General features: G+C 59.4%; 107 protein-coding genes and 1 pseudogene (2 of these 108 only partly in view). 62 read left to right on the top strand and 46 right to left on the bottom strand.

Going from position 1 to position 115343, the window contains the following annotated elements:
* Together ACE2AA_RS02935 and ACE2AA_RS02930 are read right to left on the bottom strand one after the other, a co-directional pair.
* Positions 1-2722, bottom strand: the 5' portion of a protein-coding gene (locus ACE2AA_RS02935) for an efflux RND transporter permease subunit (RefSeq protein ID WP_395371069.1). The gene continues 443 nt to the left of window position 1, outside the view; the window shows 2722 of its 3165 coding nt (coding positions 1-2722); the start codon lies at positions 2720-2722; the stop codon falls past the left edge of the window.
* Between the two features lie 320 nt (positions 2723-3042).
* Positions 3043-3969, bottom strand: a complete 927-nt coding sequence (locus tag ACE2AA_RS02930; protein WP_395371068.1) for an AMP-binding protein — start codon at positions 3967-3969, stop codon at positions 3043-3045.
* Positions 3970-4235: 266 nt separating this feature from the next.
* Between ACE2AA_RS02930 and ACE2AA_RS02925 the strand changes: the two genes are divergently transcribed.
* Positions 4236-5681, top strand: coding sequence for a short-chain fatty acyl-CoA regulator family protein (locus ACE2AA_RS02925; protein WP_395371066.1), 1446 nt, complete (start codon positions 4236-4238; stop codon positions 5679-5681).
* Between the two features lie 98 nt (positions 5682-5779).
* Here the strand turns inward: ACE2AA_RS02925 and ACE2AA_RS02920 are convergent.
* Positions 5780-6549, bottom strand: a pseudogene (locus ACE2AA_RS02920) (SDR family NAD(P)-dependent oxidoreductase).
* A 355-nt stretch (positions 6550-6904) separates the two neighbouring features.
* The gene (locus ACE2AA_RS02915) at positions 6905-7801 is read right to left on the bottom strand and encodes a fructose bisphosphate aldolase (protein WP_141259793.1); all 897 of its coding nucleotides are present in this window, start codon (positions 7799-7801) and stop codon (positions 6905-6907) included.
* A 421-nt stretch (positions 7802-8222) separates the two neighbouring features.
* Between ACE2AA_RS02915 and ACE2AA_RS02910 the strand changes: the two genes are divergently transcribed.
* Positions 8223-9584 carry an alpha/beta hydrolase gene (locus tag ACE2AA_RS02910; RefSeq protein ID WP_395371064.1) on the top strand — a complete coding sequence of 454 codons (1362 nt, stop codon included), beginning with the start codon at positions 8223-8225 and terminating at the stop codon, positions 9582-9584.
* 131 nt (positions 9585-9715) lie between these two features.
* Here ACE2AA_RS02910 and ACE2AA_RS02905 read toward each other — a convergent pair whose 3' ends face one another.
* Both ACE2AA_RS02905 and ACE2AA_RS02900 read right to left on the bottom strand, forming a co-directional pair.
* Positions 9716-10765: an NADP-dependent oxidoreductase gene (locus ACE2AA_RS02905; RefSeq protein ID WP_395371063.1), complete on the bottom strand. Its 1050-nt coding sequence runs from the start codon at positions 10763-10765 to the stop codon at positions 9716-9718.
* A 132-nt stretch (positions 10766-10897) separates the two neighbouring features.
* Positions 10898-11131 carry a hypothetical protein gene (locus ACE2AA_RS02900; protein ID WP_395371061.1) on the bottom strand — a complete coding sequence of 78 codons (234 nt, stop codon included), beginning with the start codon at positions 11129-11131 and terminating at the stop codon, positions 10898-10900.
* Between the two features lie 52 nt (positions 11132-11183).
* On the opposite strand from ACE2AA_RS02900, the gene ACE2AA_RS02895 reads away from it, so the two are divergent.
* Both ACE2AA_RS02895 and ACE2AA_RS02890 read left to right on the top strand, forming a co-directional pair.
* Positions 11184-12161, top strand: coding sequence for a ribonucleotide-diphosphate reductase subunit beta (locus tag ACE2AA_RS02895; RefSeq protein WP_141259791.1), 978 nt, complete (start codon positions 11184-11186; stop codon positions 12159-12161).
* 353 nt (positions 12162-12514) lie between these two features.
* Positions 12515-12712, top strand: a complete 198-nt coding sequence (locus ACE2AA_RS02890; protein WP_227002330.1) for a hypothetical protein — start codon at positions 12515-12517, stop codon at positions 12710-12712.
* A 123-nt stretch (positions 12713-12835) separates the two neighbouring features.
* Here the strand turns inward: ACE2AA_RS02890 and ACE2AA_RS02885 are convergent, their stop codons facing one another.
* The gene (locus ACE2AA_RS02885) at positions 12836-14257 is read right to left on the bottom strand and encodes a DUF2252 domain-containing protein (protein ID WP_395371059.1); all 1422 of its coding nucleotides are present in this window, start codon (positions 14255-14257) and stop codon (positions 12836-12838) included.
* A 218-nt stretch (positions 14258-14475) separates the two neighbouring features.
* Between ACE2AA_RS02885 and ACE2AA_RS02880 the strand changes: the two genes are divergently transcribed.
* On the top strand, positions 14476-16221 hold the full coding sequence (locus ACE2AA_RS02880) for an oleate hydratase (RefSeq protein ID WP_395371057.1): 1746 nt from the start codon (positions 14476-14478) through the stop codon (positions 16219-16221).
* Between the two features lie 30 nt (positions 16222-16251).
* Here ACE2AA_RS02880 and ACE2AA_RS02875 read toward each other — a convergent pair whose 3' ends face one another.
* Positions 16252-17715 carry a sodium:solute symporter gene (locus ACE2AA_RS02875; RefSeq protein WP_395371056.1) on the bottom strand — a complete coding sequence of 488 codons (1464 nt, stop codon included), beginning with the start codon at positions 17713-17715 and terminating at the stop codon, positions 16252-16254.
* A 279-nt stretch (positions 17716-17994) separates the two neighbouring features.
* On the opposite strand from ACE2AA_RS02875, the gene ACE2AA_RS02870 reads away from it, so the two are divergent.
* Together ACE2AA_RS02870 and ACE2AA_RS02865 are read left to right on the top strand one after the other, a co-directional pair.
* Positions 17995-19179, top strand: a complete 1185-nt coding sequence (locus ACE2AA_RS02870; RefSeq protein WP_395371054.1) for a serine hydrolase domain-containing protein — start codon at positions 17995-17997, stop codon at positions 19177-19179.
* A 37-nt stretch (positions 19180-19216) separates the two neighbouring features.
* Entirely contained in the window at positions 19217-20158 is a 942-nt protein-coding gene (locus ACE2AA_RS02865) for an N-acetylmuramic acid 6-phosphate etherase (protein ID WP_395371053.1), read from the top strand.
* 244 nt (positions 20159-20402) lie between these two features.
* On the opposite strand, the gene ACE2AA_RS02860 is transcribed toward ACE2AA_RS02865, so the two are convergent.
* Together ACE2AA_RS02860 and ACE2AA_RS02855 are read right to left on the bottom strand one after the other, a co-directional pair.
* Positions 20403-22304: a putative bifunctional diguanylate cyclase/phosphodiesterase gene (locus tag ACE2AA_RS02860; RefSeq protein WP_395371052.1), complete on the bottom strand. Its 1902-nt coding sequence runs from the start codon at positions 22302-22304 to the stop codon at positions 20403-20405.
* Complete coding sequence (locus ACE2AA_RS02855) at positions 22301-22831, bottom strand: heme NO-binding domain-containing protein (protein WP_395371051.1); 531 nt, start codon at positions 22829-22831, stop codon at positions 22301-22303. The genes ACE2AA_RS02860 and ACE2AA_RS02855 overlap by 4 nt, the downstream gene beginning before the upstream one ends.
* 609 nt (positions 22832-23440) lie before the next feature.
* Here ACE2AA_RS02855 and ACE2AA_RS02850 point away from each other — a divergent pair.
* The 3 genes from ACE2AA_RS02850 (at position 23441) to ACE2AA_RS02840 (ending at position 27358) form a co-directional block, all read left to right on the top strand.
* Positions 23441-24571: an anhydro-N-acetylmuramic acid kinase gene (locus tag ACE2AA_RS02850; RefSeq protein ID WP_395371049.1), complete on the top strand. Its 1131-nt coding sequence runs from the start codon at positions 23441-23443 to the stop codon at positions 24569-24571.
* A complete protein-coding gene (locus ACE2AA_RS02845; protein ID WP_395371048.1) occupies positions 24568-25341 on the top strand; it encodes a glucosamine-6-phosphate deaminase in 774 nt (257 codons plus the stop codon). Before ACE2AA_RS02850 ends, ACE2AA_RS02845 begins: the two co-directional genes overlap by 4 nt.
* Positions 25342-26155: 814 nt before the next feature.
* A complete protein-coding gene (locus ACE2AA_RS02840) occupies positions 26156-27358 on the top strand; it encodes a carbohydrate porin (RefSeq protein ID WP_395371046.1) in 1203 nt (400 codons plus the stop codon).
* 261 nt (positions 27359-27619) lie between these two features.
* On the opposite strand, the gene ACE2AA_RS02835 is transcribed toward ACE2AA_RS02840, so the two are convergent.
* The 4 genes from ACE2AA_RS02835 to araD form a co-directional block, all read right to left on the bottom strand.
* Entirely contained in the window at positions 27620-28105 is a 486-nt protein-coding gene (locus ACE2AA_RS02835) for a heme-binding protein (protein ID WP_141259780.1), read from the bottom strand.
* 65 nt (positions 28106-28170) lie between these two features.
* Positions 28171-28650: a heme-binding protein gene (locus ACE2AA_RS02830; protein WP_395371045.1), complete on the bottom strand. Its 480-nt coding sequence runs from the start codon at positions 28648-28650 to the stop codon at positions 28171-28173.
* Between the two features lie 298 nt (positions 28651-28948).
* On the bottom strand, positions 28949-29818 hold the full coding sequence (locus tag ACE2AA_RS02825; protein ID WP_395371044.1) for a DoxX family protein: 870 nt from the start codon (positions 29816-29818) through the stop codon (positions 28949-28951).
* Between the two features lie 165 nt (positions 29819-29983).
* The gene (gene araD / locus ACE2AA_RS02820) at positions 29984-31765 is read right to left on the bottom strand and encodes an L-arabinonate dehydratase (RefSeq protein ID WP_141259778.1); all 1782 of its coding nucleotides are present in this window, start codon (positions 31763-31765) and stop codon (positions 29984-29986) included.
* Between the two features lie 133 nt (positions 31766-31898).
* On the opposite strand from araD, the gene ACE2AA_RS02815 reads away from it, so the two are divergent.
* The 6 genes from ACE2AA_RS02815 (at position 31899) to ACE2AA_RS02790 (ending at position 39678) form a co-directional block, all read left to right on the top strand.
* Positions 31899-32813 carry a LysR family transcriptional regulator gene (locus tag ACE2AA_RS02815; protein ID WP_141298969.1) on the top strand — a complete coding sequence of 305 codons (915 nt, stop codon included), beginning with the start codon at positions 31899-31901 and terminating at the stop codon, positions 32811-32813.
* 194 nt (positions 32814-33007) lie between these two features.
* Positions 33008-34378 carry an MFS transporter gene (locus tag ACE2AA_RS02810; RefSeq protein ID WP_141259874.1) on the top strand — a complete coding sequence of 457 codons (1371 nt, stop codon included), beginning with the start codon at positions 33008-33010 and terminating at the stop codon, positions 34376-34378.
* A gap of 96 nt (positions 34379-34474) precedes the next feature.
* Positions 34475-35662 (top strand): SMP-30/gluconolactonase/LRE family protein, encoded by a 1188-nt coding sequence (locus tag ACE2AA_RS02805; protein ID WP_395371043.1) that lies wholly within the window; start codon positions 34475-34477, stop codon positions 35660-35662.
* Positions 35663-35843: 181 nt separating this feature from the next.
* Positions 35844-36569: a gluconate 2-dehydrogenase subunit 3 family protein gene (locus tag ACE2AA_RS02800; RefSeq protein ID WP_395371042.1), complete on the top strand. Its 726-nt coding sequence runs from the start codon at positions 35844-35846 to the stop codon at positions 36567-36569.
* Positions 36570-36631: 62 nt separating this feature from the next.
* Positions 36632-38407: a GMC family oxidoreductase gene (locus tag ACE2AA_RS02795; RefSeq protein WP_141259775.1), complete on the top strand. Its 1776-nt coding sequence runs from the start codon at positions 36632-36634 to the stop codon at positions 38405-38407.
* Positions 38408-38409: 2 nt separating this feature from the next.
* Positions 38410-39678, top strand: coding sequence for a c-type cytochrome (locus ACE2AA_RS02790; protein WP_395371041.1), 1269 nt, complete (start codon positions 38410-38412; stop codon positions 39676-39678).
* A gap of 155 nt (positions 39679-39833) precedes the next feature.
* On the opposite strand, the gene ACE2AA_RS02785 is transcribed toward ACE2AA_RS02790, so the two are convergent.
* Positions 39834-40712 carry a LysR substrate-binding domain-containing protein gene (locus ACE2AA_RS02785; RefSeq protein WP_395371040.1) on the bottom strand — a complete coding sequence of 293 codons (879 nt, stop codon included), beginning with the start codon at positions 40710-40712 and terminating at the stop codon, positions 39834-39836.
* A 118-nt stretch (positions 40713-40830) separates the two neighbouring features.
* On the opposite strand from ACE2AA_RS02785, the gene ACE2AA_RS02780 reads away from it, so the two are divergent.
* The 4 genes from ACE2AA_RS02780 (at position 40831) to ACE2AA_RS02765 (ending at position 44285) form a co-directional block, all read left to right on the top strand.
* Positions 40831-41889 (top strand): YeiH family protein, encoded by a 1059-nt coding sequence (locus ACE2AA_RS02780; protein ID WP_395372097.1) that lies wholly within the window; start codon positions 40831-40833, stop codon positions 41887-41889.
* Between the two features lie 252 nt (positions 41890-42141).
* Complete coding sequence (locus tag ACE2AA_RS02775; RefSeq protein ID WP_395371038.1) at positions 42142-42603, top strand: hypothetical protein; 462 nt, start codon at positions 42142-42144, stop codon at positions 42601-42603.
* 119 nt (positions 42604-42722) lie between these two features.
* Positions 42723-43376 carry a TetR/AcrR family transcriptional regulator gene (locus ACE2AA_RS02770; RefSeq protein ID WP_141259770.1) on the top strand — a complete coding sequence of 218 codons (654 nt, stop codon included), beginning with the start codon at positions 42723-42725 and terminating at the stop codon, positions 43374-43376.
* Between the two features lie 267 nt (positions 43377-43643).
* Positions 43644-44285 (top strand): Crp/Fnr family transcriptional regulator, encoded by a 642-nt coding sequence (locus tag ACE2AA_RS02765; protein WP_141259769.1) that lies wholly within the window; start codon positions 43644-43646, stop codon positions 44283-44285.
* Between the two features lie 51 nt (positions 44286-44336).
* Here the strand turns inward: ACE2AA_RS02765 and ACE2AA_RS02760 are convergent, their stop codons facing one another.
* Positions 44337-44924 carry a glutathione S-transferase family protein gene (locus ACE2AA_RS02760; RefSeq protein ID WP_395371036.1) on the bottom strand — a complete coding sequence of 196 codons (588 nt, stop codon included), beginning with the start codon at positions 44922-44924 and terminating at the stop codon, positions 44337-44339.
* A 223-nt stretch (positions 44925-45147) separates the two neighbouring features.
* Here ACE2AA_RS02760 and ACE2AA_RS02755 point away from each other — a divergent pair, with 223 nt between their 5' ends.
* On the top strand, positions 45148-45738 hold the full coding sequence (locus tag ACE2AA_RS02755) for a cupin (RefSeq protein ID WP_141299099.1): 591 nt from the start codon (positions 45148-45150) through the stop codon (positions 45736-45738).
* Positions 45739-45774: 36 nt separating this feature from the next.
* On the opposite strand, the gene ACE2AA_RS02750 is transcribed toward ACE2AA_RS02755, so the two are convergent.
* From ACE2AA_RS02750 to ACE2AA_RS02725, 6 genes are all read right to left on the bottom strand, one after another.
* A complete protein-coding gene (locus ACE2AA_RS02750) occupies positions 45775-46725 on the bottom strand; it encodes a DMT family transporter (protein WP_395371034.1) in 951 nt (316 codons plus the stop codon).
* A 203-nt stretch (positions 46726-46928) separates the two neighbouring features.
* Positions 46929-47906 carry an AraC family transcriptional regulator gene (locus ACE2AA_RS02745; RefSeq protein ID WP_395371032.1) on the bottom strand — a complete coding sequence of 326 codons (978 nt, stop codon included), beginning with the start codon at positions 47904-47906 and terminating at the stop codon, positions 46929-46931.
* Positions 47906-49282 (bottom strand): MFS transporter, encoded by a 1377-nt coding sequence (locus ACE2AA_RS02740; RefSeq protein WP_395371030.1) that lies wholly within the window; start codon positions 49280-49282, stop codon positions 47906-47908. Before ACE2AA_RS02740 ends, ACE2AA_RS02745 begins: the two co-directional genes overlap by 1 nt.
* Positions 49283-49369: 87 nt before the next feature.
* On the bottom strand, positions 49370-50440 hold the full coding sequence (locus tag ACE2AA_RS02735) for an NAD(P)-dependent alcohol dehydrogenase (protein ID WP_141259764.1): 1071 nt from the start codon (positions 50438-50440) through the stop codon (positions 49370-49372).
* A gap of 148 nt (positions 50441-50588) precedes the next feature.
* Entirely contained in the window at positions 50589-51338 is a 750-nt protein-coding gene (locus ACE2AA_RS02730; protein ID WP_395371028.1) for a hypothetical protein, read from the bottom strand.
* Between the two features lies 1 nt (position 51339).
* The gene (locus tag ACE2AA_RS02725; RefSeq protein WP_395371026.1) at positions 51340-51519 is read right to left on the bottom strand and encodes a hypothetical protein; all 180 of its coding nucleotides are present in this window, start codon (positions 51517-51519) and stop codon (positions 51340-51342) included.
* Positions 51520-51777: 258 nt separating this feature from the next.
* Between ACE2AA_RS02725 and tmpT the strand changes: the two genes are divergently transcribed.
* Positions 51778-52446, top strand: a complete 669-nt coding sequence (gene tmpT / locus ACE2AA_RS02720) for a thiopurine S-methyltransferase (RefSeq protein ID WP_141298950.1) — start codon at positions 51778-51780, stop codon at positions 52444-52446.
* Positions 52447-52678: 232 nt separating this feature from the next.
* The gene (locus ACE2AA_RS02715; protein ID WP_227000534.1) at positions 52679-52837 is read left to right on the top strand and encodes a hypothetical protein; all 159 of its coding nucleotides are present in this window, start codon (positions 52679-52681) and stop codon (positions 52835-52837) included.
* Positions 52838-52851: 14 nt separating this feature from the next.
* Here the strand turns inward: ACE2AA_RS02715 and ACE2AA_RS02710 are convergent, their stop codons facing one another.
* Complete coding sequence (locus ACE2AA_RS02710) at positions 52852-53637, bottom strand: alpha/beta fold hydrolase (RefSeq protein ID WP_395372095.1); 786 nt, start codon at positions 53635-53637, stop codon at positions 52852-52854.
* A gap of 292 nt (positions 53638-53929) precedes the next feature.
* Here ACE2AA_RS02710 and ACE2AA_RS02705 point away from each other — a divergent pair, with 292 nt between their 5' ends.
* Positions 53930-56026, top strand: coding sequence for an acyltransferase family protein (locus ACE2AA_RS02705; protein WP_395371024.1), 2097 nt, complete (start codon positions 53930-53932; stop codon positions 56024-56026).
* A 36-nt stretch (positions 56027-56062) separates the two neighbouring features.
* On the opposite strand, the gene ACE2AA_RS02700 is transcribed toward ACE2AA_RS02705, so the two are convergent.
* The 3 genes from ACE2AA_RS02700 to ACE2AA_RS02690 all read right to left on the bottom strand — a co-directional run bounded on the left by ACE2AA_RS02700 (position 56063) and on the right by ACE2AA_RS02690 (position 58682).
* Complete coding sequence (locus tag ACE2AA_RS02700) at positions 56063-56272, bottom strand: DUF2945 domain-containing protein (protein WP_141259760.1); 210 nt, start codon at positions 56270-56272, stop codon at positions 56063-56065.
* 64 nt (positions 56273-56336) lie between these two features.
* Positions 56337-57533 (bottom strand): MFS transporter, encoded by a 1197-nt coding sequence (locus tag ACE2AA_RS02695; RefSeq protein WP_141259759.1) that lies wholly within the window; start codon positions 57531-57533, stop codon positions 56337-56339.
* 426 nt (positions 57534-57959) lie between these two features.
* Complete coding sequence (locus ACE2AA_RS02690) at positions 57960-58682, bottom strand: aspartyl/asparaginyl beta-hydroxylase domain-containing protein (protein ID WP_141259869.1); 723 nt, start codon at positions 58680-58682, stop codon at positions 57960-57962.
* A 319-nt stretch (positions 58683-59001) separates the two neighbouring features.
* Between ACE2AA_RS02690 and ACE2AA_RS02685 the strand changes: the two genes are divergently transcribed.
* The 6 genes from ACE2AA_RS02685 to wrbA all read left to right on the top strand — a co-directional run bounded on the left by ACE2AA_RS02685 (position 59002) and on the right by wrbA (position 63312).
* Positions 59002-60042, top strand: a complete 1041-nt coding sequence (locus ACE2AA_RS02685) for a Dyp-type peroxidase (RefSeq protein WP_395371021.1) — start codon at positions 59002-59004, stop codon at positions 60040-60042.
* Position 60043: 1 nt separating this feature from the next.
* A complete protein-coding gene (locus ACE2AA_RS02680) occupies positions 60044-60850 on the top strand; it encodes a family 1 encapsulin nanocompartment shell protein (RefSeq protein ID WP_141259757.1) in 807 nt (268 codons plus the stop codon).
* 256 nt (positions 60851-61106) lie between these two features.
* Positions 61107-61310, top strand: a complete 204-nt coding sequence (locus ACE2AA_RS02675) for a molybdopterin-binding protein (protein WP_141259756.1) — start codon at positions 61107-61109, stop codon at positions 61308-61310.
* 166 nt (positions 61311-61476) lie between these two features.
* Positions 61477-61797 (top strand): hypothetical protein, encoded by a 321-nt coding sequence (locus ACE2AA_RS02670; protein WP_141259755.1) that lies wholly within the window; start codon positions 61477-61479, stop codon positions 61795-61797.
* A 90-nt stretch (positions 61798-61887) separates the two neighbouring features.
* A complete protein-coding gene (locus tag ACE2AA_RS02665) occupies positions 61888-62574 on the top strand; it encodes a phosphoribosyltransferase (RefSeq protein ID WP_141259754.1) in 687 nt (228 codons plus the stop codon).
* 138 nt (positions 62575-62712) lie between these two features.
* The gene (wrbA, locus tag ACE2AA_RS02660) at positions 62713-63312 is read left to right on the top strand and encodes an NAD(P)H:quinone oxidoreductase (protein ID WP_395372092.1); all 600 of its coding nucleotides are present in this window, start codon (positions 62713-62715) and stop codon (positions 63310-63312) included.
* 48 nt (positions 63313-63360) lie between these two features.
* On the opposite strand, the gene ACE2AA_RS02655 is transcribed toward wrbA, so the two are convergent.
* Positions 63361-64278, bottom strand: a complete 918-nt coding sequence (locus tag ACE2AA_RS02655) for a LysR family transcriptional regulator (protein ID WP_141259867.1) — start codon at positions 64276-64278, stop codon at positions 63361-63363.
* A gap of 187 nt (positions 64279-64465) precedes the next feature.
* Between ACE2AA_RS02655 and ACE2AA_RS02650 the strand changes: the two genes are divergently transcribed.
* The 5 genes from ACE2AA_RS02650 (at position 64466) to ACE2AA_RS02630 (ending at position 67613) form a co-directional block, all read left to right on the top strand.
* Entirely contained in the window at positions 64466-65167 is a 702-nt protein-coding gene (locus tag ACE2AA_RS02650; protein WP_141298941.1) for a pirin family protein, read from the top strand.
* A 324-nt stretch (positions 65168-65491) separates the two neighbouring features.
* A complete protein-coding gene (locus ACE2AA_RS02645; protein ID WP_227000531.1) occupies positions 65492-65824 on the top strand; it encodes a hypothetical protein in 333 nt (110 codons plus the stop codon).
* Positions 65824-65967 (top strand): hypothetical protein, encoded by a 144-nt coding sequence (locus ACE2AA_RS02640; RefSeq protein ID WP_154675771.1) that lies wholly within the window; start codon positions 65824-65826, stop codon positions 65965-65967. Before ACE2AA_RS02645 ends, ACE2AA_RS02640 begins: the two co-directional genes overlap by 1 nt.
* A 20-nt stretch (positions 65968-65987) precedes the next feature.
* On the top strand, positions 65988-66128 hold the full coding sequence (locus ACE2AA_RS02635; protein ID WP_395371017.1) for a hypothetical protein: 141 nt from the start codon (positions 65988-65990) through the stop codon (positions 66126-66128).
* Between the two features lie 27 nt (positions 66129-66155).
* Positions 66156-67613, top strand: coding sequence for a phosphomannomutase (locus ACE2AA_RS02630; RefSeq protein ID WP_395372090.1), 1458 nt, complete (start codon positions 66156-66158; stop codon positions 67611-67613).
* Here the strand turns inward: ACE2AA_RS02630 and ACE2AA_RS02625 are convergent.
* Complete coding sequence (locus ACE2AA_RS02625) at positions 67588-68070, bottom strand: hypothetical protein (protein ID WP_395371015.1); 483 nt, start codon at positions 68068-68070, stop codon at positions 67588-67590. The two genes, ACE2AA_RS02630 and ACE2AA_RS02625, sit on opposite strands and share 26 nt — an antisense overlap.
* Between ACE2AA_RS02625 and ACE2AA_RS02620 the strand changes: the two genes are divergently transcribed.
* From ACE2AA_RS02620 to ACE2AA_RS02610, 3 genes are all read left to right on the top strand, one after another.
* On the top strand, positions 68059-69087 hold the full coding sequence (locus tag ACE2AA_RS02620; protein WP_141259751.1) for an MYG1 family protein: 1029 nt from the start codon (positions 68059-68061) through the stop codon (positions 69085-69087). The two genes, ACE2AA_RS02625 and ACE2AA_RS02620, sit on opposite strands and share 12 nt — an antisense overlap.
* A gap of 375 nt (positions 69088-69462) precedes the next feature.
* Positions 69463-69597 (top strand): hypothetical protein, encoded by a 135-nt coding sequence (locus ACE2AA_RS02615; RefSeq protein ID WP_264371833.1) that lies wholly within the window; start codon positions 69463-69465, stop codon positions 69595-69597.
* A 171-nt stretch (positions 69598-69768) separates the two neighbouring features.
* Positions 69769-70101: a hypothetical protein gene (locus ACE2AA_RS02610; RefSeq protein WP_395371014.1), complete on the top strand. Its 333-nt coding sequence runs from the start codon at positions 69769-69771 to the stop codon at positions 70099-70101.
* A 62-nt stretch (positions 70102-70163) separates the two neighbouring features.
* Here the strand turns inward: ACE2AA_RS02610 and ACE2AA_RS02605 are convergent, their stop codons facing one another.
* On the bottom strand, positions 70164-70643 hold the full coding sequence (locus tag ACE2AA_RS02605; protein ID WP_141259749.1) for a GAF domain-containing protein: 480 nt from the start codon (positions 70641-70643) through the stop codon (positions 70164-70166).
* 264 nt (positions 70644-70907) lie between these two features.
* Here ACE2AA_RS02605 and ACE2AA_RS02600 point away from each other — a divergent pair, with 264 nt between their 5' ends.
* The 9 genes from ACE2AA_RS02600 to ACE2AA_RS02560 all read left to right on the top strand — a co-directional run bounded on the left by ACE2AA_RS02600 (position 70908) and on the right by ACE2AA_RS02560 (position 79832).
* Entirely contained in the window at positions 70908-71309 is a 402-nt protein-coding gene (locus ACE2AA_RS02600) for a hypothetical protein (RefSeq protein WP_395371013.1), read from the top strand.
* Between the two features lie 66 nt (positions 71310-71375).
* Positions 71376-72236, top strand: a complete 861-nt coding sequence (locus ACE2AA_RS02595) for a glucose 1-dehydrogenase (RefSeq protein ID WP_395371012.1) — start codon at positions 71376-71378, stop codon at positions 72234-72236.
* On the top strand, positions 72229-73548 hold the full coding sequence (locus ACE2AA_RS02590) for an AGE family epimerase/isomerase (protein ID WP_395371010.1): 1320 nt from the start codon (positions 72229-72231) through the stop codon (positions 73546-73548). The genes ACE2AA_RS02595 and ACE2AA_RS02590 overlap by 8 nt, the downstream gene beginning before the upstream one ends.
* A 370-nt stretch (positions 73549-73918) precedes the next feature.
* Complete coding sequence (locus tag ACE2AA_RS02585) at positions 73919-74920, top strand: ABC transporter permease (protein WP_141298928.1); 1002 nt, start codon at positions 73919-73921, stop codon at positions 74918-74920.
* A complete protein-coding gene (locus tag ACE2AA_RS02580; RefSeq protein WP_395371009.1) occupies positions 74917-75888 on the top strand; it encodes an ABC transporter permease in 972 nt (323 codons plus the stop codon). Before ACE2AA_RS02585 ends, ACE2AA_RS02580 begins: the two co-directional genes overlap by 4 nt.
* On the top strand, positions 75878-76927 hold the full coding sequence (locus ACE2AA_RS02575) for an ABC transporter ATP-binding protein (RefSeq protein ID WP_395371007.1): 1050 nt from the start codon (positions 75878-75880) through the stop codon (positions 76925-76927). Before ACE2AA_RS02580 ends, ACE2AA_RS02575 begins: the two co-directional genes overlap by 11 nt.
* A complete protein-coding gene (locus tag ACE2AA_RS02570; RefSeq protein WP_395371005.1) occupies positions 76924-77910 on the top strand; it encodes an ABC transporter ATP-binding protein in 987 nt (328 codons plus the stop codon). The genes ACE2AA_RS02575 and ACE2AA_RS02570 overlap by 4 nt, the downstream gene beginning before the upstream one ends.
* Before the next feature lie 208 nt (positions 77911-78118).
* Positions 78119-78874, top strand: a complete 756-nt coding sequence (locus tag ACE2AA_RS02565; RefSeq protein ID WP_395371003.1) for a 2-keto-4-pentenoate hydratase — start codon at positions 78119-78121, stop codon at positions 78872-78874.
* Positions 78875-78902: 28 nt separating this feature from the next.
* Positions 78903-79832 carry a 2-hydroxyacid dehydrogenase gene (locus ACE2AA_RS02560; RefSeq protein ID WP_395371001.1) on the top strand — a complete coding sequence of 310 codons (930 nt, stop codon included), beginning with the start codon at positions 78903-78905 and terminating at the stop codon, positions 79830-79832.
* A 78-nt stretch (positions 79833-79910) separates the two neighbouring features.
* Here the strand turns inward: ACE2AA_RS02560 and ACE2AA_RS02555 are convergent, their stop codons facing one another.
* Positions 79911-80933, bottom strand: a complete 1023-nt coding sequence (locus ACE2AA_RS02555; RefSeq protein WP_395371000.1) for an LLM class flavin-dependent oxidoreductase — start codon at positions 80931-80933, stop codon at positions 79911-79913.
* 437 nt (positions 80934-81370) lie between these two features.
* Here ACE2AA_RS02555 and ACE2AA_RS02550 point away from each other — a divergent pair, with 437 nt between their 5' ends.
* Positions 81371-81559: a hypothetical protein gene (locus ACE2AA_RS02550; protein WP_141259738.1), complete on the top strand. Its 189-nt coding sequence runs from the start codon at positions 81371-81373 to the stop codon at positions 81557-81559.
* Between the two features lie 18 nt (positions 81560-81577).
* On the opposite strand, the gene ACE2AA_RS02545 is transcribed toward ACE2AA_RS02550, so the two are convergent.
* Positions 81578-82498, bottom strand: a complete 921-nt coding sequence (locus ACE2AA_RS02545; protein WP_395370998.1) for a bile acid:sodium symporter family protein — start codon at positions 82496-82498, stop codon at positions 81578-81580.
* Between the two features lie 252 nt (positions 82499-82750).
* Here ACE2AA_RS02545 and ACE2AA_RS02540 point away from each other — a divergent pair, with 252 nt between their 5' ends.
* From ACE2AA_RS02540 to ACE2AA_RS02525, 4 genes are all read left to right on the top strand, one after another.
* Positions 82751-84655 carry an amidohydrolase family protein gene (locus tag ACE2AA_RS02540; protein ID WP_395372088.1) on the top strand — a complete coding sequence of 635 codons (1905 nt, stop codon included), beginning with the start codon at positions 82751-82753 and terminating at the stop codon, positions 84653-84655.
* Between the two features lie 209 nt (positions 84656-84864).
* Positions 84865-86028, top strand: coding sequence for an OprO/OprP family phosphate-selective porin (locus tag ACE2AA_RS02535; protein WP_395372086.1), 1164 nt, complete (start codon positions 84865-84867; stop codon positions 86026-86028).
* A gap of 243 nt (positions 86029-86271) precedes the next feature.
* Positions 86272-87102 carry a DODA-type extradiol aromatic ring-opening family dioxygenase gene (locus ACE2AA_RS02530; protein WP_395370996.1) on the top strand — a complete coding sequence of 277 codons (831 nt, stop codon included), beginning with the start codon at positions 86272-86274 and terminating at the stop codon, positions 87100-87102.
* 34 nt (positions 87103-87136) lie between these two features.
* Positions 87137-87745 (top strand): YceI family protein, encoded by a 609-nt coding sequence (locus ACE2AA_RS02525; protein WP_395370995.1) that lies wholly within the window; start codon positions 87137-87139, stop codon positions 87743-87745.
* A gap of 36 nt (positions 87746-87781) precedes the next feature.
* On the opposite strand, the gene ACE2AA_RS02520 is transcribed toward ACE2AA_RS02525, so the two are convergent.
* The gene (locus tag ACE2AA_RS02520) at positions 87782-88435 is read right to left on the bottom strand and encodes a TetR/AcrR family transcriptional regulator (RefSeq protein ID WP_141259734.1); all 654 of its coding nucleotides are present in this window, start codon (positions 88433-88435) and stop codon (positions 87782-87784) included.
* A gap of 116 nt (positions 88436-88551) precedes the next feature.
* On the opposite strand from ACE2AA_RS02520, the gene ACE2AA_RS02515 reads away from it, so the two are divergent.
* The 4 genes from ACE2AA_RS02515 (at position 88552) to ACE2AA_RS02500 (ending at position 94615) form a co-directional block, all read left to right on the top strand.
* On the top strand, positions 88552-89715 hold the full coding sequence (locus ACE2AA_RS02515) for an HlyD family secretion protein (RefSeq protein ID WP_141259733.1): 1164 nt from the start codon (positions 88552-88554) through the stop codon (positions 89713-89715).
* Positions 89712-91244: an MDR family MFS transporter gene (locus ACE2AA_RS02510; RefSeq protein ID WP_395370992.1), complete on the top strand. Its 1533-nt coding sequence runs from the start codon at positions 89712-89714 to the stop codon at positions 91242-91244. Before ACE2AA_RS02515 ends, ACE2AA_RS02510 begins: the two co-directional genes overlap by 4 nt.
* 5 nt (positions 91245-91249) lie before the next feature.
* Positions 91250-92764 (top strand): efflux transporter outer membrane subunit, encoded by a 1515-nt coding sequence (locus tag ACE2AA_RS02505; protein WP_227002320.1) that lies wholly within the window; start codon positions 91250-91252, stop codon positions 92762-92764.
* Positions 92765-93040: 276 nt separating this feature from the next.
* Positions 93041-94615: a glucoamylase family protein gene (locus tag ACE2AA_RS02500; protein WP_395370991.1), complete on the top strand. Its 1575-nt coding sequence runs from the start codon at positions 93041-93043 to the stop codon at positions 94613-94615.
* A 129-nt stretch (positions 94616-94744) separates the two neighbouring features.
* Here ACE2AA_RS02500 and ACE2AA_RS02495 read toward each other — a convergent pair whose 3' ends face one another.
* The 3 genes from ACE2AA_RS02495 to ahpC all read right to left on the bottom strand — a co-directional run bounded on the left by ACE2AA_RS02495 (position 94745) and on the right by ahpC (position 98633).
* Entirely contained in the window at positions 94745-96136 is a 1392-nt protein-coding gene (locus tag ACE2AA_RS02495; protein ID WP_141259729.1) for an NAD-dependent succinate-semialdehyde dehydrogenase, read from the bottom strand.
* Between the two features lie 273 nt (positions 96137-96409).
* Positions 96410-97993 carry an alkyl hydroperoxide reductase subunit F gene (gene ahpF, locus ACE2AA_RS02490; RefSeq protein WP_395370989.1) on the bottom strand — a complete coding sequence of 528 codons (1584 nt, stop codon included), beginning with the start codon at positions 97991-97993 and terminating at the stop codon, positions 96410-96412.
* A 76-nt stretch (positions 97994-98069) separates the two neighbouring features.
* On the bottom strand, positions 98070-98633 hold the full coding sequence (gene ahpC / locus ACE2AA_RS02485) for an alkyl hydroperoxide reductase subunit C (protein ID WP_141259727.1): 564 nt from the start codon (positions 98631-98633) through the stop codon (positions 98070-98072).
* 144 nt (positions 98634-98777) lie between these two features.
* On the opposite strand from ahpC, the gene ACE2AA_RS02480 reads away from it, so the two are divergent.
* Complete coding sequence (locus ACE2AA_RS02480) at positions 98778-99740, top strand: hydrogen peroxide-inducible genes activator (RefSeq protein WP_141298902.1); 963 nt, start codon at positions 98778-98780, stop codon at positions 99738-99740.
* A gap of 211 nt (positions 99741-99951) precedes the next feature.
* On the opposite strand, the gene ACE2AA_RS02475 is transcribed toward ACE2AA_RS02480, so the two are convergent.
* On the bottom strand, positions 99952-100296 hold the full coding sequence (locus tag ACE2AA_RS02475) for a hypothetical protein (protein ID WP_395370986.1): 345 nt from the start codon (positions 100294-100296) through the stop codon (positions 99952-99954).
* Positions 100297-100466: 170 nt separating this feature from the next.
* On the opposite strand from ACE2AA_RS02475, the gene ACE2AA_RS02470 reads away from it, so the two are divergent.
* Positions 100467-100667, top strand: coding sequence for a hypothetical protein (locus tag ACE2AA_RS02470; protein WP_141259724.1), 201 nt, complete (start codon positions 100467-100469; stop codon positions 100665-100667).
* A gap of 19 nt (positions 100668-100686) precedes the next feature.
* Here the strand turns inward: ACE2AA_RS02470 and ACE2AA_RS02465 are convergent, their stop codons facing one another.
* Together ACE2AA_RS02465 and ACE2AA_RS02460 are read right to left on the bottom strand one after the other, a co-directional pair.
* On the bottom strand, positions 100687-102039 hold the full coding sequence (locus ACE2AA_RS02465; RefSeq protein ID WP_141259723.1) for a hemolysin family protein: 1353 nt from the start codon (positions 102037-102039) through the stop codon (positions 100687-100689).
* Between the two features lie 191 nt (positions 102040-102230).
* The gene (locus tag ACE2AA_RS02460; protein ID WP_141259722.1) at positions 102231-103277 is read right to left on the bottom strand and encodes an aldo/keto reductase; all 1047 of its coding nucleotides are present in this window, start codon (positions 103275-103277) and stop codon (positions 102231-102233) included.
* Positions 103278-103316: 39 nt separating this feature from the next.
* On the opposite strand from ACE2AA_RS02460, the gene ACE2AA_RS02455 reads away from it, so the two are divergent.
* From ACE2AA_RS02455 to ACE2AA_RS02445, 3 genes are all read left to right on the top strand, one after another.
* On the top strand, positions 103317-103478 hold the full coding sequence (locus tag ACE2AA_RS02455; RefSeq protein ID WP_154670658.1) for a hypothetical protein: 162 nt from the start codon (positions 103317-103319) through the stop codon (positions 103476-103478).
* 158 nt (positions 103479-103636) lie between these two features.
* A complete protein-coding gene (locus ACE2AA_RS02450; protein WP_395370983.1) occupies positions 103637-104797 on the top strand; it encodes an acyl-CoA dehydrogenase family protein in 1161 nt (386 codons plus the stop codon).
* 517 nt (positions 104798-105314) lie between these two features.
* A complete protein-coding gene (locus ACE2AA_RS02445) occupies positions 105315-106694 on the top strand; it encodes an Nramp family divalent metal transporter (RefSeq protein WP_395372084.1) in 1380 nt (459 codons plus the stop codon).
* A gap of 244 nt (positions 106695-106938) precedes the next feature.
* Here the strand turns inward: ACE2AA_RS02445 and ACE2AA_RS02440 are convergent, their stop codons facing one another.
* The 4 genes from ACE2AA_RS02440 to ACE2AA_RS02425 form a co-directional block, all read right to left on the bottom strand.
* Positions 106939-109365: a mechanosensitive ion channel family protein gene (locus ACE2AA_RS02440; protein ID WP_395370982.1), complete on the bottom strand. Its 2427-nt coding sequence runs from the start codon at positions 109363-109365 to the stop codon at positions 106939-106941.
* 359 nt (positions 109366-109724) lie between these two features.
* Positions 109725-110192 (bottom strand): hypothetical protein, encoded by a 468-nt coding sequence (locus tag ACE2AA_RS02435; protein WP_141298892.1) that lies wholly within the window; start codon positions 110190-110192, stop codon positions 109725-109727.
* A 94-nt stretch (positions 110193-110286) separates the two neighbouring features.
* A complete protein-coding gene (locus ACE2AA_RS02430) occupies positions 110287-110595 on the bottom strand; it encodes a hypothetical protein (protein ID WP_141259717.1) in 309 nt (102 codons plus the stop codon).
* 119 nt (positions 110596-110714) lie between these two features.
* Positions 110715-111329, bottom strand: a complete 615-nt coding sequence (locus ACE2AA_RS02425) for a hypothetical protein (protein WP_227000525.1) — start codon at positions 111327-111329, stop codon at positions 110715-110717.
* 576 nt (positions 111330-111905) lie between these two features.
* Between ACE2AA_RS02425 and ACE2AA_RS02420 the strand changes: the two genes are divergently transcribed.
* The gene (locus ACE2AA_RS02420; RefSeq protein ID WP_141259715.1) at positions 111906-112211 is read left to right on the top strand and encodes a hypothetical protein; all 306 of its coding nucleotides are present in this window, start codon (positions 111906-111908) and stop codon (positions 112209-112211) included.
* Positions 112212-112330: 119 nt separating this feature from the next.
* Here the strand turns inward: ACE2AA_RS02420 and ACE2AA_RS02415 are convergent, their stop codons facing one another.
* The 4 genes from ACE2AA_RS02415 to treY form a co-directional block, all read right to left on the bottom strand.
* Positions 112331-112561: a hypothetical protein gene (locus ACE2AA_RS02415; RefSeq protein WP_227000523.1), complete on the bottom strand. Its 231-nt coding sequence runs from the start codon at positions 112559-112561 to the stop codon at positions 112331-112333.
* A 289-nt stretch (positions 112562-112850) separates the two neighbouring features.
* Complete coding sequence (locus ACE2AA_RS02410) at positions 112851-113303, bottom strand: c-type cytochrome (RefSeq protein ID WP_141259713.1); 453 nt, start codon at positions 113301-113303, stop codon at positions 112851-112853.
* Positions 113303-114544, bottom strand: a complete 1242-nt coding sequence (locus ACE2AA_RS02405) for an FAD-dependent oxidoreductase (RefSeq protein WP_395372082.1) — start codon at positions 114542-114544, stop codon at positions 113303-113305. The genes ACE2AA_RS02410 and ACE2AA_RS02405 overlap by 1 nt, the downstream gene beginning before the upstream one ends.
* A gap of 160 nt (positions 114545-114704) precedes the next feature.
* Positions 114705-115343, bottom strand: partial view of a malto-oligosyltrehalose synthase gene (gene treY / locus ACE2AA_RS02400; protein ID WP_395370979.1) — the 3' portion only. It continues 2106 nt past the right edge of the window; only the last 639 of its 2745 coding nucleotides appear in the window; its start codon lies off the right edge, out of view — the gene reads right to left on this strand; its stop codon occupies positions 114705-114707.

Below are 115343 nucleotides of genomic sequence, written 5' to 3'. Positions count from 1 at the left end.
GGTCGGTCCAGCTCTGGAAATTGATGACGATCAGCAGGTAGATCAGCACGATCGCACCCAGCAGTCCGAACCCCATGCCCGAAAACGCCGTCGTCATGGCCTGGTACTGGCCCCGCAGCGTAACGGTGACCGTCTCGGGCCGGTCATGGTCCAGGTGGCGCAGTGCCGCCTGCACGTCACTGGCGATCGCCCCCAGGTCACGGCCGTCACCACCCGCGAATACATCGATCAGGGAGCGGATGTTGTACTGGGCCTCAACCGGCGAGGTCGCATCGCGCGTAATCGTGCCAAGTGCCCCCAGCACCTGTAGCTGCGTGGCGGAAGCCCCCGTCACCGGCAGACCGATGATATCCGCCAGCGAACTGATCCGGTATTCAGGCATCTGCACCGCAATGGGGTATGTGACCATGCTGTGGGGGTCCAGCCAGTACAGGGGCGCGGTCTGCACGGTCCCGGCAATGGAGGTCGCGATGGCGTTGGTGACATCGCCTTCCGTCAGGCCAAGCTGGTTGATGCGGGTGCGGTCCACGTCAAAACGCAGTTCGGGATAATGGCCGGGCTGCTGGATGCGGGCATCGACCAGCCCATCGATGCGCCGTATGGCGCGCAGTATCTTCCCGGCAAACTGCCGCGTTTCATCCGGGTCGGGGCCTGAAACCTGAATGTCGATCGGTGCGGGCGCGCCAAAATTCAGGATCTGGGTGGTGATGTCGGACGGCAGGAAGGCAAAGGTGGCTTCAGGGAACAGGCGCGGCAGTTCGGTGCGCAGCAGGCGGATGTAGCGTTCGGTGGGCCGGTGGTTTTCCTTCAGCGCCACAAGGATATCGCCATCCTGCGGCCCGATCGTGCCTGACGCGTTATAGGCGGTGTTGATGGCGCTGGTGGGCAGGCCGATATTATCCGCGATGGAATCAAGTTCAGCCGCAGGCACCCGCTGGCGGATCTGTTTTTCAATCCGCTGGAACAGGGCCGATGTTTCTTCGATCCGCATGCCGATCGGACCACGGACATGCAGGGTCATGGTGCCCGCATCGACCTGCGGAAAGAAATTGCGGCCAAGGAACGGCAGCAGCCCGAGGCTGAGTGCCGAAAAACACACGAACCCCGTCACGAACCGGCCGCGATGGTCCATAATACTTTCCAGCAATGCACCGTAACGGTCACGAAAGCTGTCAAAACGTCGTTCGAATCCCTGCTGGAAACGTGTGAAGACATTTTCCTTTTTCCGCTCTCCTTCCGCATGCGGGCGGAGCAGGAACATGGCCATGGTCGGCACCAGCGTGCGTGACAGGATGAACGACATTACCATGGCGAACATGACCGACAGCGCCATCGGCACGAACAGAAAACCCGCAACCCCGGGCAGGTAGAACATCGGCACGAACACGATGCAGATGCATATCAGCGACAGGAAGGCCGGGACGATGATCTCGGCAGAGCCGTCAATGATGGCGGCATGCACATCCTTGCCCATTTCCAGATGGCGTTCGATGTTCTCGATCGTGACCGTCGCCTCGTCCACCAGAATGCCGACCGCCAGCGCAAGACCGCCCAGCGTCATGACATTCAGTGTTTCCCCCAGCATGGACAGCGCCGCGATCGCCCCCATGACCGATAACGGGATGGATGTCGCCACAATCAGCGTCGACCGCCATGACCCCAGGAAAAGCAGGATCATGAGACTGGTCAGCCCCGCCGCGATCGCCCCTTCGCGCATCACCCCGTCCACGGCGGCGCGGACAAAAAGCGACTGGTCATTGACAGGGCGCAGTTTAAGCTGTTTCGGCAGCCCGCGTGTCGCATCGGGGATCATCGCCTTGACCCCCTGCACGATGGCGATGGTGGAAGTCGCCCCCGATTTCAGCACCGTCATCAGCGCCGAACGCTGCCCGTCCACATGAACCACATTCTGCTGCGGGGTTGACCCGTCGCGCACATGAGCCACATCGCGCACGCGCACAACCGCGCCATTAACCGTGCGCACGGGCAGCATGTTCAGCAGGTCAACCGAAAGCGGGACATTATTGAGCCTGAAATTATACTGGTATTCGCCAATCTTGACGAAACCCGCAGGCGTGATCTGTGTCTGACTGGTCAGGGCGGTACCCACGTCCTGTGCCGAGACACCACGTGACTGCAGCTTGGCCGGGTCAAGGTCCATCTGGATCTGGCGCACCTTTCCCCCATAGGGATAGGGAATGGCGGCCCCCGGCACCGTGACCAGCCGGTTGCGGATGAAGTTGAAACCGTAATCATACAACTGCTGTTCGGTCATGCCCTCACCCGACAGGGCAAGCTGGACGATCGGCACAGTGGAGGCATTGTAGTTCAGGATCAGCGGTGGCGTGGTGCCAACGGGAAGCTGGCGCAGGATTGTCTGGGCAATGGCGGTGACCTGCGCATTGGCGATGCGGATATCGGTGCCGGGCTGGAAGAATATCTTTATGACCCCGATGCCTGTCAGCGACTGTCCTTCGATATGTTCGATATTATTGACCGTCGTGGTCAGCGTACGCTGGAATGGCAGTACGATGCGTCCGGACATGTCCTGTGGTGAAAGGTTGCTGTAGGTCCACGCCACGGCAATGACGGGAATGCCGATTTCGGGAAAGATGTCTTCTGGCGTGCGGATGGCTGACAGCACGCCCGCCATGGCAATCAGGATCGCCATCACGACAAAGGTATAGGGACGGGCAAGCGCAAGCTGGACAATCGCATTCATGCCATCTGCCTGTTTCCTGTCGGCATTGTTGGCTGGATTGACATAACGTCCGTCGTGCTGGCGGGTTTATGGGGGAGGTCAGATAAATCCGCATCCGGGCACGGTGCCCGGTGAGGCATATGGATGGCCCTGTCGATAGCGGCACGTGATGCTCATTTCCGGAGGGCGGCTATGGTCAGGGTCAGGGTGGGCGACTTTCACCAAAGACCATCTGAAACGACTACTCTTGGGGTATTGTGCACGTCATAAGGAAGTTTCTGAAAGTTCGCGGGAACGCTGCCTTTTTGAAAAAAGGCAGCGCCCAGAAATTTTTATTTTCATCAATTGCCCGATATTGCAGCCGTGCGGGCGTACCCATCGATCATGATGGTGTCCCCTTTTGCCAGCACCCCTACGATAAGGGTGGTCTGTCCCGTATTCCACGCCATTTCCACAAGCGCGCCGGGAATGCCCGCATCACCCGACGGCGACAGCATGTCCATCGTGCAGGATGTCAGGCGGCCATATTCTCCAGCCGTATACGTTACGCCGTGGCGCCGACCCGCCCTGCCTGCGGGATAGAGCATGAACAGCGGGTCATCCTCATACATGACTTCCGGCGCATAATCCGGTTCGTACCAGTCCACGACGGCATCATGCCGATGGTCACGTCCCGGCTTCATCGTGATATCCGCATCGCCTGCCGTGACAACCAGCACCAGTTTTACACGACAGCGGGCACCCGCGGTATCCAATGCCTCATCCAGCGTGACTTTCAGCGGCGCACGATCGGTATCGCGGATGGTTTCATTGCCGGTCAGCACGGCAACCGCGCCGCAATCAACCAGCCGTTCACGTAAAGGCATCGCGCCAGGCATGGCTGGCAGCACGACATGCACCGCACCGATGCGCATGCATGCAAGGACGGCCACCACACTTTCCACCATCAGGGGCAGATGGATCGCGACCCTGTCACCGCGCTGCACCCCCTGATCCGTCAGGGCGTTGGCAAGGCGGCAGACGCGTTCATGCAGGTCGCGGTAGGATACGGACTGCGCACCGGTACCCTGCCGGGATATGGCGGGCCTGTCCGCATGATCGCCCAGATGGCGATCCACGCACAGGGCGGAAATGTTCAGCATGCGCTGTCCATGTGCAGATGGCACCGGAACGCCAAGAAAAACCGCACTGCCGGTCATGCGCGGGAATACCTGCCCCATGGCGGGGGCTGACAGAACGGAAACATCGTCATACATCATGCGGGTCATGGTCGTGTTCCTTGTCATTCAATGGAAGCGCGAAGCGCCATGCAGGGTGCTGCGGTCAGTCAACGGTGACGGTGCACGTGGATACGGCCGGGATGTCGGGTGCCTGAAACGGCAGTTATTATGTTTATTCTTGCCCGACCCAGGCGTTCGTCTTTACTGCTCTTGTTTTTGTTGATCCGGACTGTGACAAATCCCTGTTGCGGACGGAAGAGGTTTTGCCGTTTAAAAGAGTGAACACACCGAAGCGGATTGCAAAGACTGCAAATATGAAAAAAGCCGCCACCAAGACCTTCACCGGATCGCGCGTCCGCCACCAGCGCAACCATGTCGGCATGACACAGAGCGCACTGGCCCAGAGGCTGGGCATATCCGCCAGCTACCTGAACCAGATCGAACATGACGCCCGCCCCCTGCCGCTGGCCCTGCTTGATACGCTGTGTGAAATTTTTTCCGTTGGCGTGGATTATTTCAGCGATACTGAAGAAACACGCGGCATACAGGCACTGCGCGAAATACTGACTGACCCGGTATTCGATACCGACGCCGTAAGGCTGGACAGCATTCAGGCCGCCATGCGCGTCGCACCTGATCTATGCGCCCAGTTCATCCGGCTCTATCGCGCCTATCTGTTGCGACAGGAACAGGCGGCCGCCCCCCTGATCGGCTCCGGCCCGGCGCACCGTGGCGACGTGCGCGATGCACCCGACCGGGTGGAACCATACGAAGCCGTCAATGACTGGGTACAGGCCCAGCGCAACTATTTTGATGAAGTGGACCGTACGGCCGAACGACAGGCCGAACGGATGCGGCTGGATGAAGGCAACCCGGGCGAACAACTGACCCGCTACCTTCTGGACCAGCATGGCATCCGCACCGAAATCGACCTCGCTTTGGGACAGCGGGGCCTGATGTGGCATATGGACCGACGCCGTCGCACCCTGTTCCTGTCGCGCATCATCCCGTCGGAAAGCAGCACGTTCTGGATGGCACAGGCGCTCGGGCAGATTGAACACCAGGGGGTATTTGCACGTACGATCCGCCGTTCCCGCCTGCGTGAGAGCGAGGCACGGGGACTGGCGCGTGTTTATCTGACCAACTATTTCGCCGGCGCGCTGCTGCTACCCTATGAACGTTTCCGGTCGACCGCCCGTGACGTGCGCCATGACCTTGAACTGTTACAGCGCCATTTCGGGGTCAGTTTTGAACAGGCCTGCCAGCGGCTGAGCACCATGCAGCGGCCCGGAAGCGAAGGCGTTCCCTTCTACTTCCTCAAGACGGATATCGCGGGCAATATTCTCAAAAGCTTCAGCGCGAACCGTTTTACCCAATCCCGTTTTGGCGGCCCCTGCCCGCTATGGAATATTTTCCGTGCCTTCAGCACACCCCAGCAGGTGCAGGTCCAGCTATCACAGACGACCGATGGCGCGCTTTATCTCAATATCGCGCGGACCGTCGGGCGTAACAGTATATCCTACCTTGATCGCCCGCGCCTTACGGCTGTGGTTCTGGGATGTTCGATTGCGGATGCCCGGCATCTTGTCTATTCCGCCGGGCTGGACCTGAATGACCCGCGCATGATTATTCCCATCGGGCCGGGCTGCCGTGCCTGCACGCGTGAAAACTGCCATCACCGCGCACTGCCGATGGTCGGGCACCGTGTCGATATTGATAATGAAGGGCGTGGCATTGCCCCCTATCGCACGGCATTGTAGAGGCGGTCTGAAATCATGAAAAATGTTTGGTGAAGCTTTTTTCAAAAATCTTCAGGGAACGCCACCTTGCCGGGAAAAGGCAGACCCAAAATATGTTCTTATTTATCAAATGGATGCATCCATACCGCATTAACCATCAGGGTATATCCGTTTACAAAACTGGATGCATCCGACGACAGGAAAACCGCCGCACCGATCAGTTCTTCCACATTGCCGCACCGCCCTGCGGGCGTGCGCTGGCACAGCCATTGGGTGAATTCCCTGACAACCACCAGTTTTTCATTCATTTCCGTCCTGAAGTAACCTGGTGCAAGGCCATTGATCTGCAGCCCATGGTGCGCCCAGTCCGTCGCCATGCCTCTGGTCAGGTTTTTGACCGCACCCTTGGTGGCGGTATAGGCGCGATACCGGGGCGGGGCCAGTTCGCTCTGGACCAGACAGATATTGACGATCCTGCTCCGCCCACGCGGCAGCATGTGGCGTGCGACGGCCTGACCCACAAAGAAAAACCGCGTTGAGGCTGGTGGCAGTCAGTGCATCCCGGTCCGCCCGACTGAACTGTTCCAGCGGTAATGGATGCCCGTATTGTTGATCAGGATATCTATCGGGCCTTACTCATGTTCTATTTTTTCAATACGTGCGATGACGGCATCCTGATCGGTTACGTCAAACGGGCGGTTACGGCGTCCTGCCCTTCCTGTTCAAGCCCTGCGCGCGCTGCGTCCAGCCGTTCGGGGTTGTGCCCGTTCAGCACGATTTTTGTGCCATACCGGCCCGGCCCCCGCGCAAGGGTCTGCCCGATGCCACGTGACGCCCCGGTGACAGGTGCGCGCCAGCCCGCAAGCGAAAAAAGGGGATCAGCCGACATGATTGTTTCCTGCTTCTTCATGGCGTTTCGGGAGATGCAAAACACCCATCCGACCATAAGTCATGGCAGAGGATAACGGTTCGCCCACGAAGATCAGGAAAACCCTAGCCGCTTCTGCAGCCGACACGATGTAACGAACACGACATCATGCCTGCCCTTGCTGCAAAAAAACGGAGAATGGACAATGATGGTTGTTAAAAACAACTGGATGAAAATAATAACAGCTTCACCAGAAACGTTGTTATTAATCCGCAGAAGGAATCCGGAAGCAAACGCAAAACGGCTTCCTTCATACCGGAAGCCGCCTGTCATCTGCCCTGCCCCACCATATTGATGGGGACAGGGAACGGGGTCATCAGACTTTCTGGGTCGATGCCTTGAAGATCTGGTCGATCGACTTTGCAAGGGCTGCGTCAAATTCCGCATCCGTCATGGTGTAACGCAGGTCCTCGAGCAGCGCGCGCGAGAAACTGGCGATCATGCCATGGTTGGCGGCCAGCCGCTGGCACGCTTCATCACGCGGGTATCCACCAGACAGCGCCACAACCCGCTGCACGCGGGGGTGTTTGATCAGGTCAAGGTAAAGATCAGCCTTTTCGGGGATCGAGACCTTGATCATCACCTGATAGTCGCCTGGCAGCGCATCAAGCCCACGGTGCAGTTCGTCATGCAGCAGGGCTTCCGCCCCCGCCTTGTCCGGGCTCTTGATCAGGACTTCGGGTTCCATGATGGGCACAAGACCGCGTGCGGCGATCTGTTCGGCCAGGGTGAACTGCTGCTTCACGATCGCGGCAACGCCCTCACGTTCGGGCAGGCGAATGACTGAACGCGCCTTCGTGCCATAAACGCCCTTGCTGATCGCCTGGTCCAGCAGGGCTTCAAGGTTGGGGATGGGCTTCATCATCTGCACGCCGCCCGCTTCGGCTTCCAGCCCCTTGTCCACCTTCAGGAAGGGAACAACGCCCTTTTCCTTCCACAGATAGGTGGGGACAGGTGTATCCCTGACCAGTCCGTTCATGGTCTGCTCGAACAGGATGGCAGCGAGGATCCGCTTGCCCGTAAAGGCGGGAGCCGTGATGACCCTGACCCGCATTTCATGCATGAGGGCAAACATCTGGGCATCGGTGCTGTAGGCGCCGTCGGGTATGCCGTAATGCCGCAGCGCACCCGGTGTTGATCCCCCGCTCTGGTCCAGGGCCGCGATGAAGCCCGCGTTTTCCGACATGTTCTTACGCATCTGGTCAATAGGCATGGTTATCTGTCCTATGTTCAGTATTTATATACCACCAAGGCGATGACCGGGCATTCTGTATAATGCCCCGGGTATCCATTGATTATTAAGTTAAAATACAGGGGAATAGCCGTAAATACAAAAATTACGGAACCGGCCGACACCTGCACCGATGCCCCCGCATGCGACAGGCGACCGGGATATGACTGACCGCCGCGACAACAGTTTTCTCCTGCATCGTATGAAAAATCATCCCTTCTGATATGGGATCGGTTGTCTCTTGCCGCAATGACATACATCAGGCCATGCGCCGGACGGCATTGGTCAACCTATTGCGAACAGGGGAATATGGCCGGGATCGGACATCTATTTCCCACCCGCCACGACCCGGGAATACCTTACGCACAACCCGGAAACCGGGGGTAGCCATGAATCGGCACCCGTGTTTGACTGGGGTATGAATGATTTACAGCGTGAAGCGGGATACGGACGGGTGGCAGCGGGCATCAGGATCCGGTTTTCCTTTCCCCTGCTGGCCTGCGCAGGCTGGCTTGCCATGCCGCTGTCGCATGCCGTGGCCGGTTGCCAGTCCCTGCATGTCCCCACGCCGCCTGCCGCCAATACCACGCACCCGCAGGCGCCGTTCTTCATAGACCTGTCCGGACTTGCATCTGATGTCGGGCCACCCCGGCGCGACCCGCATGATGCACATTATCCCCCGGCACGTGATCTGGCCGATGGCACTGTCCCGTCACAGACCGCCAATGGCAATTTCGTGCTGGGACCAACCCATATGGCGGCACCCGAATTCGCAGCCGCCCGCACCGCGCCGCATGGACGCGTGGTCTCCTTTACCATGAATTCCAGCCAGAGCGTCCTGTTCAATTCCGGCATCGTGCGCGATGATCCCGATGGCTGCCCCAACGGCGCGATCTATACGGCCCATTCCGCCCCCGGTGACCCGTCAGACCTGCGCCTGACCACAAGCCATTCCGGCCCATGGGTACGGCAGGTGGATGTCTATGTGCCCACGCAGTACAAACCCGGCACCAAAGCGCCATTCATTGTGTTTGGCGATGGCGGGACGGATGGTTTTTATTCCGGCCGGGACCTGTTCGCGGTGCTGGATGCGCTGATCCACAGTCATCGCCTGCCGCCCATAATCGCCATTGGCATTGGCGCGGGCGGGCAGGATGCGCAGGGCAGCGAACGGGGGCTGGAATATGACACGGTATCGGGCATCTATGCCGAATGGGTCGAACGTGAGGTGCTGCCCATGGCCCAGCAGTACGCAGGCGTCAGCCTGACCCATGATCCCGAGGGTCGGGCCACGATGGGTGTCAGTTCCAGCGGGGGCGCTGCCTTTGGCATGGCATGGTTCCATCCCGATCTGTACCGGCGCGTGCTGGCCTATTCCCCGACGCTGACCAACCAGCAATGGCCGCATGACCCGGCCATGCCGGGCGGGGCGTGGCAGTACCACTCGCCATGGGCGGGCAGCCCTGCGGCGACAGGCAACCAGACGGGGGCGGCCCTGGTGCCTGATGCCGCGCACAAGCCAATCCGGTTCTGGTTTGCCGCAGGCGACCGGGATCTGTTCTATCCTGCGCCCGCCATGCCCGATGGCATGCATGACTGGGTGCTGGCCAGTGAAAACATGGCGCGCGTTCTGGCCGCGAAAGGATATGACTACCAGTTTGTCCTGTCACGCAATGCAGGGCATGTGGACGGCCCGACAATTGCGCAGACCCTGCCCGAAGCCCTGTTGTGGTTATGGCAGGACTATACCCCGCCACGGGACTGAGCGGGACAATTACGGGTGGAGCTGTTCCGTGCCATGTAATGTTTGGAGACTGCCTGAAAAATCAGTCTGAAACCATAATAAAGTTTTCCTGAAGCTTTTTTCAGACAACCCCGCATTGTGCCCTTTCAGGCTTATGAACTGACTTTTACCAGCAGCTTGCCCTGATTTTTTCCTTCCAACATGCCGATAAAAGCCTGAGGGGCGTTTTCCAGACCGTCCACGACATCTTCAAAAACACGAATTCTTCCATCTTCGACAAGTGGCTGCATGTCGTGCAGGAATTCGGCATATAATTCGCTGTAGTGATCCATGATGATAAATCCCTGCACCCGCAGGCGGCGGATCAGGATCTGCCCCATGAAGGCCGGCAGGCGGTCAGATGCCTGAACAGCATCCTTATTATCATAGAGGCCATCATTATAATGAGCGATCAGGCCACAGACGGGGACACGCGCGAATGTGTTGAGCAGCGGCAGGACGACATCAAAAACCTTACCGCCCACACTTTCAAAATAAACATCTATGCCCTTGGGGCATGCCGCCGCCAGTTGTGCCGCAAAATCAGGGGCGCGATGATCGAGGCAGGTATCAAATCCCAGTTCCTCACGCACGCGACGGCATTTTTCCGCACCGCCGGCCACACCAACCACGGTCGCGCCATGTAATTTGGCCAATTGTCCGACCACGGCCCCCACAGGGCCGCTGGCAGCCGCGACCACCACGGTTTCGCCGGCTCTGGGTGCGCCGATTTTCAGCAGGCCATACCATGCGGTAAAGCCAGGCATGCCCAGAACGCCCAGCGCGCGCGACGGGTGGGACATGCCAGCAGGCAGGACCGTAAGACCGCTCCCGTCGGAAAGGGCATAATCCTGCCAGCCGTCATAGGACAGGACGATATCGCCGGGGCTGAATCCTTCCAAACCGGACTGTTCGACCCGGGCCACGGTCCCGCCCACCATTACATCACCCACGGCAACGGGTGGGACATAGGATGGGGCAGCACTCATACGGCCACGCATGTAGGGATCCAGTGACAGCCACAGCGTCCGGAGCAGGACCTGCCCTGCACCCATTTTGGGAACCGGAACGCATTCCAGGCGGAAATTGGACGGGGTCGGTGCCCCCGATGGACGGGACGCCAGCACGATCCGGCGGTTTTGCGGCATATCGGGACTGTTCATGAAGCGGCTCCATGGTCTGGCCACCCCCATAATGCGGGCGGCAGTATTTTAAGGAGGCAATCGTGGCTAACGCGCTGTTTTAACTGTTGTTCCCATAATCTGGCATGGCGCAGGCCGCTGTTTCAATCCCTGTCACGGCAGGGCGTCTGCGCCAGGAATGTCAATATGATTTATGTTATGTTTGATAATGACATAAATCTGAAAGTCCAGAATCGTCGCCGCGTTCGATAAGATTTCCGTGCGGCTAATGGCAATTTCCGGATAGCGTTCCCACCGTCCGCCCCCCGGATCATGCGGTTTTTTGGCGACATTTCCCAATCCCATCAGGCCCATGCCGACGCTACACCATATTCCAGGCAAACCCATGGATCAGGACCCTTGCCACGCAGCCGTGATTTTGCGTTATAGGGAGGGTATCATGAGCACAGATACACCCAACCTCCTCTCGCCCAGCCCGGTCTACAAGCCCTTCCGTTATCCGTGGGCGTTCGAGGCATGGAAAACCCAGCAGTCCCTGCACTGGTTGCCCGAGGAAATCCCCCTTGGCGATGATGTGAAGGACTGGAACAACAACCTGTCCGAGACGGAAAAATATCTGGTCACCCAGATCTTCCGCCTGTTCACCCAACAGGATACCGAAGTGGAGAACGCCTATATCGACCTGTACATGCCCCGCTTCAAACCGACCGAAGTGCGCATGATGCTGTCGGCGTTCACGAATATGGAAAGCATCCATCAGGCCGCCTACAGTCACCTGCTGGACACCATTGGCATGCCGGAAACCGAGTACGCTGCCTTCCTTGAATACGAGGCAATGGCCGCGAAGCACGAATTCCTCAAACGCTTCAACATGGATGATCACTACAACACCGCCCTGTCCATGGCCGTATTCGCAGGCTTTACCGAAGGGCTGCAGCTTTTCGCATCGTTTGCCATGCTGCTGAACTTCCCCCGCCATAACCTGATGAAGGGCATGGGGCAGGTCGTGACATGGTCCGTGCGTGACGAAAGCCTGCATGTTGAAAGCATCACCCGCCTGTTCAAGACATACATGCAGGAATTCGGCCACCAGATCGACAAACCCGCAGTAGCCGATGCGATCCATCAGGCCTGCCGTGAGATCGTGACCAACGAGGACCGCTTCATCGACCTTGCCTTCCGTATGGGGCCGGTCAATGGCCTGACGGCAGATGAGGTCAAGCAGTACATCCGCTTCATCGCCAACCGTCGCCTGATCGGGCTGGAACTGGAACCGATTTATGACGTGCCCAGCAATCCCCTGCCATGGATTGATGAAATGATGAACGCGGTTGAACACGCCAACTTCTTCGAAAACCGGGCGACCGAATACAGCCGAGGTGCTACCCTGGGAACATGGGATGAAGCATTCGCCTGAAGACGGGCCAGACAGTCAGCAGACCACGGACCTGCGGGGCATATGCTGGCGTAACCGGCACGTATCCCGCAATCCTGCCCTCCCCGGGCAGGCAGGCTGCAGCGCCAGATCTGCGGGTCATGACCCATGGACGGGCTTATCCCTGCCCCATATGGGGATGCGTCACCGGATCTGGAACATAACCTCAACCTGAAAGCCATCCCTGCCTCACCGGTACATGATGTCATTCAGTCTGCCGCAGGCCCCCTTTTCGGGACTGGAGCTTCATGGCTGGCATCCACCGATGCATCATTGCATGCGATATGTATTTATCCATACAACCCATGATGGCGCATGTTGATAACGGAAGCCCCATGAAACCCACCATGATTCCGCGGTTTACCCTGCTGGTGGCCCTTGCCCTTGTTACATCACTGGCGGCCTGTGCGGACCGCGACCCACGCATGGACCGCAATGCACGCGCGGCCTATGACAACGGGAATGGTGGCCCGCAGGGGGGATGGGGCAGTCTGGGCGGTGGATGGAGCGGCCCGGGCAATATGGGATGGTGAAGGATGCCGCCATCAGCCTTACGGCCGGGACATGCTTATTTCCGTAATGGAAAACAGCTTCCATGACTTGATACAGCCTGAAAATCATCAAGGCCTTTTTTAGCGAAGATTTTTTCAAAAACCTCAGGAAATACCGCCATCATGGGAAACCGGTATTTTTCCAGCCTTGATCGCCTTTGTGAACACCGTCCAGTCCGCTTCTGTCTGGTCCGCATAATGGGTTGAAAAACAGCCTATGGCATCGGAGAACACATTCCCCTTACCCAGATAACCGCTGATGAATGCACTATCCCCCGAACGCGCATGTGCGCGGGCCAGCGTCCTGCCGTACAATTGGGCATAATCGGCCAGCCCTTCGGGCGTAACATCTGCCCCGACGGCGACCAGCCGGGCATCTTTCAGGCGGCGAATGTAAAACTGCCGCCCCGCCCCGGACAGGTCCGATGTCGCAGGGTCGGTTCCGGACCGGGTATGCGTGCAGCCCAGGAAAATGTCCGTTTCCGCCTGCATGATGCGCTGGCCCACCACCACGCGCTGCCCCTGATTATGAAACACCGATGCCCCGGCAAAGGGGGCAAGCACCGACTGCTGGGCTTCCTTGATCTGCAGCAGCAGTGTTTCCCCATCCGGCGTGGCAAACAGTCCTATGGCGCAGAAGGTGCCGACACTGCCAATCCCGACCACCTTGAAAATCACGTCATGCAACGCATATCGGTCCAGCAGCACCGCCAGTTCGGCTGGCTGTGTCGCCACGTAGCGGGCAAAGGCATGGCGGATTGTATCTTCATGCGCGGGCAGGCGCATGACCAGCGGCGCATGTTCGCGCAGCGACGGTGTGGCACCCTCCTCATCTATCAGGCCGTAATGGCAGCGCGCGCTTTCCATCCGTGCCCGCAGCAGGGTTTCGGCCCGCCTGCGCACATGCCGGTCTGAAAACGTGGCGATCGCGGCGGACAGGTCGATGGGATTGCCCCAGACTTCCAGCGGGGACAGCATGGCAAGACGCTTCATTTCCCGGGCGTAGGTCCGCGCCATGGATACCGCCAGGTCACGTGCCTTGCGCTCTGACAGGCCCCCTTCCCGTCCGGCCAGCACCAGCGACGTGCCAAGGCGCTTTATATCCCATTCGAATGGGGCAGGCAGCGTTTCGTCAAAATCGTTGATATCGAAAACCGGGCTCCCTTCCGGCGAGGCATAGCTGCCGAAATTGGCCAGATGGCAGTCCCCGCACGCCTGCACGCGTGGCCCCGCCACGGGCGTATGCGCAAGGTCGGACGCCATGACCACCGCCGCCCCGCGCAGGAACGCAAACGGGGATACCATCATCCGCCCATAACGCACCGGCAGCAGATCCCGTATCCGGCTTTCCCCCTGCCCGACCAGCAGGGCAACCGGATCGGGCCGCCCCCTGGGCGCATGCCATTGCGCATGGTGGGCACGCATTGTCTTCCTGCGCAGGGCAACGCCCTGTTTATGGCGTTCCATGCGGTCAAGGCTGCGATGGCCCCACTGCATGGTCCTAAGGGCCGCATGTTCCTGATCCATGTCCTGATACTATCATTTTTGACATATTGTGTCATGCCATCCGCCCCCGGCGTTCATCGTGTCCGCGCGAACGGACGGTTCATGCAGGTCGGGCCAGCATGCCGGATTAACGCATCTCAACGACGACGGTCACAAAGAAGCCAGCTGTATACAGCAGAACTTTGTATCCGGCATGATTCGCCGGACCACGGACAGTCCCAGAAAGAGGCAGAACTTCCATGAGATATGCCCACAGTAACTTCGAAGCCTTCGTACGCCCTGAAAAACCGGTCGGGATCGACACCCGTTCGGCCTGGATTGTCGGTGGCGGCCTGGGCGGCATGGCCGCAGCCGCTTTCCTGATCCGTGACGCGGGAATGACACCGTCAAGAATTACCATCCTTGAGGCATCGGACGCCAATGGCGGCGCGCTGGATGGCGCGGGTGATGCCGAAACCGGCTGGCTGATCCGTGGCGGCCGGGAAATGGAGGAACAGTTCCAGTGTCTGTGGGATCTGTACCGGTCCATCCCCTCGCTGGAGGTACCCGGCGCATCTGTGCTGGATGAGTTCTATCGCCTCAACCGCGTCGATCCGTCCTCCAGCCCGGTCCGGGCCATGTGCGGACGTGGGCAGCCCCTGCCCGAGCGCAACAGCCTGAAGCTGACCGGGAAAGCGCGGCGCGAAATCATCTCCCTTGTCCTGACGGATGAGGAAAAGCTGGATGGCAGGACAATCAGCGATGTCCTGTCCGCGGATTTCATGAAATCGAATTTCTGGCTGTTCTGGCGGTCCATGTTCGCGTTCGAGACATGGCACAGCGCGATCGAGATGAAGCGCTACCTTGCCCGCTTCGTGCACCAGATCCTTGGGCTGAAGGACCTGCATACGCTGAAATTCACCCGCTTCAACCAGCAGGAATCCCTCAGCCTGCCGCTGGACACTTGGCTGACCGATCAGGGCGTGGTGTTTCGTCACGGGGTGCAGGTGACCAATGTGCGCATCGATACATCGGGTGTGAAAAAGGTGGCGACCCATATCGACTGGCTGGAAAATGGCGCGACAGGTGGCACCGCAGTCGGCGCGCGGGATCTGGTGTTCGTCACCAATGGCTCCATGGTTGAAAACTCCCGCTGGGGTGACCATCACACCCCGGCGCCGATAGACGCCACGATCGCGCAGGGCAATGTCTGGCAGCTATGGCGCAACATCGCGGCACAGGACCCGGCTTTCGGCCAGCCGGACGTGTTTTGTGGCGACACCACGAAATCACGATGGGAATCCGCCACCGTCACCACGCTGGATGCCCGCATCCCGGCCCTTGTGCACAAGGTGACGGGACGTGATCCCTTCTCCGGACGGACCGTAACGGGGGGACCGGTCACGATCGCGGATTCCGCGTGGCTGATGAGCTGGGTCGTCAGCCGCCAGCCGCATTTCAAGGGCCAGCCCAAAGGCCAGATGGTGGCATGGCTGTATGGCCTGTTCAGCAACGTGCCGGGCGATTACGTAAAAAAGCCCATGCAGGACTGCACGGGCGAGGAAATCACCCGCGAATGGCTGTTCCACATGGGCGTACCCGAGACAGGGATTGACGACATGGCGGCCACGGGCGCGATTACCCACCCGTGCATGATGCCCTTCATCACGGCGCAGTTCATGCCGCGCGCCGTGGGCGACCGGCCAAAGGTCGTGCCCGATGGTAGTGTCAACCTCGCCTTCCTGGGCCAGTTTGCCGAAACGCCGCGTGATACGGTGTTCACGACGGAATATTCCGTCCGTACTGCGATGGAGGCAGTCTATACGCTGCTGGATATCGACCGCGCCGTGCCGGAAGTGTTTGGCAGCGTCTATGACGCGCGCATGCTGGTGCAGGCGGCAGCGGAAATGCGCGATGGAAAAAAAATACCGGCCTCGACCCTGATCCGGCACCTGACGGACGGGACGGAAGTGGACACCCTGCTGGAACGCTACGGGCTGATCTGACCCCGCCGGGCACGGCAGGGATGTCTCAGGTCACGCCCGTCCCTGCCGGATACCCCGCATGAACCACACGCAGGCCAGCATGATGGCGCCACCCAGCGGCACCAGCCACGTAAAGGCGATGGCATGGCCATACGGCCGCCAGAACACCATGGCGCCGCACACGACCACCAGTGTCACGATGAACGCGGGCAGCACGTCATGCCTGTCCGCCTGCCGACTGAACATGGCGAATGCAAAAGCCCCGAGCATCGGCCCATAGGCACATGACGCCACCGACAGGCCGAATACCACCGCCGGGCCATGGCTGTGGGCAAACCCGAGTGCGGCCAGCACCAGCACGACCGCCCACAGCACGGTCACCAACCGTGCGAAGCCCAGCGGAGACAGGCGCACCCACCGCGCCATGGTCCGGCAGGGCGTGGAAAAATCCAGCAATGTCGCACTGGTCATGGCATTGAGGGTTGCGGAAAGCGAGCCCATCGTCGCACTCAGCAGACCCGCGACCAGCAGCCCCGCAAGCCCCTGTGGCAGGCCATGCACGATAAAATCAGGAAACAGCGCGTCCGACGTCGGCAACCCCATGGCGGCAAGCGGGCGTTCGTCATTACGCGCCCATAGCAGCATGCCCACCAGCGACAGCATGGCAAACAGGCAGCCAACCACGACACCACTGCCCACCAGCGCCTTTCTGGCATCCGCCAGCGTTCGCGCCGCCAGCACGCGCTGCACCAGCAACTGGTCCGTGCCGTGCGACGCCATGGCCATGATCGCCCCACCGATCATGGCGGCGTACGGCGTATAGGGATCAAGGAAATACAGGCGGGATTTATGGAACAGATGGAACCTGTTGGAATGACGCAGCATATGGATCTGCAGGTCCGTTGCATGATGGTACAGCAGTACGATACAGGCCGCCGTCCCCACCACGTACACGATCAGCTGTATCGCATCGGACCACACCACGGCCCGCAGGCCACCCAGCATCGTGTAGCCCAGCGTCAGTCCGACAATCGCCACCATGACCAGCCATTGTGGCAGCGGGAAATCCATGGCGGACAGGATGGCCGCAACCGGCAGCATGCCCGCAAACAGCCTGATTCCTTCGGCCAGCACGCGCGTTATCAGGAACGTGACGGATACGGTGCGCTCCATCGCCTGCCCGAAACGCTGGCCCAGATACTGATATACGCTGCCCACCTGTCCGGAAAAATAATGCGGCAGGAACAGCCACGCCACCAGGGCGCGCCCGATGACATACCCCACCCCAAGTCCCGCAAACACCATGCCGCCGCCATAGGCGATGCCGGGTATGCTGATGATGGTCAGGGTGGAAGTTTCCGTCGCGACAAGAGACAGGCAGATGGCCCACCATGGCAGATCATGCCTGCCGCCGACATAGGTGGAAACGGAATCCTGCCGCCCCGACAGGGCAAACGCAACAAAGGGCAGGGTCAGGCAATAGATACAGATAATCGAGAGATCAATTGCGGACATACCGGTTCCATCACGTCATGAAGGCACACCATATGGCCAGAGCATTCCCATATGAAAGAGCCGGACCGCCCGAAACCGGAACGGTTTAGTCCCCGCCCTGCGCACAGGTCCGGTCCACCCGGTCATGTCACCGTATCCGGACGGGCTTTTCCCGCTTTCGTACAGCCCGCTGCCCCCGGCCCGTCTGGCGGAACGGATCGTTGTCATGGCAGCGGGGATGATGGTATCGTTTATGGATCAGGCATCTGGCATGTCGCCTTTCAACGGATCTTTTGCAACATGCATGTTTTTCCAGCCGCCCCCCGGCTGAAGCGCCGTCATGTCCTGATGCTGACAGGTGCCGCGACCCTGACCGCCTGTGCCCCGCATGCGCATGGCGGGCCGCCGCCTGCCCCGGACATGCATGATGTGGACCGCCGGTTGCAGCTGGCCGTGACACAGGGGGAAGCACCCGGCGTTGTCTGCGCCATAGGCCATGACCAGCAGGTCGTGCATCGGGCCGTGTACGGCAGACGCACCGTAACCCCGCCCCCTGAGACCATGACATGGGACACGGTGTTCGACATGGCGTCCCTGACCAAACCGGTCATTACAGCGCCCTGTGTCATGCAGCTATGGGAACAGGGCCGGTTCGGGCTTGATGATCCTGTCTCGCGCTACCTGCCGCAATTTGCCGCCGCGGGGAAATCCACCATTACCATCCGGCATCTGCTGACCCATTATTCCGGCCTGCCGCCCGACCTGGACCTGACCCACCCGTGGCAGGGACATGACGCGGCCTTCGACCTGACCATGCAGGCTGCCCCCACGCAGCCACCGGGCAGCGGGTTCGTTTACAGCGACATCAATTTCATTACGCTGGGTTTCCTGGTGGAAAAACTGTCCGGCATGACGCTGGATGCCTATGCCACGCGTTTCCTCCTGACGCCGCTGGACCTGCGGCAGTCACGGTTCGTGCCACCCGCCACATGGTCCGCGCGCATTGCCCCCACCCAGACCGATGAACGGGGCCGTATGCTGCGCGGTCAGGTCAATGATCCCTCGGCCAGGCGGATGGGCGGGGTCGCGGGCCATGCGGGCCTGTTTTCCACGGCCAGCGACATGTGTCTGTATGCACAGGCGCTGCTGGACCGCCGTGCAGGCAGGCCATCGGCCTATCCCCTGAAACGCGACACCGTCATGCTGATGACCACCGCAGGGCAGCCACAGGGCAAAACTGACCTGCGCGGGCTGGGATGGGATATTTCCACGCATTATTCCTCCGCCCGGGGGGACAGGTTTCCCGTGGGGTCTTTCGGCCATACCGGATTTACCGGCACGTCGCTGTGGCTGGATCCGGGCAGTGACAGCTATGTCGTGATCCTGACCAGTCGCCTGCATCCGGATGGTCACGGCAATGTCGTGCGCCTGCGCCATGATGTTGCGACAGCCGCGGCCCTTGCGCTGATCCCGTCCCGGGGCTGATGCCTTTATTTCATTCACTTGCAGCAAGTCAGGTTACATGACCCTTAACCACAACATTCCTACCCCGCCCATCGCGACAGAAGGGCAGGACCCCCGTTACGCGGATGTGGACATCTGGCCTGTCGGTTCGGTGCTGGATGCGCTGGTGGAATCACAGATGAGCGCCATCGCCGCCGTCCGGGCCGCGACCCCGGAACTGGAACGCGCGGTGAACAGCGCCCTGCCCCGGCTTCTGGCGGGGGGACGGCTGTTCTATGTCGGTGCGGGTACGTCCGGGCGGATCGGCATGCAGGATGGAGTGGAACTGCTTCCCACCTTTGGCTGGGAGCCGGAACGCCTTGTTCTTTTGCTGGCGGGCGGGAACGACGCTGTCCATCAGGCAGCGGAAGGGGCCGAGGACCGCGAGGACGTGGCCCGCACGGACATACTGGCCCATAATCCCGGCCCCGATGACGTGGTGCTGGGCATCGCGGCCAGTGGGTCCACCCCCTATACCTGTGCCGCGATTATGGCAGCGCGTACTGCCGGCAGCCTGACCATCGGCATCGCGTGCAATCGTGGCGGGAGGCTGCTGGACGTGGCGGAACAGGGCATTGCGGTGGTAACGGGGCCGGAAGTCATTTCCGGATCAACAAGGCTGAAGGCTGGCACCGCGCAGAAAGCCGCCCTTAACCTGATTTCCACAACACTCATGATCCGTATGGGCCATGCCTATCGGGGACAGATGGTTGACATGCGGGTGGTCAATGCCAAGCTGCGGGACAGGGCGTGCCGCATGGTCCGCAGCCTGACCGGCAGCACTGAACAGCAGGCGCTGCACGCGCTGGATGCCACGGGGTTCAATGTCAAACGTGCCGTCATGATCTGTTCGGGCATTCCCGCCGATCAGATTGAAACGCTGCTCAGGGCGCATGATGGCAACCTGCGTTCGATCCTTGGACAACCTGCCACCTGCCAGAAGACCGCTACGAAAGCCTGATGACAAAACTGCCTGCATATGCCAGGCGGTTTTTGGGTGCTGGCTTTACAAAAAAGCCAGCACCCAAAACTTCTGTTTTCCATTAACGACTGGTGTGACGGGATCGGTAATCCCGACGTGGCACATGGTGAGGTCTGCACAGGGCCATGGTGAAAATTCACGGCCAACATATTCAGGCCGCACGAAAGAGTACAGGCACAGGCTGCCTGCCGGTAACACCATACAGGTGCTGCCGGCATCCGTCTCAGGCCGGGCGGCCGATATGGAAGCCCTGCATGTAACGGAAACCCAGCGCGGTCAGCCTGTGCTGTTCCGCCTGTGTCTCGACTCCTTCGATAATCACGTCCTTGCCCAGCTGCTGGCCCAGGTCAGCGATCAGGCGCAGTATGTCCTGCGTATGACCATGCGTGCCCATGGTCTTTACAAAGCTGCGATCAGTCTTGATCATGTCAAACGGCATGATGCCCAGATGTGACAGGGAACTCTGCCCGCTGCCAAAACTGTTTATGGCAATACGCGTCCCTGCACCACGCAGGGCGGAAAGGGAGCGGATCGAGGCATCCATGTCCGGCTGAAGTGCATCCTCGGTTATTTCCAGCACGATCCATTCGGCGCGTGCGCCGGTCCGCTCCAGCAGTTGGCGTAACTGTCCAGGCAGTTCGGACAGACGCAACTGGCTGGCGCTCAGGTTGACATGCACGGCAATGGCCTGCCCTGCAGGCTGTGCCTGATTGCAGGCAACCGCATGGTGCATGGCCTGTTCCAGCACCCAGTGGCCGATGGGCACGATCAACCCCGTTTCTTCCGCATTGCGGATGAAGGCTGCCGGGTCATGCAGCACGCCACGGCGGTCACGCCAGCGCAGCAGCGCTTCATGCCCGGTCACGCGCCCGTCGGATACGTCCATTATCGGCTGGTAGTGCAGCACGAATTCATTGCGTTGCAGTGCGTCTGGCAGTTCGCTCTGTAAAATCAGGGCATGGTGCATGCGTGCCAGCAGATCAGGCGTGAACAGGATGACCCGGTCGCCACCACGCCGCTTGGCCTCATACATCGCCAGGTCCGCATCGCGTACGATGTCAGCCGAGGATGTGTGGTCATGGTCCGACGTGACAATACCGATACTGGCCGATGGCTGCAGATGATGGCCGTCAATCACCATCTCACCTTCCAGTTCCTGACAGATTCGCGTGCCAATATCCCCCAGCGCCGCACGATCGCGGGCTCCACTGATGATGGCGGTAAACTCATCCCCCCCCAGACGGGCCATGAAGCAGTCCTGCTCCGTCTCGAACACCCGGCGCAGGCGGCTTACAATCTCGATCAGGAAAAGATCACCCGTATGGTGGCCAAAGCTGTCATTCACCAGCTTGAACTTGTCCAGATCGATGAACATGACGGCATGGTCGCGGCCCGTAGCCCGGTCACCTGTCATGAGGGCGTCCAGCCGGGCCAGGAACGCCTTGCGGTTGGGCAGGCCGGTCAGGGCGTCGTGCGTGGCTTCGTACTGCAGGCGTTCGGCGGTTTCACGGCGCTCCAGCACATGGGAAAGCTGACGGCCGATGTTGGAGAACATGGCAAGGGAATACGGATCGTCTTCCTGTCGGGACCGTGCACCAAATTCCAGCACGATCGCCATGCGGCCCATAACCATGACCGGCACCAGCACCACCGTCTGCATGCCTGCGCGCGTGCCTTCGCCAACCAGCCACAGCGGCCCTGTCTCGATCTGCAGGCGTGCGCACAGGCTTGGCAACAGCACATTGTCCCGGCCCACAGGCATGGCGCGCCCCGCCACCGCATGTTCATGGCCTGAAGAAAAGCGATCGGCCAGCCTGAACATGCGGCTGTTGCCCGCTGCATCAGGCATCCATGCCAGCGCCATGCACCATGGCCCCATCTCACACGCCTGCGTAAAGGCGAAGCGTATGATATCCTCCACCGACGCACCGCTATTGGCCTGTGCCGCCACGGCTTCCATCAGGGCCTGCTGGCGGTTGCGGGCGTAAAGCTGGCTCAGGCCCTCTTCCGCAATGCGTTCAGCTTCCTTGCGAACCATGCGTTCACGTTCATAGCGCCGCCGGATACGCTGGTACAGGGCTTCATAATCCGGCGTATCTGCCGCCGGTGCAGGATGCGCGCTCACTGCCATTTTACCCGCAATACGTTTTCCTTGCCCGAACCGGGTGGAAAACGTTCGACAGTCGCCCGTTCGCCAAACACGTCGGCGGCGCCAAGTATGAATCCCTGCGCAAGGTCGATCAGATGGCGCTGGGAGCTGTATGTCATATCCAGCGTGCCATCCGCATTTTCCTTCATCTGGAAGTGCGGACATATGGCACCGGGATAGAGTTTGAGCACCTCGGGGTGGATGATGCTGTTCACGCTCAGGATGAAGCTGCGTGAATTGGGATGCGCATTGAACAGTGCGGGGTAGCGTTCCTTGAGAATGGGCATGGCGTCACGCCCGAAGCGATGCAGCAGTTCTGCCGGTGTTATGCCCAGATGGGCTGAAGCCGCCTGCACAAGGGCCAGCATGTCCGTGTCGGGGTAACTGCCAAGTGAAGTGTAGGTCCCGCCTACGTTGGCGGCGTCAAGCAGTTCGTCCCATGCTTCTGCGCCGTGATTCTTTTCCACGACTTCTTCAAGAATATTGAAAACAACACCCTTCATTTATCCCGATCCCCTTGGAATGTTCTGATTTATAAAGGTGTATATATTATACGTAATAACATGTTGTTATAATTTTGAAGCATTCCTGATATGTTTTTCATGCATGTATAGCATAAGTTCTTTATATCCCTTCCTGATCAGGGAATCAAATAACAGCCATTATTCCACAGGGCACATACAATAATTACATTATTATATCAGAACGAACATTACCGGCATGAATATATAAACAGATCAGTCGTATATAAAGCATGCTGTGATATTGATATTAATATACTTATTAGTCTATAAACTAACGTTCTTCGAAGCCTTTAAGGAGCGTGGCCATTCCTTTCACCGGAAACTATTTTGGGTTCATGATCGTGCCTCATCTGCATGACCTCCCTTTGGAACATGAGTAATAACAGGAAAACCTACGCAATATGGCACCCATGACATAGATCATGGCGGAATATCTACATCAGGCATGCCGAACCTTACATACTGCTTCATGCAAAAATAGAGACGCCCTCCCCTGCCCCGCATAACAGGATGATTACGTCACATTTTCATTCCATCGCATTGATCTTTATAATACCGCGGTGAAATTCAGGGTGTCGAGGATCAGGCATGAAGCCTATGCTTACGGTCATTGGTCTTATGAGCGGTACGTCACTTGACGGTGTGGACGCCGCCGTGATCCACACCGATGGTGAGCGGATCACAGGGTTGGGACCGGATACCAGCCTGCCCTATACGGCAGACTTGCGTCAGCGCGCGCGCCGCATCCTGGACCATGCGCCCACCCTGTCCTTCGATGATCCCGAACTGAAAGCGGTCGAACAGGACATTACCCGTCATCATATCAACGCGGTGCGACAGTTACAGGCCCTTGTGCCGGATATCGACCTGATCGGTTTTCATGGCCAGACCATCCTGCATGCGCCTGATCGCCACCAGACGTGGCAGATTGGCGATGCGGAAATGCTGTCACGGGCGACAGGACAGGCTGTCATCCATGATTTCCGCAGCGCCGATGTAGCCGCAGGCGGCGAAGGCGCGCCACTGGTGCCGTGGTTTCACGCAGCCCTGCTGCATGACGTACCGGGGCCGGTTGCCGTGCTGAATATCGGCGGCGTTGCAAATGTTACGTTTATTGATGCGGACGGTACGATCCATGCCTGTGACACCGGACCGGGCAATGCCCTGCTTGATGACTGGGCACTGTGCCATACCGGCACGGCATGCGATATTGACGGGCAACTGGCGCGCGCGGGCACGGTCAACCGGGCTATTGTGGAACAGTTGCTGTCTGCCCCCTATTTTGCCCGCCCTGCCCCAAAATCACTGGATCGCCAGACATTTGCCATGGCCCTGGATCGGGTGGCCGCCTGCACACCGGCGGATGGTGCAGCAACACTCGCCGCCTTCACCATCGAAGCTGTCCGTCGCACGCCGCTGCCCGCAAGACCCACACGCTGGTATGTCTGTGGCGGGGGGCGACATAATCCTGTGCTCATGCAGGGATTGCAGGCCGCATTGAAGGTTCCGGTCGAAACAGTGGATCATCTTGGCTGGAACGGTGATACGCTGGAAGCGCAATGTTTCGGCTTTCTTGCCGCACGCAGTGTGCGCGGACTGCCGCTATCCGCACCCACGATCACGGGAGGACCGAATGGCCTGTCCGGTGGCCGCCTGACCTGTGCCGGGCTTATGCCTGTACCATCATGGGTCCATGCAACCAGCGGGAGGCATTCATGAAACTTGTCATCACCCCGGATCAGGCCAGCGCCTGCGCTCATGTGGCGGACATGCTGTATACATGCTGCGCGCATAACCCTGCTGCCGTTCTGGGACTTGCAACCGGGCGCACGATGGAACAGGTTTATGGAAGCCTTGTCCGTCGCATTCATGATGCACCAGTCAACCTTGCAGGTTGCACGACGTTCAATCTGGATGAATATTGCGGGTTCGTTGCGCGGACGGCGCATTCATACCGCGCCTATATGCAGCACCACCTGTTCCGCCATCTGGATATTCCCCCAACGCAGACGCACCTGCCACCCGGTGATACCGATGATGCAACAGCCGCCTGTGCACGGTACGAAACCGCGATCCGCGCCGCGGGCGGTATTGACCTGCAACTGCTCGGGATCGGTCATACGGGCCATATCGGTTTTAACGAACCTCTTTCTTCTTTCGCGTCCCGTACCCGTCGTGTCAGACTTGCCCCCGCGACGCGCGCCCAGAATGCGGAAATGTTTGGCGGCTGTCCGGACAATGTGCCGCACCATGCGCTGACTGTTGGTGTCGGGACAATTCTGGAAACCAGGCGCGCCGTCCTGCTGGCGACAGGTCCCGGCAAGGCTGCAATCATTGCCCGCGTGACCGAAGGAGCTATTTCACCCATGACCAGCGCCTCCGCGCTGCATTTCCATCCTGATTGCACATTTGTACTGGATGAAGATGCAGCCATGGACCTGTCGGATGAATGCCGATGGATGGCAGAATACATCCCGTCCCGTCACTGACTTATTGATAAAAATGAAAGTTTTTGATTCTGCTTTTTTTGAAAAAATATTCACGGAAAACTGCTTAATGATTTTCAGTATATTTCAAAAACTCCACATAATTTTCTCGTCAGGGCCGGTGGTTCAGGACGGCGCGTTTCAATGATTGGCCGGTCCTGTTTTCCATCGCGTGGCAGGAATATGAGCATGACATGCATTTGCCACACATATCGTTACTTAACAAAAATATATATAATAATTTAGTATTATATATATGATATTATAAAAAATGATTTTCAGGAATATAATAAAATTCCAAGGCGGCTCCTTTTCCCAAAATGGTGGCGCGTCCTGAAGCTTTTTTCAAAAGGCTTCACCGAAACCTTTTCATGATCTGCAGAACACTTTTCAGGCAGATTTTTGAAACACTCCTTACTGAAAACCAAATATCAAAATACGGTTTTCAAGCCGGAAAAATTTTCCCAGAAAATATTCTCACCTATGGCGGAACTCAATTCCGTCAATAATTTTCCTTAAAAAACGAAATTTAAAAAACATATACCGCGATGCACAATAAGTTAATATATTAAACAGAAAACCATATCCGTATAAATTCGTTTAGTTGTCACATAAATAAAACCAATAATATATCAGTGGCCGTCAAATGAAATATTTTACGCATCGACGTGGAAGATTTTCGATACTGTATTTCGGATTTTCCATATATATAGCTATCGGCACACACGAATCGCCCGCAAATGGCATTTTCAATGGAAACCAGGGGAATGACGCCAGTTATGCCCTGCGTAACAGCGCCCAGCACCCGGCATCGACCATGACAGGGGATTGGGGTGGTTACAGAACCTATCTGCGCGACAGGGGAATAGACCTGGCTGCGACATGGACCAACGAAACCGCCGGCAACACGACAGGCGGGGACCGGCGCACTGCCGCCGAAACCAACCAGATCGCGGCCATTATGGATATCGACGCGGAAAAACTGGTGAGATGGAAAGGGGCAACCTTCAATTTCACCTTTACCAGCCGTTGGGGCACCAACCTGATTACACGGGCGGGCCTGTATACCCTGCAACAGCCACAGGAAGTATGGGGACGCGGGCAGACCACCCGACTGACCGGATTATGGTATAATCAGAAACTGGGGAATCACTTCAGTTTCAAGATCGGACGCCTGCCAACCGGTGCCGATTTTGACAATGTGCCCTGCCTGACAATGGTCAACTATTTCTGCGGTGCGACAACGGGGAACATGGATGGCAATCGCTGGCTGAACTGGCCTGTCAGTACCTGGGGCGGCTATCTTAAATACAACAGTCCCCTGTGGTACCTGCAGGCCGGCGCTTATGAACAGAACATGCGCAATCTGGATAACAAGTTTTTCCTTGGTTACGTTCATGGGGCAACCGGTGCCCTGCTGCCGTTCGAAACCGGATTACGCCTGCATATGGGATCACACCACTATCCAGGGGTTTACCGTATTGGCGGATGGATCAATACCGCCAGCGCACCGGATATCTTGCTGGCAACCAATGGGCAGCCCGCTGTTACTGGTGGACTGCCAATGCTGGAACGGGGTAGTTCCCATGGTGGCTATCTATGGTTCCAGCAGCAGTTGACGGGTACATTCAGCGAAAAACCCGGACAGGATCCGGTCGTTCTGCAGGGCCTGACCGCGTATGTCACCCTGACCATGGTCGACAAGGAAACAAGTCCCGTTTCATCGCAGGTAACAGGTAGCCTGCGTTATCTTGGACTGCCATGGCGCAGGCATGATGCCGTGACACTTGCCTTTGGTACCAATCACGTCAATTCACGCCTTGCTACATTGGAATGGTATCAGGCCGGTAAAAAAGGACCGCGACGGGATTCCGAATTTGCCACTGAAACAGACTACACAATCCAGTTCAGGCCGTGGGTCTATATCGAGCCAAACGTCCAGTTCTGGGTTAATCCCGGCGGTTATACCCAGCGCGACCTGGTTACGGTTATCGGTATGAAAACTGGCTTTACCTTCTAGGGATATTTCAACACAACTTATCAATGATATGGTGAAATATTTTGGACGCTAATTTTCAAAACAGGCAGCGTTCTCTGAAGTTTTTGGGGAAGGTTTTACCAAAAATTTCATCATGATTTGCAGTCAGTTTTTAAAACAGTCTCTTTATATTGTTCCTTTACATTCAAAATAATAAAATACAGGCTATCTTCTGTTCAGGTGAAGGATAGCCTGTATTCTTTAATTTTTGAAACTCGCCGTTGTTATCCGGCCTGCTCCATCCTATGAATGAAATCCGGTTGCCGTATCGGTCGCAACCGCGTTGTCCAGATCATCCGTAGCCCCACTGACGCCCACTGCCCCGATCAGGTATTTGCCACTCATGACCGGGCAGGACCCGGGTACTGCCGTAATACCGGGCAATGTTGCCAGAAACGCCTGATTCTGACTGATGCGCTGGGCCAGTACCTTGCCCGGTGAATGATACAGCGCGGCCGTCCGGGCCTTCTTTATGGCTGTTTCATCCGTTCCGGTCTGGGAATCATCCATGCGGGTGAATGCAAGCAGCCTGCCTGATGCATCCACTACCGCAATACTGACCTGCATGCCCTTCTGTCGTGCTTCTTCCTCGGCGGCATTCAGCAGGCTTTTCGCACCGGCATTGCTAAGCTGCGGACGGGTCAGCAGTTTGGCGTCATCAGCATGCGCCACGCCAAATGCAGGAAGGCACGCCAGAATGGCCAGCGGCCCAATATGTCTGATCTTCATGGGAAATCCTGATGCAAGATTGTCTGGATACTCTGTTTTATATTCGGGGCCATTTTCGGTCCGTATCAGCGGAAGTGCCTGGCCGTATCGATAACAAGTGCCTGTTCATTTTCATTGGTATCGCCACTGGTGCCGATACTGCCAACGACAACATCACCCTGCCTGAAAACCGCGCCACCCGCTGATGGCAGGATACCGGGCACAAAACCAATGGGCAGGTTCTGGGTGCGCACGGCATCAAAGAACTCGATCGTGTTACGGGCAAACCGTGCCGCCGATTTCGCCTTTGCGATCGAGGCCTCCACACACCCGGCATAGGCGCCCTGCATACGGATGAAGGCCACCAGGTTTCCATCCGTATCCTCGACCGCTATGCACAGCTTGAGATGCCGGTTTTCTGCCAGACCAACTGCATAATGCGCCATATCCATTGCCGCATCGGTCGTGATGTTAAGCTGCGACGCGGTGGAGGAAGATGACGGCTGCGCAAGCGCGGGGGTCGCGCACGACGCCAGCACCGCAAGGGCTTTAAGCAGATGCTTCATTTCAAGGGTTACCTTATTCTCAATGTTATTATTGAACCCCTGACGACGCTTCATGTTTGGCCGGACCGGCACATACATGGACAATAAAGACGTCGTTCAGTTCAGATTATACGATAGAACCCATGTCATATCGCACATGACATTCTATTACAGATTTTTTGTGCACATACAAATAACAATCAACAAATCGCATGCATGTGATAAATTACATCACCTGATTATGAATAATGGACATTCTTACCGTATAAAAAAATATGGACAGAAAAAGTATTGAATAACGATGCCATCACAACCTGATTCAGATATCACGCGGTGCATGATCCGGGGGCGCAGATACACATAACGGCAACAGGAATCCAGGCAGCAGGCCACGGTCGATCAGCCAGCCATCAATCGAGAACTTGCCCGCCCCTGCAATCGAAAAACTGGCAAAGGCGACAATCATCAGCATCGGATATTCCCAACCGCCGACAGGGGCATTGTTCCAGGTAAATCCGTCACCGAAATGTCGGCCGTAATGATTGGCAATCAGGTAATAGGCCGCCCCACCGATTCCGGCCAGACGGGTCATGAATCCCATCCCTACGCCAATTGCCACCGACAGTTCACATAATCCACCAATAATAACAGCCTGCCCGTCTGGCGGAAACCCGAATCCGACAAAGACATGTTCCATATGATGGAATGAATGTATGCCCGCAAAAAGTTTTTCGGCAAAATGCCCCACCATGTCGAAACCGAAATATATGCGCAGTATTGCCGTCTGCCATTGCAGGTGGTTATTCCACCCATCAATGCCATGCGCTGTCCAGTCACGGGCCATGCAGTCCGCATACAGTAAAAGATAGATGATGAACGTGGCCGTGGAACAGGCCATGCCCGGTACTGATCCATGAATGGCCGCCACCCGCCAGCTTATGACGAACGGCAGGAGCGAACCAAGGAAACCGACCACAAAATTCCGTGGCATCACTACAACCGTGATAACCAGCGCAAGACCATCCAGCCCGATGGTGGACAGGCAGGCAAGGTCCGGTATCACCGGCACGATAAAGGACGAATAGATCATGGCGGCAGTCGTGCCAGCCAGCGCCAGCCACAACAGCCAGTAAGGCACAAAACGCGGCCGCAATGCCGCGAACGACGGTGGGACCGTATTCGACTTCATGTACATTTTATTTTTCTTCTTTGACTGGTGTCGAACCGTGTTTCATCTATTTCGGGTCATGGGCGGGGTCATGTTCCCGCCCGACCTGTCATGTGTATTGATGTCTCCATTCCTGCGTCATGCATGCTGAACGATCGAAATAGCGGATCGGGTTCGCCAGCATGGTCAATAAATGACCGGTTCGGGCACCGGCGGGCCGAAATCTGTCTGCAGGAAGTCGAAATCACATCCTTCATTCGCCTGACGCATGTGGTGTGCGGCCATCCAGCCATATCCACGCCCGTAACGCGGTGCGGGTGGTGTCCATGCCGCACGACGGCGTGCCAGTTCCGCGTCGGATACTTCCATGTTGACGGAACGCGCCGCCACGTCCACCGCGATGATATCGCCCGTCTTCAGCAACGCCAGTGGACCGCCAACATAGCTTTCAGGGGCGACATGCAGGATGCATGCGCCGTAGCTTGTGCCACTCATCCGGGCATCGGACAGGCGCAGCATATCCCGGTAACCTTCCTTCACCAGACGTTTGGGCATGGGCAGCATCCCCCATTCCGGCATGCCCGGACCGCCCAGCGGCCCGGCATTGCGCAGTACAAGGACATGATCGGGGGTTACATCCAGCGTCTCGTCATCCAGCGCTTTCTTCATGGTGGGATAATCGTCAAACACCAGCGCCGGTCCCCTGTGTTTATGGAACCTGGGGTCACAGCAGGCCGGCTTCATCACGCAGCCATCAGGGGCCAGGTTGCCGCGCAGGACCGTCAGCGCGCCACCAGCTTCCCCCGTGAACATCGGTCTGTCCAGTGGTCTTATGACATCATCGTTCCAGACCTTCGCATCACGGATGTTTTCCCCCACGCTGCGTCCGGTCACTGTCAGGCAGCCCAGATCAAGGAAGCTGGAAATCCGGTTCATCAGCGCGGCGATCCCGCCAGCGTAGTAGAAATCCTCCATAAGATAGGTCGTGCCCGTTGGCCGGACATTGGCGATGACCGGGACATCACGGCTGGCGCGGTCAAAATCATCCAGCCCGATGTCAACGCCCGCGCGCCGCGCCATGGCGATAACGTGTATGATGGCGTTGGTCGAACACCCCATTGCCATCGCCACCGCAATGGCGTTACGAAAGGCGGCATGGGTCTGGATTTTTGATGGTTTCAGGTCCTCCCACACCATATTGACAATCCGCCGTCCCGAACTTTTGGCCATGCGGATATGGTTGGAATCAACCGCCGGAATTGAACTGGCCCCCGGCAGGGACAGGCCGATCGCTTCGGCAATGGCGGTCATGGTGCTGGCCGTGCCCATGGTCATGCAGGTGCCCGCACTACGCGCGATCCCGGCTTCAACCCCCTGCCAGTCTTCGGGCGTGATCTTGCCCGCGCGCAGTTCATCCCAGTATTTCCATGAATCCGAACCCGAACCCAGTGTCTTTCCCTGCCAGTTCCCGCGCAGCATCGGTCCCGCCGGCACATAGATTGCCGGAATATCCATGCTGGTCGCCCCCAGCAGCAGGCCGGGCGTGGTCTTGTCACACCCCCCCATCAACACCGCACCATCGGCGGGGTAGGCGCGCAGCAGTTCTTCCGCCTCCATCGCCAGCATGTTGCGGTACAGCATGGTGGTGGGCTTCATGAAATTTTCGGACAGCGAGATGGCAGGAAGCTCCATGGGAAATCCGCCTGCTTCCAGCACGCCCCGCTTTACATCCTCCACACGCTGGCGAAAATGCATATGGCACGGATTGATGTCGGACCATGTGTTCAGGATGGCGATGACGGGCTTGCCCTCCCAGTCCTGCGGGTCATAGCCCATCTGCATTGCGCGGGAACGATGACCGAAGCTGCGCAGGTCGGCAGGACCAAACCACCGCGCGCTACGCAGCCTGCGTTTCGCCTGTCCTGCCGTATTTCCGCCATCAGGGTGTGTACCGGCGTCTTCCGTCATGCTTTTGTTCTCCCTGCGCCCCCGGTCGGTCACAATGGCCTGATAACAAGGGTGTTTATTACTGCAGTTAGGGCAAGACAGTTCTGGAGTGTCCAGATTAGATACGGCATGGATTAAGACAGGATTGATATCGATGCTTCAGCTCACGCAGGTCCGGTGTTTTGTCACGGTGGCGGAGGAACTGCATTTCGGGCGTGCTGCAGCACGGCTGAACATGACCCAGCCGCCGCTGAGCCGACAGGTCCAGCTGCTGGAACACGCGCTTGGCGTTGAATTGCTGGAGCGCAACAGCCGCAGCGTCCGGCTGACGCCCGCGGGCGCGATCTTCCTGCCCGAGGCCCGCCGCCTGCTGCGCAGCGCGGAAGACGCGGTCCTTCTGGCCCGCCGTGCGCGGCGCGGTGCGCTGGGCCAGGTCGCGATCGGGTTCACGCCATCCAGCAGCTATGACTTTCTGCCCCGGCTGATCCATGGGCTGCGGGCGGCCTATCCCGATATCGAACTTACGCTGGAGGAAATGATCACCCGCGACCAGATCGCAGCCCTTGCCTCCCACCGGATTGACCTTGCTTTCGTTCGCCCGCCGTTCGAATCAAAGGAAACCTGTGCACGCATGGTCCGGGCCGAACCCATGGTGGCCGCCCTGCCCCACGATCACCCTCTGGTCGCATGCAGCGCACTGACGCCTGCGGATATGGAGGGGCAGGATCTCATCATGTATTCGATCCTGGGGGGCGGCTATTTTCACGACCTTGTGCAGCGCCTGCTGGTCAGCGCGCATATCCGGCCGCACCTGATCCATCATCTGACCCAAATTCACGCCCTGCTTTCCATGGTCAGGACCGGGGTTGGCATCGCCCTGATCCCGGAATCGGCGTCACAGCTTGGTATCGAAAATGTCATCTACCGTCCGCTGGCGTTTGGCGAGAACATCATGGCCGAACTGTTCATGGTCCACCGCGCGCAGGATGTCAGCCCGGTGCTGGGCAATGTCATGGATATCGTATCCCGGATGACCAAAACGCAGATCCCGCCCCGGCCCCAGCCCTGACGGGGCGTTCCAGAACCGCGATGGTTTTGTGGGTGATGCCGCCAGTGCATCAATCCATGCGCAGTTTGATTTGGACTTCCTGCCTTTTTCACGCGTTCCCTTGCACACAGGACCCGATGCGGTCGCAGGGCGACCGGGCAAAACCCCGGCCCCACCGTGCAGGTCCGCGTATCAGGGGAGAAAACAGGGTGACCATGACAAGAGGGCCAACCACAGGCCCCACCGCCACACATGCACCGATTGCCGCAGGCGTATCCCATGCGGCCCCACGCACCGCCGTCCGTTACAGTGTCCTTGCGTTCCTGTTCATCATCACGGCGATCAACTATGGTGATCGCGCGACACTGGGGATCGCGGGGTCATCCATCTCGCACGACCTCGGGTTAAGCCCGGTCATGATGGGTTACATCTTTTCCGCCTTCGGCTGGGCCTATGTCATGAACCAGGTGCCCGGTGGCTGGCTGCTGGACCGTTTTGGTTCCATCCGTGTCTATGGCGCAAGCCTGCTGGCGTGGTCGGTCTGCACATTGTTCATTGCAGGCGTGGGCCATGTTCCCCACACCATCGCCTTTCCCGTGCTGTTCGTGCTGTGGGCCGGGCTGGGACTGGTGGAGGCACCGACGTTTCCCGCCAACAGCCGTATCGTATCAAGCTGGTTCCCAACGGCGGAACGCGGCCTTGCTACCTCCATCTTCAATTCGGCGCAATACGTCGCGGTCGCGTTTTTTGCGCCGCTCATGGGGTGGATTACCCAGCAGTTCGGCTGGGAATACATCTTTGCCGTCATGGGTATAGCGGGGGTAGTGCTTGCTACAGTCTGGCTCATGCGCATGCGTCCACCCGCCACCCATCCTGGCGTCAATGCGGCGGAGCTTGCGTTCATCCGTACGGGTGGCGCGCTGGTCGATATCGATGACCGCACCAGGCGGCTGCGCAGGCCGCTGACATGGCGGCAGGTGCGCTTCATGCTGACGGACCGGACGCTGGTGGGGGTGTACGGGGGACAATACTGCATTACCGCAATCCTGTATTTCTTCCTGACGTGGTTCCCGCTTTACCTGCATCAGTCGCGCGGGCTGTCCATGACGCAGACCGGGCTGGCGGCCAGCGTGCCCGCGTTGTGCGGGCTGGCGGGTGCGATCTCGGGCGGGGCGCTGTCGGACATGCTGTTACGCAGGGGACAATCGGAAAACGTCGCGCGCAAGACGCCCTATGTTGTGGGCATGGCAATCGCATCCACCATCTGCCTGTGCAATTTTGTCCAGTCCGCCTGGGTGATTGTCCTCATCATGTCCTTTGCATTCTTTGGCAAGGGTGTCGCCGCCATTGGCTGGGCGGTCATATCCGACATAGCCCCCAGGGAAACGCCGGGCCTGGCTGCGGGCATCTTCAACGGGATCGGGAATATCGCCGGGATCGTGACGCCCATCGTGATCGGCTATATCGTTGCAATAACAAAATCCTACAATGGTGCGCTGCTGTTTGTGGCAGGTCACTGTGTCGTGGCGATCCTGCTGTACCTGTTCGTGGTTGGAAAGATCAGGCGTCTTTCCCTTCCGGTGTGAATCGGTTCCATCGCTTTCCTGCACTTTATTGTGTAGCGACAGACGACATAAATATAGACACAAGTAATAACAAACAATAAGCAAGAGAAAATCTTCATGACATACATTACCGATGCCCTGGACCACGGCCTGTCCCGGCGGGCCGCCCTGTGTGGGCTGGCCGGTGGACTGGCGCTGGCGGGACTTGAAGCGGTCCGCATCCCGCAGGCAGCGGCGGCATCCGTGCATGCGACCGTTATCGCCACCTCCCCGCGCTATCTATGCAATGCGGTGGCCGCGACACGTGACGGAACACTGTTCCTTGGCGCGCCCCGGTGGGATCTTATGGCAGATACGCCCAGCGTGTTCCGTGTTACGTCGGATGGTATGCTCCAGCCCTTTCCGGGCGGTAGCTGGAACGAATGGAAACCGGGCGCCGATGCGGCCAACGCCTTCGTCATGGTCAATGGCCTGCATATCTTCAGCGACGATACATTATGGGTCGTCGATCAGGGGATCGACCCGACAAAAGGCACATCCGTGCCGGGCGGGCAGAAACTGGTGCAGCTTGATCCCCGTGACGGCAGGGTGCTGCAGATCCTGCGCTGGGGTAATGATATCCTGCCGCCAGGTTCGGCCATGAATGACCTGCGCATTGCGGGCGACCTTATGTTCGTGACCGATTCAGGTCTGGGCGGGATCATCATCCACAACATGCGCAGTGGTGAGACGGTGCGCAGGCTGTCGGAACATCCGCTGCTGCGGGCAACGCCGGACAAGCCACTGCGCGGGCGTGATGGGCATATACTGCGCGACAGCACCGGCAAACGGCCACTGGTCCATTCAGATATGCTGGAAATCACGGCTGACCGGAAATGGTTCTATTTCTCCACTCCCTCCGGTCCGCTGCGCCGCATCCCGACTGATATCCTGCTGGATGCCAGCCTGACCGATGGCCAGCGGGCCGGACGGATCGAGAAGGTCATCGACCTGCCGACAATCATGGGGACTGCCATCGACACGCTGGGCAATCTGTACTTTGCCGATGCCGAACATGGACGGATTGTTGTCCTGACACCGGAAAAGAAACAGATTACGCTATTTGAAGACGCACGCCTGGTTGACGGCGACGCCCTGTTTATCACGGCGGACCGACGCATGCTGGTGCCGGTTGCGCAGACGGAACGCCTGCCCGCCAACAATGCAGGCGTAAATGCCCTGAAGCTGCCTTTCATCAGCCTTGGCTTCCCGCTGCCGGATATGCTGGATGGGCACAGACTGGGTGGAGTGGTGAGCAGTTTGTGATCTCCTCTCCATGTAATTATTAATAACCACATACGTTTAGATATAATAATACCACCAATAAAAAGTAAACACGTTGAACAGATTCCGTGTGGACGGATCTTTTCTGGCGTACCTCGCCCTGCTCGCCCGAAGCATGGTCCCGCAGGGATATGGTGGCAATGCCTGTCTGGAGAGAACAATAATGAAGCGGCGTGACGTAATAAAAGGCGGCCTGGTGCTGATGGCGACCTCCACGCTGGCCTCCATATACAAACCAGCCTATTCCAAAACCTATGTCGGCGGCAGCGGTGCCTGGCGGGCCACGCCGCCCCCACCCCTGTCGGTGGTTGATGGCAGCCGGCTGGTTTACCTGACAGCAGATGAAGCCAGACTGGTTGGTGCCATATTCGATGTCCTTATCCCCGCTGATGAACTGGGGATGGGTGCGACAGAAGCAGGCTGCGTAACTTTTCTGGACCACCAGCTGGCAGGCCCGTATGGCACGGCGGCAAAGGATTACAAACTTGGTCCGGTCGTCGAGGGCCTGCCCCAGCAGGGCCCCCAGAGCATCATGACACCTGCGGAAATCTACCGGAAGGGACTGGCTGAATTCGAACAGGCCGTGCATGCGAAATTCGATAAATCATTTACTGATCTGTCCGAAGAACAGAAAATTGCGTTTCTTAAAAGTATCGAAAGTGGCACGATCGCATTCGATACCCTGAAATCCGACCAGTTTTTCGTGCTGCTGTTGCAGAATGTGCGTGAAGGCTACCTGGCCGATCCCATGTATGGCGGCAACCGCGACATGGTGGGCTGGAAACTGGTCGGATTTCCCGGCGCCATTTATGACTATCGCGACTGGATCGTATCAAAACGGGGCAAGAAAATTGATGTCCACCCCGTAAGCCTGCTGGGCCGCGCCTGATTGCGCCATGTCCGGCATGGTGATGAGAAGCACGATTATAATAAAAACCAAGGTGCACCTGAATGAATTACAAAAGGCCAAAGGCCGATGTGGTCATTATCGGGCTGGGTTGGTCCGGCTCCACAATGGCGGAAGAACTGACCCGTGCGGGGCTGAAGGTCGTCGCGATCGAACGTGGGGCATGGCGTGATACCTCGACCAGTTTTCCCACCACACGCGATCCCGATGAACTCAGCGGGTCCGTGCGCAAGGAAATCCTGCAGGCCCCGGTAACCGAAACCTATACCGTGCGCAACAAGGTTGGCCAGACCGCCCTGCCCATGCGCAAATACCACAACCTGACACTGGGCAATAACGTGGGCGGCGCAGGCACGCACTGGGCGGGTGCAAGCTGGCGGTGGCTGCCATTCGATCACCAGCCCTACAGCCATGTCATGCAACGCTATGGCGCAGGACAGCTGGTGGATGGCCTGATCCTTCAGGACTGGGGGGTGACCTATGACGACCTTGAACCCTTCTATGACCGGTTCGAGAAAATCGCGGGCACATCCGGCACCGCCGGCGTGGTCAACGGGCAACGCCAGCCCGGTGGCAACCCGTTCGAGGGATCGCGCACCGCCCCCTACCCCACGCCCGCGCTGGAACGATCGCGCGCCAACGTGCTGTTTGCGGAAGCGGCGACGCGGCTGGGCTACCATCCCTTTCCCGTGCCGTCGGCCATGATTGGCGCACCCTATAAAAATGCGCTGGGCCTGAATCTGGCGCCATGCACCTATTGCGGGTACTGCCAGCTGTACGGCTGTGGTAACTGGTCAAAGTCCAGCCCCAATATCTGCATCCTGCCGGTACTGATGCAGCGCCCGAATTTCACGGTTGTGACGGAATGCGAGGTCATCCGTATCAACACGACGCCTGACAGGAAAATGGCAACCGGGGTGACGTTTGTTGATTCCGACGGCAATATTGGCGAACAGCCTGCCGATATTGTCATCACCGCGACCTTTACACTGGATAATACGCGCCTGCTGCTTCTGTCAGGCATCAGCACACCGTATGATGTCGCATCGGGACAGGGTGTTGTCGGGCGGGCCTTTACGTTCCAGACCCTGTCGTGGGGCTTCATGTTCTTTGAAAACGAGTACCTCAACCCGTTCATGAACACCGGCGCCCTTGCGACCCAGATCGACGATTTCAACGGCGACAACTTCGACCATACGGGCCTGGGTTTTATCGGGGGGGCTGGTATCCAGTCGCTCAGCAACCAGGGCCTGCCGATCGGCATGGCGGGCCTGCTGCCACAGGGCAGCCCGCAATGGGGCAAGGGCTGGAAACAGGCCTTCCAGAAAGGCTACCAGAATTACGCGCAGATTCAGGGACAGGGCACAAGCTTCGCCCATCGCGAACAGTTCCTTGACCTTGACCCGACATACAAGGACCGTTTCGGCCAGCCGCTGCTGCGCATTACGTTTGACTATAATGAAAACGACCGCCGTTCGGGCCGGTTCATCCGCGACAAGTGCGTTGAAATCGCGCGTGAGATGGGGGCAACGCAGGTCGGAGGGGATTCCTTCGCCGATCGGCCCTATTCCGGTTATACGCCATGGGATTCATCGCATGTACAGGGTGGTGTCGTCATGGGTGAAGACCCGCGCACCAGTGTGCAGAACCGGTACCAGCAGAACTGGGATATCCCCAACCTGTTTGTCCTCGGCGCGTCATCCTTTCCCAATAATGCCGGCTACAACCCGACAGTCGCCGTGGGGGCCACGACCCTGTGGACCGCAACAGCGATCAAGGACCTGTATCTCAAGAACCCCGGCCCGCTGGTAAGGCTATGATCATGGCAAAAAACCTGCTTCGCAATGCACTGCGCACCTGCATGCGTGGTGGCATGCTCCTTTCCGCGGTTACTTTTATGACCCACGGCGCGAAAGCACAGGATGGGGCCGCCGATGCGCAGATCGAACGCGGCCGCTATCTGGCGATAGCGGGCGACTGCCTGGCCTGTCATACCGCCCCTGGCGGCAAGCCATTCGCGGGTGGTCTGGACCTGAAGACGCCTTTTGGCATCATCACCGCCAGCAACATCACATCAGACAGGGAAACGGGTATAGGGTCATGGACGCTGCAGCAGTTTGACGGCGCGGTACGGCATGGCAAAAGCCCGACCCGGTACCTTTATCCCGCCATGCCCTATACCGCCTATGTCAAGATCACGGATGCGGACCTTGCCGACCTGTGGGCCTATATCCGGACCATTCCACCGGTCAGCAACAGGGTTGTCGCGAACAAGCTGCCATTTCCCTATAATATCCGCGCGCTCATGATCGGGTGGAACATGCTGTTCTTTAACAGATCTCCCTTCACCCCGGATACGTCCAAAAGTGCGCAGGTCAACCGTGGTGCCTATCTGGTCGAAGGGCTGGAACATTGCGGCACCTGCCATACCACCAAGAATGCCTTTGGTGGTGACACACGGGCCGCCTATCAGGGCACGTCGCTGCAGGGGTGGTATGCCCCGGATCTGAGCAACAATACCCATACGGGTCTGGGTGGATGGAGTGCGGATGACATCGTAACCTACCTGCGCGCTGGCACCAACCGCCACACGGCGGCATCGGGACCAATGACGGAGACGATCGAAAATTCTACCCAGCACCTGACGGATGCGGACCTGCAGGCCATTGCCGCCTATTTCAAATCCCTGCCGCAGCGCACCGTTACGGTCCCTACGCCCCTGCCCGCCAGCAACCGGCAGATGATGACGGGCGCACGGGAATTCGTCGTACAGTGCAGCGCCTGCCATGTCAGTAATGGTGCAGGTATTGCAAACATGATTCCCACGCTGCAGAACAACCCGGCAGTCAACGCGCCCAACCCGGACAGCCTTATCAACATCGTGCTCAGGGGCACCAATGGTCCGGTAACGGCAGCCAACCCGACCGGGGCTGCGATGCCGTCCTTTGGCTGGAAACTGCATGATGACCAGATCGCCGGCATTCTGACCTATATCCGCAACAGCATGGGCAACGCGGCCCCCGCGGTTCTGGCAAGCGATGTCGGACGGGCACGCAAGGCCATCGATGCCCAGCAGGCTGTCTGGCATTGATGATTGTTTCAGGAAATAAAATGATGGGATAATGCCTACAATTACATTTAAATAAAAAATTCCAGTGCCGCCTTTTTAATAAGGCGGCATTTTTGAATCTTTCTTGAATAAATTTTAAATAAAAATTTCTTTATACTATGCAGATCTACTCCGCATCACAGGGAGCGATCGGCAATCAGGGACAGCAGGGCTTCGGCTGCCGGACTTCGATACCGTTCCTTGTGCCGCAGGCCGTAGAATGACCGGATTCCCAACGCCTGCGGCACGGCATGCAGCGTACCCGCGTGCAGCGCGGGGGTCACAACCAGTGACGACAGCGCGCCAATGCCTGCCCCGGCTTCGATCGCGGTTCGCACCCCCTCGTTGGATGGCAGGACAAGGCTTACGTTCAGTTCCGCTGGCTCTATCCCGAACTGGCGCAGGTTGTGTTCCAGCGTGGCGCGGGTACCCGATCCCGGTTCACGCATGACCCAGATGGCGGCGCGCAACCACTGCGCATCGACCGCGTCCGGCAGGCATGGACTGGCCTGTATGATGGTCAGGCGATCGGTCCCGATGGGCCATTGCGCCAGGGCTGGATCATCGACAATCGCCTCGACAATGCCCAGATCCACTTCCCCGTCCCTGACGCGGGTAGCGGCTTCTTCCGTATTGGTGATCGCCAGTTCGACTGCGACGTGCGGGTATTTCCGTCGGAACGCGACAAGGGTAACGGGCAGCCAGTACGCCGCGATGGTCTGGCTGGCGACAACGCGCAGCGTGCCCCGCTTCAAACCGCTGAATTCCTCCAGCACGGCTTCCGCTGCACTGGCACGGGCCAGAACGGCCCGGGCTTCGGGCAGGAACAGCCGTCCAGCCTCGGTCAGGCGGATACCACGTCCCACACGATGGAACAGCTTGACCCCGTGCCGTTCCTCCAGCGTTGCAATGGCGGCCGATACGGCGGACTGGGTCACATTCAGGGCACGGCTGGCCGCCGTGACATGTTCACGTTCCGCAACGGCGATAAAAAGACGAAGCTGTTCCAGGGTCATGACTACCCATACCACGATCAATCACGATTTCCGATTGGAATCAGAAGAACTATGAATTGGAATTATGTAATGCCCTTCCCTTAACCTGCGTGGCGAAAGGAAGAATGCCGTGACAACAATGCTTCATCCGCCGCTACACCTGCCACGGTGGTCCCTGCCCATCGGGGCACGGCAGGTACCGGGCATCGGGCTGTGTCTGGTGATTACGGGTCTCGCCTGCCTGCTTGAACGCATGGAAGGAATGGTGTTGGGCAGGGTATGGCTGGAAACACTTAATCTGGCCCTGCTGGCCGGTCTCGCCTTCCGGGCCATGCATGTGCCGGGTCCGGTATGGATGCCGGGCATCCGGTGCTGTTCACGCACGCTGCTGAATGTCGCCATTGTCCTGCTGGGCACGTCTTTCAGCATTGACACGGTCTTTTCCGTGGGGCCGTGGGTTCTGGTGGCCGTTGCGGGAGTCGTGGCCTTCAGTCTGGTTTTTACATGCTGCATCGGACGCATGATGGGGCTGGATACCCGTCAGACCCTGCTGGTCGCGTGTGGCAATTCCATCTGCGGCAATTCCGCCATCATGGCGGCGGCCCCCGTTATCCGCGCCGGGGAACGCGATATTGGAGTCACCATTACATTCACGGCTGCGGGCGGTCTGGTGATCGTTATCGGCATACCGCTGCTGGGACCGTTTCTGGACATGAGTGACATGGCGCAGGGCGCCCTTGCGGGACTGACCGTTTATGCGGTGCCGCAGGTTGTCGCCGCGGCCGCCCCGTTCGGCGCGGGCGCCATCCATATGGGCATGCTGGTCAAACTGGTGCGGGTGCTGATGCTGGGGCCGGTATGTGTCATCCTGTCCATACTGTCCGCCCGGCCTGAAACCGGGCGGGACAGACATGGGAAGCGGCCATACGCCCTTACCCGCCTGGTACCATGGTATATCACGGGGTTCATGGCCATGATGACCGTCCGGTCACTGCACCTGATCCCGGCAATGGCCGTGGGACCGATCAATACAACAGCGGCGGTCCTGACCGTCCTCGCCATGGCGGCGCTGGGACTGAGTGTGGATATCCGTTCGGTCCTTCGGACGGGGCGGCCGCTGGCCCTGACCGTCATGCTGTCCCTTTGTGGCCTGTTGGGTATCAGCCTGCTGGTGGTTACGGCTGCGTTCCGCGGATAACCATCACGTCATGCATCGCTAAGGTTATTCACTGGCATGACAGGCGGTGGGGTGACGGATGATGCATTCTGCCTCTTCGCGCATCATCTGGATACCGGGTAAGGGTTTTGCCCGTCGCGCATGGGCATTGATCCTGCGGCCGTCTGGCGCTGATTTTATAATTGACGGGTCTTTTTGCCTAAATTAAACGAAACGGGTTCGTTCTGTTAGAGGACGCGAATATGTCATATCCCTTTTTACGTTGGACACATCATGAACTGTTTCAGGCATCTGGGCCTCCTGGCCCTTGCGGGCTTCCTTGCCGGTCATGGCATGGCCCGCGCGCAGGCAGGATGCGCGGACACGGACGCGCGGATTGATATGTCAGCCCATCAGGTGGGTGCGGGTATCGGCTACCTGTGGGGAAAAGGCACGTTATATGACGGCACGCATACCTATCCCTTTACCGTGCGCGGCGGGGGCGCGTTCAGCCTTGGGGGCATTGCCCTGTCGGGTCAGGGCTGCGTGCGCAACCTGCCACGCGTGCGCGATTTCAATGGCACATACTGGACCGTGGGGGGGACTGCGACACTTCATCATGGCACGGCAGGTGTTGTCATGGAAAACGCCCACGGCGTCGATATCAACCTGAAGGCAAAAACCCGTGGCGCGCAGGTATCAGGTCAGGTTGGCCGCCTTTCCTTCCACCTGCTGGAGACCACCCATTCGCAATGACCGTTTGAATGAAAACGTCAGTTCTGGCATCCCGATGCGGATATGTCGTGCTTCGGGCCTGTGAATGACGTGGGGTGCCTGCATATCCTGACTGATCGACCGAAGTTAAGGACGGAAGCATGCCTGTACCACCACGACCGCCACATACAGGGGGACGTCCGACACCGGAAGGGTCAGCGCAGCTTGACCGGCATGTCCTTGAGGTCGCGACCACGCTGTTTGTAAAACAGGGCTATGCCGCGACATCCCTTGAACAGATTGCCCGCGTCGCGGAATGCAGCAAGGCCAGCCTGTACCGGCGCTACTCCTCCAAGGCGGCCCTGTTCAAGGCGGTGGTGGCCGCACGCGGCAAGCACCTGCTGGAGGAAGCCCGCGCGGTCGAGGCCTCTTCAAAAAATCCGCTGCTGGCGACAAAGGAAATCGCCCAGTTCTTCCTGACCTTCATGCTTCGTCCCGAAACGGTGGAAGCCTACCGGATCGTCATTGCCGACGGACACCGCATCCCTTCCGTGGTTGATGACATGATGGCGACAAGCGTGGAACCGTTTGTCGCAACCATCAGCCGCCTGTTGAAAGCCGCCGCCGATGCGGGACATATTGAGTCCATAGACCATGAAGAAACCACGCGTGTCCTGATGGGCCTTGTCCTTGGATGGCCATTGCAGAATACCCTGCTGGGACAGAACAAGCTGCTTGATCCACAGATGCGCCAGCGCTTTTTCGAACGGGCATGGCAGATCTTCATATCGGGCATCAGCCGCACGGCGCCCTGACGTCTTTCCTCCCGGCACGGAACATGAAGGGCCACGTGATCCGGGCTGCTTCCATCCCATTTGACGCCCGCGTTCAGGCTGGTTTTTTCATGATGCAATTACATGCCATGTTGCGATACGAAACGGTATCGTATATATAATTCATGAGTACCATCCCCGGCCCCATCGTATGATCAGGGGCAACGGGCCGGTTCAGGATTTCAGTCCATACGGCCATTCATGGTGGATGCACCATGAATAATGACGATAGAGAAATAGATAATCATAATGTTCAGTAGTTTTAAACTGACCAGTGCGGAACGGGAGGCGCTGAATGCGATCTCGACCAGAATACACCGGCCTGCAAAGCGCCGTATCTATACCCAGGGGGATCCGGGGAACTACATCTATCGTATCCGTTCGGGCGCCGTGCGCCTGGAACACCAGCTGAAGGACGGACGTAACCAGATTTTCGCCTTCCTGTGGCCCGATGACATGTTTGGCACCCAGGAAGGCGGGCTGTACCATACGTCCGCCATTACCCTGGTGGATACATATCTGTTCCAGATTTCCTACTCCGCACTCAAGAGTCTGGTGGAGGTGTACCCCCGCGTACAGACGCTGTTCTTACAGCAGGCGCTGGATTATGCGAAAACGACGGAACGTCACCTGCTGCTGGCAACCTATCCCCTTGTGGTCAAAAGGCTGGCCGGTTTCCTGCTGGAATGCAGCAGGCAGGCGGATTTTTTTGACCGGAAGTCCAATATCCTGACGCTGGCCATGGACCGCAAGGATATTGCCGACTATCTGGGCTTTGCCATTGAAACCACCAGCCGCACACTCAAGGAACTGGAGGATATGGGCCTGATACAGCGTCTGTCTGCCCAGCGCATAAAGTTAGACCGCGACAGGATCGGGGCGATTATCTGACCGCCCCCTCCCCATTCTCCGTATCTTCCCCTGTCCAGGAAAACCGCAACCTTATTCCCGCCATGGCAGGGACACGAACCCCGGCAATGCCTCGATCCGTTCCAGCCACGCCCTGACAGCGGGATAGGGATCAAGGGAAATGCCGCCTTCGGGTGCATGGGCGGTATAACTGTAGCAGGCCAGATCGGCCAGCGTGGGGCAGTCGGCCGCAAGATATGCGCGGTCACACAGATACGCATCCATGAAACCCAGTAACGTTGCCGCCCGCGCCCGGGCGTCGGCCGGTTCACCTTTCTTATGGAACAACGCCACCATGCGGGCCGCTGCCGGCCCCTGTCGCAGTTCCCCTGCCGCGATCGACAGCCATCGCTGCACATGCGCCGCCCCGACGGCATCATCGGGCAGCCATTGCGTGCCCGCGCCATAGGCCTTCGCCAGATAGACAAGGATCGCATTGCTGTCCGCCAGCACCAGATCCCCATCACGCAGGACCGGAACCTGCCCCAACGGGTTCAGGTGCCTCAGTTCCGATGAGGAGGCGTCCACGACCTCGAAATGATACTCAAGGCCCAGCATCGACAGAAGCAGCCTTACGCGGTGCACATGACCCGATAAGGACATGCCGTAAAGTGTTATCATAACGACGGTTCCCCTTGTTTTCCCAACCATAGCATTGCTGCCATATCCGCGGACAGCCCTGCCCCTTGTCACATGCCTGCCCCATGCATAGTGTCAGGTTACGGGTGATGTGACGACAGGCGACACGACGTAGCTGCTCAGACATCTTACCAATCGCGTTTCACCAGCAGCCGGGGGACCGTAACCGCCAGCCTGAATTCCGCGGATACATGGAGGCAACATGATGGAACGGCGTTCCTTCAATTCCATCCTGACGGGACTGTGGCTTTCCCTTGGTGGCGCCCACGGGCGGGCTGCTGCCGCGGCGCCACCGGTCCGGAGTGAAAGTTTCATTCTGTGCGCCAATGACTGGGTGCCCAACAATCCGAAACTGCCGGTTATCCTGTACCGTAACGCCCTGCCCGTAAGCGGGAATGACCCGGCAACGGTGTTCGAGGGCCTGTTCCAGCATAATGGCTGGCCGCCACAATGGCGCAACGGGGTCTATTCCTTCCACCATTATCACACCATGGGGCACGAGGTTCTGGGATTTTATGGTGGTTCCGCGCGGTTGATGCTGGGTGGTGCGAACGGGCGGGTGGTAGACGTGCGGGCAGGCGACATTGCCCTGCTGCCCGCAGGCACCGGGCATATGAATATGGGGTCCAGCCCTGATTTCGCCGTAGTGGGGGCATATCCACCGGGACAGGATTTCGACATCGTGCGCGACGCCCCGAGCGGGCCACAGCGCGCCCGGCTGGCGTCCCTGCCCTTTCCCGCTTCCGATCCGGTTATGGGGACACATGGCCCCACGACGCGGGAATGGCGTTACTGAAGGGCCGCCACGTTACCCGGAGCCGGACGGATCAGGTTATTCCACGGGCGCCTGAACGGTAGCGCCGCGGGTGGAATCATGCATGTGTCGCCGCGCCCGCCACTCTTCCATAGCGAGGCGTTCGAAATGGATACGCTGACGTATCCAGTTCAGCATGCCTGAAAAGGTTACGACGATAATGCCGACAATCGTCCAGTTGTCCAGCGGCTGGCGAAACAGGAAATAGCTGAATGCCACGGCCCACAGCATCTGGCTGTATTGCGGCAGGGCCACACGGTTGGCGGGCGCGCGGGCTGTCGCCATCATCATCAACAACTGGCCCAGTGCGGCCAGAAACCCGTAACCGAACAGGAACAGCCACGTCTTTAGCCCATGCGGCCAGTGCGCATGCCCCACCATGAGCAGCCCATCCCCCACCAGCGGGCCAAACAGGCTGGATCCGAACAGCGACAGCCGTGGCGTATTGTTGCCCGCCAGCCGATAGGCAATGACACCAACGGCGTTGGCCACCGCCGCGATCACGGCGCACAGATGTCCCAGATGCAGCGCCCGCACGCCCGGCCGCAGCACGATCAGCACGCCCACAAACCCCAGAATGACCGACAGCCACGCCCAGCCCGAGACTTTTTCACGCAGCAGCGTGACCGACAGGACCGTCACGAAAAACGGCATGAGGAACATGAGCGAAAGCGCTTCGGGCATGGGCAGCAGCATGAAGGCTTCGACACTGGCCGCGGTGGAAGCAAAGATGGCGATCGCGCGCACCACCCACATGCCCGGACGCTGGGGGGAGAAAATATCGCGCAGGGATTCATCGGGCTTGCGGATGAACGGGATGATCAGGAAACCGAACACACCACCGGAAAACGCGACCTCGAAGGGATCAAGCTGACCGGCCAGCAGCTTTGAATACGCATCACTGATCGAAAAGGAGGAATATGCCGCAAAGGCCAGCATCATCCCCGAGGTAAAGAAAGACATGTTCATCTGCGTTGCCCGTAGCCGAAGAAGCGGACAGTATGAATGCAAAAGAAGGTCAGGGCCAACATTGGATGAGACGACCTGATATGCCAGCGTGCCACCCATGTTAAACATGGCCGTGCAGCGGGATATCCTGTTGCGCGAAAACGGGAATACGCCCAGCCGCCGGCTGCCCCGGACAGGGGCTGGAAATCAGTGTCTGGAAAGTTTTATTTTCTTTCAACTGGTTGATCCGGGCCACGCTCCTGCATGACAGTGCGTTCGATCGGGTCATCCACGCGGCTGAGGTTGCGGACATCACGGCGGTAGCACCGTGGCGTCGTGCGGCATATCTCCAGAAACTGCCGGTTGAAGTTGGACAGGTTGGCAAAGCCCGCGGCACTGCTGATTTCGGCGATGGACGCATCGGTTTCTGCCAGCATGCGGCAGGCGTGACTGACCCGCAGCCTGCGCATGAAGGACACGAATGTCGAACCCGTCGCCCGGCGGAACAGGCGTGAAAACGCAGGCCCGCTCAACCCGACCTGACGGGCCATGTCCGCCTGCCGGATATCATGCGGACCGCCTGACAGCAGGTGGCGGATCACCCGGTCCATGCGTTCAAGGTCCCGATCCGCGACCCTGGCCTGCCCTTCCGCGCCAAAGGGAGCAATGCCGGTCAGCCGCTGGCGTGGACATGCGGCGAGACCCGACAGCAGCCCGATCAGGGCCGCAAGGCGCGCGGCGTCGTTCATGCCCCCCATCGCCGCCAGTCGGGCAGCCAGCACGGGCACCATTGGCCCGGTAAACACAACCCCGTACCGTGCATCCGCCAGCAGGGTGGACACCGCTTCCAGTTCCGGACACAGAGCCACCAGTTGCCGCAACCAGTCACCACGGGCCTGCATTACGATATCCCGTCCTGCAATCCGTTCGCCCATCGACAGGTCACTGAACCACCCATGCGGCAGGTCCGGCCCCACCAGCACCAGATGGCCGGGGGCGAACGTGCCCAGAAAATCACCCACCATGAAATGCCCTGTCCCGGCCGTAATCAGGTGCAGTTCATATTCAGGGTGATAGTTCCACCGCGCGCAGGCGGCTGGGTAGTCGTGGCGATGCCAGACAAAACTCTGCCGGGGACCGGGCTGTATGACCTCGAATACCGGGGGGCGTACCGCGCGGCTTTCCCCCATATGGGCATGCATTACTCCGCCGGCGTGGGCGACGGGTCAGAATGGCTGATATCCAGCCCGTCACGCACCGCCTGCGCCTTGGCACTGGAAGCAACATCCATGGCATGGACGCCACGTGGCTGCACCAGCCGGATGAAGCATGTCAGCACCGCGCCAAGAAAATACAGACTGGCAAAGGTCACGACCACGCCCTGCGTCCCATATCCCGCCACCAGCACCGTCGCCAGTGCCGGCCCGGCAAAGTTGGCAAGACCGCCCCCAAGGTTCTGCACCGATACCGCCGCACCCTTGTGTTCGGGTGCCAGCATGGGAAAGATCGCCCCCATTGGCACGAATGACGTGATCGTCAGTGCAAACAGCAGGGCCGCGAAGATCGCCACTACCATATTGCCCGGGGCGGCGTGCGGCAGGTAGTAGAACGCCAGCGTTGCAATGCCGCAGCCCACGAAGCCGACCCAGCGCATCTGCCGCAACCAGCCGATCCGGTCGCCTACGATCCCCCACATGACATTGGTAAAGGGCTGTACCAGAAAGAATATGCCGTATATCCGCAGCCATTGCGGCATGGTGAACCCGCCTTCGGCTGAAGTATAGAACAGCGGCATGACGACCGGGAAACCGAACAGCGACAGGTTGCAGATGATCCGTGTCACCAGCGCCAGCGCGATATCACGGTTATGGACGATCAGCGTCAGACCCCGGCTGATTTCGGTCAACTGATGGCGCAGGCTGCGTCCTTCGTGACTGTCGATCGCAGCAGGCGCATCATCGCGTATGGCAAGAAACGCCAGCAGGCCGCCACACCCGACCCATGCCAGCGACATCCACAACGTTGGCAGGAAACCGATGGCGGGAATGGTGAAGCTGGGCAGGAAAGAGGCAATGATGCCATAGCCGATCGTAAACATGGACCACACCCAGCCAATGGCCGAAGCCAGCCTGTGGTCAGGCGTGCGCTGCACGATCCAGAAGAAGAATGCATAGAAAAACAATGGATAGGCGAACCCACGCAATCCGTAAAATACCAGCATCAGCACAAAGTCATGCCGCATGACCCCGCCGGACAGGAACGCGACATGGCATACCACCCACCACAGCGTCCCGATGGCCATGATCCGGCGGGGGCCGTACACTTCCGCCAGCACGCCGGACAGCCAGCTTGCCACTGCCGCAGTCGCCCCATACACGGTAAACAGCAGCCCAGCCTGACGGGCGGAAAACCCTATGCCCGTCACGTATTTGGACAGGAACGCGACCTCGATCCCGTCGCCGGTCATATACAGCGCAACCGCGATATAACCCCAGAACAGCGCCACCGGCATACCCCATATGATCGGGGATGCAGGGGGATTCATGGATGCACCGCCATTACCGGCGGAATTGTTCATGGCATTCATTTTTTCATGCCTTTTGTTTTTATTGGGCAGACAGCCTGCATGCCGCATGCCGTAAGTAGCGCTACGCCACGCAGGCGATCAGGTGCCGGTTGTCCCTGACATCGTGATTTCCGGCATCGTGATCTGCAGCTTTACATCCGCAGGACAGGCCGATGCCGCACGTTCAAACGCGACAACACCCCTTTTGAATGCAAATGTTTCCGAAATAAGGGGTTTCAGATCCACCTTGCCCGACGCGATCAGGGCAATGGCGCGTTCGTACACATTGGCGTAGCGGAAAACCGTTTCCATGCGGATTTCCTTTGCCTGCGCCGCCACCATGTCAAAGGGCACCTTTTCCACCGGCATTCCCACGAACACGACCGTCCCACCCGGACGCACACAGGACAGGACATCGTCATACGCACCGGCAAAGCCGCTGGCCTCGAACACCACATCCGCACCCCAATCGGCACCAACATGGCGGGAGATGACGTCACGCGGGTTTTCGTCACTGACATTGATTGGTTCGAGCCCGTCATAACGACCGGCGATCTCCAGTTTCGGTGCGGCCAGATCGGATATGAAGACCACCCCTGCCCCGGATGCCAGCGCGGCCAGTGCCGTCATCAATCCAATCGGTCCGCACCCGGTCACCAGGCAGGTGTCACCGGGTCTGATCGCAGCCTTGACGGCGGCCTGCACGCCAATGGCGAAGGGTTCGACCATGGCCCCTTCACCAAAGGACACGTTATCGGGCAGACGATAGGTAAAGGCGGCCGGATGGACCACTTCTGGCGTCAGGCAGCCATGAACCGGCGGTGTCGCCCAGAAGGTCACGGCGGGATCGACATTATAGATCCCCATGCGGGACGCGCGCGATATGGGGTCGGGAATGCCCGGCTCCATGCATACGCGATCACCGATTTTCAGGTTCCTGACACATGATCCGATTTCAGTGACCGTGCCTGCGGCTTCATGTCCCAGGACCATCGGATCGTTGACAATAAAGGGACCAATGCGCCCATGCGTGTAGTAATGGACATCGCTGCCACAGATCCCGACTGTATGGATTCTGATGCGCACGTCATCAGGCCCCAGTTCCTGCGGCAGGTCGATATTACGGATGGAAAGAACGCCTTGGCGTTCAAGAACCAGAGCTTCCGCCATTTATTTCCTGACGCCCTTTGGGCGCCCCTTCTTTTTGTTTTGGCGAAATCATATGAAAAGATCAGGAGGCATCGCGTCTAGCCCGTCTTTTGCCGGAAAATGATACTTTTTTGACATCCGCGCATTTCCGCCCGAAAATGGCTGCCCCCTATGGCCCCGATATGACAGTATAGTCCGCAGACTTATATGCCCGGTCATGAAACGCCATAATGATATCATTCATGATACGGTCCGCCGTCATGAGCCGGTAATGGATCGGGTCCCAGAACATATCACGATCATTGACGATCGGGCCGGAAATATCAAAATCGATCACCAGCGTATTGGGCATGTTTCCGGCAACCGACGCTACATAACGGTGGCAGGCGCTGAACATGCTGTCATACATCGACCCCTGCGGATTATGCCGGATGGCCTGTACCGGGGGAAACCAGATGACACGCAGCGTGGTATCCGGCACCGCATGCAGGACAAGGGGCAGGTACGTCTGCATGGCGGGGGCAGCAGCCACGGGACCCGGTGGAGGCCGCATGTGGTCAGGCCCCCAGTGGACAAACAGCCTGTCCGCACGTGCGCGGGTATAGCTGGCATCCGACCCTACGAAACTGGTATAGCCATCTTCCCCGTAATGTTCATGGTGCAGCCCTGTCTGCACCATGAATTCATTGGCGGCTTCCTGCAGGGCATACAGGTTGGCCATATGCAGGTAACCCATCCATGGTGATCCCTGATAGATCCAGTCAGGCCATGGCTCCTCGTTCAGGGGCACCTGTTGGGGACCATACAGGCACCATGCGCGGTCAATATCGACCATCAATACCTTCGGATCGGGATGATGGCGCGTAAATTCCCGCAACAGGCGGTACTGCTCATGGGGCTGCGCATTATTCATCGCCATATTAAAGGAAATGCGCCCCGAACGGAGCATCCATTACCGCAGGCTGTATCAGGCGGCCCGTGGATGTCCCCAGCATGACGGAATCAAACCGTGACCTGCGCGCCAGCATGGGCATGGTAAAGCGCGCGTTGCTTGTTACCGGCAGGCGATGCAGTGGCAGCGACAGGGTAGCCCGTCCCACGGATCGACCAGTACCACGAACAGATAGAGACACCCGCCCACAGCCCCGATCGTGGCCAGACATACCAGACAGAACTGATACCAGATATTCCTGTTGTGTATCTGCACCGATCCATCTGTTCCGAACGCCTGGATGACAGTGTGTGGAAACCATAATTCCCCCACCCGTGCAACCCGGCACGGGTGATGGAGCCCGCCTTTCGCACCGAGGAAGATAGCGGTATTGTGGACATGAAGCGGATTGAAGGCATACGACGCAATGGATGAAACCTTCTGGCATGGCAAATGGCAGCGCAATGAAATCGGCTTTCACGAGCCATGGCCCAATGCACTGCTGACTGATAATTTCATGGCCCTGCGTCTGCCTGTCGGCGCGCGGGTCTTTGTGCCATTATGCGGGAAAAGCCGCGACATTCACTGGCTGCTTGAATATGGGTATCAGGTTGCAGGCATCGAATTGAGTCCTATTGCCGTAACCCAGCTTTTTTTCGAACTGGGGCTTGCACCCCGCATTTCACCGGCCGGCCCACTGTTACGTTACGAAGCGGGGTCTCTGTGTGTTTTCACAGGCAACGTCTTCAGCCTGACGCGGACGGAACTGGGCCATGTTGACGCTGTCTATGACCGTGCGGCGCTTATCGCCCTGCCCGCGCCCACCCGCGTGGCCTATGCCCGGCATCTCATCACCATTACCGAGGCGGCACCTGAACTGGTGATCAGCATGGAATATGACCAGTCGCGCAAGGCAGGACCACCATTTTCGGTCGATGAAAATGCGCTGCGACAGTATTATGGCGATACATTTACGCTGGACCGCGTGGCGCACAGAACCATACCGGGCGGTCTGAAGGGAAGCTGTCCCGCAACGGAAAGCGTATGGGTCATGAAACCGCGCTACGGGGCAGAAGCATTGATAAGAAATGGATAAAAGTCTTTGCGTGCGGCCTTTTTTTCAAAAAAGCGGCATTTCCTGAAGCTTTTTGAAAAACAGCTTCACCAAAAACACCTTTGAATTCCCACGGATGTTTCATGGGCAGGCTTCAGAAATGCCTTTCGGATCCCGCCCCCACGCCATGACGTCAACCAGCGGGCCATATGACGTGCCCCGGACAAACTTCCCTGCCGCACGGACGTTCAGACCGCACCCGCAGGAGGTTGCGATGCGCCACATCATCAGGTTTTCCGCCATCCTCATCACCCTGTCTGCCACAGGCTGCTACGGCCCCGAACGTCACCATCCCTACCGTGACGAAGGCACAGCGGCGGATTATCGCAACCCCAACCAGCACTGGAGCCGTGGCCCCCACACCGATCACTGAACCGGTTGCGCCATTCAGGCAACGCGCAGGAAATGTTCCAGCGCGGTCAAAAACGCCTGCGGCGCCTGTGCATGCACCCAATGCCCGGCATCAGGTATGGTTTCCAGCCGGTAATGTGGAAACAGCCGACGCATGGCGGGATAGTTATCGGGCTGGATATAGTGTGAGCGTCCACCCGCTACAAACAGGGTTGGCCCGTCATAATGGATACCGGGCTGAAGATCGGGCCACCCGATGATGACGGGCATTGATGCCACTATTTCCCGCAGCCCGATATTCCAGCGCGGCCTTTCCCCCAGATCGAGATTCATCAGCATAAGGTCTCGTACGGATTTTTCAGGGATCACCTGCCGCAGCCAGGCATCCGCCCCCGCGCGATCAAGAAAATCCGGCAACGGAAGGTCAGCCAGTTTGCGGGCCAGTTCATGGGACTGGGAAAAACCACCCTCGCCCGGTGCAATATCCACCACCATCAGTGAATGCACCTCGGCCGGAAAGCTGAGCGCCAGCATCATCGCGGTCTTCCCCCCCATCGAATGACCCACCACGGTGGCGGGCAGTGCGTTATGGGCCGCCAGTGTTTCGCATACATCAGCGGCAAGGGTCGGGTAGTCCATCGGACCATGCGGGCTTGCGCCATGATTGCGCAGGTCCAGCGCCAGCGTGCGGCGGGTTGCTGCGATACGGCGCTGGAAAAAACCGAAATTGCGTGCCCGCCCGAACAACCCGTGCAGGAAGACAACGGGCGGCTGGGACAGGTCGTCGTTTTCAGGGCCGAGTTCTATGGTATTGAGCAGCATGGCAGCGTGGGCTCCGGTTCTTTTCATGAAATATCCGGGGTATATTAGGGGGATCGGGCCATCCCTGCCTTTCATAATTCTGTGGGGTAGAAACCATGCATGCACCGACAGTGCCTGCTACCTTGCGCAGCCCCCTGATGCAGGCCGAACACAATGGTTTCTATTTATAAATAAATTTATATACCGGGTGGAACCGGCATCAACCTTTTCATTTTATTAATGTTAACAAATTGTGTGGGATCGCAAGATCACCCCAATCTGTTTTCACGCAGCTTCCTATAGGGTGATCCCCATGAGCCTGAATTTGCACGCCAATTACCGGCGCGATATTGATGGCCTTCGCGCAATCGCGGTAACGGCCGTCGTGCTTTTTCATGCCAGCGTCTATCCTGTACAGTCAGGATTTGTTGGCGTGGATATTTTCTTTGTTATTTCCGGTTTCCTGATCGGTGGCATCGTTTACAGGGATATCGGGCGGGGGACTTTCAGCTTTACCGGGTTTTACGCCCGGCGTGCCCGGCGTATCCTGCCGGCACTCATGGCCGTCATCGCCTCTGTCATGCTGGTGGGACTGCTGCTTTCCAGCCCGGCGGAATTACGACAGACCAGTATGGGGGCCATAAGCGCGTTACTTGGATGGCCCAACATACTGTTCTGGAAACAGATCAGTTATTTTTCCCCCGATGCCCATCTCAACCCGTTTCTCATGACATGGTCGCTGGGGGTTGAGGAACAGTTTTACCTGTTTTTCCCGCTTCTTCTACTTATGATCGGCCGGTTGCGGCATCTCGTTGTACTGTGCGTTATCGGGGCGCTGTGCCTTGGATCGCTGTGCATGGCGCAGTTCGGGCTGGGCCGGTGGCCTGCCGCAGTATTCTATCTGCTGCCCACACGGGCGTGGGAAATGGGCATGGGCACGTTCCTTGCCGTAGCGAAATCGAACTATACTTTATCCTTTCCCCGCCCCGTCAATCATTTAATTGGTTGGACGGGGCTTTTTCTTATCGGGCTATCCATATTCATTTTTGATGAACATACGCCCTTTCCTGGTCTGGCCGCACTCCTGCCGGTTGGGGGCACGCTGGCGCTGCTGCTGTCGGATGGCAGTTTCGTCAACCGCGCCATCCTGTCCACGCCGCCATTCATATGGATCGGACGCATATCGTATTCGTGGTATCTGTGGCATTGGCCGCTTATGGCGTTCATCTGGCTGTGTTCGGCACGCGCACCGTCCCCACTGTTGCTTGCGGGCGCGGGCATTGTGTCACTGGTGCCGGCCGCACTGTCATGGCGCTATATCGAACAGCCATTCCGTCGGGGTGGTGGAAGCAACCCTGTCGTCGTACTACGGTACGCAGGCAGCCTTGCGCTGGGTGTCAGCATGCTGGCCGCAGTCTATGTATCCAATGGTCTGCCCCGGCGTTTTGACCCGGCCCTGGTTATTGCGGAACAGGTTCTGGCGCAGGGACGGGGTGAACCCTGCCTGGCCAATTACGGGATATCCAACCTGAACATGTCGCCACGCTGCGTACACGATACGGGACGCCCCCGCGTCGCCCTGCTGGGAGACAGTCATGCATCCGCACTTGCCGCATCCCTGTCCCATATGGCTGATCAGGCAGGATTTGATTTCGTGCAGTTCACGAAATCCTCCTGCCCGCCTCTGCTGGGGACCACGCGGCTTATGCCTGCCCATCCCGGCCATGCCATGCAGTGCGCACAGTATAACGAACAGGCCTTCGCCGCCATCATGCACGACCCACGTGTCCAGACGGTCGTGCTGGCGGGTTACTGGGCCGCGCCCTTTGCCGCTGACGCCGGGCGGGATGCCTATACCGACCCACATGACATGATGGACCATGGCGTGCCCGCCAGCCTTGCGCGGCTGGACATTGCGTTACGCAATACAACGCAGGTACTGGTCAATGCGCACAAGCATGTTGTCGTACTGGGGGATGTGCCCCAGTTCCGCTTCGATCCCGCCAAGGAAGCAGTGACCGCGTTCATGCCCATGCGCCAGAGGGCCGAACGCGCGCTGGACCCGTCATTCCAGACAGTAAGGGAAATCGCACCTGTGGAACTTCTTACCCTGCCCACCCAACCTGTCCCGGTTCTGGTACACAATGCAGCGACCGACAGGCAAGACATTATTTATTTTTCACTGGCTGATGGGTTGTGTTCATCCGCAGGATGCAAATTCCGCGACGGGGACAACCCGTTCTACGTTGATCCGCAACACCTGTCGCGCGCGGGGGCCGACTTCCTGCTGGCGCGGCTTGATGGACTGCTACCTGTCATGGGCGAGGGCATGGCACGGATTGCGGCGCAGCCCCCCATCCCCACGACACCGCTGCCCGTATCCGCAGCGACACAGGTCGCCATTCACTGAAAAAAGTTTCTGGTGAAGCTATTTTCAAACAGTCGCTTACGTTTCACGGGTCAGGGTGGACGGTTTGTGAAAGGCTACATGCCCAGTGCGGATACAGCGGATTTCATATTGCGGTTCATCCACCGTGGCGTGATGGGTATAGCCACTGACCTGAAATGGCACGGTATGCACGCCAATGACCGTGCCATGGGTGCGTCCCCCTTCATAGGGCCATGAGACTGTGTCTCCAACGTGAAATACCGTCATGTCTGCATCCCTTTATTTCGTATCCGTCCAACATTACCCAAACCGGCCCCTATGCGCGTCGGGGCTATCCTTCCTCATCAGCAGGAATCAATGCACGGGGGAAAGCCGCGGGATTGAAAAAGGCCAGCACGATCCCCAGCAGCACCATGCAGCAGGATAGCGGGACCAGGACGGCAAACCCGCCATGGGACAGGACCTGTCCCCCTGCGGCGGAGCCCAGCAGGATACCCGCGTTACATGCGGCATTGATCGCAGCCCCCGCAACATCAGGGCGTGTCGCACGCGCCCGGATTGCGCCCGACATGACAAAAGGCACGATGGCGGCATAGCCGATACACCACAGACCAACAGCCGCAACCGCCATCCAGCCGGACAGGATGTGCCCGTACATAAGCCCCATGCCCACCAGCATGGCCAGCCCACTGCCCAGCAAGCCGGCTGCGGGCCTGCTGTCAACCACCTGCCCTGCCCCCCACAGGCCAAGGATGCTGAAGCCACCCGTCAGCAGCAGCGCAATACTGAGCGTTCCCACCGACAGCCCATGTGCCAGTAATAAAGGCGTAATATATGTGTACAGCAGGTGATGGGAAAAAAAGAACACTGCATCAACCATTACAACAACAAGGAATATGCGCATTGCACGCCTGCCCCCGATAGTGGGCAGCCCTTCCCTTACCTGCACCGGCGACGTGACCGGCGGCAGGAAAAACGCAATGCACACCGTCAGGATCACCGCCAGAACGGTCATGACGCCCATGGCCACGCGCCACCCTGCCAGATGCCCGATCGCTGCCGCCCCCGGCACCCCCAGGATCATGCCCAGCGACGTCCCGCCATAGACGAATGAAATGGCCCGTCCCGTCATGTTCTGCGGTACCAGGCGCGCGGCATAGGCCGCTGCAATGGACATGAGCAGCGCATGTGCCACCCCCCCGACCAGACGCCCCGCGCACAGGATAAGGAAGGTCGGCGCCACCGTCACCGCAAGGTTGGACACGACATAGCCCAGCAGGGACAGCAGCACGAGCCGCTTGCGGTCGATATGCGCTGTCATGATCGTAAGCGGCACGGCACCCAGCATGACCATCAGCGCAAAGGCGCTGACGGACAACCCTGCCTGCCCTTCGGGAATGTGGAAGTCGCGCGCCATTTCAATCAGGATACCCACGGGGGCGACTTCACTGGTCAGGGCGGTAAATGTACAGGCAAACAGGGCGCACAGCCCGATCACGGCGCCCGTGGAAAGTGTCTTGAACAGCATGCTCACCTGCTTTGGATTGCGCCATATGTTATGACGTCGATTTTTCGGTGCCTTTTTGCACTTTCCGCATCCCCATGGAATAGGCGTATTTCACGTTTTGCCCTTTCGATGGAACAAAATTATCAAAGGGAAATCGCTGCGGGAAAAACCGGCCCGAAAACCCGTCGGGCGCCAGATGAAAAATACTGTTTTTTCAGTTTGCCGGACCATAAGACCCACGACATCCGGTATGCGCTGATTGCCGCGCTGTCATGGCGCACGCCAGGTTCAGACCCGTCGTGTTATACAAGTGCCGTATGTTGCGATCCCATGCCATTTCCGCCCCTGCAGCCATCTTCGTGGCGGCGCGGGACATTCTGCGCATGTCCCGGCATGTTTTGGCCCCGCAGGCATGAACCACGGGGCAGCAATGGGGGCTGTTACAGGTTATGACTGACGTTGATCCAGATTTTTACGAATGTCCTGGACAAAACGTGAGTACCGAACACCCCGAAAGAAAACATCCATCAGCAGGCGTGCAGGCCAGCGGCAGGGCCGCCTGACCTGAATCAGCAGGACGTAGCGGGTGTCGGTCGTGTTGTTCCACACTTCATGGTTGTAAGTATCGTCAAACAGGATCGATCTGCCTTCGGTCCATGGACAGACATGCAACCTGTCGCCTTCCTCGAACTGGATCCAGCAGTTTTCACGATCGGCAGGAACATGCAGCGCCAGATGATAGGTCAGCATGCCCTTGGTCATGCCACGGTGACGGGGAATATGGCAGCCCGCTTCCAGGACGGAAAAGCTGGCGGTGCACAAATTGGGGATCCGGTCGATCAGCGCCGCGGCAGTCGGCACATGCGCCCGGTTTTCCTGCCGTCTGTAGCCATATCCTTCGAGAAAGAAGGAATGCCAGCGGCGGTCAGCAGCAATACGCCCGTGATCGGGCGATATGTCCCCGAGGGAAGGAATATCGGTCGCCGCAATCTGCAGCGCCTCGTCACGAATTCTTTCCCAGTTCTGTTCCAGGTCATGCACCCACTGCATGATATGGGGATCAAAAAGAGCCTGATCCGGCAGAAGGGAGAACCGCATGATGAAAGTATCCACCCAGTCACGCAGGTTCTTGGTCAAATGATAAATGGTCTTCTTTTTCACCACATGCATTTCCCTGAAGTTGGGCTGAGGCGCGGAAATATATTTCAGCCAGTCATGCATGAACATCCTTTCTCCCCCTTTCGCCGGCATGGCAGCTTTTCGCGCTGCAGGTTGCAATATTCCCGCACGGTTGCGGGAAACCATGTGCCAACGTCCGGACGGGGTTCAGGGATGCATCCGGATCATGCCACAGCGGAACACAGGGAGAAATCATCGTGGCGGCCCTTTTGCTGGCGGCGCGAAGTGTATAAAATCACTCATCATCCGCAGACCTACGCCGCGCCGGGCCTGCCACATGTTCTTCATGGCGCCATGCAGGGAGTAAGGCGTGCCTTCAGCTACACCACAGCCGGTTGACACCACATTGACCAGTGCCGCGATTTTCCTGATCTTCACGCTGGATCCTGGCGATGGAGATGATGGCGCCGTGGTTCGTGACCTGTATGGCGACCTGTCATCACTGGTGCGTGGGGTGGGTTTCCGCATTCCCGACGGACGACTGTCCTGTATCGCAGGGATCGGATCGGATGCCTGGGAACGCGTATTCGGGGAACCAAAACCGAAGGAACTCCACTCTTTCCGCGCCATCCACGGGGTGCATGAAGCACCCTCCACTCCCGGTGACCTGATGTTCCACATCCGTGCGACGCGCATGGACCTGTGTTTTGAACTGGCGGCCGCCATCACTGCCCGGCTGGAAGGCGTTGCGCGGGTAGTGGATGAAGTCCACGGGTTCAAGTATTTCGATGCCCGCGACCTGCTGGGCTTTGTCGATGGCACGGAAAACCCGGTCAATCAGGCCGCGACCGATGCCACCGTGATTGGTGATGAAGACCCCGATTTTACAGGCGGCAGTTATGTCATCATCCAGAAATACCTGCATGACCTGAAAAAATGGGACGCCATTCCCGTCGAACAGCAGGAAAAGATCATTGGCCGCAAAAAACTGTCCGACATTGAACTGCCCGAAGCCGCCAAGCCCAGCTATGCCCACAATGTCCTGACCAATATCGAGGAAAATGGCGAGCAGCTGCAGATCGTGCGCGACAACATGCCCTTTGGCGAAGTGGGCAAGGGTGAATTCGGAACCTACTTCATAGGATACGCAAAAACCCCAACCCGTGTGGAGCGGATGCTGGACAACATGTTCATTGGCAACCCGCCGGGCAATTACGACCGCCTGCTGGATGTCAGCCGCGCGGTAACGGGCGTGCTGTTTTTTATTCCCGCTGCCGATTTCCTTGACGCCGCCCCCACATATGGCGAAGCGGCCGCCGCATCTGTGGACAGCACTGAAGACGCACCGGCCGGACCATCCCCCGCCGCCAGCGGTTCACTTGGTATCGGGTCACTGAAGGAAGAAGTCTGACATGAACAATCTGCACCGCAACCTAGCCCCCATTTCCGACGCCGCATGGGCGGATATCGAACAGGAAGCATCCCGCACGCTGCGCCGCTACCTTGCCGGCCGGCGCGTCGTGGACGTGCCCGAAGCCCGTGGCGTCGGCTTTGCCGCCGTCGATACCGGGCACACCGCCCGTATCAACAGCCCGGCAGACGGGGTGCAGGCACTACAGCGCAAGGTCCTGCCGCTGGTGGAACTCCGTGTCCCCTTCTCGCTCAGCCGCGATGCGATTGACGATGTGGAACGCGGGGCGCTGGATTCCGACTGGCAGCCGCTGAAGGACGCGGCAAAGAAAATCGCCTATGCCGAGGACCGCGCGATATTTGACGGCTATGCCGCAGCCGGAATCCGGGGGATCGGGCAGGACACGTCCAACGGCCAGTTCTCGCTGCCCGCATCCGCCCGCGACTATCCCGCCATTATTGCCGATGGCCTGAATGAACTGCGTATTTCAGGCGTAAACGGCCCCTATTCGATTGTGCTTGGCGCCCGGGCGTTCGCTGCCGTCAGCGGTGGGAACGAGGAAGGCTACCCTGTCCTGCGCCACCTGGAACGGATGATCGAGGGCAAGATCATCTGCGCCCCGGCCATTGAAGGCGCCTATATCCTGTCCACCCGTGGCGGTGATTTTGAACTGGATATCGGGCAGGATGTCTCCATCGGTTACAGCAGCCATTCCGCCACGGCAGTGGAACTGTACCTGCAGGAAAGCTTCACCTTCCGCGTGCTGACAACCGAAGCCTCGGTCGTGATAAAGCATGCGGCTGCATAACAACCGTCCATAATCCGGACGGCACGCGGCTTCTCAAACCAGGGGAGTTACTGCAGGTGATGGCCCATGCAGCGACACGGGTCACAACCGCAGGGATGGGAACAGGCACCTTATCAAGGTCTCACTGCAATCCGGCAGGAACGACCGGCAGTGGCAGGCATTCCTCCCGGTTGATCGCGCAACAGGGCATGGTTTGATTTGCTGCCCGTTTCGTGATTACAGCCAGCATGACGCAACCGGAAAAGAAAGACAGACAATGAAAATCAGCGCACGTAACCAGATCGCAGGCAAGATCACGTCCATCACCAAGGGCGCGACCACTTCCCATGTCAGCATCGATATTGGCGGCACCATCATCACGGCCTCGATCACCAATGAAGCGGTTGCCGACCTGAATCTGAAGGTTGGTGAACATGCAACTGCCATCATCAAGGCGTCCGATGTCATGGTGGGCGTTTAAGGGGCACGGCCCCACGCGCCGTCTGTCCATATGGACGGGCGGCATTCCCCTTTTTCCAACATGAACAATCCCTAACCTGCGGGATACAAAAAGACAGGATCCAGACACAGGCTGGCCACGTTGGGCGCATAACATGCGATCAACCAACCTTTAAGGTAATGCCCCTGTGACCCTGAAAATCGCATTTTCCAGTATACTCGCCCTGCTGGTGATTGGCATCTGTGTTCCGGTGCAGGCCCGGTCTTACCGTATCCACGTCCCCACAGCCAGCCATCACGTGCAGGAAGTCAACACGGAAATGGGCTACATACGCGGCCATGCCGCCGTGCTGTCCCCTGACAGCAGTGCATATCGCAACATGGATGCCAAATGCGCCGGCCGTGGACTGAATAACGTCACCACGCAAAGTGTGACGATCGGCGTCAGCAGGTCCTCGCGCCGTAATTTCTACACGCAGTGCATGATCGAAAGTGGCGCGTGGCGATAACGCGCGGAGGGACTGGCGCACCGAAATCCGTCCGGATATCGTAACGTGTAGACAGGCTGTCGTCCTGACAGCCCCAACCGGAAGATATTCGTGCAGATACCACCCTATCACGCCCAATGGCACCCACATTCCGTAACAGAAGAGCGGACGTGCAATGACACCACCTATCCCGTGCGGCTGGTGGACGGATCGACACTGATCCTGCCGCTGCGCCCGCTACCCGGTGGGGAAAAGGCCATTGCGCTGCTTATGTCCAACCAGACGGGATTTGCCGTCGAAGGTGCCCTGGTCCGCCTGCTGACCGACATGGTGCGGGAACTGGCGCCGGAGGTGATCGTGGGCGTGCCGACCATGGGGCTGGCCTATGCCCGGCCCGTGGCGGAAAACCTTGGGTTCAGTGACTATGTCGCGCTGGGGCATTCGCGCAAATTCTGGTATGATGATGCGCTGTCGCAATGCCTGACATCGTCCACCAGCCCCGATCGGGCCAAGCACCTGTATCTTGATCCCGCCCTTGTCGAACGGGTGCGCGGCAGGCGTGTCGTGGTCATGGATGACGTGCTGAACACCGGCCGGACCGCGGCCGCAGCCATCCAGCTCATGCAGAAGGTAGAGGCACAGGTTATCGGCATCACGGCAGTCCTGACCGAAGGCTGGGCGTGGCAGGCCGAACTGGAACGCTCAGGCCCCGATATGCCGGGACTGGTGCATGCCCTTGGCCATATCCCCATGTTTGGCCGGACCGATGGCGGCTGGCGACCACTTGCGGACACCTGATCCCGCCTGCGCACGTGCGGTACGTAAAGACAGGAAACGGAGCGTTTCCGATTTTGGCGTATTCAGCCCTGCTGCGGGACGTATTGTCAGGAAGGTTCCTGCGGGAAACAGTCCATGACACAGCAAGGGATTACGAAATTGTCCAAGGTTCTCGTACTGTATTATTCCACCTACGGTCATATTGAGACCATGGCCCACGCCGTGGCGGAAGGGGTTCGCGCGGCGGGGCTGGAAGCGGACGTGAAACGTGTACCCGAACTGGTGCCCGAAGACGTGGCGAAAGCCCATCATTTCAAGACCGAACAGGCTGCTCCCCTCGCCACCACGGCGGAATTGCCCGAATATGATGCAGTCATTGTCGGCGCACCGACACGTTTCGGACGGCTGCCGTCACAGATGGCCAATTTCTGGGACCAGACGGGCGGCCTGTGGCTGAAGGGTGCGCTGGTTGGCAAGGTGGGCGCGGTCTTTACCTCTACCGCGTCACAGCATGGCGGACAGGAAACCACCCTGTATTCGCTCATGTCCAACCTGCTGCACCACGGCATGGTCATCACCGGCCTGCCCTACACGTTTCAGGGTCAGCTGAAGGTGGATGAAGTGACCGGTGGCGCGCCCTATGGCGCAACCACGATTGCTGCTGGTGACGGGTCGCGTCTGCCCAGCGCCACTGAACTGGATGGCGCGCGCTTCCTGGGCCAGCACGTGGCGGGACTGGCCAAAAAACTGGCCTCCTGACCCATCTGGCACGCCCGGCCTGTCGCCGGGCGTGCCCTATCCCATCCGTCAGCCTGCCTTCGCCCATGGCGGGTGACCGAACGCACCCACCAGATAATCAATGAAAGCCGTAACCCGCATGGGCCGCAGGGTGCTGGCGGGGGTGACCAGGTACAGGGCCACTGGCGGAGCCTCCCATTGGGGCAGAAGCCGTGTAAATTTGCCTGATTTCAGCCCGTCCCACACCATGAATTCCGGAAACAGCCCGAAACCCAGACCAGCTTCAAGCGCAGGCAGGAAAGTTTCGGCATTATCCGCGCGCAGCCGGGCGGTCTGGCACAGGACGAATTCCCGCCCGTTCCCCTCATGCCGCAGGCGGATCATGCCAGGAGCGGAAGTATTGGTGTAAACGAAGCTCCTGTGCCCTTCCAGCGCACGAGGGTCATCAGGATGGCCGATCCGCTCCACATATCCCGGGGTTGCCACAAGCAGCAGCCGCACCGTACACAGCCGCCGCGCCAGCAGGGCCGAATCCGCCAGCGACGCAATCCGCAGCGCCATGTCGTATCCACCCGCGACAAGATCCACGATGGCATCACTATAATCGATGGTGATGTCTATTTCAGGATGGCGCACAAGGAAATCCGGCAACAGCGGGGCAAGATGCCGGACCCCGAACACCATTGGGGCCGCGACCCGGATCAGGCCCGATGGCGTCAGGGTCCCCCCACGGGCTTCCATTTCCGCGGCTTCGGCTTCCGCCAGTATCCGGCTGGCATGCCCCAGCAGCATCCGCCCCGTCTCGGTCAGCGACATCTGGCGTGAATTGCGATTGAACAGGGCAACACCCAGCGACTGTTCCAGCCGGCCTATGGCCTTGGACACGGTGGGTTTGGACAGTTGCACGTCCTCCGCCGCGCGCGCAAACGAACCGCGTTCCGCCACCTTTGCAAAAATGGCCCATGCCTCAAAATCCGGCAGCCGCATTGCACAATCCCACGCAATGATTCCCATTGCATGTTTCCATAACTTATCGACCCCGGCGTGTCTCCCTCCCTGCCATCCCTTATGATCAATAAATGGAAACAATACCTTTCTTCCATTTCCATATACGCAATACCGGCCAGACGCTAACGTGACCCCATAGTCAACGCAGCCAACTGGAGAAAAACCGATGATTGAAGTTCGCCCCTTTGGCCAGCTGGGCCACGCCGACCATGGCTGGCTGGATGCACGCCACCATTTCTCGTTCGCACATTACCACGACCCCGACCGCATGAACTGGGGCGCGCTGCGGGTATGGAATGATGACATGATCGCGCCCGGCACCGGTTTTGGCACCCATCCGCACCGGGATATGGAAATCATCACCTATATCCGCGAAGGCGCGATTACCCATACCGACAGCCTTGGCAATACCGGACGGACAGACGCGGGTGATGTGCAGGTCATGTCGGCGGGCACCGGCATCCGCCATGCCGAACACAACCGCGAGGACGTGGCCACCCGCCTGTTCCAGATCTGGATCATGCCCGACCGTGCAGGCCATGTGCCATCATGGGGCACGCGATCTTTTCCCAAGGGGGACCGGGCGGGACGTTTCGTGGTCCTTGCCTCGGGCCGGGGGAAAGATGACGACGCCCTGCCGATCAATGCCGATGCCCGCGTACTGGGGGCGACGCTGAAGAAGGGACAGGTTGCCGATTACCCGCTGGGCACGGACCGGCTTGGCTATCTGGTGCCCGCGCGCGGTAGTGTGGAAATCGAGGGCACGATAGTGCATGAACGTGACGGCGCCGCCATTTCCGATACCGAAACGCTGCGTGTCCGCGCACTGGAGGATAGCGAAATCGTGGTGGTCGATACTGCCCCGTAACCGGATGTGAAGGGGACGCGCGCAATCCGGCCAGTCGCCACTGACAGATTTTGATACAGATGGCGGTTCCGGGCTGGCGCGTTCCCGTCATTACCCCGACTGAAGCCCGGTAATGCGGCGCAGAAGGCGAGGAAGCCATGATTTTTCATGAAGCGATGATACACCCTGCCCGCTCAGGGTGCCCTTATTCCCATGACAGGACCTGATGCATGCGTCACAGCCATGCAGTTTCCGGCTACCTGACAATGTGACGGTATGTAACACAATCTCTCCGTTTATGGAGAGAACGTAAAGAAAAGATTTTTTGTCCTGTCGGGTCTTGCATTGCTGGCCGGGTGCGCATCCAGCCCGAAGAACGTCAAGGCGACTTATGTTCCGGATACCGCCTATGCCAGCATGGACTGCCAGCAGCTCGGCCAGGAAGAGCTGAAGGAAGGCGATACGCTGGAAACCCTGACCAACAAGCAGCGCCGGGCGCACAAGACCGATACGTGGGGTGTGCTGGCGCTGGGCGTGCCGCTGTCTGAAATGACCGGATCAGACGTGGCGGGGGTTCTGGCGCGTGAAAAGGGCAAGATGGAAGCCATCCAGCGCATGCAGATCGCAAAATCATGCCCGGGTGCCGGTGTGGCGGTCGTGCCGGCAACACTGGATTGATGCCCGGCCTCCGTGTCATGCGCTGTGCCATGGGGCGTGGCCGTCCCCTTCGCGCCGCGTGGGACCGGGGCTTTTTCCAGCCGCATTTTCATGATTCACTGGACGACATGATCCTGATGGAACGTGGCGACAAAACGGCATGACATGTCCGGACCAGCGGCACATGACGGGCGAAAACCAGCCTGTCGCCATGGCAATCCTGCGGGTGGGCACGATCATGTGTCTCAACCCCGTCGCGTCGCATGTGTTCAGGCCGGACAGGCCATCAGGTGAACATTCACCCCGAACCACACCACAGTCGTGAGAGAAACACATGAAAATAGCCCAGTGGATGAAGCAGTCCGGTGTCGCCTTCGGTACCAGCGGCGCACGTGGCCTTGTGACCGCCATGACGGATTCCGTCTGCTTTGCCTATACGGTGGGCTATCTCAAACATCTGGCCAGTCTGGGTGAATTCCTGCCCGGCACGCAGGTCGCGGTGGCAGGCGACCTGCGCCCCAGCACGCCGCGCATCCTGCGCGCCTGTGTCGCGGCCATCACGTATATGGGGGGCGTGCCGGTTTTCTGCGGGTACGTGCCAACACCCGCGCTGTGCCTGCATGCATTCACGCTGGGTATCCCGTCACTTATGGTGACGGGCAGCCATATCCCGGCTGATCGCAATGGTATCAAGTTCAACCGCGCGCGTGGTGAATTCCTCAAGACCGATGAAGCCACTATGCGCCAACAGGATGTGACCCTGCCCGATGGCTGGTTTGACACGGACGGGGCGCTGGCGCGTGACATCACGCTACCGGTTATCACGGATGTCGTGCCGGGCTTTGTTGCCCGTTACCAGGATTTTTTTGGCCCTGATGCCCTGTCCGGCCTGAAACTGGGCATTTACCAGCATTCCGCCGTGGGGCGTGACGTGATGGTGGAAATTGTCGAGGCACTGGGCGGCACCGCCGTCCCGCTGGGCCGTAAGGATGACTTCATTCCCGTCGATACCGAAGCCGTGCGCCCCGAAGATGCGGCCCTGGCACGCGAATGGGCCAGCGATGGCACGCTGGACGCCATCCTGACCACCGATGGCGATTCCGACCGTCCGCTGCTGGCGGACCGACATGGTAACTGGCTACGGGGGGACGTGCTGGGAATTATTGCCGCGCGCTTCCTGGGCGCGGCCGCCGTGACCACACCGGTCAGCAGCAACACCGCACTGGAACAGGCTGGTTTCGTCCGTGACATACGGCGCACCCGCATCGGCTCCCCCTTTGTCGTCGCGGCCATGACCGAGGCGGCCGAGGCCGGGCTGCTGCCCTCCGTCGGGTATGAAGCCAATGGCGGTTTCCTGCTGGCCAGTGACGTGACCCAGGGCGCGCGCACCCTTGGCGCACTGCCCACGCGGGATTCCATGCTGCCCATGATCTGCGCCCTTGTCGCGGCACGGCAGCAGGGTGTGGATCTGGCCGGGCTTGTGGCCACCCTGCCCCCGCGCTTCACGCTCAGCGACCGGCTGGTGGAAATGCCGACTGCGCAGAGTCAGGCGCGGATTACCGCCTTGCGGGCGGACCCGGCCAAAGGGGTCGCAGCACTGGGACTGCTGGATGCCTGCGGCGGGCTTGCGCATGTTGATGAAACCGATGGCCTGCGCATGACCTTTGAAAATGGGGAAATCGTTCACCTGCGTCCATCAGGCAACGCGCCGGAACTGCGGGTGTATGTGGAAAGCGACAGCCCTGCGCGCACGACGGACCTGCTGAAAATTGGCATGGATGCCGTCAGCACATGGCGTGATACGCCATAGCCTGCAGCGGATCACATCCATCCCGAACAGCAAGGATCGTCCCCTTCAAACCTTCCCCCTGTGCCCGCGTTGCAGGCGTAGCAACAGGGGGCCTGTCATGCGCCATATTCCTTGGATATTCATGGCCTGCGCCATCATCATCTGCCTTGCGGGATGCCATGACCGACATCGGGATCATCCGCTCTACTGGCATGAAAACCAGCAGCATGGAGAACATCACCCGCATGACGGTCGTGGCGCATATTAAGACAGTGCCGTCCTGAACAATCCGGCAATCATTAAGAAATTTTCTGGTGCCGCCAATGGCATGACATATGCCTGTCTTCCGGCTTTCGCCCGTCTCCTTCTTCCCGTAATGCGGTGATGAAGTCTGTTGTCTTGGGCTGGCCTTTGCGGCATGAGGGGGCATATCAGAATTCCATTCTTGTCTGTCAGCAGGTTTTCCATGTCCGAACATACCCCCATTGGTCTTGATAACGCGGCCGCCCCCGTCCGGGCGCTGACCCATTCGGGGAATTTCCACGTTGATGAGACGCTGGGCTATGTCATCCTTCACTACGCCCTTGCACCGGGGGGGGACCTGCGCGCACGTATTCTGGGGGACGGGCCTGCCGACCGGCTGGAATTCATCCGTTCACGCTCGCCCGAACAGATCGCGGCGTCCCATATCGTGTTTGACGTGGGTGGCCAGTATGCCCCGGCAAAGGGTCGTTACGACCATCACATGAAGGACAAGCCCCTGCGTGATGACGGAACGCCCTACAGTGCCGCGGGCCTGCTGTGGAAGGATTACGGGATTGCCGCCATCCGCAATATTGTACAGACACAGGTGGATGAAGCGGACATCGCCGCCATATGGCAGGCCATCGACAAATCGCTGGTCCTGCCAATTGACGAAGATGACAATGGCGTCGTGAAAATGGGCAAGCTGTCGCTGGCCGATATCGTGTCGTCGTGCCGCCCGGCATGGGACACCATTGAACTGTATGGACCCGAAGAAGCAAAACGGCGCGAGACGCTGGGCTTCGCCAATGCTGCGACGACCGTCGCCTCCCATCTGGTCAATGTGGTGGACCGCGTGCGCGCCAGCCTGAAGGCGGCAGCCCGGGTCATGACCGCCTATGAAGCCGCCGAGGACAAACGCATCCTGCTGATGGATACGGGCATGCCGACCGAAAAGGTCATTTTCGAAAACGACCTGCCCGTCGTCTATGTCGTCTCGCCCGCGGCCCCGGACCGCTGGAACGTCAAGGCAGTGCCACCCGTACGCGGCGATTTCGGGCAGCGTGTCTCCCTGCCTGAAGCCTGGCGCGGACTGGATGGGGAAACACTGGCCAAAGTATCGGGCGTGCCTGACGCGGTATTCGCCCATCCCGCCCGCTTCATCTGTGGCGCGGGCAGCCGGGAAGGGGCGCTGCAGATGGCGCGCCTGGCGCTGAAGATCAATGATGAACTGGAGCAGGCCGGCGACTGACCCGCCCCTCCAGCCCTTTGTTATCCATCCCCTGTCAGGCAGGCGCACCGGATGCGACGCGGCCTGACGGGCATGATGTCACAAACGTGATGGATAATCGGGCTGCCTCCCCGCTTGGGAGCATGACTGGCCCTTCTCTGTCGGCCCCTGCCTGCCTACATCGGCTGCATCGGGTGATTTTTCGTCGCCCGGACTGGAGGTCACCATGGATCGGGGAACCCGTTACCGCTCCAATCCCGATGTCATTGACATGATTGGCATTGGCATGGTCCTGCTCACGCTCGCACTATGGCTGTCGTTTATCTTCATATGATGGTTCAGTCCGCGTCCGGATCGGGACGCAAGCTGGCCTGAATGCTTCTGCCGGAGGCTACAATGTGGATACACCTGCGCCGCCAGCGCCTTGCTGGCGCACCACGGACCGGACGTCTTGAAAGCTGGGATATTGCGGGACCGGCACTGATCGCCGCCGCATTCGCCCTTTCAACGGCGCTGATATTCCTGTTCTGAAAACATCACCCCACACAACGAAAGCCCGGCACAGTGCTGCCGGGCTTTTTTCATGTCCACACCCATCCCGTCGCCACGGGGCGTGCGCAGGGCATACCTCCCCTGATTGGCGACTGTGGCACGGGTGCGTTAAGCTCATGCACCCTATATCCGGGAAAGGAAGATCATATCATGGACACCAGGACCATTGCTGAAGCCTACTTCACGCTGGGCACCCGGATCGAGGAAAGCCAGGCCCGCGTCAGTGATGCGGCTGAAGCCCTGATCCCCCTTGTCAAACGCGGCGATGCAGATGCGGTCAGCGCACTGGACAACCTGCGCAAGGCGGCTGTTTCCATGCAGGCCGAACGGCTGTGGGCGGAATATCTGTGGCAGCTTGCATCTGGCAAGACCCCGGTTCCGCCCGCCGATCCCGCCGCGACATCCGACAGGCCCCAGCCGCACACATTCCTTGACAGCCTGCTGGGTGAACTGACCGATTATATCAGGTATGGAAATTCCTGATCCCTTTCCGCCTGACCCGGTCATGGGCCGGGCGGAAGCGTTCACATGCGGATACGGTTTTTCTATACAGCCGTGGCCGAGATGGCCTGTACCAGCAGGTCCACGATTTTTTCCAGCATGATCCGGTCGGCATCGGAAAAACGGTCGCGCACCGGACTGTCGATATCCAGCACGCCCAGCAACCGGTCGCCCGCAATGACCGGCACCACGATTTCGGAAGCCGAGGCGGCGTCACAGGCGATATGACCGGGAAAGGCGTGCACGTCGGGTACGACAAGGCTCCGCCGTTCCCGCGCCACTGTCCCGCATACGCCCCTGCCATAGGCAATGCGGGTGCAGGCCATCCGCCCCTGAAACGGCCCCAGCACAAGCTGGTTTTCTTTCCAGATATAAAATCCTGCCCAGTTGAGGTCGGGCAGTGCCTCGAAAATCATGGCTGCGATATTGGCCATGTCCGCGATCATGTCCGGTTCCGTCGCCACGACGGATGCCACGGCGGACATCAGTTCGTCTGCACGCAGGCGCTGCGGGGGTGCCGACATCGTTTTTTTTCCTTCCTGCACGACATTGGGCAACGGACCATGATGTCCGCTCCCCTGCCCTGAAACATAATCCATATCCGCCCGGCCATACAGACAGTAAACCACCACGCGGCGCCGGCAGCTTCCGGCTTCCTGTCCCACCTGATGCAACCTGTCGCCGTGAAGCGGGTTTAATACGCAACACATGATGGCCGCAAAAAGACTGCCCTAACGCACCATTCCGCGCTGCCACGTCATTTCACGTCCCGCCAGCAGGATGCAACAATGTCGTACCGCCCAATGATAACCCTGTCCGCCATGACAATCAGCGTCGTGTTCGGAGGAGGCATGCTTCCCGTCATGGCGCGCGATATGGTCATGCCAACGACCGGCAAACCAGAGGCCATGATCGACGTGGCACCGGGCGCGCGACTGGCTGGTTACCTCAATTTCTGCATTCAAAATGGCCTGGCTGGGCATGCCGACGCCACGCCGCTCATGAATACGCTGATCCGTAATACCGGCGCGGTCCCGCCCGATGAACACGGCAACATGGATTATGCCTATGGCACGGCGGGTATCCTGCAACCCGGTGCCGGCAACGTGCCCCGCATGACCGACCTTGATATCCCGGCGCGACGCGATGCGTGTACGCATGCCGTGAAAAAGGCGGCCATGGGGGCGTGACGGAGGGTTTCCCCGTCAACATGCCCTTATGGGCACACCCTGCAAACCACATGACGGAGTTCGCGCATGTCCCACAGCATTCCCGCACAGAGCCAGCCCCACCAGCCCGGCATCGAGCGCCTGCTTGATCCGCCAGCGGAACATATCCGCGCTGATTATCGGGGCAGCGGCAAGCTGGAGGGACGCAGGGCGCTGGTCAGCGGTGGTGACAGTGGCATAGGGCGCGCCGCCGCCGTGCATTTCGCACGTGAAGGGGCCGATGTCGCCATCGTGTACCTGGAAGAAGACGAGGATGCCAACGAAACGGTGCGCCTGATCGAAGCCGAAGGGGCGCGCGCGCTGGCCATACGCGGCGATATATCATGCAGCCAGGTATGCGATGACGCGGTGGCGCGTACGGTACAGGCCTTTGGCGGGCTTGATGTCGTGGTCAATAACGCCTCCGTCCAATACGTCAGCAGTGACCTGACCGATATTACGGATGAAACATGGCAGCGTCACATGGACGTGAACATCAATGGCTATTTTTACCTGACCCGCGCGGCATTGCCGCATCTGGAACGCGACAGCGCGATCATCAATACGTCCTCGGTCAATGCGTTTGCGGGCAATGCCTCACTGGTCGCCTATACCACGACCAAGGGGGCGGAAATGGGCTTTACCCGGGCACTTGCATTGCAGCTTGCGCCCAAGGGCATACGGGTCAACGCGGTTGCCCCCGGCCCGGTCTGGACTCCCCTGCAACCTGCAAGCTGGGGGCCTGTGGACCCGCAGGCGGTCGCCAACCTTGGCAAGGACACCCCCATGGGTCGCATTGGCCAGCCCAGTGAGCTTGGTCCGGCCTATGTTTACCTTGCGGCGCGGGATTCATCATACATGACCGGGCAGACACTGCACGTGAACGGGGGCATGATCATCAATGGGTGAAGCCCTGCCCTCACTCATGGTGCCGGCGTCGTCATGGTTGCGCCTTTCGCCCCACCGACGCTGGCTGGACACGCAGGGACAGCGACTGCTGGATTTTTCCAGAGCTGCCCGCGTGCCCTGCGGGTTTGCAGCCCTGGACGATCGGGGCGAGCTGCCGCCCGATTCCACGGCCGACACCACGCTGGGCGCGCGGATGACCCATGTTTATGCCGTGGCGACGGGACGCGGGCTGCCCGGCTGCGGACCGCTTGCGGCCCATGGGGTCAACTGCCTGCTGGGGCCATTGGCGGACCATGAAAATGGCGGCTGGTTTCCTGCTCCTCCCGCCGATGGCCACCCGTCCGACGCCGGGCGTAAGCAGGCGTACCTGCATGCTTTTGTCGTGCTGGCCGCCTCATCCGCCACGGTTGCGGGGATTGCGGGCGCGCGCAGGCTGCTGGATAAGGCGCTTGCGGTATGGGAACGGTATTTCTGGAGCGAGAAAGAAGGCGTTTTCCGCGAAAGTTTCGCCGCCGACTGGTCGGATGAGGAAGATTACCGGGGTGCCAACGCCAACATGCATTCGCTTGAAGCCTGCATGGCGGCTGCCGATGTAACCGGCAACCCCGTCTGGCGCAACCGGGGCCTGCGCGTGGCCGAACGCTTCATCCATACACTGGCGCGCGATGCGGGCTACAGCCTGCCCGAACACTACGACCGCAACTGGCGGCGGCTGGATGATTACAACCGCGACCGGCCCGCTGACCCGCTACGTCCCTATGGCATGACGCCGGGCCATTTCACGGAATGGGCGCATCTGCTGCTGAAGCTGGAGGCGGCATTGCTGCGCGCCGATGGCCGCGCGCCCGCATGGCTGCTGGAAGACGCCACCGAGATGTTCCATAACGGCATGACAGCGGGATGGGCCCGCGATGGGGCGCCGGGGCTGGTTTACACGATCGACTGGAACCATGATCCCGTGGTCCATAACCGCCCCCACTGGTGCCAGGCGGAAGCCATGACAGCGGCGGCCGCCCTGCTTAAACGCACGGGCCACCGGCAGTATGAACAGTGGTACCGCACGTTGTGGGATTATATCGACACCTTCATGATCGACCGCAGGCATGGCGGGTGGATACAGGAACTGGACCGCGACAACCGGCCATCCGCCGTGGTGTATGAAGGCAAGGCCGACCTGTACCATGCATGGCAGGCGACCATGACCCCGCTCCTGCCGCTTGCCCCCAGCTTCGCCACCGCTGTCGCCCTGCTGGAAAATCACGGTACGGCACGTGACACGCCTGAATTTCCGGACTTTTTCCGCACATCCTGAAAGCAATGAAAGTTTCCGGGTGCCGCCTTTTTTCAAGAAGGCGGCGTTCTTTGAAGCTTTTTGAAAAAAGCTTCACCAAAAACTTCCTGTAATCCGCGGCCTGAACCTGTCTGCGCACGAAAAAGCCAGACCCACATTGCATGATCCACACTCCGCCGCCGATTTCAGTCAGGGCGATCAACCGGAAGCGGTCATGGACATATCGCGGTCTTCATGGATGCATGTCCCCTTTCTGCCCGTCATGAAACAGGTCATCATGCCCGGCCTGCCGGTCAAATCGGATAAAATGCGCCAGCCCCTTCGCAAGCGGGGGATATGGTGCCACCCTGCATCCGTGTCCTGATCCCAAGTTTCTGAGTGCCATACCATCATGCCCGCCCAGACCCAGCCCACATCCCCCGGCCCATGGCGGCAGGCCGCGCGCAATCTTGCGCGCACCCCGTCGGCCATGGTGGCGCTTGGTGTGCTTGTGGTCATGACAATGGCGTGCCTTCTGGCCCCGTTCTATGCCCATAGTGTTGCGCGGACCAATCCGTTCCAGTCCACCGTGGCCGGCACCATCATGCTGGACGGGCGTGAAGTGGACATCATGCAACCCAATGACAACCCGCTGCACCTTGGCCTCAGCCCCATCGGGCCAACATGGCGCACCACGTATATGCTGGGTGCCGACAGCCAGGGGCGCGACGTAATGGCCCGCCTGCTGTATGGGGGGCGCAATTCACTGCTGATTTCAGCGGGAGCGGCCATTGTATGCCTGCTGCTGGCAACGGGCGTGGGAATTATGGCAGGCTTTTTTGGCGGGGTTGTCGATACCGTCCTCTCGCGGCTCATGGACATCATGTGGGCGGTGCCGGTTTACCTGTTCGCCATATCGCTTTCCATTGTCATGACCAGCCAGCAGGTGCGCCTTGGCCCGTTCGTGCTGCGGGCGGACAGCCTGTTCATCCCCGTCATGATCATCGCGCTGGTGTACGTGCCCTATGCCGCACGCCCCATCCGCGGGCGGGTCATGGCGTTGCGGCAGCAGGAATTCGTGACCGCAGCGCGCTGTCTGGGCGTGCCGGGATGGCGGATCATGCTGCGCGACATCGTGCCCAATGTCATGACCACACTGATAACACTCGGCCCGCTGCTGATGGCGCTGGCGCTGCTGGCGGAAAGTGCGCTGTCATTTCTTTCGCTGGGGGTGCAGGCGCCGCAACCTTCATGGGGCACCATCATTCAGGATGGCGAAGGCCTGATCTACACCCGCCCCATGGTGGCCGTAGCGCCCGGAATTGCGATCGTGGTCGTGGTGCTGGCGCTGAACATCCTTGGCGACGGGTTACGTGACGCGCTGGACGTGCGCGATGAAGGGCGGCGTTCATGACCGCCCTGCTGCATCGCGCGGGCCAGACGCTGCTGGTACTGTTTGGCGTGTCAGTACTGGTGTTCGGCGTCTTTTTCGCAACGCCCGGCGCGGACCCCACGGCCCGTATCGCCGGACGGAACGCATCGCCACAGATCATGGAAAAAGTGCGCCATGAATACGGCTTCGACCAGCCGCTGCCGGTGCAGTACGTGATCATGATGAAGAAGCTGTTCATTACCCGCGACCTTGCATCCTATGCCAACCGTGGCGAACGGGTGGTGCCCGAAATCATGCAGGCGGCACCCGTCACGGCATGCCTTGTCTGTGGGGCGGCGTTCATCTGGGTCACGATGTCCATCGCCATGGGTACGGTGGCTGCGGCCATGAAGGATACATGGGCGGACCGGGGGCTTATGATGCTGGGGCTGGTGGGGATTTCCATTCCCGTGTTCTGGCTGGGGGAGGTCGCCAACCTTGTCACCCAGAACCGCTATCACGACACATGGCTGTTTTCATGGGTACCGGGGCTGGGTTACGTGCCGTTCAGCCAAAGCCCGCTGGGGTGGTTCAGGGCGCTGGTCATTCCGTGGACCGTGCTGGCGGTCATGTTCATTGGCATCTACAGCCGCGTGCTACGTACGGACCTTGTAACACTAGCAGGCGAGGACTTCATCCGTACGGCCCACGCCAAGGGGCTGTCACCCATACGCGTGCTGCTGTGGCATGGGCTGCGGACATCCATGGTTACTTTCGTATCCCTGTTCGGGATGGATTTTGCCCAACTGGTGGGTGGTGGCGCGCTGCTGACGGAAGTGGTGTTCGGCCTGCCCGGTGTCGGTCGCCTGACCTATCGCGCACTGACCACGCTGGACCTGCCCGTCATCATGGCCACCGTCATGTATTCCGCCGTTTTCGTGGTACTGGCCAATGCGGCGGTGGACGTGATCTATGTGTTCCTTGACCCACGGGTGCGTGATGCCAGCTGACCCCACGATCCCGCTGCTGGATGTCAGTGACCTGTGTGTCAGCTTTCCCGCAGGCGGGCGCATGGTGCCGATTGTCGAACATGTCTCCTTCACCCTGCCGGAAGCGGGCATACTGGGGCTGGTGGGGGAATCCGGGTCCGGCAAATCCGTCACCGCCATGGCGATCATGGGTCTGATTGACACGCCGGGAGTGCGGGTCAGCGGATCGGTGCGCTTTCGCGGTCGGGAACTGGTCGGGCTGCCACCCCGGCAGATACGTCGCTTGCGCGGGCGGGACATCGCCATGATCTTCCAGGACCCGATGACGGCTTTCACCCCCGTCTATACCATCGGCTGGCAGATTGATGAGCAGATCCGCGCCCATGAACGCATCTCCCGCACGCAGGCGCGGGCACGTACCGTACGAATATTGGGTGAAATGGGCGTACCCGATCCCGAACGCATGGCACGGCGTTATCCCCACCAGCTATCAGGCGGCCTGCGCCAGCGTGCGATGATCGCCATGGCGCTGTCCTGCAATCCCACGCTACTGATTGCCGATGAACCGACAACCGCGCTGGATGTAACAGTACAGGCGCAGATCCTTGACCTGATCCGCTCCCTGCGCGGCACGTACGGGTCATCCGTACTGCTGATTACGCATGACATGGGCGTTGTGGCCCAGACCTGTGACAGCACGCTGGTGCTGTATTCGGGCCGGGTGGCGGAAACGGGGCCATCGGACCGGGTATTCAGCCATCCCGGCCACCCCTATACCGCAGCACTGCTGGACTCCATCCCGCCGCTATATGGTCCACGGCCCGACAGGCTGCCTGCCATTGCCGGGGCCCCCCCTGTGCCCATGGCGCGACCGCCCGGATGTGCATTCGGCCCACGCTGCGCCCATGTCCATGCGGCATGCACCACCACGCCGCCCGCGCTGTTGCCGCTGGGTCCCGACCATGAAGCCGCCTGCGTCCTGCCAGCCGAGGGCGCACCGCTTCCGCCCCGCACTGCGGCGGACTGGCCCATCGACACCTTCGGGGATGCATGCCCATGACCGATACGCAATCCCCTGCCCCGTTGATGGAAGTGCGCAACCTGTCCAAGAGCTATCGTGTAAGCGGCGGACACCGTCTGGTGGCGGTAGATGGCATATCCCTGTCGGTCATGCCGGGCGAAATGCTGGGACTGGTGGGGGAGTCCGGCTGCGGCAAGTCAACGCTGGGACGGTGCATGCTGCGGCTAACGGACATATCAGCGGGACAGGTGGTGTTTGAAGGGCGCGACATCACCACCCTGCCCGAGCGCCGACTGCGTCCGTTACGCCCCCGGATGCAGATGGTGTTTCAGGATTCCAGCGCCTGCCTCAATCCGCGCCGACGCATCGGGGACCTTCTGGCCGAACCACTGCGTGTCCATCCCGGCCCGGATCAGCGCAGGCGGCAGGCAGCGGATATTGAACGGCGCGTGCGTGATCTCATGGAACTGGTCAGCCTGCCCGTTACGGCGCTGACGCGCTATCCGCATGAATTTTCCGGCGGCCAGCGCCAGCGCATCAACATTGCCCGCGCGCTTGCCCTGTCCCCCCGGCTGGTGGTGGCGGATGAGCCGGTTTCGGCGCTGGATGTGTCGGTGCAGGCACAGATCGTCAACCTGTTTTCAGACCTCCGCACACGCCTGGGGCTGACCTATGTGTTCGTGGCGCATGACCTTGCGGTGGTGCGTCAGGTCTCCACCCGGGTGGCTGTCATGTATCTGGGCGCGATTGTCGAAATGGGGGCGACGGATGACGTGCTGCACCAGCCCGCCCATCCCTACACCGCCGCCCTGACCACAGCCGTGCCCCGCCCCGTGGTGGGCGCCACGCCCCCGCCGCCGCTGGGTGGCGACATACCCAGTCCCGTCAACCGCCCCGCCGGGTGCCGTTTCCATACCCGCTGTCCATACGTGCAGGACCGTTGCCGGATGGAGGCACCCGTCCTGCGCCCCATCCGTCCCGGTCATGAAGCGGCGTGCCACTTTCCCCTGCCCCCGTCGTGATGGGTCCCATTTTCAAAATAATATTCTGATAAATAATCAAAATTTGGGGATGCCGCCTTTTTGAAAAAAGCTTCACCAAAAAATTTTGATGATCTACGGGACGTTTTACCCGCAACCACAAGGCACATCTCCGGCCCCGGCATGGCGTGGGGCGATGTGATGTGCCATCGTGACGCAGCCGTGACCGTATCGGGGGAACACCATTTCCATGCCCAGCACCACCAGCCTGCCTGAACTGCTCCTTGCCATACGCCGTGGCCAGTTGCCGCCACCCGCCAGCGTGGACGGGGCATTGGTACCGGATACGGAAGCTGATGCCTATGCAGTGCAGGATACGGTGGGGCGGTCCCTTGGCCCGGTTGGCGGGTGGAAGGTCGGTGCGTCCAGCCCGGATGCCGAGCCCGCCTGCGCGCCCATCCATACCACAACCATTTTTGGTGATGGCGATACGGTTCCGGCAAATACATGCCACCATCTGGGTGTCGAGGCCGAGATCGGCTACCGCTTCGCCCGCACCCTGCCCCCACGGGCGACGCCATGGACACGGGATGAAGTGCTCGATGCCATTGGCACGGCCCACCCGGTGATCGAAATCCTTGATACCCGCTTCGCCCGGCCCGGATCACTGCATAAACTGCTACATGCCGCAGACCAGCAGAGCCATGGCGCACTGATCGTAGGTCCCGGCACCAGTGCATGGCGCACGCTGGACCCGATACACGAACGCGTGGTGCTACAGATTGATGGCAAGGTCGTAAAAGACCACATAGGCGGCAATTCGGCGGGCGACCCGCTGCGCATGCTGGTATGGCTGGCCAACCATGCAGCCCGGCGCGGCATGGGTATTGATGCAGGCTGCGTGGTGACGACCGGTTCCACCACCGGCACCATTTTCGTCGCACACGGCACGGATGTCGAAGCCAGTTTCCCTGCACTGGGGTCGGTACGTGCCTATCTGGCCTGATCCCCTTGCCCCGTACGAAAGGTCTGACATGAAGCCCGATATCCTGCTGCTTGAACCCATGATGCCTGAAATCGAGAAACAGCTTGATGCGGCCTATACCGTCCATCGCCCCATGCCGGGCGAACCGTTGGACAGGATCGCCGGGTCAATACGCGGCATCGCGACCGGCGGTGGTACGGGCGTGCCCCGCGCGGTCATGGACAGCCTGCCCCGCCTTGAAATCATCGCCGTCAACGGCATCGGCACGGACGCCATTGACCTGAATGAAGCAAAGCGGCGTGGCATCCATGTCACCACCACGCCGGGCGTACTGACCGATGACGTTGCGGACATGGCGATGGGGCTGCTGCTGGCGCTGCTGCGCGACCTGCCTGCATCGGACCGTTATGTGCGCGACGGCGCATGGGGCAGCAGGCCCGCGCCACCGCTGGGCCACAGGGTATCGGGGCGCAGGCTGGGCATACTGGGCATGGGCCATGTGGGGCAGGCAGTGGCCATGCGCGCCAGTGCGTTCAGCATGCCGGTTTCCTATACCGACCGCCGTGACAAGACCCTGCCGGGCTATACATTCGTGCCGGACCTGCCAACGCTTGCGCAACATAGCGACGTGCTGGTGGTGGCGGCATCCGGCGGTGCGGACTCACGACATCTGGTCAACCGGCAGATCCTGGATGCGCTGGGACCGGATGGTGTGCTGATCAACGTGGCGCGCGGGTCGGTGGTGGACGAAGCTGCCCTTGTCGCGGCCCTTGCGGATGGAACACTGGGTGGCGCGGGGCTGGATGTGTTCGAGCATGAACCCGATGTCCCCGATGGTCTGCGCACCTCACCACGCACGGTCCTGCAGCCCCACCGCGCCAGCGCCACGGTGGAAACCCGGCTGGCGATGGGGAACCTGGTCGTAGGCAATCTGGCCGCCCATTTTGCAGGCAGGCCGCTGCTGACGCCGGTAGTCTGAACAGACCTTCAAAACCGGAAGCATTTTTCAAAAATGCTGCGGATAATGCCATCTTAAAAAAGGCGGCTCCCCAAACTTTTATTTAAAAGGCCGGGCATCCGGATCGGACGATAGCGCATCCTGCATGGCAACGGTCAGCTCAAGGGCATGACGCCGCAGCCCATGGTCATGAATGGGCAGTGCGACCAGAAGCTCATCAGGTCCATACCGGGTAATGAAGTCACGCAGGCGTGGCATGATGGACCGGATCGAGCCTGCAAACGTGCAGGACAGGGTCTGGTCCACCATTGCCTGCTCCGCTGGCGACCACAGACCGGTGGTGTCCGTGACCGGGGAAGGAAAGGCAATGGGCCGCCCCCGTCGCAGGGCAATGAAATACTGCTGCAGGGAGGTGGCGAGAAACGCGCCTTCCTCCTCCCCATCCGCCGCGATGATGTTCACGCTCAGCATGACATGGGGCTTCGGGCAACGGGCCGAGGGTTCAAACCGCGTGCGATACAGGCTGATCGCCTCCGCCATCTGTCCCGGTGCGAAATGGGATGCGAAGGCATAAGGCAGGCCAAGCCTGGCCGCCAGAACCGCCGAAAACAGCGATGAGCCCAGCAGCCACACCGGCACCCGCAGGCCCATGCCGGGTATGGCGTGGATCATATGGGTATCTTCAGGTCCCGCCGGTTCAAAATACTGCAGCAGTTCGAGCACATCAGACGCGAAGCGTTCGGGCGCATGCGGGTCGCGGCGCAGGGCGCGGGCCGTGCGCTGGTCCGCCCCCGGCGCGCGACCAAGGCCCAGGTCGATCCGGCCGGGAAACAGGGTTTCCAGCGTGCCGAACTGTTCGGCGATGACCAGCGGAGAATGGTTGGGCAGCATGACACCACCCGCGCCGACACGGATACGGCGCGTCGCCGCCGCCACCTGCCCGATCAGGATACCTGTCGCAGCCGATGCAATACCCGGCATGGCATGATGTTCAGCCAGCCAGTAGCGCGCAAACCCCAGATCATCGGCCAGTTGCGCCAGATCCAGTGTATTGCGGAAGGCTTCACCCACGCTGCCGCCGCAGGTAATAAGGGACAGGTCAAGGACGGAAAACGGGATCACACCATTACCTCAGCATGAATAATACAGGCCAGTCAGGAAGATATGGGGCGAAACCATGTGAAATCCAGTGCAGGGATACCCGAGAACCCATTACGGAATAATTCATCGATCAAAAACAATAAAAGTTTTCGGGTGCTGCCTTTTTCCAAAAAGACAGCATTTTTTTGAATGCTTTTTGAAAAAAGCTTCACCAAAAACTTCTTATGGTCATGGGACTGGTGAGACAATTTTTATGGCAGTCAAAGAAAATCACAGGATCCGATACCCGAACATCGGGGCGCAAAACCGCCATATCCAGTAACACGATAGCCTTCGGGCTGACCTGACCCGCTTTAATTTAATGATCTTTCGTCCCGCATGAAGCACACATCCCTGAATACAGGAACCATCCCCATGATGGCCCGTTGGATCAGCAGGCATTTCGCGGAGTATATCCCATGCTGACCCTTCTTATCATTGCCCTCATCATCTTCGCCATTGGCGGGGGTGGCTATGGTTACCGCTCCGGCTGGTACGGTGGACCGAGGGGAACCGGATTCAACGGCCTTGGGCTGTTGCCAATCATCCTGCTGGTCATTGCACTTTTTTTGTTGCTACACACGCCTGGTAACGCACCGCCACCATAGCGGTGACGATGCGTGGGGTTAAGGGCGACCGTCGCGTGGGGGCCGCCCCGCCCACAGGGCGGCAAGGGCCGATCCCGATATGTTATGCCATACGGAAAACACTGCCCCCGGCAGGGCCGCCAGCGGGGCGAAATACAGCCGCCCCAATGTTGCCGCCAGGCCGGAATTCTGCATGCCGACCTCCAGCGCCAGCGTGCGGCACACGCTCTCGTCAAAACCCAGCAGCCGCCCTCCCCAGTATCCGCCCAGCAGCCCGATCGCGTTATGCAGCACCACGCCCACCAGCACCAGCGGTCCCACCGCCGCAAGTGACGGGCGCACACCCGCTACGATACTGCCTATAATGGCCATGATCGACACCATGGCCACCAGCGGCAGCACCGGTTCAATCCGTCGGACCAGCCGGGGAAAGGCTGTATTGACCACCACGCCACCCATGACCGGCAGGGCCACGATTTCGACAATGCTGCGAAACAGGCCCCAACTGTCAACGCTGACACCGGCCGATACATAAAGCCGCGTCAGCACCGGGGTGGCGACAATACCGACCAGCGTGGAAAGCGTGCTGATGCTGACCGACAGCGCCACATCGCCACGTGACAGATAGATCATGACATTGGACGCCGTACCACTGGAAACACAGCCCACCAGGATCATGCCGGTGGCGATCATGGGTGGCATGCGCAGCATATGCGCGATCCCCCATGCCGCCAGCGGCATGACAAGATAGTGCAGCACCACGCCCGCCACGACCGGCTGCGGCCTGCGCGCGATGCGCATGAAATCCCCCGCCGTCAGCGTCACCCCCATGGTGAACATGATGAAGGCAAGCAGTGGGGTTATGGCAGGGGTCAAGGTCATGAACGGCGCGGGAAACGCAATCGCCCCGACCGAGACAAGGACCGCCCATAACGGAAACAGCCGTGTCAGGATCGACATGTCATTGTCCACACGTTCAGCATATGTCCACCCTGCGCTTTCGTGCCTGTTAATGCGGGATGCCTGCATACGCACGGCCGCGCGATATGACCAGAGCGCATGGCAGGCGACGGATCATTTTGTGATGTCACCGACAGTGTCTTACGCAACCCCACCCGTGCCCGACTGTTGTCATGAATGCGGGATACACCATCCATGGCCGAACACGTCATGTATGCTGCCATGCCCGCGTCGTGTCATGGGGAGGCCTGCGTGCCCGATACCGTTTATCGCAATGCGCTTTTTTTTGATGGCACGGGCAGCCATCCTGTCATTTCAGACATTGCCATATCCAACGGCCGGGTTGTGGCGATCGGACCATCACTGGACCTTGATGAAAATACGACACAGGTAGATTGCACCGGCCTGTGGCTGACGCCGGGGCTGCTGGACATCCACACCCATCTGGACCTTGAACTGGAACTGGCCCCCGAACTGCCCGAAGTGGTGCGCCACGGCACCACCACGGTGGTAATCGGCAACTGTTCCATCGGCGTGACCTATGGCCACCAGCGCAGCGCGGGGGAAGACCCCATCGTGGACTGTTTCGCCCGTGTGGAAAACATGCCAAAACCCGTGCTGGCCCGCGTGGCGGACAGATGTACCTGGACCGATTCACAGGGGTATCTGGATCACCTTTCCCGCCTGCCACTTGGTGCCAATGTTGTCCCGCTCATCCCCCATTCCATGCTGCGCATCGCGGTCATGGGGCTGCAGCAGTCCATTACCCGCCCCCCCACCAAGCGCGAGCGCGCACAGATGGAACGTCTGGTGGATGCGGGCATGGCGCAGGGTTACGCAGGTTTTTCCACCGATGCCCTGCCCTTCCACTTCCTGGCGAACAACCCGCATAAAAAACGCAAGATCCCGACCCAGTACGCCAGCTACCGCGAACTGGCACAGCTGACCAATGTCGTCCGCCGTTACGGGCGCGTATGGCAGGCGACCCCGCCCAAGGATGACATCATCGAGGCGGTGCGCACCTTCCTGCTGACCAGCGGGCGCCTGTTCGGCCGCCCGCTGCGCACAACGGTGCTGGCGGCGATCGACCTATGGACCAATCGCGCAGCGGTCACGATGTGCCTCATGCTGTCCGCCATCCTCAACTCCCGGCTGCTGGACGGGATATTCCGTTTTCAGGTACTGTCAGGCACGTTCCGGATATGGAGCGACGGAGCAATCAATCCCATCGCCGACGAAATACCCGAACTGCGCGCCCTGAATGAACTGGAACTGGATGACCGGGCAGGACGCCTGCGCATCCTTGATGACCCGCAATGGATCGCAGCCTTCCGGGCGATGTGGCTGAAAGGCAGGACAGGATGGTCCATCGCACGGCTGCGCCGGCTGCTGCGGCTGGAGGATACAGTGCTGACCCGCCGACTGGCGGATATGAAGGTGACTGAATGCCCCCTGTCCCTGTGGCAGGGCGAGACACTGCAGTACCCCTATCATCGCCTGCGGCAATGGCAGGCGACAAAAGGACGCCATGGGGCGGTCAATCCGGAAGAAGCCGCGTTTTTCGCAACCTTTCCCAACCCTGTCGGGGATGACGCCACTTTCATCATCCATCTGCTGCGGCAATGGGATACCGACCTGCGGTGGGAGACAACTTTTGCCAACCGTAATCCGGTCACGCTGAAGAAACTGCTGTTCAATCCACACACGCTGCCGGGATTCAATGACAGTGGCGCGCATCTGGCCAATATCGCCTTTTATGACGGAAACCTGCGGACCCTGAAAATGGCCCAGCCTGACGGACCGCGGCAGGTGGCTGTCGCCGTGCACCGCCTGACCGGCCTGCCTGCCGGCTTCTTCAACCTAAACGCAGGTGTGCTGAAGGTCGGCGCGCAGGCCGATCTGTGCGTGATCGACCCCGATGCCCTGCGCCGTTGGGACCCGGAAAAAACCTATGAATTCGTTTATCGCAGCGCATTTGGTTGCCGTCAGGTCATCAATCGCCCGCCCGGTGTCGTACGCCATGTCATGGTCGCAGGCCGGACCGTGTGGACCGATGGCGATTATACCCGTGACTTTGGCCACACAGCCTTTGGCCGGGTCATGCGTGCAAAAGACCACCCGGATGAACGCAACCCCGCACGGCTGATCCCCGAATGATACGAACCGGGGGACAAGACCGGGGACCATAGCCCGCCTGCCTGTCCATGCGCCCGTGTTTCCCAGCGGGCAACACGCACCTGCACAGATTTGATGGCCTGTCCTCCTGCCTGTCCATGCTATGGGCTGCGGGTCACCCCTGTGCATTGCGTGGAGAGTACCGTCCCTTGTCATGCCGATTGCAAGCCGGGTCCGCGTTCTGTGCCGTCGTGCTGCTGTACGCCAGCACGACCCGCGCCCAGAGCGTGCCCACCATTGACCTGCATGGCGTGACCATAAAACCCTATGCCACGGACCAGCTTGATGTGGGCGGGTTCGCCAATGCATCCCCCACCCGTCCGGGTACGGGGGCACGGGGTGCACGCATGCGTAATGGCGTGCGGCTGAATATCCACAAACAGGTCGAAATCGGGGCCATTTGGGATTTCGGGCCGACACCCGGTGGGCCGATGCGCCTGTTTGAAGGTCAGGTTTCCTATGTCGGGCTGCGGCATTTCGTATTCACGGCAGGAATTTTCAAACCCAGCTTCGGCCTTGAATCCATGCAGGCACAGGGTGATACCGTTTTTATCGAACGCTCCAGCATTTCCACCCTGACACGCAACCTGGCCACGGGTATCGAACGACAGGCGGTGCAGGCGGAAACATACGGAAAACGCTATCATTTCGCGCTATCCGCCACCGCAGGCACCGCAGGACCAGGCGAAAACGGCAATCAGCGCGCCATGGCCTTCCGCCTTGTGGGGCTGCCGGTCCGGACGCGTTCCGTGCTGCTTCATGTCGGGTTTTCGGGGGAGTGGGTGTTCCGCCCCGCATCCGCTGGCAACGCGGCGCCGGTGCTGTCCCTGTCCGATAATCCGGAAATCAATCCGGGGACGGTTTCAAAATACCTCAATACAGGGAAAATCCTGTCCGACAGCGCGGGCGCGTTCGGGGTGGAGACCGCCGTGTCATGGAAAAAACTTCTGTTTCAGGGCGAAGCCTATGACATCGTGCTGAACAGCCGCATCAATAACGGTAACCAGCGACTGCGCTTCCATGGGTGGTACGGACAGCTTGGCTATACCATCAATGGCAGGCAGCGGGAGTGGAAGGGCCGCACGGCGGCGTTTTCCTCGCCATCATGCGACAGGAAACAGAGCGTCCTGTGCAATGGCTATGGTGTGCTGGAAATTGCGGCCCGCTATTCACAGGCTGACCTTGAATCTGGCCCCATCCACGGCGGCGACCAGCAGACCGGGTCACTGGCCGTGAACTGGTGGCCCACGGGCATCATCCGTACGACCGTGCAATATGAATACGGGCAGGTCACGCGCACTCCGTCAGCGGAACATTTCCATGCAATCATGTCGATGTTCCAGATAAAATTCTAAAAACCGTTTTGATATGTAAAGAAAAGCTTTTGATTACCGCTTTTTCAAAAAAGCGGCGTCTCCCGAAGCCATCTGCACAACCATGTTGCCAGACAGCATCGTGATACCTTTTTCATGATGCTGCCGGTTAGCAACAACTGGCGCCTTCACACCCATCTGCCGTAACGTATCCGCTTACCGGGCGTTGATACCGATACGGATGGGCGAACAGATCATGACGACCCCGACAGGAAGATAACCGGCATGGAACAGCAACCCGCCCCCCATAACGATACAGCACGGCCGCAACAGCCAGTCCTGTTCCTGCCGCATGGGGGGGGACCATGCTTTTTCATGGACTGGCCGGATACATGGGACCATATGGCGGCCTACCTGCGCGCCGTCGCCGCCACCCTGCCCCGGCGTCCCGACGGGATCGTGGTCATGTCCAGCCATTGGGAAACGGGCGTGCCCACGGTTACATCGGGCGCCCATCCGGCATTGATATACGATTATTCCGGCTTTCCGCCCCATACGTACCAGCTGCGTTATCCCGCGGCGGGTTCCCCCGAGCTTGCGGCACAGGTATGCGCCCTGCTGGACAAGGTGGGGATTCCAAACGCGCAGGACCCCGACCGGGGCTTTGACCATGGGGTGTTCATACCGTTCATGCTGGCATTTCCGCAGGCCGACATCCCGATTGTAGAACTGTCGCTGCAACGCGATCTCAACGCCGCGATGGAAATACGGATCGGGGCGGCGCTGCAGCCGCTGCGCGCGCAGAACGTGCTGATTGTGGGCACGGGCATGACGTATCACAACCTGCATCATTTCATGGGGCAGAACCCGCAATCAAATGCCGTATCACGGGAATTCGACACATGGCTGACCCATGCGGTGGAATCCCCACCTGACATACGGACCGAAGCCCTGACCCGGTGGACCCACGCGCCGGGTGCACGGATCTGCCACCCCCGCCCCGAACACCTGCTGCCGCTCATGTTCGCGGCGGGGGCCGCCGGGACGGATCGGGGCGTGCGCGATTACAGCGATACGGTCATGGGCAAGGCACTGTCGGGTTTCCGGTTTGGCTGATGATGACATTTCCAGAAGAGAAAGGCATTGCACTATGAAAAAAAGCATTCCGCCCGCCGTGGCCTCCGCCTGCATATGGGCGCTGCTCGTGGCTCCGGTGATGGCCGCAACGCCTGCCCATGACGTGCAGGCCGGGCGTTACCGGATCGAACCCGGCCATACCCAGATCACCTTTTCCCTGCTGCATCTGGGGTTTACGCCCTATTCCGGCATGTTTTCAGGCATCAGTGGCACGTTGCGGCTTGATCCCGCCCACCTGTCCGCATCCCGGCTGGATGTCAGCGTGCCAGTCAGCAGCCTCTATACCCCCAGCGACCGGCTGACCGGGGAACTGCAGGGCGCGGACTGGTTTGATGCTGGCCGCTACCCGAATGCGACCTTCACCTCGACTTCGGTCGTGCCCGCCGGGGCGGAAAATGCCACGATCACGGGCAACCTTACGCTGCATGGTGTGACAAGACCGGTCATGCTGCATGCGCATTACGTGGGCGCAGGCGTCAACCCGATGGACAAGGCCTATACGGTCGGGTTCGCGGCCACGGCAACCATCCGACGCAGCGATTTCGGGATCAGGACCTATGTACCCATGGTGGGGGATGACGTGACCCTGACCATTGCCGGTGCGTTTGAAAAACAGGACTGATGCTGCCGGACCGGATACCCGTGCAGGGATTGCATGTCATCCCGCCACTGAACCCGTCACCCCGCACAGGAACATGGACCATGCCGCATCCAGAAACGCGGCGCGTGCCACATTGTCATGCAGGGGATCAAGCCCCAGCAGGCGCTGCTGGATCGGCCATCCGGTCATGATCCCGGTCAGCAGCCGGGATGTGCTTTCGTTATCGGTGCCGCTGCGGATCTGCCCTGCCGCCACGGCAGCCGTCAGCAGGGTTGTGATCCGCCCGTGGAAGGGCCCGACAATTTCGTCCATGGCATGGTCGATCAGGCCGGGATAGCGGTAGCCATCCGCGATCATCATGCGGTACGTGGCGATCACGTTTTCCCGCATGATGAAATCGAGCAGCATCCGGCACACTTCCTTCAGCGCCTGCAACGGATCAAGCAGGGAAGCTTCCGTATCCGTTTCCAGCAGCGAGGCGCTGAGATGCGTGATGACCGCCTTGAACAATGCTTCCTTGGAGGCATAGCGGTGATAGATCGTCTGCTTGCTGGCCCCCGCCGCACGCGCGATCTGCCCCATTGATGTCCCGGCATAGCCGTGGGCAATGAACAGCCTGCCCGCCACGTCCAGCAGGTACTGGTCCAGCAGGGCGGAATCCTGTGGTGTCGGGCGGCCCGAACGGCGCGGCTTGCATAGCATGATCGACATCCCAACTTTCCCGTCCCAAACATGATTTGCCGCAGATGCGCGGCCATATGTGGCTTGACCATGCGGAATTGTCCACCTAACAAAACCGTACCGAACCGTTCCATATATGGTGGCGCATGCCTGATACTTCACCAACCGACCCGTCCCCCTCAGGCCAGCCCGCCCCGTCCGGCGCGCCACAGTCCGATACGAAAAAACCCGCTGACCCGCGCAAGGCCGCCATACGCAGGCTGGTTGTGGCGTGTATCGCGGGCATTGCCGTGATAGCGTTCGTGGCATGGCTGATCCACTGGTGGACGCATGGGCGGTTCATCCAGTCCACCAATGACGCGTACCTGCAGGCCGATCAGGTCACGGTGTCCACCCGTGTGGCAGGCTTTGTCGATCAGGTTCTGGTGGCCGAAAACCAGGCGGTGACGAAGGGGCAGGTTCTGGTGCGCATGGATGAACGTGATCCCCGCGCCCGCTTTGAACAGGCCCGTGCGCTGGCCGATCAGGGCAATGCCGCGATCATCCAGACCAGGGCCCAGATCGACGCGCAGGACGCCGAAATTGCACAGGCGCAGGCCCGGCGCGATGCAGCGCAGGCGCAGGTTGATTTTGCCGACCGGCAGGTTGCCCGTTACCGTGCGCTGGCCGCAACGGGGGCCGAAACAAATGAACATTATGACCAGTTGCGCAACAGCAGCGCACAGGCCCATGCCCAACTGTCGCAGGCCACCGCCGCCCTGAAATCGGCACAGCTTCAGATCGCCACGTTCCGCGCCGAAATCTTGCAGGCACAGGCCCGTATTGAACAGGCCATTGCCCAGCAGCGTTCCGCGCAGGTGGATCTGGACGCCACCACAATCCGCGCCGCAGTGGACGGACGCGTGGGCGACCGCAGCGCACGTGTGGGACAGTATGCTGCCGTTGGCACGCATATGATGACCATCGTGCCGGTGCAGGACATCTATCTGGTGGCCAATTTCAAGGAAACGCAGATCCGCCGCATGCGCGCAGGCCAGCCGGTCCGGGTATCGGTCGACGCGCTGGGCGGTGAGACGATACACGGTACGGTCGAAAGCTTCGCGCCGGGCACGGGCGCACAGTTCGCCCTGCTGCCGCCCGACAACGCAACCGGCAATTTCACCAAGGTAGTACAGCGCGTGCCGGTACGCATCCATATCCAGCCCGATGCGGCACAACGCGTGATATTGATCCCTGGCCTGTCGGTTACGGCGGCGGTCGATACGTCCGTCCCGGTCAGTGATCCGGCCCCCACCGGCGGTGGGTCGTGAGCACGCAGCCAACAGACGATAACAGCCCCGCCGTTCCGCAGAAAGCGGATGCGGCGGCGTGGCTGGCGGTGGCGGCGGGTACCATTGGCGCGCTGATGGCGACGCTGGATACTTCCATCGTCAATTCGGCCCTGCCCACCATCCAGGGCGAAATCGGGGCATCCAGCAGTGAGGGCACGTGGGTCACCACGGCATATCTTGTGGCCGAAATCGTCATGATCCCTCTGGCCGGATGGTTCGAGCGCATATTCAAGCTGCGCAATTTCCTGTTGATCGCAGCGGTGCTGTTCACCATCTTTTCCATGTGGTGCGGGCTGTCACCCAATCTCATGCACATGATTATCGGCCGTGTGGGACAGGGTTTTACCGGTGGGGCCATGATCCCCACCGCCATGACCATCGTGGCCACGCGCCTGCCGCCAGCCCAGCGTCCAGTGGGTATCGCGCTGTTTGGCATGACCGCCGTCCTTGGCCCGGTGATCGGTCCGGTCATTGGCGGATGGCTGACGGAAAACCTGAGCTGGCATTACGCCTTCTTCCTCAACCTGCCCATCAGCATCGGGCTGGGCATCCTGCTGTTTGTCGGCCTGCCCGCGGGTAAAATTGACTGGGGCGAATTCCGCAATACCGATTATTACGGACTGGCGGGGCTGATACTGGGGCTGGGTGGTCTGACAGTCGTGCTGGAGGAAGGGCAGCGCGAACGCTGGTTTGAATCCGACATGATCCGTGAACTCAGCATCATGTCCGTCATTGGCATGGCCCTGCTGGTGATCGGGCAGTTCCGCTCGCGCCAGCCGGTCATTCACCTGAAAATCCTGCTGCAGAAAAGCTTTTTCGGGGTGTTTGTCCTCAGCCTCGGGGTGGGTGGCGCGCTGTATGGCATCCTGTATCTGATCCCGCAGTTCCTGGCCGCCGTCCCCGACTACAATTCCGAACAGTCGGGTATCGTTGCCGCCATAAGCGGCATTCCCACCCTGCTGATGCTGGCGGTATTTCCCATTCTGGTGCGCAAGCTCGATATCCGCCTGGCCATCGCGTTTGGCATGTTTTTGTATGTGGTCAGCTGCTTCATGAACGCGCATCTGTCACCGGACAGCGCGGGGCCGCATTTTTTCTGGTCGCAGGTAGTGCGTGGCTTTGCGCAGTTCTTTTCGCTGCTGTTCCTTAATCAGGCTGCGACCAGTGCGGTGCCCATACAGTATGCGGAAGATGCGTCCGGCCTGTTCAATGCCGCGCGAAACCTTGGCGGGTCATTCGGGCTGGCGGCGGTAGCGACACTGCATGATCGCCGGATGGACCTGCATACCGCCCGCATCGAGGAAACGGTCACCGCCAATTCTCCACTGGGGCAGGAATTCGTACAGCACTACGGTCTGGCGCGTCTCAGCGCGCTGATTACCCGGCAGGCGACCGTAATGACCTATGGCGATCTGTTCTGGATATTCGGCATCGCCCTGCTGGTGATGATGCCCCTCGTATTCCTTATCAGGCCAATGCCCAAAGACGCTGGCATGACGGTGGGATGACAGACATGACCCCCTTTTCCCCCTTTCGTCCCGCATGGCGCGCCACGTCCGGCATTGCCCTGAGCATGACGCTTGCGGCCTGTTCCGTAGGCCCCGATTACAAGGGACCGCCGCATGTCGCCCCCGTGGCGGAACACGCGGCCGGTTTCCACCGGGCCGATCCCGCGCTGACCACAGCGCAGGCCCCGCTGTCGCACTGGTGGGAAGGATTGAATGACCCGGTGCTGACCGACCTTGTCACCACGGCACTACGCAACAGCCCTGACATGAAACAGGCGGCAGCACGACTGCACACCGCCCGCGCGACCCAGCGTGAACGCTTTGCCGGGTTCTTCCCCGGTGGCGGCATGGCCGCGTTCTGGGACCGTACGCGCCTGCCTACGGGCGATATCACGTCTGTTCTTGGCGGCAGCGGACAGCCTGACACCATGTCGCTGCCACCTGCCATCAAGTCGGATTCCTATGGCGCGGGTTTTGACGCCAGCTGGGAAATCGACCCCTTTGGCGGCAACCGGCGTGGCTATGAGGGCGCACGTGCGCAAAGCGAGGCCCAGATGGCGCAGCTGGCTGATACCCGTGTCCGGCTGGCAGCGGATGTAGGGCGCAATTACGTCAGCCTGCGCGGGGTGCAGCACCGGCTTGCGCTTATGCAGCGGACCATTGAAATCGAACAGAACATGCTGGACCTGACCCGCCAACGCCGGATGCAGGGCACCGCGTCGCAGGAAGATGTGGAACGCTTCTCGGGCCAGCTGTCACAGGTGCAGGCCGCCATTGCCCCGATGCAGGCGCAGCAGGCCGGGTATATGGACGCGCTGGCCACCCTGACCGGGCGCGAGGCGGGACAGCTTGATGCGCAACTGTCCCCACCTGAACCCATTCCCCTGCCACCCGCAGTGGTTCCCGTGGGCAATCCCGCCGACCTGTTGCGCAGGCGTCCCGACATCCGCGTGGCCGAACGTGACATTGCCGCCAACAATGCCCAGATCGGTCAGGCCATTGGACAGTATTTTCCCAAGATCAGCCTGTTCGGCACGGTTGGCTTTACCGCCGCCAACGGGCAGCGTTTCTTTTCGGGTGACAGCTTTTCCTACATGGGCGGGCCGACGCTGGAATGGAGCATCCTGAACTTCGCCCGCACCAATTCACGCGTGGGCGAGGCCAGGGGCGGGCGTGACGCGGCCCTTGCGCATTATCAGGGCGTTGTCCTGTCCGCGCTGCAGGATGCGGAAGGCGCGCTGTCCCGCTTTGGCCACCAGCGCCAGTATGTGCTGAAACTGCAGGAAGCACGCGGGGCGTCGGACCGGTCATGGGCACTGGCCCGGCAGCGCCAGCGCGCGGGCACCCTGTCGGTCATTGACGCGCTGGATGTGGAACGTCAGCGCGTCCAGATTGAACAGGAACAGGCACAGGCGCAGGCCAGCATGACCAATGACTACATTGCCGTGCAGAAAGCGCTTGGCCTTGGCTGGGAATCCCCTGCCCCGCCGCCTGCGGCGGTCCGGACGGCGGAGCGTTAAACACGCGCGCGGGTTTTAAAGGATGTCTGGAAAGTCGGATCCGGAACATCCTGCAATCATGAGGAAACTTTTGAAAACGCCGCCTTTTTGAAAAAAGGCGGCACCCGAAAACTTTTATTTTTATTTATCAATGATTTATTTTCAGACAGTCTTTGTTGCATAGATAAAAGTTACACTTCGCAATGAAACTTCCGCCCACTGACGCCTGCGTGGATATTGCCACAATCCCGATCTGAATTCATAAGGGTTGGACGGCCACGGGCGGGAGACTGAGTCTTGCATTCTGGACCAAGGGGAAGACACGCGCGTGCCTTCCTGTCAGCCCTGATCCTTGCCCTATCCTCGCCCGGCCTGTCCGCATATGCCGTGGATGGTGTTGCAGCCAACGCGATCTCTACCCCATCCGTTCCCCATATAACCGCCAGCGTGGCGGATAATGCCCTTGTCGATGATCTGGAACATCGGACCTTCCGCTGGTTCTGGGATGCGGGGGATCCAAAAACGGGGCTGGTGCCTGACCGTTATCCATCACCGCAGACGTTAAGCAGCGTGGCCTCCATCGGCTTCGGGCTGACAGCCTATGGCATCGGGGCCAGCCGGGGTTATGTCACCCGTACGCAGGCCGCGACACGGACGCTGGCCACCCTGCACTATCTTCTGGACGGACCGCAGAACGACACGGCGGACGGGGCGATGGGGTATCAGGGGTTTTACTACCATTTCCTAAACCGGGGGACGGGGCTGCGCTTCAGCCACGATATCGAACTGTCCAGCATCGACACGGCACTGCTGATGCAGGGCGTGCTGTTCGTCCAGTCCTTCTATGACCGCCAGACGCCACGCGAAGCCGAGATCCGCACCCTGGCGGACCAGTTGTACAAACGCGTCAACTGGCAGTGGATGACACGCCCCGATAACCGGCTGAGCATGGGATGGAGTCCCGAACATGGCTTCATCCCCAGCTACTGGGAAGGCTACAGCGAAGGGATGATGGCCTATATCCTCGGCCTTGGTTCCCCCACCCATGCGCTGGCGCCCGTATCGTGGCAGGCGTGGCTGGCGACCAACAACCAGCGCTGGGGCGATTATTATGGCCAGACCTTCCTGAACTTCGCTCCCCTTTTCGGCCACCAGTACACCCATGCGTGGATTGATTTTCGTGGCGTGCAGGACGCATGGGCGCGTGAAAAACAGATCGATTACTTTGAAAACAGCCGCCGCGCCGTCTATGCCCAGCGGGCCTATGCCATTGCCAACCCTGGCAAGTGGCAGGATTACAGTGCCACGATGTGGGGCCTGACCGCCTGTGACGGTCCCGGTGACGTGACCCGGCAGATTGATGGGCAGTCACGGCATTTCCTGTCCTATTCCGCCCGTGGCGCGGGCCGCGACTATACGCAGGATGACGGCACCGTAGCCCCCACCGCCGCAGCCGGGTCCATTGCGTTCGCGCCTGAAATCGTGCTGCCGACACTGCAGAACATGAAAAACCGCTACGGGCAGAATATTTATGGCCAGTACGGTTTTGTCGATGCGTTCAACCCCAGTTTCCGCAACGGGCAGACCTTCTGGACCGATCGGGAATATCTGGGCATCGATCAGGGGCCGATCCTGCTCATGATCGAAAACTGGCGCAGCGGATTGGTGTGGAACGTGATGAAGCGCAACCCCTATATCCGCGCGGGGCTGGAACGCGCGGGATTTGAAGGGGGATGGCTACCGGCCCCGACCGCCGCCGCGAAAGTGGCCCGGCCCGATACACGGACTTCGCAACTTGCCCCGCAATCCCCCACGGCGGCACCGACCGGTGAGGCCACACGGGGACCGGTGGCCCCGGCCAACCCGTCGTAGTGTGTTTTTGACTGCCTGGAAGACTGTTCAGAAAATAAACAGTTTCCGGGTGCCGCCTTTTTTCAGAAAGACGGCGTTTCAGGACGCTTTTTGAAAAAAGCTTCACCCAAAAACTTCTTTCGACAGGTTTTACGGGCCAGCATCGATCGGCACGACGTCAATCAGCTTCTTGTTGACGAATTCCTGTATGCCCATGGATGACAGTTCACGCCCGAAGCCTGACCGCTTGACCCCGCCAAAGGGCAGGTCTGATGTCGTCCATGTGGGATGATTGACATAAACCATGCCCGTCTCGATCTGTTCAGCCACCCGGATGCCGCGCGCCGTATCGGACGTAAACACCGAACCGCCCAGCCCGTACGGGTTGTCATTGGCCAGGGCTATGGCCTCATCCTCATCGCGCACACGGAAGAACATGGCGACCGGGCCGAACAGTTCCTGATGAAAAACCGGATTATCAGGCGCTATATCGGTCAGGATGCTGGTCTGCACGAACGCGCCCCTGTTGGGTGGCGTGGGGCCGACACGCATGACCTTTGCACCATTCTTAACGGCCAGTTCCACCTGTTCATTCAACTGGTCGGCAGCGCCCTGTGATGACAGTGGCGGCACGCCGCTTTTTTCATCCATCGGGTCACCGGGAACCAGTTTGCCCAGTTCGGTTGCAAACCGGTCCAGAAAGGCATCGGCAATCGGTTCGGCCACAATGATACGCTTGGCCGCGACACAGCACTGGCCGCCATTGTTCATGCGTCCCCAGACCGCCCATTTCACGGATTTTTCAAGGTCGGCATCTTCCAGCACGATGAAGGCGTCACTGCCACCCAGTTCCATGGTGGTCTTCTTCAGCGCCTTGCCAGCCTGCGACGCCACGATGGCGCCCGCCCCCTCGCTCCCGGTCAGCGCGACGCCAATCACGCGGTCATCGGCAATGATCTTGCCCAACTGGTCGCGGGTGGCATACAGGTTGGTATATAGCCCTTCCGGCGCACCGGCATCACGGAATAGCTGTTCAAAGGCAGCGGCGGCCTGCGGCACGTTGGACGCATGCTTCACCACGACCACATTGCCCGCCATGAACTGTGGCCCCACCACGCGGGCAAGCTGATAATAGGGGAAATTCCACGGCTCGATCGCAAACAGGATGCCCAGCGGCTGGCTGACCACCATGGCCTGGTCCCCGCGCCCGCTTTTTTCCTTCAGCTTCTGTGGCGCCAGGAAGGTTTCGGCATTATCGGCATAATATTGCAGGATATCGGCGGACAGTTCGACTTCCGCCAGGCTTTCCCGATACAGCTTGCCCATTTCCAACGTCAGCAGGCGGGCATATTTATCTTTCTGCGTGCGCAGCAGGTCGGCAGCCTTTCCCACGATGGCCGCGCGCCTGTCAAATGGCAGTTTCGACCATTCCCTGTAGGTCGCATGGGCGCGGTCCAGCTTCTGCGCCAGTTCCGCATCCGTCAGGTCTGGGAATGTTGCAATGGTTTCATTGGTATACGGATTGACTGTCTTGTACGCCATTGGCCTGTCTCCATCCGGATCTTGGGGCAACAGGCGTGGTCCATGCTGCGGCGTTGCGTCTTGATCGGCCAACGCCACCTTCATGCCGCCTGTGCGTGCAGAACGGCACGAAGGCGTCCGGGTTGCGTGGCATTCGCACATGCCGGTATCCACCAAACCATAAAGAAGTTTTTGGTGAAGCTTTTTCAAGACTCAAGGAATGCCGCCTTTTTGAAAAAAGGCGGCATCCAGAAACCTTTATTACTTTACTTATTACAGCAGACCGGTCGGCAATCAGGCCGTAACCAGCTGTTCCGCTGCTGGCGCGGGCACACGGATCAGGTAATCAAAGGCGGATAGCGCGGCCTTCGCCCCGTCACCCACGGCAATGACAATCTGCTTGTAGGGCGTGGTCGTCGCATCGCCTGCGGCAAACACTCCGGGGATCGAGGTCGCACCATGGTCATTGACCATGATTTCCCCAAAGTCGTTCAGTTTCAGCGTGCCCTTCAGCCAGCCCGTATTGGGCAGCAGGCCGATCTGCACGAATACCCCTTCCAGGTCGATATGATGATCTGCGCCATCGCCACCGCGATAGGTCAGTCCCGTCACGTTGCGGCCATTACCTTCGATCCGCGTGGTCAGGGCCTCGGTCAGGACCGTGATATTGGGCAGCGTGTGCAGCTTGTCCTGCAGGACCTTGTCCGCCTTCAGGTGTGACCCACGCTGCAGCAGCGTCACGTGGGCGACGATGCCCGCAAGGTCGATGGCTGCTTCCACCCCGCTATTGCCGCCGCCAGCCACGGCGACCCGCTTGCCCTTGTAAAAGGGGCCATCGCAATGCGGACAGTAGGCAACGCCCCTGTTGCGGTATTCCTCCTCACCCGGCACGCCAAGGTGCCGCCAGTGCGCGCCAGTGGCCAGTATGACCGTGCGGGAATGCAGGACCGCACCGTTTTCCAGCACCACGCCATGCAGGCCGCCGGGCTGTGTCGCGGGAAACAGTTCCTTGGCGCGCTGGCCGGGAATGATTTCCACATCATACTGCCGGACATGGGCTTCCAGTGCGGCAGCCAGTTTCGGGCCATCGGTTTCGGGGATGGAGATGAAATTCTCGATGCCTGCGGTATCCATGACCTGCCCGCCAAAGCGGTCGCCCAGCAGTCCCGTGCGCAGCCCCTTGCGCGCAGCATAGACCGCGGCCGATGCGCCAGCAGGCCCTTCCCCGATAATCAGGACGTCAAACGGCGCAATATCCTTCAGCTTTTCTGCGGCCTGCCGGGGGGCGTCGGCATCCAGCTTCGCCAGGATCTGCTCGATTTCCATACGTCCCGTCTCGAACAGTTCACCATTGAGGTAAACCTGCGGCACGGACATGATGTTGCGGGCCGCGACTTCGTCCGGGAACAGCGCCCCGTCTATCGTGACGTTATGGATATTGGGGTTCAGCACGCACATGGCATTGAGCGCCTGCACCACATCGGGGCAGTTCTGGCACGACAGGGCCACGTAGGTTTCGAAATTGTATGGTCCCGGCAGGGCGCGTATCCGGGCCGCCACGTCATCGGGGATCTTTGGCGCATGGCCACCGACCTGCAGCATCGCCAGCACGAATGACGTGAATTCATGCCCCAGCGGGATAGCTGCGAACATCACCCCCGTTTTCGCGCCATCGCGGTGGATGAGGAAGCTGGGACGCCGGGAGGCCTGTCCTGTCTCGGACACCTGCACCTTGTCCGAAAGGGCGGCGACCTCATGCAGGAGTTCATGCATCTCACGCGATTTGGGGGTGTCATTCAGGCTGGCCTCCAGCACGATCGGGTGCGCAAGGCTGGCCAGATACCCCTTGAGCTGCGTCTTGATGGGATCTTGCAACATGGGAATGGACTCCGCTCTTTGGGAAAAGGTGGCGTGGATGGTCCGGCCCCGTGGGGCCGGACCATGACCACTTGCGTCAGATCTTGCCAACGAGATCCAGCGACGGGGTCAGCGTAGCGCTGCCTTCCTTCCACTTCGCCGGGCACACTTCACCGGGGTGGGAGGCGACGTACTGCGCGGCCTCGATCTTGGCGATCAGTTCGGCGGCACTGCGGCCGACGCTGCCTGCGGTGATTTCGATGTACTGGATCCGGCCTTCCGGATCGATCAGGAAGGTGCCGCGATCGGCCACGCCCGCTTCCTCGATATACACATCAAAATTGCGTGCGATGTGGGCGGTCGGGTCACCCAGCATGACGAACTTGATCTTGCTGATGGCCGGCGACGTGTCGTGCCATGCCTTGTGGGTGAAATGCTTGTCGGTCGAAACCGAATAGATTTCCACGCCCAGCTTCTGGAACGTCTCATAATTATCAGCCAGGTCTTCCAGCTCCGTCGGGCAGACGAAGGTGAAATCTGCCGGGTAGAAGAAGAAGACGGACCATTTGCCCTTCACGTCGGCATCGCTCACCTTGATGAACTTTCCGTTGTGGAAGGCGTCTGTTTCGAACGGCTTCAGAGACGAATTGATGCGTGCCATGCGGAATGCTCCTTGCTTTGGCTTGTCAGTTATTGACGGGGTATCTGTCCCACAAACACGAAATGGGGAGAAACCGTTTCTGTCAATGGGTGTAATCGGAAAAACCTTTTTACAAACATACCGAAATCGGTCCTATCTATAGATATGAATTATATTCCCCTTTCCGGCCTGTCGCTGCGCGACATCGAATATGTGGTGGCGGTGGATGACCTGCGCAACTTCTCCCGTGCGGCGGAACGCTGTGGCGTAAGTCAGGGCGGTCTGTCGGAACAGGTGCGCAAGCTTGAATCCCTGCTGGGTGTCGTGCTGTTCGAACGCACGCGCCGCCATGTGACGGTTACGCCGGATGGCGCGCGCCTGATCGCGATGGGACGCGACGTGCTGGCCGCCGCCCGCGCCATGATCGAGGCCGCGCGCACGCGCACTGGTCCACTGGATGGGGTGGTGCGCGTGGGGATCATTGCAACGCTTGGCCCCTATTACGTGCCCGACCTGCTGCCTTTGCTGCGGCGGGCCTATCCGCAACTGAAACTGCAACTGACCGACAGCCTGACGGATACGATGCTGCGAATGCTGCGCCATGATGAACTGGACGTGGTGTTCGCGGCCCTGCCGGTAAGTGGGGAGGGATTTCATTGCGCCCCCCTGTTCCGCGAACCATTTCTTGCCGCCTTTCCCGCCACCCACCCGCTGGCGCGACGCAAGACGCTGGCGATGCCCGACCTGAAGGGACCGGACCTTCTGCTGCTGGAAGACGGACACTGTCTGCGTGACCAGGCGCTGGCGTTATGTGGCATGCCGCCACAGCGCGACCAGCCACGCCTGGCCACCAGCCTTGAAATGCTGTGGCACATGATTGGCGCGGGGGAAGGATATTCCCTGATCCCCCGCCTGGCGCTGCGCCACCGGGGCGAATGGGACGGGCTGATAAGCGTGACCGCCCTGCCATCCGCCAGCCGCACGATCGGGCTTGTATGGCGTGCATCCGACCCGCGAGGCCCTGCATTTGAGGAATTTGCCCGCTTCCTGCGCGAAAACCCGCCCGAAAGCTGCACACCGGTCGATGTCCCGTCCCCACCGCACACGGCGCACATCCGGTCCGCGTGACCGTGGCATGCCTGGCTGGTATTTTCCACGACCATGAGGCGTTAGACAGGAAACCATCCTTGCCGCGCTTTTCATCCATGGGTGCAGTCAGGTAATGAACCCTAGTCACCACATGCATGCATCCGGAACCCGGAATGCAATCCTGAAAAGAATCTGTAATGGGCAGGAACCTGCGGAACACGTCACCCATTCAGTAAAATCTTGCAGCCTGTCAGACCCCCGCCCCGGCTGAGGCGGCGGCGGCGTTGGATCGCTGACCCAGATCCTGTATCCCGGCAACAGCCATGACATCCCGTTCCAGGGACACGCCGCACGGCTTGATGCGCTGCGCCAGTGGATGGAGGGCACACGACAGGACGTATCGATCCAGATCATTACGAGCAGGGCGGGACAGGGCAGGACGCGGCTCGGCACGGAACTGCCTGCACATGCGTGAAAAGGGCTGGAAGCATTCCACGCGCCACGACCACCGGCGCCTGACCTGTTCGGCGCCGGTGCGTCCCCCATTAACCCAGCCCTGCAGGCGCAAAGCATGCAGGAAACAGCCAGTCTGCATGGCGCGCAGGGAAGCATCAGACCAGGTTGCAGCCCATCGGGAAAAAAGTCCGTGTCATGCACAACCAGATAGTCCGCAAACGCCGCCGTTAGCATGTATTGGGGATTCGGGCCATAATCACCAAACCTTTGCACCGCCATGGCGTTGTCACGGCATTACAGGAGGTTCCCATGACACGTCCCATCAGGTTGTTCATTGCCCTGGCTATCGGCCTGTCCGTAGCAGGATGCCATGATGGCCATTATCACCATCATCACCGCGGTGGATATGACGGTTACCATCGTGGTGGCTATGGCAATGGATATGGCAGCCCCGGACGCGGCTACGGCGGTCCCTACATGGGTGGCGGGGGCGGCATGCGTGGGCCGTAACCCCGAACGGTCCGTACGGTCATTTCCCGGTCAGCCGGGTGACCAGCAGCTGGTTGATGCGGAAACCTTCCACATCAACCACCTCGAAACGGAAACCCAGCGTATCCACGCGGTCGGCCTTGCGTGCCATGCGGCGCAGGCGGTGCATGACAAAACCGCCAATGGTGTCGAATGGCCCGGCTTCATCCAGATCGGCAGCCTCCAGTTCACGGCGCACGTCCCCTATGGAGGCAGCACCGTCAATCAGCCATGAATTGGCATCACGGCGCACGATCAGCTGTTCCTCGAACGGGTTGGCAAGCCCACCCATCAACGCCCCCATGATATCCTTGAAGGTAATCAGCCCCACGACCAGCCCGTATTCGTTCACCACCAGCGCGAAACCTGCGCCATGTGTGTCGAACTGCGCCAGCGTATCCCACAGGTTGATCGTCTCGGGCACAGACAGGACATCGCGCCGCACCTGAAAGATCGCGTTGCCGCCGGGCAGCGCGCCCTGCGGTCCCGTGGCGGGTGGCTGGGTCGGGTCGCGGTCCACCACGGCCGCCAGCACGTCTTCCGCGCGGATGGACCCCACAACATTATCCAGGCCGCCATTGCACAGCGGATAGCGTGAATAGGGCTTGGCGCGGACCTTGGTCTTCTGTTCCTCTATGGTTTCCTGCAGGTCGAGGAACACGATTTCATCACGCGGGGTCATGGCAGACGTGATTGAACGGTCCTGCAGGCCCAGCACGTTCTGGATCATCTGGTGTTCCTGTTCCAGCAGCACGCCCGATGCCGTGCCAGCAGCCAGGATGGCACGCAGATCCTCTGGCGTAACCGGCTCGACGGCCGATGCCGCCGGGATCTTCAGGGCACGCAGGATGGTGTCCGACATCTTGGAAAACACCCAGACAATGGGATAGAGCAGCTTCAGTGCCAGAGCCGGAAACCAGCCCACGGCCAGCGCGATCTTGTCTGGCGCGTTCATGGCCACACGTTTGGGCAGCAGGTCGGCAAACAGCACGAACAGCCCCGTCACCAGCATGAACCCGAAGACCGAGGCCAGCGTTTCCGCGGTCGAGGTCGGCAGACCCCAGCCCATCAGTCCATGAGTGACGGACGGCGCGATCATTTCCGAACTGATCATGCCGCCCAGCACACCCACGCCGTTAAGACATATCTGCAGGACAGTTATGACCTGCCCGCTGTTGCGCCGCAGTTTCAGGAACGCGGTGGCCCGTTCATCGCCTGCTTCCGCGCGCGAACGCAGGCGTGCATCACGTGCGGCGGCAAAGGATATTTCAGAAAGTGAAATGAAGATATTAAGTGCGACCAGAAGGACAAGCGCGATCAGGCCAGAGAAAAACAAAACCACCGGAACACCCATAAAATGACGGCCATGCAATATAGCATGTAATTTTATAAACCCGTACAGATATGTTTAATCAGGTGAAATCGTTTTTTACTTAAATTACATTACGGATTGTTGATAAAGGGATACTGCCCGACTGTCCCGGCGCAGGGGACAACCATGGCGACACGGCCCCGATCCGGGAGCGCGCGCCATGATGCGTCCCGTCAGGGCGCCGGGTTGGAATGAACCTGGTGGATGGCGTTGATCCGTTCCTCCAGTTCCGGGGGGATGGCCACGTTTTCCGCCCCCAGAATGGCCTCAAGCTGGTCCGTGCTGGTGGCCCCGATGATGTTGGAAGTCACGAACGGACGCGACGTGACAAAGGCGATAGCCAGTTGCACAGGATCGATCCCGTATTCATGTGCAAGCTGGATATAGGCACGAACGGCGTCATCCACGCCCGGTTTTTCATAGCGCTGACCACGGTTGAACAGGGTCGTGCGCGCGCCGGCCGGTCGTGCGCCGTCCAGATATTTGCCGGTCAGGTACCCCTGCGCCAGCGGTGAATAGGCCAGCAGGCCCACGCCTTCACGCAGCGACATTTCAGCCAGCCCGATTTCAAACGTGCGGTTGATCAGATTATAGGCGTTCTGGATGGATACCACACGCGGTGCGCCATTGCGGGCTTCGGCCAGATATTGCGACAGGCCCCATGCGGTCTCGTTCGACAGGCCGACATGGCGTATCTTGCCTTCTTTCACAAGGTCACCCAGCACGCCCAGCGTTTCGGCAATCGGTACCTCGTCGGCGTCGGACAGGGTGGTGAAAGTATTGCCGCCCGCCCCGAACAGGCCGACCTTCCGGTCAGGCCAGTGCAGCTGATACAGGTCGATGTAATCCGTGCCCAGCCGACGCAATGAGCCGTCCAGCGCGTAACGGATCTGTTTCGGGGTCAGGCGCGTTTCCTCCCCCCCGGGGCGGAACCACGGCGATGTGCCGCGCCCGACCACCTTGCTGGCGATAACCAGACGCTCACGCCCGCCACGGGCCTTGAGCCAGCTACCGATGATCCGCTCGGTCGCACCATGGGTTTCCGCGCGCGGGGGGATGGAATACAGTTCGGCCGTATCAATGAAATTGATGCCGTTCGCCACGGCCATGTCAAGCTGGGCATACCCCTCGGCTTCCGTATTCTGCTGGCCGAATGTCATTGTGCCAAGACAGATTTCGCTAACCTTGATACCGGTACGCCCAAGTTCACGTTGCTTCATCTGAAACCCTGCTGGTTGAAAAAGGGACCGGCACGCCTGATGACGCGTAACCGGGGTCTGGACAGTCATGGCGGTCATCATGCCCATACGGCACGACCGCACGCCTTCCTTGCGCCCCGCATCCGTGACAGGATCAAGGGCAACAGGAAAAACATGGCGGACGGTAGCATGATGGCCGATCATTTCAACCGCGCCGAATGATATTTTTGTAAATGCACATTATTTATCGTTATTATGCAGGCAGCTATCCGACGCGTGCGTGGCCGGGCCGTGACCATGGGTTGCACGGATCGATACATGATGATGAAGTTGATGAGATCCGGTCCGTCATGGATAACCGCAGCAAGGATATCTGAACCATGGGTTCATCCCCCGCCACTGCCATTCCGGTAACCCGACAGACACTGAACGAACTGGCGGCGCGTTTTGCCACCCGTGCGGCCACCCATGACCGGTCTGGTGAAATCGCCACCGAAAACCTTGATGAATGCCGCGCGGCAGGGCTGTCTGGCCTGACCATTGCACGCACGGATGGGGGACAGGGCGGCGGCCTGCGGCAGGTGGTGGATGTGGTTGGCCGACTGGCCATCGGCGATCCCACCACCGCACTGATCATGGCCATGCATTTCCTGCAGCATATGCTGATTGCAGAAAATTTCCGCTGGCCCGAAATCACGCGACGGCAGGTGATTGAAACTGCCCTGCGGGATGGGGCACTGATCAACGCGCTGCGGGTTGAGCCTGAACTGGGTACCCCTTCACGCGGCGGCCTGCCCGCGACACGCATTACACGCAATGCAGGCAAGATTATGCTGAACGGGCGGAAAATCTATTCCACCGGATCAACCGCCCTGCGCTGGGGCACGGTATGGGTTGTAACGGACGAAGCCCGGCCACGGGTGGGACAGGTTCTGGTTGACCTGCATGCTCCGGGTATACGTATTGAACGAAGCTGGCACCAGATGGGCATGCGCGCGACGGGCAGCCATACCTTCGTATTTGAAAATGTTGAACTGCCTGAAGCGGCGCTGGTTGACCTGCGGGTGCCTGAACAATGGCCAGGCAATGACGGGGCGCTGGTTATCGGCCATGCACTGGCCATTGCAGCCTTATATGACGGTGTCGCCCGCGCAGCACGGGACTGGCTGGTTTCCTTCCTGCATGCACGCGTGCCGACGGCGCTGGGCAAACCGCTTGCCACCCTGCCCCGGTTCCATACGCTTCTGGGGCAGATTGACGCGCTGCTGATGACAAACCGAAGCATAATGGATGTTGCCCTCAACCGGGCTGACAACGGGGATTATCCTGGCACCGAAGCCAATCTGGCCAAATATGTCATGACGGAAAACGCCATCAGGGCCGTTGAACTGGGCATTGCCGCAATCGGCAATCCGGCATTGAGTGAGGATAACCCGCTGGAACGCCATTTTCGCAACATCCTGTGCGCGCGCATCCATTCCCCGCAGGGCGACGTGGCGCTGGCTGCGGCAGGCAGGGTAGCCCTGACCCCGGCGGAATGACAAATGCCCGACCGTCTTCTTTCTCAGCCATCTGCCTCGCAGCAACCGTCATGTTCGGGCCATGAGTCCTGAACCTAGAGTCGTTATAAACTATCGGATGGTTCGCGGAAATAAATATACTTACAAATAATTTTTCAGTCAGTAATCTCTAATATTTCTTTCAAAACTTCATAAACATTACTTTCGATCCGAATTATCACTGCCATGCAGGATGCCTCGGGCTACAATTCCAGGACCACGGGCGCGGACCTCGGCTTCTCCGTGCCAGTCTGGGGGACTGGTGATTGTAATTTCTGGTTTACCATGCATCCGATCGATATACGGCACGTTAAAGCCCCTGATCGCTTCTGCATTTCAATATAGCTTCATCACGAAACAGATACGATTTATCTTCATTCATATATTTATAATTTTTTACTTCATATATTACACCTGCAGTGTCATGGTTGCGGCCGATAAAATTTCCTTATGCAATGTAATATAGCATATTGCATATTCATGAGGGGTACGATTGAGTATGCCCATGACGCCACCAATACCGCCCGTTTCGCCGCCCTCCCCTACCGCAGCATGGCGTTTCGCCCGCCCGGGGGAAGCTGAAACCAACAGCCTGCCCGAAGCCTTTGCCAGCGTACGGGTGCCAGGTGCCGGGGCATCATGGCTGCGGCGGTTCATGGCGTTCGTGGGGCCAGGTTATATGGTTTCGGTCGGATATATGGACCCCGGCAACTGGGCTACCGACCTTCAGGGCGGGGCGCAGTTCGGTTATACGCTGCTGGCAGTCATTGGACTGTCGAACTTCATGGCGATTCTGCTGCAATCGCTGTCGGCGCGACTTGGTATCGCCACCGGGCGTGACCTGGCGCAGGCATGCCGCGATCATTTTCCGCCGGTTGTAAACATCGTTCTGTGGCTGGCCTGTGAACTGGCCATCATCGCGTGTGACCTGGCGGAAGTCATCGGCACGGCAGTTGCACTGCAACTGCTGTTCGGCATACCCCTGCTGGCAGGCGCCATGATTTCGGTGCTGGATGCCTTTCTGGTGCTATTCCTGATGAACCGGGGCTTCCGTTACCTTGAGGCCTTCATAATCGGGCTGCTCAGTATCATAGCACTATGCTTTGCCGTTCAGGTCGTGGCGGCACAGCCCCCCATCACGGCGTTACTGAAGGGGTTCCTGCCCTCTTCCCGGATCGTGACCAACAGCCAGATGCTGTATATCGCCATTGGCATTATCGGGGCGACGGTGATGCCGCATAACCTTTACCTGCATTCCGCCATCGTACAGACCCGTGCCTTTCCCCGCACCGTGCCCGGACGGCAGGACGCCATACGCTGGGCAACATGGGACAGCACGCTTGCCCTCATGCTGGCGCTGTTCATCAATGCTGCCATCCTGATTGTGGCTGCTGCCGCCTTCCACACCACCGGCCACCGGGATATCGCGGAACTGGAGGACGCCTACCGCCTTCTGTCCCCCATACTGGGACTGGGCATTGCTTCCACCCTGTTTGCGGTGGCCCTGCTGGCAGCGGGCACCAATTCAACCATTACCGGCACACTGGCCGGCCAGATCATCATGGAAGGGTTCCTGCGGCTGCGCATTCCCCATTGGGCGCGACGGCTGCTGACACGTGGGCTGGCCATTATCCCGGTTGTGATTGTCACGGCCATTTATGGGGACAGGGGCGTGGGGCAACTGCTACTGGCCAGTCAGGTAATTCTGTCGCTGCAATTACCCTTTGCTGTAATTCCACTGGTGATGTTCGTATCCGACCGGCGGAAAATGGAGGAATTCGTTATATCCCGCCCATTCGCCCTGTTGTCGTGGCTGGTGGCTGCCATTATCCTGGTGCTGAATTTCAAGCTGCTTTACGATACGGTTTTCACATTGTGACAGCTCATTGATAAAAAATAATAAAAATTTTCAGGACTATCTTTTCTTCAAAAAAAGACGGCGTTCTTTGAAACTTTTTTAAAAAAAGCTTTACCAGAAAACTGCTGTCTCATTCAGGAGCAGGAGCTGACGCCGCATGAAAGCATGCATTGTCAGGACGCTCAGCATCTCTACCCATGCACCTTACCGGCCCTGCCGCGCATTATTATGCAGCGGGTGAGAAAATGGCAGATCCTGCACAGGCTCAGGCATGTGGCACTGTCGTGGGGGGCACGGTCGCCGTCACCTTCAGGCCATCCGGCCCTGGACCATTGTCCACAAGATTGAGGAAGCTGGGAACCGGGAACCTGATGCCTTCACTGTTCATCCGCACGGCCAGACGGGCATAATATTCACGATAGACTGTCCATTTGGCGCCCGGCATGGTGCGGACCGAACCAAGGAACCGCGCACCATTCCCATCCGCCTGTTCAATACCCAAAAAGGCGAATTCGGACATGATGAGGTGCCCGTAACGGGGTGTCCTGCGCATCAGTTCCAGTTCTTCATGCAGGATCGCGCAAAGCTGCTTCGTGTCCTGGCTGAGATCGATCATGAAATCAACCACGACAAGGTTGTAATCACGCGATGTATTGGCAATGGATGACACTTCCGAAAACGGAATGATATGCAGGTCGCCATTGACCGAACGCAGCCGCAGGGTCCGGATCGACAGGTGTTCGACCGTTCCAGACACGCCGCCTGCGGTCACCCAGTCCCCCACCTGAATGGCATTTTCCACCAGCATGAAGAAGCCGGTGATGAAATCCTTCACCAGGCTCTGTGCACCGAAGGCTATGGCCGCACCCATAATCCCCGCGCCGGTCAGCAGCGGGGCAACATTGATCCCGATCTGGGACAGGGTGGTGACCGCCACAATAATGATGATCAGCGCCAGCAGCACCGTCTTGATAATGGGCAGAACCGTACGCAAACGGCTGGCCCGCCCGGTCTGGGATGAGTTTTCAAAACGGGCGATCTGTCCCTGCAATGCGGCATTGGCCGCTTCCCATATGATGATGGCGACCGTATAGGCGACAAGCACGGACAGCATTGCGCCAATGATCTTCGGCCCCAGCCTGCCATGGAACAGGAAATGGATGGCAGGCAGCCCCAGCGCCTGCAGGAAAAGCATGGCGGATGCAAAGAACATGAGGAACGACAGGATTTTGCGCGAAACCGGGTAATAATAATTCACTCGCGCCTGCAGACCGGGATAACGCGCCTCCATCGCGGGGGAGACATGGAACAGCCGGTTCTGCAGGTTGAAGATCAGCACCGACAGTACCCGCGACAGGATCACGACAGCCGTTGTCAGGATGACGGTACGGATGATCCATGCATAACCACCCTGGATATGGGTTGCCCAGATCAGCCATAATGCAAAGTTGAAGAACATGGCCGGTACCCACCACAGATAGACCAGCCGCCCCAGGAACATCCAGAATGGCTGCGTGCGCAGGCGTGTGGGCGGCTGAAGGGCCAGTGCGACATGCATGCGCACCCGCCACGTGAAGATGGCGACAAGCACATGTTCAATCAGCACGACGGAACGGATGATTGCCTCCGTCCCGCGCGCGGGCATGTCAAACACGCCCCCCAGCGTGGACAGGCACACCACCACCGACGGTGCGGCGACAAGGAAGTTGAGCCAGTGCGTGACCATGAAGGCCGTCTGGTCGCTGGCGCTGCACAGCCGGATGGCGGGCGAATGCGGCACGAACAGCGTTTCCATCAGCAAATAGACCACGCGGGCCACCACATAGGCATTCGTCAGCGTAAGCGTGACCAGCATGGCCTGATGCGTGGTGGTCAGCAGGTACGCAAAACAGGTCCCCAATGCGAAAAACAGCCCCACCGGCAGCAGCTTGATCAGCAGGTGCATAAGCGAATACGGCACACGGGCCAGCAAACGCAGTGTTGCGTGCTGGGCCTGCATGTCGCCCTGCCGGGTCTGCGCGTCGTCCGTGTCCTGTGCTGTCGCCCCTATCGCTGCTGGGGGCGTCGGGGCAACCGTGGCATCAGGCAGGTTCAGGCGGCGTTCGGTTGCGACCGCGCGTTCGGTAACTTTCAGCAGTGGCTTGCGCAACAGCAGCGAAAAACCATGTTCCGCCGCCAGAGCCAGCAGCAGGATCAATGTCGCCCGCCCCATGGCATCAAACAGGATCATCCGCGATTGCGGATCGGCAAAAATGGTATGGGTCCAGTGCACCACGAACACCAGATCACCAAACAGGGCAACAAAATGCCGGGCCTGCACGATCAGACGGCTACGCAGGGTTTCCATATCCTGAACCAGATCGCTGCCCAGCGTGTCGGGTTCGACCGACAGGGTATCCGTGGCGGTTTTGACGGCGGCGGCAGGTGCCGCGGGAGCAACAGGAATCCGGGATGCAATGGCCGACAGGGTATTGGTGAATTCGGTACGTTTCGCCGGGTCGTTCATGACCGCCAGCACCTGCTGCGCCTGTTCACGGCTCATGCCCTGCGCCGCATCCGTATCGGCGGCATGACCGCGCCCGGGCATGGACAGCAGGCACGTTGCGACAACCCCCAGCACGGCAACCCGCCAGAGCGCCAGCAGGGAATGGCCTGTGCCGCCGCGTTGGCAGGTATCGGTTAAGTGCCGCATTGTTTCCCTTCCGTCCCGACGGCCTGATTATGGATGCCCGCCATGGTAAACATGGCACGATCATTGACCATTTCAGGCAGCCACCCTGCGTTATTGCAGAAATGACCCTAAAAGCGCAGAGACGCGGAAGCCGATCTGATATGCAAGAAACTGGCTACCTTTTTGTAATTTACTTTTGGCAGCCATTTTTTATTTGTCATTATTAATTTTTATTGAAATAAGACTTATGTATTAATTTTATATACATTTTTTCTCATATTTGGTTTTGGCATGAATTCTTCCCCATGCGGACCGTCCGTTACTGCACCATTCAACGGAACAGCCCGGCGTCCATGCGCCGATACGCGCAGTGATGGGCCTTACGGCCTATCCTTCGGGGTTGTATGTTTTTTCAGCAGCGATACGGTATCCGAGCCATGCGTGACCGCACGTTCCAGCAGTTCCTGACCGAAGGCTTTCAACGACAGCGGATGCATGTCATCAAGCGAACGGGCAAGGTCACGCCGTTCCATATCCGACAGGCCGGGATCATCTGCTATACGCTGGTGCAGTGCCTTTACGGTATCGGAACCATCCAGCACCACATGCATGTCATCCGGCCGATCCAGATAGGCCCGCCCTGCGTTGGTCAGGGTGCTGTTTCCCGTGATCCGCAATCCGTTTCCGGTAATGCTGACACCGCCCTTGCTCAGTCCCTGCAATTCCAGATCAAGCAGGTTTCTGGCGTAGCGCCCGGCATCCGCATCGTGTCCGGGCACCAGATTGGCCGTCCCCCCATTGTCGGCCATGCGGCGAAGCATCGTCTCCTGCAGGTCATGGTCAATCACGTCAAATCCTCTTTTCCATCATGATTACAATGCCAGACTGGGCCAGTTGCACCCGGCAGGCAATCAGCAGCATGGAAAAGACGCTTATGCACGATCAGTCACAATCAGGGACATCCCGACACCATTGGGGCACGCGCAATGGGGGAATTGTGTTTTCCGCCTCCCTCACGGCCTGCCGGACCAGATGCAGGGCATGATTGCGCGCGGCATGGGTGTTGACGCGACTGGGCGTATCCTTGCCCTGTTCTATCGTCTGGCCCAGTCTTTCCAGACGGGCCAGCAGGACCTTGCGCTGCGCGGCATCCATGTCCAGCAGGGCCGCGCAGAAGGCATTATGCCAGATATGGACACCCAGTTGCGCCTGCTCGGTAGCGGACAGGGCATCATCATGCGATGGGGTCATGGTCAATCCTTCGCAAAAACTGCGGATGCCATTGCAACATGGTCATCCCTTGCGGATTGCCATAAAGGGAATTTACAAAAACGGCCAGTATGGGAGGAATGCCAAGGGGAATGCCCCATTCACACCATGACATCATATGTCAGGCATTCATTACCGATATGGCGCAGTATTTCCGTATTGCGGAACAGGTCAAGCCGATCGGGTCGCAATGACCTGCGCGCCAGAAAGGCACGGGCCTCGGCCCTGGCTTCCTTGACGGGATAATCCTGCCCGGCGGGCTTGAGATGTTCAATGGCCGTGTAATCGACAATACCGACGTTATGGTTGTTCCTGTAGGCTTCATCACAGAATGCGATATCGGTCGCCCATGCCCAGCGCAATTCGGGAAAAGGAAACAGGTAGGTCATGGCGTCCCTGTGGAATGCCGTAACGGGACCATCTTCCACATAGCGGGTCACACGGCCAAGACTGTTCCATTTCCTGTAATTGAACGTAAAGGATGTATAGGAATGGTACCGGTGCGCGGGCTGTGATATTTTCAGGTCCATGATTTCACATAATGGAATGAACATATCCAGAAACCGGTGTGGCAGGGCTACATCGTCATCCGTTACTACAACCCAGTCGTAGTCAGGCAGATTGACCTTTGACAGGGCTGTATTGATATTACTGAACTTTCCCTTGCCACGCATCATGCGGACCGGGGCGAAATCAACGGCATGCCGTGTATTCATGAACCGGCTGAATACTTTTTTAAGCGTCCTGTCCCGTCTGGGAACCTGCACGGAAGTAACAAGCACTTTGCGGATTGGCTGACGTGTTGCAATACGTCTGACCTGTCGGGAAAATTTCGTATTGTGAATATCAAACAGCATGTCAGTCAGGACGGAAACCTTACGTTTCTGCCAGAAATTTTTATGCTGGCAGAAATCGGAATCAAAAAAATCCGCGTGGGAGGAAAGTCCATCCGGCATGTGCGTACTCCTGTCATTACATGCGTCATGACCGTACAAACATGCATTCCCGTCATGCACATCTTACGCATATTCTGGCATTTACCTGATCGGCGTCACGGCACGCATGATCCATGCGCCGCCTCAAGCATAACATCCTGCCTTCACGAAGGTTTCAAATTATTTCAGAACAAAATGAAATAACATAAATACCGACTGTAAATATTCCAGAATTACAATAAAACAGCCCGCTGTGTTGGAACTGTTCATATGCCTGCACGCTATGGACAGGAAAGCGGATGCAGGTGGTGATTTTTTGCCTCCCATCCATCCAGATATCTTCAGGGATATGACGCGATGCGATATTTTCCTGCAATACTCGTACTGTGCGTGCCGTTGACCGTTACCCCGGCCGCCATGGCGCAGCAGCACCCACAGGATAGAAACGTAAGCCAGCCGGGGGGCAATTCACCTTCCTCGATCGAGCGCGCGCAGCCATATTCCCGCAAGACGGAACCTCTGCCGGAAAAGGCCGATCCGGCACGGCAGCAACAGCAACCCGACCAGCCCCTGACAAGACAGCCCGCAGGTAATAAAAGTCCGGATCAGCCCGGCATGTCCACCAACCACCAGACCCTGCGCAGTCCATCCGCCCTGCAATGACCCTCCCCACACTGATCATATAAAAACAGGGCAGGTACATGACTGTACCTGCCCCGTATCGTCATGGTCCGGGACAGCGGATAGGGATGCATACGGACATGCCCCCACCCGCCATCTGCTTACATGCAGTTCCTGCCTTGTGACAGGCCCATGCCATGGGATGCAAGAAACCGGAACTGCGCCTGTTCTTCAGGAAAGGCCGGAATGCCCTGCAGCGCATGCGTGGCCTTGCGATAGCGGTGCAGGTTGCTCAGCCGCCGCCATGGCCGGTCGGGATGCTGCTTGTTCCACAGGCTGATCGCCCGCATCTCAAGTTCCTGATTATTCACGGTGTAATCTGACTTCGTCATGTCCATCTCCCTGCATCTGCATGGTGGGTACTGGAACTGTCACGAGGTATGTGGGACGCTGCGGCAGCCTGCCACATGCACCCAACGCCAGATATTAGCATAAGTTCGGGAAGATTACTTTTTCTCCCCACACTGTGATCCGCAGTTAGGGGCAGTTTGCAAAAAAACGCCGCCTTTAAAAAAAGGCGACATCCAAAAACTTTTATTTTTGTCGATCAACTGTTTTCAGACGATCTTTAAACGGATCATCCCGTCACGCGCTCCCTGCCCACGTTGCGGGATGCCCGGATTATTTTACCCTGTCAGCGGAAATGGTGGGAAACACCATTGTTTTCAGCGCGGCATCCGTGGCTGGCAGCTCCGTCCGCCCCGCGGGAACACCGTTTTCACGCAGTATGAAGGCAACCAGATCAGCATTCTGCGCCGGTGTAAGCGCACCAGGAGAAAACAGCGGCATGGCTTTGGAAATATAGTCAAACAGCCGATCCAGCGTGGCACCGGACCAGTTGGTTACAAAACGCCCCTTCAGCGGCGGTACGTCAAACGCACCTGCAAGACTGGCGCCATGACAGACGGCGCAGAACTGCTGGTATGTCGTCTCCCCCCGCTGCGCCTGTTCGGTGGTGTAATAGGATACGGTGCGCGCCTGTGCCGCATGGGCCGCAGGCAGCCCGATCTGCACCAGCGCCAGCAGCAGCCCGGCCCCCAAGCCCGCGCGGCAGGCATAACCCGACCCACGCATCAGCCACGCCCCGCGGGAAAGCGTGCAAACAGGTTTTCAAACACCGCAATCGCCTTTTCAGCTTCAGCGCGGTCAGCATGCTCGAAGCTGTTGCCGACCCCTTCCATTTCGCCAACATTGTTCAGGTCAACGGCCTGAATCATCAGCCCGTCACTCTTGGACAGGGCCGCAGCCCCCTTGTATTCCACCCCGTACATCACATCCGGCTGGGGCGGCAGCCATGCCGTCTGCCCCCGCACGGGAATAAGGGTCCTGTCCCCCCACAGGTCACGCGCGGCATAGCCTGGACAGTTAATGATGACGGGTTCCGCTATGGATTTCATGTCAGCAGGGGTATGGAATTCACGGATCACGATCTTGCCGCCCGCCTGATAGAATTCCGACAGCAGCAGGTGCCCGTACGCCCCGAAATTGAACATCATCATCGGCGCACGCTGTGCATACGCGACGGGAAAGGGATTATCCTGACTGGCCAGCAGTTCGGGTGCGGGAATGATATCCCTGATCCGGTCGCCATAAGTGGCGAATTCACTGGTCGCGCGCGGCATCCCGGTAGAGGCGTAATCCCCCGGTCCGGTCCGGCCTTCGGGTTCGGGGCCTTCATCAAATGGCGTGTCGGACAGTGTGTAGTTGTCACGAAAATCAATCGGATTGCCCGGCAGGCCAAGGTAATCGCGATAGGTTTTCCATGAATAGCGGGCCATCTGTTCCCACACATCGGCAAATTGCGGCCCGGCGGGGGCGGTCAGCGCAATGCGTGAATCCGGGGTCCAGCTGCCATTGGCCCGGACCGAACGGGTATGGGGCAGCATGTCGCGGGTATAGATGGTGACCTCAAAACCCGCGCGCTGCGCGCTGAGGGCCGATGTCAGTCCGATCACGCCACAGCCCACCACCGCAATCCGCCGGGGTGACAGCGATGCCGCCTTGCCCACCGCGATATCGGCCGAGCCCCATGACAGGGACCACCCGCTACCGCCATGGCCATAGTTATGGATGATCACCTTGTCGCCCACGCGCTCGACATCCAGCCGGGGACCGGCGGGACGGAACGGGCGCAGGCAGACCTTGATATCGGTAATCTGGTCGGCATGGGCGCGCATGGGCACCAGCCGGGGCACGGTGCCACCAACAGCGGTGCGCTGCAGGGCTGCTGCGGCGGCAGGGACGGAGTTCCACATCCCGCGCGCGCCAACGGCACCGAAAGCCAGGGAACCGGCAAACAGGTCCCTTCGTTTCAGGCGGAGGCGCCTGATTTTCTGGTTGTCGTCAAAACCGGTCAAGTTCCAGCCTTTTTGCATCTGTCCACGCCAGTGCCATCGCACAAGCATCTGAAACGTAACAGGATACAAAATTCCCGACCGGACGCAAGATCCGTCGGCAACAGGACAGGCCGCAGCCCTATTCCCCCACCGCGTGGTGCACAAGGCAGACCAGCGGCACCTGCCCGCGCATGAACGGATGCCTGACCTGCCGTGGCACATCCCCCAGCAGGCTGTGCCACGGCCCATGCAGCTGCGGCAGTTCAAGCCCGAGGTCGACATCGCGCCCCACCGACAGATCCGCCGCCTGCACTCCCAACGCCTGTGGCAGGCGGGGTGCTACGACCAGCAGGCAGATCCCCCCCTGTCGCCGCAGGAAGGCAATGGCGTGGCTGCGGTCCCGTCCCGTGATTTCCACCGGTTCATAGGTGCCGTAGGTGAACAGGTCGGGATAATTCTGGCGAAACGCCAGGATCCGGCGGATCATGTCCTGCTTGACCCGCCCCGTGCGCCAGTCGGTCGCGGCTGCAGCAAAACTGGTGGCGTGTTCCAGCAGTCCCGCACGGTAATCAAAATTGACCGGCGCGCGGTTATCAGGATCAACAAGGCTGAAATCCCATAGCTCACACCCCTGATACAGGTCCGGCACCCCCGGCACGGTCAGGCGCAGCAACGTCTGCGCAAGGCCGTTCACCGCGCCCGCCGGGGCGATGCGGCCCACAAATTCCGCCATCTGCCACAGGAATGATGCAGATACAACAGGGTCCAGCAGGCGGTC

Source organism: Komagataeibacter diospyri (assembly GCF_043995075.1).
GTDB lineage: Bacteria > Pseudomonadota > Alphaproteobacteria > Acetobacterales > Acetobacteraceae > Komagataeibacter > Komagataeibacter diospyri.
This window is presented reverse-complemented; position numbering and strand designations above follow the sequence as displayed.

Bases quoted from the DNA above. Each gene is read 5' to 3' on its own strand.
- ACE2AA_RS02930 (WP_395371068.1), bottom strand. From the start codon at position 3,969: ATGACCCGCATGATGTATGACGATGTTTCCGTTCTGTCAGCCCCCGCC.
- ACE2AA_RS02925 (WP_395371066.1), top strand. From the start codon at position 4,236: ATGAAAAAAGCCGCCACCAAGACCTTCACCGGATCGCGCGTCCGCCAC.
- ACE2AA_RS02915 (WP_141259793.1), bottom strand. From the start codon at position 7,801: ATGCCTATTGACCAGATGCGTAAGAACATGTCGGAAAACGCGGGCTTC.
- ACE2AA_RS02905 (WP_395371063.1), bottom strand. From the start codon at position 10,765: ATGAACAGTCCCGATATGCCGCAAAACCGCCGGATCGTGCTGGCGTCC.
- ACE2AA_RS02900 (WP_395371061.1), bottom strand. From the start codon at position 11,131: ATGGGTTTGCCTGGAATATGGTGTAGCGTCGGCATGGGCCTGATGGGA.
- ACE2AA_RS02895 (WP_141259791.1), top strand. From the start codon at position 11,184: ATGAGCACAGATACACCCAACCTCCTCTCGCCCAGCCCGGTCTACAAG.
- ACE2AA_RS02890 (WP_227002330.1), top strand. From the start codon at position 12,515: ATGAAACCCACCATGATTCCGCGGTTTACCCTGCTGGTGGCCCTTGCC.
- ACE2AA_RS02885 (WP_395371059.1), bottom strand. From the start codon at position 14,257: ATGGATCAGGAACATGCGGCCCTTAGGACCATGCAGTGGGGCCATCGC.
- ACE2AA_RS02880 (WP_395371057.1), top strand. From the start codon at position 14,476: ATGAGATATGCCCACAGTAACTTCGAAGCCTTCGTACGCCCTGAAAAA.
- ACE2AA_RS02875 (WP_395371056.1), bottom strand. From the start codon at position 17,715: ATGTCCGCAATTGATCTCTCGATTATCTGTATCTATTGCCTGACCCTG.
- ACE2AA_RS02870 (WP_395371054.1), top strand. From the start codon at position 17,995: ATGCATGTTTTTCCAGCCGCCCCCCGGCTGAAGCGCCGTCATGTCCTG.
- ACE2AA_RS02865 (WP_395371053.1), top strand. From the start codon at position 19,217: ATGACCCTTAACCACAACATTCCTACCCCGCCCATCGCGACAGAAGGG.
- ACE2AA_RS02855 (WP_395371051.1), bottom strand. From the start codon at position 22,831: ATGAAGGGTGTTGTTTTCAATATTCTTGAAGAAGTCGTGGAAAAGAAT.
- ACE2AA_RS02850 (WP_395371049.1), top strand. From the start codon at position 23,441: ATGAAGCCTATGCTTACGGTCATTGGTCTTATGAGCGGTACGTCACTT.
- ACE2AA_RS02845 (WP_395371048.1), top strand. From the start codon at position 24,568: ATGAAACTTGTCATCACCCCGGATCAGGCCAGCGCCTGCGCTCATGTG.
- ACE2AA_RS02840 (WP_395371046.1), top strand. From the start codon at position 26,156: ATGACAGGGGATTGGGGTGGTTACAGAACCTATCTGCGCGACAGGGGA.
- ACE2AA_RS02835 (WP_141259780.1), bottom strand. From the start codon at position 28,105: ATGAAGATCAGACATATTGGGCCGCTGGCCATTCTGGCGTGCCTTCCT.
- ACE2AA_RS02830 (WP_395371045.1), bottom strand. From the start codon at position 28,650: ATGAAGCATCTGCTTAAAGCCCTTGCGGTGCTGGCGTCGTGCGCGACC.
- ACE2AA_RS02825 (WP_395371044.1), bottom strand. From the start codon at position 29,818: ATGAAGTCGAATACGGTCCCACCGTCGTTCGCGGCATTGCGGCCGCGT.
- araD (WP_141259778.1), bottom strand. From the start codon at position 31,765: ATGACGGAAGACGCCGGTACACACCCTGATGGCGGAAATACGGCAGGA.
- ACE2AA_RS02815 (WP_141298969.1), top strand. From the start codon at position 31,899: ATGCTTCAGCTCACGCAGGTCCGGTGTTTTGTCACGGTGGCGGAGGAA.
- ACE2AA_RS02810 (WP_141259874.1), top strand. From the start codon at position 33,008: ATGACAAGAGGGCCAACCACAGGCCCCACCGCCACACATGCACCGATT.
- ACE2AA_RS02805 (WP_395371043.1), top strand. From the start codon at position 34,475: ATGACATACATTACCGATGCCCTGGACCACGGCCTGTCCCGGCGGGCC.
- ACE2AA_RS02800 (WP_395371042.1), top strand. From the start codon at position 35,844: ATGAAGCGGCGTGACGTAATAAAAGGCGGCCTGGTGCTGATGGCGACC.
- ACE2AA_RS02795 (WP_141259775.1), top strand. From the start codon at position 36,632: ATGAATTACAAAAGGCCAAAGGCCGATGTGGTCATTATCGGGCTGGGT.
- ACE2AA_RS02790 (WP_395371041.1), top strand. From the start codon at position 38,410: ATGGCAAAAAACCTGCTTCGCAATGCACTGCGCACCTGCATGCGTGGT.
- ACE2AA_RS02785 (WP_395371040.1), bottom strand. From the start codon at position 40,712: ATGACCCTGGAACAGCTTCGTCTTTTTATCGCCGTTGCGGAACGTGAA.
- ACE2AA_RS02780 (WP_395372097.1), top strand. From the start codon at position 40,831: ATGCTTCATCCGCCGCTACACCTGCCACGGTGGTCCCTGCCCATCGGG.
- ACE2AA_RS02775 (WP_395371038.1), top strand. From the start codon at position 42,142: ATGAACTGTTTCAGGCATCTGGGCCTCCTGGCCCTTGCGGGCTTCCTT.
- ACE2AA_RS02770 (WP_141259770.1), top strand. From the start codon at position 42,723: ATGCCTGTACCACCACGACCGCCACATACAGGGGGACGTCCGACACCG.
- ACE2AA_RS02765 (WP_141259769.1), top strand. From the start codon at position 43,644: ATGTTCAGTAGTTTTAAACTGACCAGTGCGGAACGGGAGGCGCTGAAT.
- ACE2AA_RS02760 (WP_395371036.1), bottom strand. From the start codon at position 44,924: ATGATAACACTTTACGGCATGTCCTTATCGGGTCATGTGCACCGCGTA.
- ACE2AA_RS02755 (WP_141299099.1), top strand. From the start codon at position 45,148: ATGGAACGGCGTTCCTTCAATTCCATCCTGACGGGACTGTGGCTTTCC.
- ACE2AA_RS02750 (WP_395371034.1), bottom strand. From the start codon at position 46,725: ATGAACATGTCTTTCTTTACCTCGGGGATGATGCTGGCCTTTGCGGCA.
- ACE2AA_RS02745 (WP_395371032.1), bottom strand. From the start codon at position 47,906: ATGCATGCCCATATGGGGGAAAGCCGCGCGGTACGCCCCCCGGTATTC.
- ACE2AA_RS02740 (WP_395371030.1), bottom strand. From the start codon at position 49,282: ATGAACAATTCCGCCGGTAATGGCGGTGCATCCATGAATCCCCCTGCA.
- ACE2AA_RS02735 (WP_141259764.1), bottom strand. From the start codon at position 50,440: ATGGCGGAAGCTCTGGTTCTTGAACGCCAAGGCGTTCTTTCCATCCGT.
- ACE2AA_RS02730 (WP_395371028.1), bottom strand. From the start codon at position 51,338: ATGGCGATGAATAATGCGCAGCCCCATGAGCAGTACCGCCTGTTGCGG.
- tmpT (WP_141298950.1), top strand. From the start codon at position 51,778: ATGGATGAAACCTTCTGGCATGGCAAATGGCAGCGCAATGAAATCGGC.
- ACE2AA_RS02715 (WP_227000534.1), top strand. From the start codon at position 52,679: ATGCGCCACATCATCAGGTTTTCCGCCATCCTCATCACCCTGTCTGCC.
- ACE2AA_RS02710 (WP_395372095.1), bottom strand. From the start codon at position 53,637: ATGCTGCTCAATACCATAGAACTCGGCCCTGAAAACGACGACCTGTCC.
- ACE2AA_RS02705 (WP_395371024.1), top strand. From the start codon at position 53,930: ATGAGCCTGAATTTGCACGCCAATTACCGGCGCGATATTGATGGCCTT.
- ACE2AA_RS02700 (WP_141259760.1), bottom strand. From the start codon at position 56,272: ATGACGGTATTTCACGTTGGAGACACAGTCTCATGGCCCTATGAAGGG.
- ACE2AA_RS02695 (WP_141259759.1), bottom strand. From the start codon at position 57,533: ATGCTGTTCAAGACACTTTCCACGGGCGCCGTGATCGGGCTGTGCGCC.
- ACE2AA_RS02690 (WP_141259869.1), bottom strand. From the start codon at position 58,682: ATGCATGTGGTGAAAAAGAAGACCATTTATCATTTGACCAAGAACCTG.
- ACE2AA_RS02680 (WP_141259757.1), top strand. From the start codon at position 60,044: ATGAACAATCTGCACCGCAACCTAGCCCCCATTTCCGACGCCGCATGG.
- ACE2AA_RS02675 (WP_141259756.1), top strand. From the start codon at position 61,107: ATGAAAATCAGCGCACGTAACCAGATCGCAGGCAAGATCACGTCCATC.
- ACE2AA_RS02655 (WP_141259867.1), bottom strand. From the start codon at position 64,278: ATGCGGCTGCCGGATTTTGAGGCATGGGCCATTTTTGCAAAGGTGGCG.
- ACE2AA_RS02650 (WP_141298941.1), top strand. From the start codon at position 64,466: ATGATTGAAGTTCGCCCCTTTGGCCAGCTGGGCCACGCCGACCATGGC.
- ACE2AA_RS02640 (WP_154675771.1), top strand. From the start codon at position 65,824: ATGCCCGGCCTCCGTGTCATGCGCTGTGCCATGGGGCGTGGCCGTCCC.
- ACE2AA_RS02635 (WP_395371017.1), top strand. From the start codon at position 65,988: ATGACGGGCGAAAACCAGCCTGTCGCCATGGCAATCCTGCGGGTGGGC.
- ACE2AA_RS02630 (WP_395372090.1), top strand. From the start codon at position 66,156: ATGAAGCAGTCCGGTGTCGCCTTCGGTACCAGCGGCGCACGTGGCCTT.
- ACE2AA_RS02620 (WP_141259751.1), top strand. From the start codon at position 68,059: ATGTCCGAACATACCCCCATTGGTCTTGATAACGCGGCCGCCCCCGTC.
- ACE2AA_RS02625 (WP_395371015.1), bottom strand. From the start codon at position 68,070: ATGTTCGGACATGGAAAACCTGCTGACAGACAAGAATGGAATTCTGAT.
- ACE2AA_RS02615 (WP_264371833.1), top strand. From the start codon at position 69,463: ATGTGGATACACCTGCGCCGCCAGCGCCTTGCTGGCGCACCACGGACC.
- ACE2AA_RS02610 (WP_395371014.1), top strand. From the start codon at position 69,769: ATGGACACCAGGACCATTGCTGAAGCCTACTTCACGCTGGGCACCCGG.
- ACE2AA_RS02605 (WP_141259749.1), bottom strand. From the start codon at position 70,643: ATGTCGGCACCCCCGCAGCGCCTGCGTGCAGACGAACTGATGTCCGCC.
- ACE2AA_RS02600 (WP_395371013.1), top strand. From the start codon at position 70,908: ATGTCGTACCGCCCAATGATAACCCTGTCCGCCATGACAATCAGCGTC.
- ACE2AA_RS02595 (WP_395371012.1), top strand. From the start codon at position 71,376: ATGTCCCACAGCATTCCCGCACAGAGCCAGCCCCACCAGCCCGGCATC.
- ACE2AA_RS02590 (WP_395371010.1), top strand. From the start codon at position 72,229: ATGGGTGAAGCCCTGCCCTCACTCATGGTGCCGGCGTCGTCATGGTTG.
- ACE2AA_RS02585 (WP_141298928.1), top strand. From the start codon at position 73,919: ATGCCCGCCCAGACCCAGCCCACATCCCCCGGCCCATGGCGGCAGGCC.
- ACE2AA_RS02580 (WP_395371009.1), top strand. From the start codon at position 74,917: ATGACCGCCCTGCTGCATCGCGCGGGCCAGACGCTGCTGGTACTGTTT.
- ACE2AA_RS02575 (WP_395371007.1), top strand. From the start codon at position 75,878: ATGCCAGCTGACCCCACGATCCCGCTGCTGGATGTCAGTGACCTGTGT.
- ACE2AA_RS02570 (WP_395371005.1), top strand. From the start codon at position 76,924: ATGACCGATACGCAATCCCCTGCCCCGTTGATGGAAGTGCGCAACCTG.
- ACE2AA_RS02565 (WP_395371003.1), top strand. From the start codon at position 78,119: ATGCCCAGCACCACCAGCCTGCCTGAACTGCTCCTTGCCATACGCCGT.
- ACE2AA_RS02560 (WP_395371001.1), top strand. From the start codon at position 78,903: ATGAAGCCCGATATCCTGCTGCTTGAACCCATGATGCCTGAAATCGAG.
- ACE2AA_RS02550 (WP_141259738.1), top strand. From the start codon at position 81,371: ATGCTGACCCTTCTTATCATTGCCCTCATCATCTTCGCCATTGGCGGG.
- ACE2AA_RS02545 (WP_395370998.1), bottom strand. From the start codon at position 82,498: ATGTCGATCCTGACACGGCTGTTTCCGTTATGGGCGGTCCTTGTCTCG.
- ACE2AA_RS02530 (WP_395370996.1), top strand. From the start codon at position 86,272: ATGGAACAGCAACCCGCCCCCCATAACGATACAGCACGGCCGCAACAG.
- ACE2AA_RS02525 (WP_395370995.1), top strand. From the start codon at position 87,137: ATGAAAAAAAGCATTCCGCCCGCCGTGGCCTCCGCCTGCATATGGGCG.
- ACE2AA_RS02520 (WP_141259734.1), bottom strand. From the start codon at position 88,435: ATGTCGATCATGCTATGCAAGCCGCGCCGTTCGGGCCGCCCGACACCA.
- ACE2AA_RS02515 (WP_141259733.1), top strand. From the start codon at position 88,552: ATGCCTGATACTTCACCAACCGACCCGTCCCCCTCAGGCCAGCCCGCC.
- ACE2AA_RS02505 (WP_227002320.1), top strand. From the start codon at position 91,250: ATGACCCCCTTTTCCCCCTTTCGTCCCGCATGGCGCGCCACGTCCGGC.
- ACE2AA_RS02495 (WP_141259729.1), bottom strand. From the start codon at position 96,136: ATGGCGTACAAGACAGTCAATCCGTATACCAATGAAACCATTGCAACA.
- ahpF (WP_395370989.1), bottom strand. From the start codon at position 97,993: ATGTTGCAAGATCCCATCAAGACGCAGCTCAAGGGGTATCTGGCCAGC.
- ahpC (WP_141259727.1), bottom strand. From the start codon at position 98,633: ATGGCACGCATCAATTCGTCTCTGAAGCCGTTCGAAACAGACGCCTTC.
- ACE2AA_RS02480 (WP_141298902.1), top strand. From the start codon at position 98,778: ATGAATTATATTCCCCTTTCCGGCCTGTCGCTGCGCGACATCGAATAT.
- ACE2AA_RS02475 (WP_395370986.1), bottom strand. From the start codon at position 100,296: ATGCAGACTGGCTGTTTCCTGCATGCTTTGCGCCTGCAGGGCTGGGTT.
- ACE2AA_RS02470 (WP_141259724.1), top strand. From the start codon at position 100,467: ATGACACGTCCCATCAGGTTGTTCATTGCCCTGGCTATCGGCCTGTCC.
- ACE2AA_RS02465 (WP_141259723.1), bottom strand. From the start codon at position 102,039: ATGGGTGTTCCGGTGGTTTTGTTTTTCTCTGGCCTGATCGCGCTTGTC.
- ACE2AA_RS02460 (WP_141259722.1), bottom strand. From the start codon at position 103,277: ATGAAGCAACGTGAACTTGGGCGTACCGGTATCAAGGTTAGCGAAATC.
- ACE2AA_RS02455 (WP_154670658.1), top strand. From the start codon at position 103,317: ATGACGCGTAACCGGGGTCTGGACAGTCATGGCGGTCATCATGCCCAT.
- ACE2AA_RS02450 (WP_395370983.1), top strand. From the start codon at position 103,637: ATGGGTTCATCCCCCGCCACTGCCATTCCGGTAACCCGACAGACACTG.
- ACE2AA_RS02445 (WP_395372084.1), top strand. From the start codon at position 105,315: ATGCCCATGACGCCACCAATACCGCCCGTTTCGCCGCCCTCCCCTACC.
- ACE2AA_RS02440 (WP_395370982.1), bottom strand. From the start codon at position 109,365: ATGCGGCACTTAACCGATACCTGCCAACGCGGCGGCACAGGCCATTCC.
- ACE2AA_RS02430 (WP_141259717.1), bottom strand. From the start codon at position 110,595: ATGACCCCATCGCATGATGATGCCCTGTCCGCTACCGAGCAGGCGCAA.
- ACE2AA_RS02425 (WP_227000525.1), bottom strand. From the start codon at position 111,329: ATGAATACACGGCATGCCGTTGATTTCGCCCCGGTCCGCATGATGCGT.
- ACE2AA_RS02420 (WP_141259715.1), top strand. From the start codon at position 111,906: ATGCGATATTTTCCTGCAATACTCGTACTGTGCGTGCCGTTGACCGTT.
- ACE2AA_RS02415 (WP_227000523.1), bottom strand. From the start codon at position 112,561: ATGACGAAGTCAGATTACACCGTGAATAATCAGGAACTTGAGATGCGG.
- ACE2AA_RS02410 (WP_141259713.1), bottom strand. From the start codon at position 113,303: ATGCGTGGGTCGGGTTATGCCTGCCGCGCGGGCTTGGGGGCCGGGCTG.